The following is a 110,297-nucleotide window of genomic DNA, read 5'->3' on the forward strand; positions in this document are numbered from 1 at the left end:
TCGCACACCCGTCCCCCTCCCCGGCCGCTTCGCGCCCCCCTCCCCCCAAATGAAGGATTGGGGGAGAGGAACCGCCAATCGCGAAGGCGTATCAGGCCGCCTCGATAAAGCGGATGACGGTCTCGCCATAGTTGCGCTCGTCCAGCACGGAAAAGCCGGGGCCCGGCTCAAACGGCGCCACTGCCGCCTCTTCGACCACGCACAGCGCGCCAGGGCGGAGCCAGCCGCCGGCTTTCGCCGACTGCAGGGCGCGCTCGCCAAGACCCTTGCCATAGGGCGGATCGGCGAAGACAAGGCCGAACGGCGCCAGCGTGCCGGCCTCGCCAAGGCCGGTGGCGTCGCGGCGGAAGATCTTGGTGCGGCCGGTCAGGCCAAAGGCCTCGACATTGTCGCGGATCAGGCCACGGCCTTCCGCCGATTCCTCGATGAAGACGCCGTAGGAGGCACCGCGCGACAGCGCCTCAAGCCCCAGCGCACCGGTGCCGGCGAACAGGTCGAGCACGCGCGCACCGTCCAACTGCGCGGCAAAGCGATGCGCCAGCACGTTGAAGACCGCCTCGCGGGTGCGATCGGTCGTCGGACGGATGGCGCTCGAACGGGGCGTCGCCAGCGGACGCCCGCGAAACTCACCACCGACGATTCTCATCTCGCTTTGGGGCCTCGGGGGCCATTGCGCGGACGCTCACCGCCGCCGGCCCCGCCCGGACGTTCGCCTCTCGGCTTGCCGAACGGCTTTGCATCGGCGGGCTTGCCATAAGACGGCTTGAACGACGCCTTGCGCGCCTTGGCTTCAGCCGCCTTGGCGGCATCGGCGTCGGCCCTGCCCTTGCCGATCGGCCGCGCGCCCGGTGCCATCCAGACGTTGGCCTTGCGCTGGCCTGGCGGCTCGATCGGCCGCTGCTCGCGCTCGGACTTCTTGCCACCGCCCCGAGGCTTGTCGCCGAAACCGCCGCGTGGCTTGTCACCGAAGCCACCACGAGGCTTGTCGCCAAAATTGCCGCGCGGCTTGTCGCCGAAGCTGCGTTCGGGACGCGGTCCGCGTTCGCCAAAACCCTTCTCCGCGCTTCTGTCGGGACTTGTCGACAGTTTGCCCAGAGCCTCGTCGCGGCTGCCTTCGCGGCGTTTGCGGTTCTTGATCAGACCGCCCTCCCCGATCGGGCGGCGCTCACCGTCACGGGTGAATTTCGGCCGCTCCGGCTCCGGCTCGCGAACTTCGGTGCGCCGCACCGGCTTGTTGGAAAACGGCTTGGTGACATCGGCGTCGAAATTGGCGCCGGATTCCTCGACCAGGCGCTCGCCGAGTTGGTCACGCAGCACACGCCCCTTGATCTCCAGCACATGGCCCTCGGCGAGGTCATCGAGCTGGAACGGCCCGTAGGAGATGCGGATCAGCCGCGTCACGTCGAGGCCGAGCGAGCCGAGAATGTTCCTGACTTCGCGGTTCTTGCCCTCGCGCAGACCGATCGTCAGCCAGGCATTGGTGCCTTGCTCACGGTCGAGCGTCGCTTCGATGGCACCATAGAACACGCCGTCGACGGCAATGCCTTCACGCAGGCCCGCAAGCGCGCTTTCCTCGACCTTGCCGTGGACGCGCACCCGGTAGCGGCGCAGCCAGCCGGTGGCCGGCAGTTCGAGCACGCGCGAGAGGCCGCCATCATTGGTGAGCAGCAGCAGGCCTTCGGTGTTGATGTCGAGCCGGCCGATGGTCATCAGCCGCGGCAATTCAGCCGGCAGCACGTCGAAGACGGTCTTGCGGCCCTCGGGATCGCGGTTGGTGGTGACGACGCCGGCCGGCTTATGGAACAGGAACAGCCGGGTGCGCTCGATCGGCGGGATTTCCATGCCGTCGAGATGGATGATGTCATCAGGCATGACGTTGAAGGCCGGTGAAGTCAGGGCGCGGCCATTGACCTTGACGCGGCCGGCGGCGATCAGCTCCTCGGCATCGCGGCGCGAGGCCAGGCCGGCGCGGGCCAACCGCTTGGCGATGCGCTCGCCTGCCTCTTCCGCGCCCTCGGCGGGACGCGGGCGTGGCTTGAAGCTGCCACCTGACGCGCCTTGCGGCCGATCGTTGAAATCCCGCTTCGGCCGCTCGCCGAAATCACGCTTGGGGCGGTCGGCGAAGTCACGCTTCGGGCGATCGCCGGCGTCGCGCGGCGCGCGGTCACTGAAATCACGCTTGGGACGGTCGAAACGCTTTTCGCCGCCCGCTGCCGCCGCAGCCGGGCGATCGCCACGGGGGGCATAAGGCTTGCGCGGCCCCTCGCGCTTTTCATAGGGCTTGCGCTCGCCTTCGGCGGCCACCGGGCGATCGCCGCGCGGTGCGTAGGGCTTGCGCGGCCCCTCGCGCTTCTCATATGGTTTGCGCTCACCCTCGGCGGCCACCGGGCGGTCGCCGCGCGGTGCGTAGGGCTTGCGTGGTCCTTCGCGCTTCTCATACGGTTTGCGCTCACCCTCGGCGGCCATCGGGCGGTCGCCGCGCGGTGCGTAGGGCTTGCGCGGCCCCTCGCGCTTCTCAAACGGTTTGCGCTCACCCTCGGCGGCCATCGGGCGGTCGCCGCGCGGTGCGTAGGGCTTGCGCGGCCCCTCGCGCTTCTCAAAAGGCTTCCCTTCGGGTCGCGGGCCTTTGCTGAAAGGCTTGTCGCCGCCCTTGAAATCGCGCTTCGGCCGATCGCCATCGGCGGCCATCGGCCGATCGCCACGCGGTGCGTAAGGCTTCTTGGCGCCAAAGGACGGCTTGCCGCCCTTGCCGGCGGCGCCATCACGGCTGCGCGGTCCCGCGGCTTTCGGCCCACTCTTGGCCGGACCCTTCCTGGGTCGGAATTTCTTGTCGTTGTCGTCCATGTGGCCTTTATCCGTTTGCGCTGCTACAGCGTGGCGCATCCTTTCGGGCGCGCAACGAACGCTGTAGCACTTTTGATGTGGCGCATGATCATTTTCGAAAACCGAGTCCCGATTTTCGAGGTCCTGCGCTCAATAACAGGATCACCGTCAGGTGGCGAGGAGATAATCGGAGTGAAAATCGCGTGAAGCGGCCCGATTTCATGGCGCTGGCGCTGAAGGAGGCCGAGGCTGCCGCCTTGCGAGGCGAAGTGCCGGTCGGCGCCGTCATCGCCAATGGCGCTGGTGTTGTCGCCAGCGCCGGCAACCGCACACGCGAACTTGCCGACCCGACCGCGCATGCCGAGATGCTGGTCATCCGCGAAGCTTGTCGCAAACTGTCGGCCGAACGGCTGACCGGCCACGATCTCTATGTGACGCTGGAACCTTGCGCCATGTGCGCCGGCGCCATTTCCTTCGCCCGGCTGCGCCGGCTTTATTTCGGTGCCGCCGACGACAAGGGCGGCGCGGTGGTCAATGGCGTGCGCTTCTTCGCATCGCCAACCTGCCACCACACGCCCGACATCTATCCAGGCATGGGCGAGACCGAGGCGGCCCTGTTGCTCAAAGGATTTTTCCTGGAACGGCGCGGTTGAACCGGGCGCCCTTCGGCAAGAAACAACAAAGAGGCGGTTTTTACAGGGACGGCATCCAGTCGAACCAGCCGCTGCCCTTCTTGCCTTCCGCCTCTTTCTTGAGGCGGCGTTCCTTCTTGTATTCGTCCTCGCCAAGCTCGTTCTGCGGCGCGGTGCCGGCCGCGACACGATACTGCACTGGAGGCTCGCTCAGATATTTGCGGGTGTTCGGATCGCCCTGCTTGCTGTCGGCAAGGCGGCGCTGGATCTCGGCGGCACGGCCCTTGTCGGAATCGGCCGGTGTCCATGCCGGCGGGTGGCTCGACCCTGACTCCGCCATCGCCCTCTTCACCGAGGCCGGGTCCGTCTGCACGTCGTCGACGATCTCAGACTGATAGGCCGGGTCGTTCTGATGGGCGGTGGCGTCGGCGCGCAAGCGGGCGCGGCGCTGCTCGGGCGATTCCGGCCATTCGGCGCTCGCCGTCTCGATGCTGTCCTGCGGGGCCGGCAGCGCTTCCTTCTGGCCTGGCGCCGGCTTCACAAGCGTCGGACGCGGCTTGTAGTCGATCTGTTCCTTGCGCTTCGGCGCAAATGAAAAGGCACCTGAAATATCGCCGGCCAGCTGTTCGCCGGCGGTCTTGTCGGTGCCGTAGGTCGGAGAGCCCATGCAGCCGGACAAAGCGAGGCCCGACGCGACAAGCGGCGCCAGCAGCGCCAAGCGCGCATTATATCTCTCGGTCATGCCAAAAAGTCCCACTCTAGACAGCCTCTCGATTGCCGCCGGCCTTGTGGCCGGTCCCCATCGTCCAAGCACTTGCGACGGAAATCCGGCGACAATTTGTCTTCCGGAGTTTCGCGTGTTTACCTCAACCACTCGTTAAGGGCAACGCGCGGGCGGTTTTCGCCCGCCCGGCGTGGCATTTGTGCACCGATCCGGCCGTCAAAGCCGGCCAAGCGCCTTCAATTCATGCAGCACCGCCGCATCCCTGGCCGAAACATCCGGGAATTCCGGATCCTGGCCGACATCGGCGGTGTAGCGCCAGGAGCGTGCACATTTTAACAGGCCACGATCCTCGGCCTTCTCGACCACCACGGCGACACCCTTGACGTCGTCGATCGCGAAGGCACCAGCCGGTGCCTCGCCATGAGCGATGACCAGATCGCTGGTGATCGCCATCTCGGCCATGTCGACATCTGAAATCGCCGCTTCGAGCGCTGCGTCGTTGATTGTGACGACCGGCACCGCTTCCAGCGACGATCCGATCACCTTCTGGGCGCGCGCGATCTCCAGCGCGCCGGTGACGACGCGCCGCACTTGCCGCACCTGGCGCCACTTTTCAGCCAGCGCCTCGTTCTTCCAGTCCGTCGGGATTTGCGGGAACTGGTCGAGATGCACCGAGACGGCGTCGGGATGACGGTCAAGCCAGGCTTCCTCCATGGTGAAAGGCAGCATCGGCGCCAGCCATTTCACCAGGCAATCGAAGAGATGGCGCACCACCTGCACCGAAGCCTTGCGCTTCAGGCTCGTCGGCGCGTCGCAGTAGAGCGCGTCCTTGCGGATGTCGAAATAGAACGCCGACAGCTCGACCACCATGAAATCGAGCAGCATGCGGGTGATGCGCTTGAATTCAAAGGCGTCGTAGCCCGAACGCACGATCTCATCGAGCTCGGCCAGCCGGTGCAGCATCAGCCGCTCCAGCTCCGGCATTTTCTCCATCGGCACCTCTTCGCCATCGTCATGGGCAAGCGTACCCAGCATCCAGCGGATGGTGTTGCGCAGTTTGCGGTAGGCGTCGATGTTGGTCTGCAGCACGTTCTTGCCGAGCCGCTGGTCCTCCCAGTAGTCGGTCGTCACCACCCACAGACGCAGGATATCGGCGCCCGACTGCTTGATGACGTCCTGCGGCACCACGGTGTTGCCCAGCGACTTTGACATCTTGCGGCCATCCTCGTCCATGGTGAAACCATGGGTGACGACGGTGTCGTAAGGCGCCCTGCCCCTGGTGCCGCAGCTCTCCAGCAGCGACGAATGGAACCAGCCGCGATGCTGGTCGGAGCCTTCGAGATAGACGTCGGCCGGCCATTTCAGGTCAGGACGATCCTCCAGCGTGAAGGCGTGCGTCGAGCCCGAATCGAACCAGACGTCGAGGATGTCCATCACCTGCTTCCACTTCGAGGCATCGTGATTGCCGAGGAAACGTTCCTTGGCGCCAGCCGCGAACCAGGCGTCGGCGCCTTCCTGCTCGAAGGCGTCCATGATGCGCTGGTTGACCGCTTCGTCCTTCAGCACATTGCCGTCGGCATCGGCGAAGACGGCGATCGGCACGCCCCAGGCGCGCTGGCGCGACAGCACCCAGTCCGGGCGCTCCTCGATCATGGCGCGGATGCGGTTCTGGCCGGCGGCGGGCACGAAACGGGTGTCGTCGATGGCCTTGAGCGCCCGGCTGCGCAACGTCGAGCCATCGCCGAGGTCCTTGTCCATGTAGACGAACCATTGCGGCGTGTTGCGGAAGATGATCGGTTTTTTAGACCGCCATGAATGCGGATAGGAGTGTTTCAGCCGGCCCCGCGCAAACAGCGCGTTGCGCTTGATCAGCTCGTCGATGACGGCCTGGTTGGCATTGCCCTTCTTGCCGTTGTCGTCGATGACACGCGCCGGCCCATCCTCGCGATCCGGGCCGAAACCCGGCGCATCCTTGGTGAAGAAGCCGCCATCGTCGACGGTGAACGGGATGGCGGGATCAATGCCGCGTGCGCGCAGATCCACCGCCGCATCCATCCAGGCGTCAAAGTCCTCGCGGCCGTGACCGGGCGCGGTGTGGACGAAGCCGGTGCCGGCATCGTCGGTGACGTGGTCGCCGGCGAGCATCGGAACGGCAAAGTCGTAGCCGCCGCAAAAACCCTTGAGCGGATGCGAAAGAGTAAGGCTTCCAAGCTCTTGCGCCGAAACGCTGCGGAAACGATTCAAGGTGACCTTGGCCTTGGCCGAGGCGTCTTCGGCCAGCGCGTCGGCAAAGATCAGTTTTTCACCCGGCTGCGGGCCGAATGCGTTCTTGGCTGCCGTGACCTCATAGAGGCCATAGTTGATGCGCGGCGAATAGTTGACGGCACGGTTGCCGGGGATCGTCCACGGCGTCGTCGTCCAGATGACGACATGAGCCTGCAGCAGATCGAGCGCGCTCTCGGTCAGCTTGGTCTCGCCATCGTCGATGGGGCGGACCAGGCTGGCGACCGGAAACTTCACCCAGATCGTGTCGCTCTCATAGTCGTGGTACTCGATCTCGGCCTCGGCCAGCGCCGTTCGCTCGACCACGCTCCACATCACCGGCTTGGAGCCGCGATAGAGCTGGCCCGACATGGCGAATTTCAAAAGCTCGCCGGCGATCCGCGACTCGGCATGGAAAGCCATCGTCGTATAGGGGTTCTTGAAGTCGCCGATGACGCCGAGGCGCTGGAACTCGGCCCCCTGCACAGTGATCCAACCCGCGGCGAACTCACGGCATTCCTTGCGGAATTCGTTGACCGGCACCTCGTCCTTGTTCTTGCCCTTGGCGCGGTACTGCTCCTCGATCTTCCACTCGATCGGCAGGCCGTGGCAGTCCCAGCCGGGCACATAGTTCGAGTCGTAGCCGCGCATCTGGAACGAGCGGGTGATGACATCCTTGAGGATCTTGTTCAGCGCGTGGCCGATATGGATGTTGCCGTTGGCGTAGGGCGGCCCGTCATGCAGCACGTATTTCGTGCGGCCGGCAGCGCTCTCGCGCAGCTTGCGGTAGAGATCCATGTCCTGCCAGCGCTTGACCAGCAGCGGCTCCTTCTCCGGCAAGCCGGCACGCATCGGGAAATCCGTCTGCGGCAAATAAAGCGTCTTGGAATAGTCGATCGTTCCAGTCGTATCGGTCATTGGTCTGCCATGTGCATTGCCCGGCGGCAAAAGAGCTCGGGCGTTGAACTATACTTTTGCGCATGTCGTTTTCCCAAAACCGGGGCCACTTTTGGGCGACATGCCTGATGATCTGGAAAAAGCGCGAGAGGCCGCGCGCAGAATTCCCGGCGGTTCCGGCGACCCTCAGGCCGCCCGGAACACCGGGCCGGTAATTCGTATCGTCAGCACGCGAAGGCGCGAAAAGCTCGTCATTGGTGGGCTTTTAGCGGAGATAGACGCAGGAATAAAGCGTCTCTCGTTCGATTCACTTAGAGACCGTTTCGAAAATCGCTCTGGCGAGTCATATGGTGGTGGTTTCGAGAACCGGAGCGCAGCGGACGTTTGGGTCCGAGAGCACCGGAAGCGCAGAAAACGCCATCAGATGGCCGCCAGAGTAGAGTTTCCAAACGGTTTCTTACATCGTGAAATCGAAGCGATAGGTAGTCGACACGCCAATCATGAACTGGTTGCGGTCGCCGCGCTCCTTGACCAGGCTGGAATCGGCCGCCGGTCCCATCAGGCGCGAATATTCGCCAAACAGGCTGGCGGTCATCGGCTCGGTCACCTTCCAGGTTATGGCGCCGCCGAGGCCGGTCGACTTCAGCCCGCTACCAGGATGGTATTCGCTCAGGCCCGAGGCCACGGCTTCCTGCGCGTTGACGCCATAATAGGCGTCGAAATAGTTGCCTGAGGCGAAGGAAACACGCGGTCCTCCCGAAATCCTGACGGTTGGCGTCACATCGTAGAAGGCGTCGGCGGCAATGTCGGCGACAAAGCCGTTGTGGGCGCGAATGCCGTGGCGCAGCTCGGCGCGGGCGCGCAGCCAGTCCGTCGGATAGAATTCGAAGAAGCCGCCGACTTCGCCGCCCCAGCGCACCGGATCGAGGCCCTTCAGCTCATCGGCGTTGTCATCGTCGCGGGAAAACAGGAACTTGCCGGTCAGGCCGGCGCGGACACCGCCATCGTCGACCAGCGCCAGCGAGATGTTGTCGTTGCGCGAGACAAAGCGGGCAGCAGGTCCGGCCTTGCCCAGCGAAATGATCGGCGAGGCGCTGAGCAGGTACTTTTTGCCGCCCTCGAAATTCGGCGCCACCATGCCGGTGGCGCCTACGGTCAGATACCAGTCGCCGGACAGCCAGCTGCCCTCGCCCGCATTGGCAGCGCCCGTCCCACCCAGCACCGCAGCGGCCAACACAAGAGAGATTCTTCCGACCGAACTCATGGCCACTCCACTAACACAACGCATATGATTGCCGATGACAGCTTTGACGGCCGTTTGGTAAAATTTGATTTAAACCCGAGACATATGCTCGCGCTTTGCCGCGATCCGGCTGCCGGTCATCGACTGGACGTTGGCCGGCGCCCGGATTACCTTCCATTCGCAGTATTCCGCAGCCCTCGATGGAGACCGCGACAATGACCCTGCATGGCGACGCCTTGAAAATCGCGATCGAACAGACACGGACAAAATGGGGATGGTTTGTCGCGCTCGGTGTGCTGCTGCTCATCTTCGGCGGCATTGCCTTCGCCAATCTGTTCGTCGCCACGGTGGCTTCCGTCTACGTCGTGGGATGGCTGATGCTGATGGCGGGTATCATCGAGATCGTGCACGCGTTCGGCGTCAAGACCTGGAGCCGCTTCTTCTACTGGCTGCTCAGCGGACTGCTGTACGCCGTTGCCGGCTTCTTCGCTTTCGGCAATCCGTTGCTTGCCTCGGCGGTGCTGACGTTCCTGCTGGCGATCGCGCTGGTCGCGTCAGGGGTGCTCAGGGCCTGGGTCGGCTACAGCCATCGGCCGGAACGCGGCTGGGGCTGGATCGTCGCCGCCGGTGTCATCAGCGCCCTTGCGGGTCTGATCATCGCGATGGGCTGGCCGGTCAACAGCCTGTGGGTGCTCGGACTGTTCCTGGCGATCGATCTGATCTTCCAGGGCTGGACCTTCGTCGCTGTCGGCCTGGCACTGAAGAAGTAGCCGGGATCACGCCTGGCTCAAAAAGCCATGGCCGCGTCGAGGTCGGAGAGAGGCTTGACGCCGGCAAGCAGCGCGCGTGCCTCGGCTTCATCGCGCTTCATCTGCGCGACCAGCGCGTCGAGCCCATCGAACTTCACCTCCGGGCGCAGGAAACCGAAGAAGGAAACCTGGCAAACCTCGCCGTAGAGGTCGCCGGAGAAGTCGAAAACAAAGGTTTCCAGCAGCGGCGCGCCATTGTCGTCGACGGTCGGGCGACGGCCGAAGCTGGCGACGCTGTCGTGAAGCGTGCCGTCGGCGCGGCGGAAGCGGACGGCATAGATGCCCTCCTTGAGTGCGGCTTCAGCCGACAGCCTCATATTCGCGGTTGGAAAGCCAAGGGTGCGGCCAAGCTGCTGTCCACCGACCACCTCGCTTTCGACGGTGAAGCGGTAGCCGAGCAGACCGGCGGCTTCAGCCACCTCGCCCTCGCCCAGCAATCCGCGGATGCGGCTGGACGACACCACCTCGGCGCCCTCGTCTCGGAAGGCGTCGACGAGCGTGACGCCGAAGCCGTGACGCTGGCCCGCCGCCATCAGGTAGGCCGGACCGCCTTGACGATCCTTGCCGAAATGGAAGTCGAACCCGGTCACGGCATGGGTAATGCCAAGGTTCCTCTCCAGCACATCCGTCACGAACGCTTCCGCCGACAGCGAGGCGAAGTCGCGCGTGAACGGCTGTTCGACCAGCGCGGCAAAGCCCAGCAGCGACAGGAGCCGCGCCTTCATCGGCGGCGGCGTCAGCACGAACAACGGGATATCAGGCCTGAAGATCTTGCGCGGATGCGGTTCGAATGTCAGCACCAGGGCCGGCACTCCACGCCGTCCGGCCTCGGCAGAGGCCCGCTCGAGCACCGCCTGATGGCCGCGATGGACACCATCGAAATTGCCGATCGCCACCACGCCGCCGCGCAGGTCGGCGGGAAGCGGCGCGGTTGCCAGGATGCGCTGGAAGGCTGCCATCGTCACCTACCGAAGTCTGGGAATAACGGCCACCGGACCATAGCCATGCTTTTCCAGGAACGCCGCCAATTTTGCCGGGTCCGGGTACAGGGCATCGCCATAGTCGCGGGCATGGATGCCGCCGGAGACATAAAGAACATCGAAGCCATTGTCGGCGGCGCCCTTCACATCGGTCATCATGCCGTCGCCGATGGCCAGCACCTGGCCGCGCTCGACCGGCTGGCCAAGAATCTCGGCGACCTCCTTCATCGCGAGATTGTAGATCGGCGCGTAAGGTTTTCCAGCGATCAATGTGCGGCCGCCGAGCTGGGCGTAGTCACGCGCCAGCGCGCCGGCACACCATATGATGCGTTCGCCACGCTCGACCACGATGTCGGGATTTGCGCAGATGAAAGGCAGGTTCCGGGCGCGCAGCCGCCGCAGGAGCTCCGTGTAATCCTCGGGCTGCTCGACTTCGTCGTCGAACAGGCCGGTGCAGACGACGCCGGACGCCTCGAACTCCTCGACAAGCTCGACATCGAGACCTTCATAGAGGGTGAAGTCGCGGTCGGCGCCGATATGGAAAATCTTGCGCGGCCCTTCGGCGATCAGATCCCGCGTCACGTCGCCTGAGGTAACCACCCGGTCGTAGGCTGACGGTGGAACACCGATCGCGTTCATCTGCGCCACGACATCGGCACTTCTGCGCGGCGAATTGGTGATCAGGACGACGGGGATTTTCGCCTCTCGAGCCCTTGCCAATGCCGAGGCCGCCGCCGGGAAATGCGTTTCACCATTGTGCACCACGCCCCAGACGTCGCACAGGATTGCCGAATAGGCCTTCGACACGTCTTCGAGCGAGCTGATGATTTCAGGCGAATCCGCCATGCCGTTTCCTTCAGTCATGATCGTTGCGATCGCCGCGACCGACGGTTCGCCGCAGCCGGTTCGGATTAGCCGAACCGCCCCGGCCTGTCATCAGCTTTCGCCAGGCACGATTGGTTAGCGGTTGGTGAAGCGCTGCCCCGGCAATCGAGCGATTCTCCAAACGCGACCTTCAGCGTTTTGTGGAAAGCTGGCATCGATCGAGAATCCGCCGGCGGGGGCCGCTGCAACACATGCATGGACTTTGGCGTCAGTTCTGCCGCGACCAACGCGGCAACTATGCTCTTATGACCGTCGTCGCGATGGTTCCGCTCATGGGCGCCCTGGCGATAGCCGTCGACTTCACCGAGATGAGCCGCGAAAAACAGGCGGTTTCGAATGCGCTCGATGCCGCAAACTTCGCCACGGCGCGCCGGCTGACGGAAGGTGCTACCGACGACCAGTTGAGAGCCTATGCGCTCGATTTCTTCAATGCCAACCTCAACAAGATCAACCCCGCCAACACGACGCTCAGCGTCACCTTGCCAAGCAACACCGCCGGCGGGGGCTTGCTCAAGATGAGCGCGCGGCTTGACTACAAGCCCTATTTCTATCCGGTCTTCGGCCAACTCGTCGGCAAATCCGAAACCGACGCCAACCAGAAGATCAGCTTCAACGTCACCTCGGAAGTGCGGCTGAAGAACACTCTTGAAGTCGCCCTGGTGCTCGACAATTCCGGGTCGATGACCAAGACCGGAACGGGCTCGGGGCAAACGCGGATCGACCTTCTCAAGACCGCGGCCAAACAGCTGGTCGACACGCTGGCCCATCAGGCGGCGATGATCAAGCAGGTCGACAGGCCGGTGCAGTTCGGCCTCGTGCCGTTTGCCGCCTCGGTCAATGTCGGACCCGGCAACGGTAACGCGTCCTGGATGGACACCGAAGGACTGTCGCCGGTATCGAACGAGAATTTCGACTGGTCGACGCTGAACGCGGTCGACAAATACGCCCAGCAGACCAACGGTATCTGGTACAAGCGCGGCACCGGATGGGGTACCGGCGAAGGCCAGATGCTGACCCGGTTTTCGCTCTACCGGGACATGAAGGTCGTCACCAACCATGAGCGTGTCACCAACAGCAAGCGCGTGGTTTGCGACGAATACAACTCGAACAACACCTGCAAACGAAGCCATGACGAATACGACTACATCGATTCCTATGGTCCGTTCGCCAGTTGGCAGGGCTGCGTCGAGGCCAGACCCTATCCCTACAATGTCAACGACGCGGCGCCGTCCGGCGGGTCGGCGAACACCGGCATAGGGGTTGGCGATCCGGCGACGATGTTCGTGCCGATGTTCGCCCCCGACGAACCCGGCAATCATTGGAGGCTCACCCAAGATCCCGATGAGGCCACGCCGACGACCTACGGCGCCGTGAACAGCTGGTGGAATGACGGCGCGACAAGCAGCACCGGCCAATCCCGGTTACGCAACATGGCCAAATATTTCCAGCCGCGGCCGATCAATGCGCCGGCGCTGGCCGCCGGCAACGGGCCGAACTACAGCTGCTCCACCAACCCGATCACGCCGCTGACCGATGTCAGCGTTGCCACTGGGCTCACTGCGATCAAGGCCGCGATCGACCTGATGAAGCCCGATGGCGGCACCAATGTTCCCGAAGGCATGGCCTGGGGATGGCGCGTGGTTTCGAGCGGCGAGCCCTTCACGCAAGGACGCCCGGAAACCGAGAGGGGCAACGACAAGGTCGTGATCGTGCTGACCGACGGCGCCAACACCTACTACACGCCTTCCTCGCTCGGCTATTCCGACCCCGCCGATTCGAAGTCGACCTACGCGTCCTTCGGCTATCTCAAACCCGGCTACAACGGCACGTCGGTGGGCCGCCTGTTCATGGGCACATCGAGCACCATTGGCCAATTCGATTATTCGAACGGCAATTACACCAACGCGCTCAACGAGCAGATGGCGACGCTTTGCAACAACGCCAAGGCGGCCAACATCATGGTGATGACGGTAGCGCTCGATCTGTCGACGACTAAAATCGCCGACCAGCAGGCGATCGAGGCGCTGAAATCCTGCTCGTCGAACTCGCGCTTCCGCAAGGATCCGACGGACGCGAGCAAGCCGGCAAAACTGTTCTGGAACGCCACCGGCGCCAGCTTGTCGAACGATTTCAAGGAAATCGGCAACGAATTGTCGAACCTGCGCGTCGTCGGCTGATCCGTAGACATCGGCGGCTAGCTGGAACAACGGCTGGCGCCGCCATGCACTTGCGCGCGCCTGCCGGGACAGGCACATGTTGGCCGCCTGCCGGATCGCGCGTCCATTCGCGGCGCGCTGGGGAAGAACAGATGCCCGAAACAGCCAATCATCTCGCCTTCGCGCTGGTCTGCCTCGGCATGGTGCTGACGCCTGGCCCCAACATGATCTATTTGATCTCGCGTTCCCTGTCGCAGGGGCCGAAGGCGGGGCTCATCTCGCTTGGCGGCGTGGCACTCGGCTTTGTCTTCTATGTGCTGGCGGCGGCATTCGGCATCACCGCGCTGCTGCTCGCCGTGCCCTACGCCTATGACGCGCTGCGCTTTGCCGGCGTGCTCTATCTCCTGTGGCTGGCCTGGCAGGCGGTGAAGCCGGGCGGACGCTCGCCGTTCGAAGTGCGGGAATTGCCGATGGACAGGCCGCGCAAGCTTTTCGCCATGGGCCTGATGACCAATCTGCTCAATCCGAAGGTGGCCGTGCTCTATCTGTCGCTGTTGCCGCAGTTCATCAGCCCCGGCAAAGGCCACGTCCTGTCGCAGCTTCTGGTGCTCGGCGCGACGCAGATCTCGATCAGTCTCAGCGTCAATGCCGTCATCGCTGTGACGGCCGGCTCGATCGCCACCTTTCTCGCCGGACGGCCTTTGTGGCTGGTCATCCAGCGCTGGATGATGGGCACCGTGCTGGCGGCACTTGCGCTGAAGATGGCGACAGAGGCGCAGCGCTGAGAGTCCTGACCTACATCGGCCGCCTTGTCTGCTGCGCCCGCTCGGGCTCGACCACCCTGCGGTAGAGATGCCAGGTGGCATGGCCGAGCACCGGCATGACGACGGCGAGCCCGGCAAACAGCGGGATCGAACCGATCACCAGAAGCACGGCGACCAGCAAGCCCCACAGCGCCATCTGCAGCGGGTTGGCCATTACCGCCCGGGCCGAGGTCTCGATCGCCGAAACGGCGCCGACGTCACGGTCGAGCAGCAGCGGGAAGGCAACCACGGTGGTGGCCAGCACGATTACGGCAAAGACAAAGCCCGCGGCATTGCCGGCAAGGATCAGCGTCCAGCCCTTGCTGGTGGTCAGCACGTCGCGGATGAAGCCACCGATCGAGGCCGGCGGCTGGTCGCCGAACAGGCCAGTGTAGATCGATTGCGCGGTGTAGAGCCACAACAGGAACAGCGCCACCAGCATGATGCCGATGACGGCGATCGACGGAACCGCGGACGAGCGCCGCACATCAAACGCGTGCCGCCAGGAGGTGTTCATGCCGAGTTCGCGCCGGCGGCTGATCTCGTAAAGGCCGAGCGCCGCAAAGGGCCCGACCAGCGCGAAACCCGACATCAGGGGATAGATGAGCTGGATGGCATTGGCCCCGGACGTCCACTGCGTCAGGATCAGGCCGACGATGGGATAGATCAAGCACAGGAACACATAGTGCGAAGGTTTTGCCCAGAAATCCTCGACGCCGAGGCGTAGCGCATCCCAAAGGTCCGACGTGGTGATGCGGCGCACCGTTGGCTGCACATGCATTCCACGTGCGTCCGCCATGACATGAAAGCCGGCCATAACCTTCCTCCCGTGTGTCGGGGCGGTCACCGCCAGGATGGCCGCCAGAGCTGCCACTTCAAGAACGAGAGGCACGATAGCAGAGTTGGCGGCGATTGTCGCCGCGTCAATTGCCTGGGGAGCAACTCCTCGTAGTGTTCAACTCTCCGTATGGCCTCTCATATGGCGTACCTTGGCGGTCCTTCATTTTCACCAATCATTGTGCTGCATTTTAGCATTTACGCATTTTAGCATTTACTTAAATTGCTCGTAGGGATCTTTGGCGTATCACCTGAGCTTTACGAAGTTCGGCGAGGAACTATGTTCGCATTGAAAGGCTTCTGGTCTTCGGAGCGCGGCAACTTTGCCATAACGACCGCCATCGGGATGCTGCCGATAATGATTGGTTTGGCCGGCGCCGTTGATCTGATCGGCACGAGCCATGACGCCTCGCAACTACAGAACTCGCTGGACGCGGCGGGGCTCGCCATCGGCACGAAGTTCTCTCCCGATATGGCGGCCGGCGATGTCCAGCAGCTTGGGCTGCAATTCTTCGCCGCCAATATGAGCGTGGCCGACCAGCAGGAATATCTGGGAAGCGTCTCCGCTTTCGCGGCAACGGCAAGCGGCAGCCCAAGCGCCTACTTTATCTCGCTGTCGTCCAGCATAAGCCGCCCAAGCTTCATCAGCGCCTCGGCCCCCTGGCAGGCCTACCGCTCGGCCTCGGTCAAGATAAAACCTGGCGCGCAGGCCTGCGTGCTGGCGCTCGATCCGCATGCGTCCGCCGCCGTGAACCTGCAGGGCTCGACCAACGTCTCGATGGACAATTGCGTGATCGCGGCGAACTCGGACGCGCCCGATTCCGTGAACAGGGGCGGCTCCGCCCTGGTTTCAGCCGGCTGTGTCTCAACCGTCGGCGGCACCAGCGGGCTGTTGCCACCCAGCGCCAGTCTCGCCTGCGGAACGCCGCACGAACATCGGTACGCGTCTTTTGATCCGCTGGCCGACGTCGTTCCTCCCCCTTACACATTGTGTTTGCCGGTCCCGAACGGCAAAACCTACACGCTATCGCCCGGCACCTATTGCGACAAGACATTGTCGGGAAACATCACGCTTAATCCGGGCGTCTACATCATGCGCGGCACCACCATAAAGCCAGGGGGAAACGGCAGCCTGACTGGCCAGGGCGTGACCATATTCCTCATGGAAAGCGCTCAGATCTACATAAATGCCAATGAGAAGGTGAACCTTTCCCCGCCCACCAGCGGCCCTTATGCCGGTATCACCATCTTCCAGGATCACGGCAATACGTCTGCTCTGACATTGAATGGCGGCGCAAATTCCGTGATCAGCGGTTTTATCTACGCGCCGGACGCGCCCATTTCCTACGCCGGCAACTCTGATATGAGCGCCAAGGGCAACTGTCTCAGGCTTGTCGGCAATACGATACAGATGACCGGAAACTCGTCCGTCAAGTCGGACTGCGCGGCGGCGCTTGGAAATCGCACAATGTATGCCGATCGGATGATCACTCTGGTGAAATGAGAAACGACCCGACGTCCGGCGGCGCAAGCGGTAGCGTTGAGAAAATGGCGGTCGCGTTTAACAATGCCGGAGTGCGGCGGCCGCACTCCGGCAGATCAGTGCCTCTCACAAAGGGACATCCTGGTTGAAGATGGAGTATCGCTACGATTGCGCCGGCGCCGCGAAGCGATCGATCACCTCAGTCAGGGGGACGTGGCCAAGGCAGGCGCCAGAACCGGCGGGCTGTTCGCCATCCTCGACAGCCAGGGCATAACGCACGGCCGGATCGGCTTCGATGCGAAGGCGCAATCCGGCCAGCTTGGGATAGGCAGCGCCGTCGATCGCCTGGTGAAATTCCGCCCAGCGTGCCACGCCGATCAGCGTGGTATCGGCAAGAGTCAGCCCGTCGCCGACCAGGAAATCCGTATCGGCGATCATCGCCTCGAGCCGATCATGACGTTCCGCAACGGCCTTGCGGCCGAACTCCCGCAAGGTCGCCTTCAGCGCCGGTTCATCCGCCGCCATTTCCAATGCCACCCAGAGCGGGCTGAAGGCGGCGGTGAAGCCGGTGTTCACGAAGGCCATCAGCTGGTGCATGCGGTCGGCTTGCGGCGTGCGCGGTTCGAAGCTGATGCGACGCTGTGTGTCGCGGGCTTCGAGCCATGCGGCGATGGCCATTGTCTCGGTGAGCACCCGGCCTTCGTCGGTGATCAGCACCGGCGTTTCCTGACGGTCGTTGATGCTGGCATAGGCATCGTTTTTCATCTCGGTGAGCATGTCGACGCGGCACAGGCGATAGGGTTGCCCGACGCGTTCGAAGGCAGCGACGAGCCCCATCGAGCTTCCCGCCGGGAAGCCATAAAGCAGGATAGGTTCCATTTGTTTTCTTCCGTGATTGAGGAGATCACGCCGCGCAGCGAAACTTGACCCTAAACGCTGGTCGTCCCATGTAAATTACGCACAATTCTGTAACCAGGTTCCGCCCATGAAAGACGTCGTCTCACGCTGCCCGATCGAAGAGACCATGCGCGTGCTCAGCGGCCGCTGGCCCACACTGCTGCTCTATTATCTGAAGGACGGCACCAAGCGGTTCAGCGACCTGAGACGCGACAACCCGACGGTGTCGCATCGCATCCTGACGCTGGAACTGCGCAAGCTGGAGGAAGCCGGCATCGTGCGGCGAACGGCGCACTCCGGCTATCCGCTGCGGGTCGACTATGACCTCACGGCGCCTGGCCGCAAGCTTGTACCGCTCATCGACGCGCTGGGCTCGTGGTGGGTGCATACGGAAGACGACCGGATGCGCGGTTCCTCGGACGCAGATCTCGATACTGCCGCCTAACATCTTCGATTTTCGCCGCCCTGCCCGGCAAAAGCCATGATCGACGTTATCTCAGGGGCATGACCATAGCGAAAATCGAAACCCACCCGATGCCGAATCTGAACAGGCGCATGGTGTTGACCGGCCTCGCCGCCCTTGCCGGGCTCGCCGCCTGCAGTACCGTTTCGCTGCCGACCGGCGAAGGCGCCGGGGTCTCCTCCTCCGCCACCGGCACGCTGGCCAGTATCCGCGCCTCGGCCGGGCTCGCGCCGCTTGTCCCCGACCGGCAGCTCGAACAGGCCGCCCTGCAGCAGGCCGGCTATATGGCGCAGCGCCGCCGCATGAGCCACACCACCGGCTGGGGCAAGGATTTCGCCTCGCGCGTCAGGGACAATCGAATTTCCGGTGCCGCGGCGGAGAACATCGCCGAGGGTCGTTTCGACCTCGAGAAACTGTTCGACATCTGGGTGCATTCACCAGGCCATCGCCGCAACATGCTCGACCCGCGCTTCACCCGCTTCGGCCTTGCCTATGTGCGCGACGGCGGCGACAGCAAGCTCCGTTACTGGAGCCTGGTGCTCGGGAAATAGGATGGAAAGCTAGTCCATATGCGCTGCCGGCGCGCCGCCGGCAGGCGCCTGCTTCGGCTTGCGCAGCAGGAAAACAAACGGAATGGCAAGCAGCGTCATCACCATGAGCATTTTGAAGTCATTGACGTAAGAGATCATCATCGCCTGGAGATTGACCATGCGATCGACCTGTGAGAGCGCCATGGGATCGCCGCTCGCGGCGGCTGGAGAGACCGCCCACAGATTCGGATTGAACGGGTTGATGAAGGCCGAAAGCTCGGTGTGGTTGACCTGCGTGTTGCGCACCATCAGAACCGTCACGACCGACACGCCGATGGATGAGCCAAGATTGCGCACCAGGCTGAACAAAGCCGTGGCATCGGTGCGGAAGCGCACGTCAAGCGTGGCGAAGGCGACGGTCGACAGCGGCACGAACACCATTCCCATCCCCAGGCCCTGGATGACGCCGGAGCTGAGGATCAGCCAATTGTCCATCTGTGGCGTGAAGCTGGACATGGTGTAGAGCGACTGCGCGGTCAGCAGGAAACCGATGACGACAAGAATCCTGGCGTCGATCCTGCTCATGAGCCGCCCCACGACCAGCATCGAAATCATGGTGCCAACACCGCGCGGCCCCAACACGACACCGATGGTGACGGTCGGATAGCCGAAGATGGTCGACAGCATCGGCGGCAGCAGCGACATCGAGGCCAGGATCAGCACGCCCATGACGAAGATGAATGCCAGCCCGGTCACGAAATTGCGGTCGAGGAAGATCTTGGGATCGATGAAAGGACGTTCCGCCGTCAGCGTGTGGATGATGAACACCCAGAATCCGGTGATCGAAAGAGCAAGCTCGATCCAGATCTCGACCGAGGAAAACCAGTCGACCTCGCCGCCGCGGTCGAGCAGCAACTGCAGCGCACCGACACCGAGCGATAACATGGCGAAACCGAAGAAATCGAAGCTGCGCACCCGCCGGGCAACCGCCGGCAGATAGGCGGCCATGCCGAGGAAGGCGATGATGCCGACCGGCAAATTGATGAAGAACACCCAGCGCCAGTTGAAATTTTCGGTCAGCCAGCCGCCGAGCGTCGGACCCAGGATCGGCCCCAGCATGATGCCGGCGCCCCAGATGGCCATTGCCTGGCCGTGGCGCTCCCTGGGGTTGATGTCGAGCAGGAAGGTTTGCGACAGCGGCACGATGGCGGCGCCGAACACGCCTTGCATCAGCCGGAAGAACACTATGCTCTCCAGGCTCCAGGCGATACCGCACAGCATCGAAAACACGGTGAAACCGACAACCGCCCCCAGGAACAGTTCCTTGCGGCCGAAGCGATCGGCCAGCCAGCCGGTGACCGGCGTCATGATGGCGGCGGCGACGATGTAGGAGGTCAGCACCCAGTTGATGTTATCGGGTGAGGCGCCGAGATCGCCGGTCATGGTCGGCAGCGCGACGTTGGCGATCGTCGTGTCGAGCGCCTGCATGATCGTCGCCAGCATGAGCGCGACCGTGATCAGGCCGCGATGCGGCACTTCTTTGAAGGGTTCGGGCGTGCTCATGGCGTGAAACTTCCAGCAGGAACAAAAACGTGTACAAGAGGTTTCCGGGCGGCAACGCCTTCCGTTGAGAGACCCTCGTCGCGGTGGGACGCGATTGTCGATGTGGGGGTTACATCGACTGAAAGTCTCTGATGAGCGGATGCCTGCCGCCCGGAAACATGAGGACCGACGGATCTGCCTCGGAGATTTCAGATTTCGGCCAGGCCGCTACGCGGCACGCCCAAACGCTGATCCTCCAGCTCCTCCCATCAGACCAATCCTGCTATTCACCTCCGCCGCTGGTCCTGCGGCATTCTGTTGACGTTACTGCGCGGCCTCGCCAGCCGTGGCGTGACCGAAGATCGAAGGCAGGCCACGCGCCACGCCGGTGTCGACGGTAACGGTGGCGCTCATGCCGGTGCGCAACGCCATCTTGGCGTCCGCATCGGTCAATTCGAGACGAACCGGGATGCGCTGTGTGACCTTGACCCAGTTGCCGGTGGCATTCTGGGCTGGCAGCAGCGAGAACTCGGCTCCCGTGCCGGCGCCGATCGCCTTGACCGTCGCCTCGAAGGTGCGCCCTGGATAGGTGTCGACCACGATCTCGGCCTTCTGGCCGGGCTTCATGTGGGTGAGCTGCGTTTCCTTGAAATTGGCATCGATCCAGGTGTCGCCGGTCTCGACCAGTGAAAACAGCGGCGTGCCGGAACCGACATACTGGCCGACCTTAAACGATGAGGCCTGGCTGACGATGCCGTCCGCCGGCGCCTTGACCGTGGTCTGCGCCAGGTCGTAGGCCGCCTTGTCGCGCGCGGCGAGCGCGGCCATCACGGTCGGGTGCTTGTCGGTCTCGATGTCGGGATTGCCGCCAAGGGCTGCCTTGGCGCTGATGATGCCTTGCTCGGCAACGGCCAGCTGCTGCTTGGCCTTGTCGAGATCGTTCTTGGCCTCGTCCAGCGACGATTTGGCGTTGATGCCCTTCTGGGCAAGATCGGCGGCGCGGTCGAACTGCGACTGGGCGAAGACGACCTGGCTGGCATCGGACTTCTGCTGAGCCATCGACTGGCCATAGGCCGCGCGCAGCTGCTCGACATTGAGACGCGCGCCCGCCACCGCCGCGTCGGCCTGCGCCAGCGCGATCCGGTATGGCTCGGGGTCGATGGCAAACAGCTCGTCACCCTGCTTGACCAGCTGGTTATCGAAGATGTCGACCTTAACGATGCGGCCTGCCGTGTCGGAAGCGATCGACACCTTGGCCTGCTGCAGGTTGGCGTTCTCCGTCTCCTGGTAGCGGCCGCCGGTGACCCAAACGTAGCCGCCGCCGACAGCCAATGCCGCGGGCAACGCAACCATCAGCAGAAGGCGGCCCAGCCGGCGCTTTTTCTTCACCGGCGCCGAGGCCGGCTGCACTGGGGGAGCAACCGCCACCGGGGCCGCGGCCGGCTGCGCCGGCGCTTCCATCTCCAGCTCGGTCGTGTTCTTGTCTATCTTGGCTACCGCGTTCATGCTGCTGCGCCTTCTGTATTCTTCACTTTTTCAATGGACGGCGTCTCGTCGTCGGTCAGGTTGCGGACCATCGCCTCGAGCCCTTCGATGAGGACGCGACGGGCTTCCGGCTTCACGCCGACCAGCGATTCCTCATAGACTTCTCCGGCAATGCTCTTGATCACGGCGTAGGCATCGCTTGCCTTGGGCGTCAGGAAGATCATGCGGACGCGACGATCGGCGGCGTCGGCACGACGCTCGATCCAGCCTCCCTCCTCCATGCGGTCGACCAGGCGCGAAACGCTGATCGGCTCGATTTCGAGAAGTTCGGCCAGGCGCGCCTGCGCGACACCGTCTTCCTTGGCAACGCGGACCAGAAGCCGCCATTGCGCCGAAGAAAGCCCCAAGCCACTGGCCCTCGCCTCGAAGCGCTTGCGCATCAGGCGCTGCACGTCGTGGATCAAGAAGCCCAATCTGTCGATGCCATCGGAAACCATGAGCGGGATATATAATAAGCGTGCTCACTATTCAAGATGCCGCGTTGCATAAGAAGCCGGCAGATATGCACGACAGTCATGCGATGCAGGCATGGTTACCGATTGGTGAGCGCCTGTCGCCATGCCAGCCGGCTTCGCCGCTCCGCCACGTCATGCTGGTCGGGTCTGACATATTGATGTACAGCCGTTGGTCAGGATCGGGGGATCACGAAAATGCCGACGCTCTACGCTCTCAAGCCGGCCTTCCAGGGTCGACTGCGGCCGCTGGTCAATCGGCTGGCGGCAATCGGGGTCACCGCAAACAGCATAACCATCCTGGCGGCCGTGATGTCGATAACCGCCGGCGCGGCCGTTGCGATCTGGCACGAATGGCGCTGGCTGCTGTTGCTGATCCCCGCGGTGATGTTCGTGCGCATGGCGCTGAATGCCGTGGATGGCATGCTGGCGCGGGAACATGGGCAGGCGTCGACGCTCGGCATGTATCTGAACGAGTTGTGCGACGTCGTTTCGGACCTCGCACTGATTCTTCCTTTTGCCGTCTTTCCGGAATTTGGCGCATGGGGCGTCATCGCCTTCGCGATATCGGCCGTGCTGACCGAGTTCGCCGGTGTGCTCGGTATCGCTACCAAGATCGGGCGAAACTATGCCGGGCCGTTCGGCAAGAGCGACAGGGCGCTGGCGCTCGGTGTGGTTGCCGTGCTGTGCGCCGCCGGGCTCTGGCCGGAAACCATCGCGCTGTTTGTGTTTCCGGCCATGGCAACGCTTTCGTTGTTGACCGCCATAAACCGGATACGCGCCGGCCTTATTGGCAGCGCCAGCTGAGCATCGAGGCTCGCCATGCCGCCATTGGGCCGCCAGAGGGAAAGACCATGAAGCACGAACCGATCGCCGCCGCGGCCACGCAAAGCCTTGCGCGGCAAGCGCAGGAGCGGGTCTTCCGCAGCCATGACGGGGCGGAGATCTTCTACCGATTCTGGCCTGCGGCTTTGGCCGATGCCAAAGGCGCGGTGGTGCTGTTCCATCGCGGCCACGAGCATGGCGGCCGCATGGCCCATCTCGTCCACGAATTGCAGATGCCGGACCACGCCTTCTATGCCTGGGATGCCCGCGGCAATGGCCGTTCGTCCGGCGAGCGCGGCTATGCCCCTTCCTTCTCGGCCCTGGTGCGCGACATCGACTGCTTCATGCGCGAGATTGCCGCCAGGGATGGCTTCGCCACTGGGGATATCGCGCTGATCGCGCAATCCTTCGGCGCTGTGCTTGCCGCCGCCTGGGTGCATGACTATGCGCCCAAGCTGCGCGCCATGGTGCTGGCTTCACCGGCCTTCTCGGTGAAACTCTACGTACCCTTCGCCAAGGAGGGCATCGCGCTCTGGCAGAAGATCAAGGGCCGCTTTTTCGTCAATTCCTACGTCAAGGCGAAATTCCTGACCCATGATCCCGTGCGCATCGCCTCCTTCGAGAGCGATCCGCTGATCACGCGGCCGATCGCTTCCAACATCCTGGTCGAACTCTACCAGCATGCCGCACGCATCGTCGCTGACGCCCGCGCCATCAGCGTGCCGACCCAGCTTCTGCTTTCGGGCAGCGACTGGGTGGTGCGCCACGGCCCGCAGCACGAGTTCTTCGTCAATCTCGGCAGCCGCGCCAAGGAACGCCATGTGCTGCCGGGCTTCTTTCACGACACGCTGGGCGAACGCGACCGGGCGCAGGCCCTCGAGCTGATCCGGCCGTTCCTGGCCAGGCAGTTCGCGGCACCGGATGCGCCGGTCGACCTGAAGCAGGCGGATATTGCGGGCTACACCCGCGACGAGGCCGACAGGCTTGCCTCGCCGCTCGATCTGTTGTCGCCCAAGGGTCTCTATTGGGCATTCAGCCGTGCCTCCATCCGCATGGGCGCCTGGGTCTCGCAGGGCATGAAGACCGGCATCGCCACCGGCTTCGATTCCGGCTCGACGCTGGATTACGTCTACGAGAACGACGCGCGGGGTCTTACACCTCTTGGCCGCGTCGTCGACCGCGTCTTCCTGGAAGCCATCGGCTGGCGCGGCATCCGCCAGCGCAAGCTGCATCTCGAAGAGCTCATCGGCTCTTGCCTGGCGACGCTCAAGGCAGCTGGTCGGCCGGCGCACATTCTCGACATCGCCGCTGGCCATGGCCGCTATGTTCTCGATGCCATCGTGAAGAGCCCCGACCAGCCGGCGAGCGTGCGCCTGCAGGATTATTCCGACCTCAACGTGCAGCTTGGCCGCAAGCTGATCGCTGAGCGGCAATTGCCGGCTGATGTCTCGTTCCAGCGCGCCGATGCCTTCGATGCCGACATGCTCGCCAACGTCGATCCGGCCCCCGACCTCGCCATCGTTTCCGGCCTCTACGAGCTGTTCTCCGAGAATGCGATGATCGCCCGCTCGCTCGGTGGTTTGGCCAGCGCCATGCAGCCGGGCAGCCTGCTGCTCTACACCAACCAGCCCTGGCACCCGCAGCTCGAGATGATCGCACGCAGCCTGACCTCGCATCGCGGCGGCGAGGCCTGGGTCATGCGGCGTCGTACGCAAGGCGAGATGGACCAGCTCGTCGAAGCCGCCGGTTTCGAAAAGCTCGACCAGCGCATCGATCAGTGGGGCATCTTCACCGTCTCGGTCGCGCGGCGCCGCTGAACAGCATGGTCTCATCGCCTGCACCCACCGCGTGCGCCGAGCCTTATGGACGGGTGGTCGTCAGGGCGGCCCTGTGGCTGGCCTTGCTGGCACCGTTCTTCTATCTCAGCTACGGCTTCGCCAACTGGCTGGCGTCGCGCCGCGACGATGTCGGCAGCATCGTGTTCTCCTGGGAACACTCCATCCCGTTCGTCGCCTGGACCATCGTGCCCTACTGGTCGATCAACCTGTTCTACGGCCTGTCGCTGCTGCTCAACAACGACAGGCAAGGAGTCGACCGCCTGGCCGGGCGTTATCTCACCGCGCAAATCGTCGCCGTTGCCTGCTTCATCCTGTTCCCGCTGACCGCGACATTCGTGCGACCGGCGACGACCGGCCTGCCCGGCTTCCTGTTTGCCGTGCTCGGCGGTTTCGACAAGCCGTTCAACCAGGCGCCCTCGCTGCACATCGCCCTTCTGGTGATCATCTGGGATCATTGGCGCCACCGGCTCGGCGGGTTGCTCCTGCCGCTCTGGCACGGCTGGTGCTTCCTCATCGGCGCCTCGGTGCTGACGACCTGGCAGCATCATTTCATCGACATCCCGACCGGCGCACTGCTCGGGTTCTTTGCATTGTGGCTGTTTCCGCGCAGCGGCGCGTTGCCGTTTTCAGGCTTCCGGCTAACCAACGATGCGAAAGCGCGGCGGCTGGCGCTGTTCTATGCGCTGGGCGCCGTCCTTGCGCTGGCGGGCGCCGCGCTCGGGGCATTCGTTTGCGCTGTCGCCCTCTTCCTGCTTTGGCCGGCTTTGGCGCTGGCCATCGTCGCCCTCGCCTATGCAGGGGCAGGCGAAAAAGTGTTCCAGAAATCCGCCGATGGCAGCATCACGCTTGCAAGCCGTGTCCTGCTCTTGCCTTACCGTCTCGGCGCCAGGGCAAACATATGGGCCTGGACGCGCAATCTCGCTCCTCAGGTGGCGATTGCCGATGGCGTCTTTCTCGGGCGCTTTCCCACAGCACGCGAGGCCAACGGCTTTGGCACGGTCATCGACCTTGCCGCCGAACTTGAAAGACCGGCGGCACCCGATTGCCGCTGGATCAGCTTTCCGATGATCGACCTGTTGCCGCCGCCCGTGTCGGTACAGCAACAGGCAGCCGGCGCGCTGGAAAGCGCGCGCCGCGACGGCACCGTGCTGGTGTGCTGCGCGCTCGGCTTCCAGCGCAGCGCCGGCGTCGTCGCCGAATGGCTGGTGGTGACCGGCAGGGCCAAAACGTCGACGCTCGCCCGCGAGATGCTCGCGGCCCTCGGCCGGCCGGTTCATCTTGCAGAAGCCACGGATCCGGTAGCGTCATGACCGGCAATGCCTATCAGGACCGCACCGACCGCTTCGCCCGCATGCTGAGGCAGCAGGCCGCATGGCCGGCCGCAATCGTGGTGGCCGCGAATATCCTTGCGCCGCTGGCTGCCTCGACGCGCGGCGCTTTCGAAAACTTGCCCGCGGCCGTTGCTTTGTCGATCACCGCCGCGAGCGCGGTGGCGGTGCTGATGCTGTCGACACTGCTGGCGTTTGACGCGCTGCTGTTCCGGACCATGGCCAGCCATGATGACGAAGCTTCCGGCGGTGCCGCAGTGGACGACATGCTGGCGCGCATGCGCCTGAAAACGGCCCCGTCCGCGACACGTTCGCTTGATGACCGCATGGCCGGCACGCGTCGTCTGCTGTTCAAGCAGCGTGCCGCCCTGGCTCTGTTTGCCGCAGCACTTCTGGCGGCAGGGTTTTGGGCGCCGCGATGAACAGGCTTTCGCTCAAGACCTTCACCTTGCTGCAGACGGTAACCTCCGTCGGCCTGTCGGCGCTGGCTCGGATGGTGACAGGCGTGCGTCCGATCTGGAACGGCAGCCTGCCGTCCGACCGGCAGCGCATCTATTTCGCCAACCACACCAGCCATGGCGACTTCATCCTTTTGTCGGCCTGCCTCAGCGAAAGGGAGCGCGCGATCACCCATGCTGTTGCCGCAGGCGAATATTGGGGGAAGTCGCGGCTGCGCCGCTTCATCGCGCAGGATATGCTGTCGTCGGTGCTCATCAACCGGCAGTGGACGAGACCTGAGGAAAATCCGATCGAGATCATGCTGTCGGTTCTCGACCAGGGGCACTCGCTGATCCTGTTTCCCGAAGGCACACGCAACATGACCGAAGAGCCGCTGCTGGCATTCCGCTCCGGGCTCTACAATCTGTCGACGGCGCGGCCTGAGGTCGAGCTGATCCCGTGCTGGATCGAGAACATGTCGCGCGTGCTGCCCAAGGGCCAGTTCCTGCCGGTGCCGCTGTTGTGCCGCGTCGTCTTCGGCGCGCCGGTGGCGATCGGTCCGGGCGAAGAACGCCGCGCCTTCCTCGAACGCGCCCACGCCGCGCTTCTGGCGCTCAACCCGCGTCCCGAGCGAGACGATTGATGCGCCACGAAATCTCCATCCTGATCATCGGCCTGCTGGCGGTTTTGACCACCGCCAGCATCGTCGCCACCATACTTTCTGCGCGAGCGCCGAAGCCGCTCAGTTCGACGCTGGTCAATCTCACCCAGCGCATCAACGCCTGGTGGGTGATGGTGGCGCTGATGACGGTCGCCTTCTTCTTCGGGCGTTACGGAATGACCATTCTGTTCGCTCTGATCTCCTTCGCTGCGCTGCGCGAATTCGTGACGCTGACGCACACCCGCCGCAGCGACCATTGGGTGCTGCTTGGCATGTTCGGCATCATCATTCCGTTTCAATACTGGTTGGTGTGGACCGCCTGGTACGGTCTCTTCGTCATCTTCATTCCGGTTTACTGCTTCCTGCTGATGCCGGCCATAACGGCGCTGCATGGCGACACCGAACGCTTCCTCGAGCGGATCGCCGCGCAACAATGGGCGGTGATGATCTCGGTCTATTGCGTCAGCCATGTCCCTGCCCTGCTGACACTCGAGGTGCCGGGCTTCGAAGGCCGCACCCTGCTGCTGATCGCCTTCCTGATCATCGTCGTGCAAGGCAGCGACGTGCTGCAGTACATCTTCGGCAAGCTGTTTGGAAAACACCGTTTTTCGCCGAACGTCTCGCCGTCGAAAACCTGGGAAGGGTTGATCGGCGGACTGGTGTCGGCGAGCCTGCTCGGCGCGCTGCTATCGTTCGTGACACCCTTCTCGCCGCTGCAGGCGGCAGCCGTGGCCTTCGTCGCCTGCTCGATGGGATTCCTCGGCGGGCTGGTCGCCTCGGCCATCAAGCGCGACCAGGGCGTCAAGGATTGGGGTCATCTGATCGAAGGCCATGGCGGCATGATGGACCGCACCGACAGCCTGGTCTTCGCTGCCCCGGTGTTCTTCCACATCGTGCGCTATTTCTGGACAGTCTGAGTAAACCGTTTCCGACCGCACTCAAAGCCGGTTGCGGATCAGCATGGTGACGACGAAGAACGCGCCGACGGAGCTGGTGATGATGCCGATCGGCAGTTCCTGCGGCGGCAGCAGCGTTCGGGCCAGAAGATCGCTGGCCAGCAACAGCACGGCGCCGAAGACGGCGCAGCTGGCAACCAGGCGCAGGTGCAAGGGGCCCGCCAGCGGCCGCGACAGATGCGGGATCATCAGCCCGACGAAGCCGATGACGCCGGCGACCGAGACCAGGATCGCCGTCGAGAAGGCGGCGACGAGAAAGGTCATCCTTCGCATCCGCGCCACCGGCACGCCCAGGCTTTCGGCGGCGTTTTCGCCGGCCAGGAAGGCATCGAGCCGGCGGTGGTTCCACAGCGCGTAAGCCAGAATGGTGCCTGCTCCCAGCGCGCCCAGCCAGATATTATCCCAGCGCGCCAGGCCAAGGCCGCCCATGGTCCAGAACAGCACAGAGTGGGCGGCGCGCTGATCGCCGGCAAAGACAAGATAGTTGGTCAAGGCGGTGAACATGAAGGAGACGGCAAGGCCGGCAAGGATCAGCCGCTCCGGGCCTTGCCCCCTCACCCGCGCCACCAGCAGCAGCACGACGCCGGCAGCCAATATGCCGCCGGTGAAGGCCGCGACCGGCAATGTCCAGATGCCGAAACTGTCGCCGAAGACGGTGATAACGGAAACCGCACCCGCGGCGGCGCCCGACGACAGGCCGAACAGGAACGGGTCGGCAAGGTCGTTGCGGGTCACCGTCTGCAGCAGCGCACCGACGACGCCGAGACCGGCGCCGACGCAGATGGCCAGGATCGTTCGCGGCAGCCGCAGGTCGACGACGATCTTGCCGACCGGCCCGGCCACGTCGTGCCCGCTGAAGCCGACTGCACGGCCAAGTGCTGCAACAACGTCGGTCAGCGGGATCAGCGTCGAGCCGTAGGCGATCGACAGCAAAGCGAGAGCGGCGATCGCCGCCGCTCCCACCATCATGGCCAGTGCAAATGCCGGATGACGCAAACCTGGAAATGCGTCGTGTCTGTCAGGACGCGTGCGACGCACTTCCAGGATCTTTTGTTCATGCATGTCGTTGCCCCAAAACCGCTGCGCACTTTTGGGCGACAGGCATCAAAACGCTTCCGGATGCATGGCCTTGGCGAGCTTGTCGATGGCTTCGATGTTGGCCGGTCCCGGCGTCAGTTCGGCATAGCGCAGGGCGACGAAGCGCTCGTTCTTGACCGCGTCCGTCTCCTTCATGGCTGGATGCGCCTTCAGGAAATCGAGCAGTTTCCTGTAGCCGCCGCCGTCCTGGTAATCGAGCAGGATGAGAAATTGCGGATTGCGCGACGCCACCGTTTCCCAGTCCGTGTTGCCCCAGCTGGTGTCCATGTCGGCCATGATGTTGTCGCCGCCGGCGGCTGATATCATGGCGCTGGGGATGGCGAACTTGCCTGCGGTGAACGGCTTGTCCTCGCCGGAATCATAGAGGAACACCCGCGTTCCCTTGGCGCTGCCGACCTTGGCGGTGATGTCGGCGAGCCGCGTCTTCCAGCCGGAGACAAGCTTTTCAGCCTCTGTCTCCTTGCCGAAGATCTTGCCCAGGTTCTCGACGTCGCCATAGAGCAGGTCCATCGAGGCGGCGGGGCGGCTCTTGTCGAGATGGACGCAGCTTTCCGTCAGCACCAGCGTCTTGATGCCGTGCGGAGCAAGCGTGTCGGGCGTCACTTCACCACCCGGCTTCATGCCATAATACCAGCCGGCGAAGAAAAAATCGGGCTCGACCGCGACGAGGTTTTCGAGCGTCGGATATTTCGGCGCCAGTTCCGGGATCGAGCCCTGCTCGGCCTTGAACTCAGGACCGACCTTGTACCATCCGGTGATGCCGGTCAGGCCGACGATCGACGGCTGCAGTTTCAGCGCGAAAGCCATCTCGGCCATGTTGAGATCCTGGATGACGGCGCGCTTCGGCGGCGCATCGAAGGTCAGCGGCTTGCCGCAGCTGTCGACCGTGACCGGGAAGGCCAGGGCTGTCGAAGCCAGCAGCGAGAAGACAAGCGAAAAGGCTAGGCGTTTCACGGGTTTGCTCCTTGTGGATGGGATTGGGTCGACTACGAAATGGCTTCAATCACGACGGCGGCGCGGCACGGTTCGGCACATCGAACACCGTCAGTTCGCGGTCTTCGGTCGGATGGCGCAGACGCAGCACATCGATGCCGAAAATCTCGCGGATCAGCTTTTGGGTCAGCGCTTCGCGCGGTGCGGCGAGCGCTTGCAGACGGGCATGGTTCATCACCGCCACCCTGGTGGCGAACGGTGCCACCAGCGCCAGATCGTGCAGCACCGCGATCACCGTCATCTCGAAGCCTGCCACGAGGTCGAGCAGTTCGCCGCGGGCGCGCGGGTCGAGATGGTTGGTCGGCTCGTCGAGGAACAGGATCTTTGGCTGCTGGGCGATGGCGCGGGCCAGTTGGGCGCGCTGGCGCTCGCCGCCCGACAGCGAGCCGATGGTGCGGCCAAGCAGCGGCAGCAGGCCGGTCCGGCGCAGCGCATCGACGACAATGTCACGCTCCTCGCTCCTGCGCCGTAGCCGAGCGTGCGGGACCCGGCCCAGCTCGACATAGTCGATCACTGCCAGCCGCGGATCGGGCTGGTCGGTCTGGCCGACCACGGCGATATGCAGTGCCCGCTCGGCGGCCGAGATCCTGTCCAGCCGGCGCCCGCCAAGCTTCACCTCGCCTGAGCTCGGTCGCAGCATGCCCGACAGCATGCGCAACAGCGTCGTCTTGCCGGCGCCGTTGGGACCAATGATGGCGAGGCGATCGCCAGCGGCCACCGACAGGCTGACCGCCTGGACCAGATCCCGCCCATTCGCCATGGCGCTGAGGTCACGGGCTTCGAGAAGCGCTACGGGCATCGGCTGCTGTCCGCCGGCTTGCCGGGATGGCAAAGCGTGCACACGATGATGCGATGATCGATAGAGCCGTCCAACTTTCCGTCACTTTCCAAAACTGGCGACGGAAGGAAGCTGGCGAAGCGGCCGACAAGACCGGGATTCGCGTTTCCTCCCGGCACACCCCGTCCGGTCAACTCAGTGATGGCAGGTCTCCTGGCTCGCGGGTCGTTGCGCCATCCTGCCTTCCCAGCCTTGCCGGCCAGTGGCATTCACGGATTTTGCTCGCCGCTTACAGTTGCGGGGGCAGCCACGGCCTCGACCCCTGGGGATCTCACCGTGTTCCCTTTTCACCCCTCGCCTTTCGACTCGGGGACCATCACCGCTTCAGCGTAGATTTCCCCCAATCGCTTCGCAATGGATTTCTCGGACGGAGTGGTGGGCCGGCTAGGGGAAACATGCATTTCACGCTCTCGATATGTAATAACATTACGCATTTAGAGGATGCCGCCTGGCGCTGTCAAGCGAAGCCCGCCGAATTTGGCTCGTCGGCGGCAAGGGGGCGCTCGACCGCTGTGCCATATCGGTGTGCGACTGTGACGGGATCGGTTCGATTGCGCGGGATGCGCAATTTCGATCAAACTGGCCGCGCCAGGAACGGCAGGATGATCTGGCCGATGCGAGGAGCAAAATGAACCCGACCGAGAAAGCGCTGTGGTTCGTCGAAAGTCATCTGCCGGAGGCTGTTGCACTCGACGATGTCGCGCAAAGCAGCGGCGTGTCGCGTTTTCATGTGACGCGGGCTTTCGGCGCTGCCACAGGCCGCTCGGTGATGGGCTACATGCGCTCACGCCGGCTGACCGAGGCGGCGCGCAAGCTGGCCAGCGGGGCGCCCGACATCCTCAGCGTCGCGCTCGACGCCGGCTACAACTCGCATGAGGCGTTCACCCGGGCCTTCCGCGATCAGTTCGGCACCACGCCGGAACTGGTGCGCGCGCAAGGCACACTCGACAAGCTCGACCTCGTGGAGCCGATCCTGATGGACCAGTCCTTCCTCACCAATCTCGAACCGCCGCGTTCGAGACCAGCCGGCCGTTCCTGATCGCCGGCCTCGGCGAGCGCTACAGCTGCGAAACCAGCGCCGCCATCCCGATGCAGTGGCAGCGCTTCGGCCCCTATATCGGCAACATTCCGGCCGGCGACGTCGCCTATGGCGTCTGCGTCAACGGCGACGATGGCGGCAATTTCGACTACATCGCCGGCGTCGAAGTGTCTGATTTTTCCGACCTGCCCAAGGAATTCAGCCGGGTGCGGGTGCCGGCGCAGAAATATGCGATCTTTGCCCACCGCGAACACATCTCGACCATTCGCCGGACGGTCAACACGATCTGGAACAAATGGCTGCCGGCTTCCGGCCACGAGATATCGGATGCGCCGGAATTCGAACGCTACGGCCCTGAGTTCGACCCACGCAGCGGCAATGGCGGGCTGGAGATCTGGATACCGGTGAAGGCGTAGTCGGTCAGGCCATCGGCAGCGCCGGCCAGCGATCGACTATCCCGCCGCCGGAAAACACCGCGATCGACCCGAACTGCTGCAGCACGGCTTCGCTCTGCGTCGGGCGCAGGAAGGCGTAGTCGCCGGGCCTTGCGGTCGCGTCGGCGGGCAAGCCCATGAACTGCTGATTGGAGGACAGGCCGAGCAGCCCGTTCGCCTTCATGCCTTCGGGAAAGACCGGCTTGGCCATCCACTTGCCGCCATAGAGATAGCAGCCCTTGCGCGGAAACCGGCCGAGCGCCTGCAGCAGTCGGGTGACCGCCGGTGGACCGGGCAGCATCGGCTCGACCATTTTCAGCATCGGCGTGGCGATGAAGGCCGCCGGCTGGAAGCCGTCGAGGCCTGGCGTATCGAAATCACTGGGCAGCACAAAGGCCGAGCCCATCGAAACCTCGTTGGCCATGCCGCCATGATGAAGCAGCGCGGTCTTGCTGCCGCCGATGTTCAGGATACGGCGCTGGTCGGCGCCGAGACAGGCGACGAACGCCGCGGCCTGCGCCGACGCCTTGGCCAATGCCTTTGCCGGTCCGCCGAAAAGGCCGGGAATGAGCGGCGCATGCGCCTCGTAGGCCATGACGCCTTCGCAATGCAGCCGTTTGTGGGGTGGCAACGCGCTCAAGGCCTTCGACAAGGCTTCGGGATCAGCAAAGCCACCGCGATGCAGCCCGACATCGATCTCGAAAGCAATACGCAGTTCGATGTCGAGCTCGTCAGCGAGCGCGCCATATTCCGCCAGTCTCTCCACGCTGTCGATCAGCCAGCAGACACGTGACCAGTCAACATTACCCTTCACCAGCGCAGCCCTCGCCGCACCGATCGGCATCGGCTTGCCGTAGAGCAGATCGGCATCCGGAAACGCCTTCAGCACCGCCTCGCTGATCGGCGGGGGGAAGGTCATGAAGCGCTCACTGCCAAGCGCCTTGCCGATATACGCAAGCAGCGGCAGGCAGGCGAGCGATTTGTCGACCAGCCGCACGGCCAGGCCGGGATCGAGCCTGTCTTTCACCAGGGCAATGTTGCCGTCCAGCCGGTCGCGATCGAGCAGCAGGCAGGGTTGGAAGATGCCGGCTTCCTTCAGCGCATCCGAGAGGGTGGAAAAATAGGTGCTCATCATTCGATGCCGAACAGGCCGGCCATGTATGGCGAGACGAAGCGGTTTTGCGGATCGATGTCGCGGCGCACCGCCATGGCATCGTCCCAGCGCGGGTAGAGCTTTTTCAGCTCCGCCGCCTTCAGGCTGTGCATCTTGCCCCAATGCGGCCGGCCGCCATATCTGCGGAAGATCGGCTCTGCCGCCCGCATGAACGGCAACGGATCGTTCGCGGCATCATGGTGGATGGCGATGGAGCAGGTCAGCCTGTTGTAGAATGGCGAAAGCCAGAACTGGTCCGGCGCGACCGAGCGCACCTCCATCGGGAAATAGACCTCGGGAAAACGCTTCTCGGTCAGCTCGATGATCTCGGCCAGCGCCTTCGGCCCCTCCTCGAACGGCAAATGATATTCCATCTCGTTGAACCTGGTCTGCCGGTCGCTGGCATAGACGTTGAGCCAGTCCTGCACGTAGTCCTCGGCCGGCAATTTGGCGATGGCGCCCAGGATCAGACGGCCACGCAGCGATGGCAGCCAGGCAAGTGAGGTGCGCAGCCTGCGCAGTGTCCTCAACCCCGCCTCGTCCTCTTCCGGCGGCCGTGTGGTGGGTGCGGCGTGGCTGAAATCGCTGGCGATGAACTGCGCATAGCCGGAAAACGGAATGTAGTAGAATTCGGCCGAGCGATGCGCGGCCATCATTGCCTCGAAATCGCGCAGCATTTCGGTGATCGGCAGCACCCATTTGCGGCGGCGCAACCGGTAGGTCGCGATGTTGTTGAGCGTCACTTCGGTGAGCACGCCGAAAGCGCCGAGCGCGACACCGATGGCATGGATCATGTCCTGATCCCCTGCCCGTTTGAAGTCGCGGAGCTTGCCAAGCCCGTCGACGATCTGCACCGTCTCCAGTTGCGTGTGATAGGCGCCGAGCGTCGGTCCCGAGCCGTGCGTGGCTGTGCCCAGCGCGCCGCCGATCGCCTGGCGGTCGATATCGCCCATGTTGGGCAGGCCCTGGCCAATACCTTGCAGGATGCCCATCAGTGCGCCGAGCCGGGTTCCTGCCCGCACCCGCGCCTGATGTTTTTGCGCATCGTGCGAGACCAGCCCTTCCAGTCTCTCCAGGGACAGGATCGTGCCCTGCGATTTCACCAGCGGCGTGAAGGAATGACCGGCGCCGGCGACGCGCACCGGGCCAGGCGCGGTCCGGACGAGATCACCGAGTTCACCGGCATCGGCAGGGCTGGCGATCAGCTGCGGTTCAGCAGTGACCAAGCCCGACCAGTTACTCCAAGTGTTCGACATGGGCTCCCGCTCAGGCAACGGCGCGGCGACGCCGCGACACAAGGACGAAGAGACCGAGCAGCACCACGCTGGCCACCGCGCTGGCGGCGGCGAATTCCGGCACCGGCCGGAAATCCTTGCCATCGATGAGCAGCGACGCCGCGATGGGCCCGATCGCCAGGCCGAAAAGTTGGGCTGCCGGCACCAAGAGCACGGCGGTGCGCGTCTCGTCGGCGGGGATCGCCAGACGGATCTGGTAGGGCACGATGAACAGCAGGATAAAGCCCATGGCCAGGGCAGCGACCCAGAACGTCCTCAGGCCGGGGCTACTGGCAAGAACCAGGGAACTGACAAGCGCGACGACGCCGATCGCCGCGATGGCAAGGCGATAATCGATGCGCGCCTCGAACGTGGTCGCCGTCATCGCCCCCAGGACCTGCACCGCGAGGCTGGCCGAGACGATCAGGCCAACGGTGCGGCCATCGATGCCGTATTGCGCGCCAAGCGGCTCCAGAAAAGCCCAGACCGCGCCGAAGAACATGAAGTAGCAGAAGACCGACAACAGCGCGGTCATCGAGGGAACAGTCAGCACATTGGCCAAATTCTCGTCCTTGGGCAGGTCGGCATAGTCACCGGGTACGGTGAAGGCGACCGCCAGCGACGCGACGCAGACGACGGCAAGAACGATGAAGCCCCCCGCCGACCCGGCGGCCGGAATGACGTAAAGCGCCAGCAACAGGGCGAGTGCGCATTGCGCCAGCGTCTGCATGGTGACGAAAAAGCCGCCGATGCGTTCGGCGCGCCGCGAGCGGGCGATCAGTTCGGTGGCGATGGCGACCAGACCGCCCTCGGCGAGCCCGGCAAGGGCGCGGGCCGCGATCAGCATGTTGGCGCTCGCGGCATAGGCCGTCCACACATTGGCCAGCGCCAGCAGCAGCAGAAGGACGGCACTTTTCCAGCGCATATTGTGTGCCGAGAGCAGCATCGCCACGACAGCCGAGCCGATGGCAATGGCGATCATCTCGGCGGTGGCGACCAGCGCCAGTTCGTCGCCGCTGACATGGCCCTCAGTGTAAAGGGCGCCAAGCAGCACCGGCTGCAGGCCGAGGATGAGCAGGCCGACCGAACCGATCCACAGGGCCGAGGCGAGCTGCCAGCCGGTCGGATTGCCGACCAGCCAGTCGCCACTGCCTGCATGGCCGGTATCTGTCGAAGCCAAAGGCGCCTCCCAACGTCCTTGCCGTGCGGCAAAAAAGCTGACAACCTGTCAGTATTTCAGAAACTGATACTTGATCATATTTCTTGTCAACCGGAATTTGAAAACCGTGCGAAAGATCGGTGCATGACGGAATTGAAGAGAATGGCGACCGAGCCGAGGCGCAGGCCCAAGCAGGAACGTAGCCGCGAGCGCATCGACGCGATCCTGTCGACGACCATGCGGCTGATCGGCGAAAAGGGTATCGACGCCGTCACCATGAAGGAGGTCGGCATGCTGGCCGGCGGGCCGATCGCCACCGTCTACCACTATTTTCCCAACAAATCGGCGATCCTGGCGATGCTCTATGAGCGGTTTTCAGAGATCAGCCGGGCACGGCTGACGACGATCATCGCCGAAATCCGTGAGGCGAAAGACGTGATCGTGGCCGCTGACCGGCTGCTCGATGATTATCTCAGCCGTGTCGCCGGCGATCCGGCCATCCAGGATCTGCAGAACGCCATCCAGGCCGACAAGGCGCTCAAAAACCTCGATATCGCCGAAACCCGGCATCAAGCCAAGATGTTCTGCGACCACGTCATCGCCTTGCTCGAGCCCAAGAGGCGCGAGCAGTTCGAACGCATGGTCCTGCTGATCTTCCAGCTCGCCGGCGGCGTGGTGCGCCTGGCGCTCGCCGAGGGCGAAGCGGAAAGCCGCCAGACCATCGAGGATTACCGGTCGATCATCCACACCCAGCTGCGGCTGTTTCTCTAGAACGTCCGATGACGATCTCAGCCGCGCCTATTTCGCCCGATGGATGAGGCCTTCGAAGCCGTGTGTCAGATCGGAAGCGCCGGCCGCGAACATCTTGACGAGATTTTGCGGACGGCCGGGAGTCTTGTTTGCATCGAGGAGGACGGCTCTGCCCTCATGCATGACGAAATCGAATTTTCCATAGTCAAAGCCGAGTTCGCGCCGACGCTCACGCAACTCGTCGGGCACCGGGACGGGCTCGCGCCGGATCGTCTCCGATGCCTTGACCAGGCCATTCGGGGAGATGTAGCGGGTGCAGCGCTCGCGCTCTCCGCAAAACACCCAGAAACGAACAGCAAAACCGTCGGGTTCTCTCTCCGGAATGAACTTTTCCACGACGAGATCGTCGCAATCAAAGACGCCGTCTGGAACGTCGCCGAGAGATCCATGGATCTCATAGGGCTGCAAGATTGGCAGATGCGGAAACGGCGGCTGTTTGCCCGCGCGCTCGGATCGCCGGTTGAGGAGTGTCTCCGGAATACCCCGATTGTTGAGATTGCTTTTGACGATCACCTGACCTTGCCAGCTGTCGGTTTTGTCGATCAATGCACCGCTGATCCGCCGCTTGGATATGTCGGCGGCGCCGATGTTGAGGCAGAATGCAAAACCCCGGGCGTAGTCGACATAGTCCGCCGGCGTCACCGTGGCATCGACATGCAATACCGCCATATCGGCGCTGACCGGCTTCGACAGGCCTTGCTGAACCCGAACCGAATGGCCGCGCCTTTTCAGTTCCGCAAGAATGTCGAACAACATGTATGGGCTGCTCCTGCGCAGCAGAATGTCGCGCCTGCCCAGGAACCTGTCATGCTCATGCGTTATCACAGCGATACGCGCCACTATCTGCCTCCTGGGCTGTCTGTAGATGCCTTGAAATGTCTTGGCTTGTCCAACGACCTCTATTAAGCCCCGGTGGGTATCCAAAATCCAGGCGTCCAGGGACCAATAGAATTGCATGACAAATCATTGGGACGATTACCACCGCCATTGGAAACTTCTGGAAGCGCCACTCCGGCCAACAGCGGAAACCGTCGCTATATTCGATCGCGAACTTGATCTCGGAAATGCCGATGTCCTTCTCTTGGGGGTTACCCCGGAATTGGCAATTCTGGGCAGGTCTATGTTGGCGGTCGACCAGTCGGCGGCCATGATTTCAGGCGTATGGGCCGGTGACGACGGCTCGCGAAGGGCAATCGCCGGCAACTGGCTTAACCTGCCCGTGGATCACGCAAGCATCGATGCCGTCATCGGCGACGGATGCCTGTCGGCGGTCGATTCCCAGGCCGCGCGCGGTTCGTTGTTTGGCGAGATCGCCAGGGTGCTGAAGCCTGGCAGGCGCGCAGCGATCCGCGTCTTCGCACGACCGGAAACGGCGGATGATCTGCGCGGCATCGAAGCTCTGGTTGTGGCCGGCGGGATCGAGAATTTCCACGCGCTCAAATGGCGGATCGCGATGGCATCCACGACTGACGACCGCGATTTCACCATCAAGGTGGCAACGATCCGCGATACATTCGGCAGACTGTTCCCAGACCGCGAAGCTCTTGCCGCGCGAACAGGATGGAGCATCACCTCGATCAACACGATCGACGTCTATGCAGGCTCGGACATAAGCTACAGCTTCGCGACACTGGCCGCGCTGACCGAAGAGGCCGCCAACTGGTTCGGGGAGGTGCGCGTCGTGCCGAGCGGCAGCTATCCCCTGGCGGAACGGTGCCCGCTCCTGGTGCTCGGCTCGGCCAGACGCGGGTAAGTTCATCATCATGCCAAGAGGCGCTCCGAGTGCCTTGACTCCGGCGCGCCGCCAGCCTATTTCAGCGCCACGTTAGCACTCGCCTTTGGTGAGTGCTAACCACATGTCCGGCGCCGCCGGATGGAGGAACTGTTTCTCACCGTTCTCATCGAGGAAGAAAAAATGGCAAAGTCGAAGTTCCGCCCGCTTCATGACCGCGTGGTCGTTCGCCGGGTCGAATCCGAATCCAAGACCGCTGGCGGGATCATCATCCCCGACACGGCAAAGGAAAAGCCGCAGGAAGGCGAGATCATCGCCGTCGGCTCCGGCGCTCGTGACGAAGCTGGCAAGCTGGTCCCGCTGGACGTCAAGGCCGGCGACCGCATCCTGTTCGGCAAGTGGTCGGGCACCGAAGTCAAGCTCAATGGCGAAGACCTTCTGATCATGAAGGAATCCGACATCATGGGCATCATCGGCTGATATCAGGCCTTTCCGTCAACTGAATTCCCGGGCTCGATCAAAGCCCCTGCCAGGAGCTAAAAATGGCTGCCAAAGACGTAAAATTCTCCCGTGATGCCCGCGAGCGCATGCTGCGCGGCGTCAACATCCTCGCCGACGCGGTGAAGGTCACGCTCGGCCCCAAGGGCCGCAACGTCGTCATCGACAAGTCGTTCGGCGCCCCGCGCATCACCAAGGACGGCGTCACCGTCGCCAAGGAAATCGAGCTTGAAGACAAGTTCGAGAACATGGGCGCGCAGATGGTCCGCGAAGTTGCTTCGAAGACCAACGACATCGCCGGCGACGGCACCACGACCGCGACCGTTCTGGCGCAGTCGATCGTCCAGGAAGGCCACAAGGCCGTTGCCGCCGGCATGAACCCGATGGACCTGAAGCGCGGCATCGATCTGGCCGTGACCGAAGTCGTCGCGGCGCTCGGCAAGGCTGCCAAGAAGATCAAGACCTCCGAGGAAGTCGCCCAGGTCGGCACGATCTCGGCCAATGGCGACGAGTCGGTCGGCAAGATGATCGCGGAAGCGATGCAGAAGGTCGGCAACGAAGGCGTCATCACGGTTGAAGAAGCCAAGACCGCCGAGACTGAACTCGAAGTCGTCGAAGGCATGCAGTTCGACCGCGGCTATCTCTCGCCCTACTTCGTCACCAACGCCGACAAGATGGTTGCCGAGCTCGAGGACGTCTACATCCTCCTGCACGAGAAGAAGCTGTCCAACCTCCAGGCCATGCTGCCGGTTCTCGAAGCCGTCGTGCAGACCTCGAAGCCGCTGCTCATCATCTCGGAAGACGTCGAAGGCGAGGCTCTGGCCACGCTGGTCGTCAACAAGCTGCGTGGCGGCCTGAAGATCGCCGCCGTCAAGGCGCCGGGATTCGGTGATCGCCGCAAGGCCATGCTGGAAGACATCGCCATCCTCACCGGTGGCCAGGTCATCTCGGAAGACCTCGGGATCAAGCTCGAGAACGTCGGCCTCAACATGCTCGGCCGCGCCAAGAAGGTGTCGATCTCCAAGGAGAACACCACCATCGTCGACGGCGCCGGCAAGAAGGCCGAGATCCAGGGCCGCGTCGCCCAGATCAAGCAGCAGATCGAAGAGACCACTTCGGACTATGACAAGGAGAAGCTGCAGGAACGTCTGGCGAAGCTCGCCGGCGGCGTTGCGGTGATCCGCGTCGGCGGCGCGACGGAAGTCGAAGTCAAGGAAAAGAAGGACCGCGTCGATGACGCCCTCAACGCGACCCGCGCGGCCGTCGAAGAAGGCATCGTTGCTGGTGGTGGCGTAGCCCTGCTGCGCGCTTCGGCCAACATCAAGGCCACCGGCGTCAACGCCGACCAGGCCGCCGGCATCAACATCGTTCGTCGTGCGCTGCAGGCTCCGGCCCGCCAGATCGCGGCCAACGCCGGTGCGGAAGCATCGATCGTTGCCGGCAAGATCCTTGAGAACAAGGGCTTGACCTTCGGCTACAACGCCCAGACCGGCGAATATGGCGACATGATCGCCATGGGTATCGTCGATCCGGTCAAGGTTGTCCGTACGGCTCTCCAGGACGCGGCCTCGGTCGCCGGCCTGCTGGTCACCACCGAAGCCATGATCGCGGAGGCTCCGAAGAAGGAGTCGGCTGGCGGCGGCGGCATGCCTGGCGGCATGGGCGGCGGCATGGGCGGTATGGGCGGTATGGATTTCTAATCCAGCCCTATCAGCCTTCAGATACGGAAAGGGCGGCAGAGATGCCGCCCTTTTTGTTGCGCAGCGGTCGTTGTGGCCTCTCAGACGGCGGCATCCGCGCGTTGCTTTACCTCGCCGGCAAGCACCGCGGCTTCGATCAGCGCCGCCACCTCATCGGCCACGGCCTGTACCGGAGCGCGGTCGCGGGTGGCGCGGGCGATCACCATCAGCCCCTCCAGCGACGATTCCACCAGCAGTGCCAATGCATGCGCGCGGCGCTCGGGCACCCCTGCCCTGACGAAGGCGTCCCGCAGCAGGCTTATCCACTGTTCGAAGGCCGAGCGGCACAATTCCGTCAGTTCCGGCACGTCGGTGGGCGCGTCCAGCACGACAGGCGCGACCGGACAGCCGAGCGAAAACTGGTTGTCTTCCAGCATGCGCCCCACCGACTGGTAGATATGATGGACGGCCACCGCCGGATCCCGTTCGGTGGCCAGCGCCTCGCCCAACCTCTTCGTCACATCGGCAACGCTGCCACGCGTCACCTCGATGACCAGTTGGTCCTTGCCGCCGGGAAAATGAAAATAGAGCGAACCCCGCGGTGCGCCGCTGGCGCTCAATATGTCGTTGAGCGAGGTGCCGTGATAGCCGCGCTGCCTGAGCAGCAGCCCAGTCGTCTCGAGTATGCGGGTGCGGGTGTCGTTGGCCATGTCAACCTCTGTCAGCAGGAATCACTATAGGCCTTGCATAGAATATGACAATCGGTCTACATAATATGTAGATCAGTCTATATATTTCTTGAGAGGAACGACATGCGAAGGGAGAACGACAATGACAATTCGTGAAGCCTCGGCCAAATGGCAGGGGACGCTGAGGCAAGGTTCGGGCCGGTTGCGGCTCGGCAGCGGCGTCTTCGAAGGCGCCTATTCCTTCCCGTCGCGTTTCGAGAACGGTCCGGGCACCAATCCGGAGGAACTGATCGCCGCAGCGCATGCAGGCTGCTTCTCGATGGCGATGAGCGCCGTACTGGGCAACGCCAATCATGTCCCGACAAGCATCAGCACCGTCGCCAAGGTGCATCTTGGCGCAACCGCTGCCGGTCCGACGATCACCCGCATCGAACTCGAAACCGAGGCAGAGGTCGCGGGACTTGCCGAAGATGAATTCGAGCGCCTTGCACAATCCGCCAAGGCGGGCTGCCTCGTCTCGCGGGCCCTTGCCGGCGTGTCTCAGATCACCCTCAAGGCAAAGCTCGTCGAAGCCACCAAAGGCCAATGAAGCCAGGAGAAAGAAGATGACACAGGAGCTTGTCATGGACGCAACCGCGTATGATCTGTCCCAGCAGACGGCCGAGATCATGCGGCGCTACAACGACGTATTCCAACGCCATGATCCTTCGGCACTCGCCGAGCTGGTGGCTGAGGATTGCGTGATCGAGAACACCGTGCCAGCGCCGGACGGCGCCCGTTATGCCGGTCAAGCGGCGTGCGTCGGGCTTTGGACGGCGATAGCAACCCAGGCCGGCACGCGCTTCGATATCGAGGAAACCTTCGTTGCCGGCGACCGGGCAACGATCCGCTGGCGCTATTTCATGACCGACGGCAATTCGCTGCGCGGCGTCAACCTCATGCGCGTGGCCGGCGGGCGGATCGTCGAAGCGATGGGCTATGTGAAGGGATAGCGTGCCCGAGCAATTCCCCGAAAGCGCATAACGGCTTTTCGCCCGGAATAGCGCAACAAAGAGGAGCGGATCAGCGAGACTGAACCGCTCCCCGTGGCGCTACCGATCGGCCAGCGCCAGCTTCGCGCCGAGCATGACGAAGGCGCCGGCGAAGGTCCGGCGCATCCAGGTCAACACCATTGGCCGCGAGACGACGTGGCTGCGGATCGAGGCGGCGAAGATGCCGTAGCCGACGAAAACCACGAAGGTCAAAAGCATGAAGACGGAACTCAGTTCCAGCATCTTCGACAGCGCATTGGGCTCGGTGGTGCTGACGAATTGCGGCAGGAAGGCGAAGAAGAAGATCGACAGTTTCGGATTGAGCACGTTGACGAGGATACCGGTGGCAATCACCTTGCCGGCCGAGCGCGGCGTCACATCCTGCTCGACGCTGAGGCCACCCTTCTCCTTCAGCGTGTTCCAGGCCATGTAGAGCAGGTAGGCGACGCCGAGATATTTCAGCGTCTCGAAGGCGAGCGCACTGGTGTGCAGCAGCGCCGCCAGGCCAGTGATGGCGGCGGCCATGTGCGGGATGATGCCGAGCGTGCAGCCGAAGGCGGCGATGACGCTGGCCCGCGCACCGCGCGAGAGGCCGGCGCTCAGCGTGTAGAGAACGCCGGTGCCGGGCGAAGCCACGACAATCAGGGACGTCAACAGAAATTCGATGCTCACGATGGTTCCTCCGGCACCCGACCCGGCCAGGAACGTATCGGGCTGCGGGTCGGCGCACAAGCGGAGGCGATTGGAGATTGGCTACACCGGCAATCCGAGCGCTCGGCGTGCCATCAGACACTCCTCGTCGCCGGGCATGCAGGCGCGACAGACGTCCGGCCGGACGTCGTAGATGCCGCAAGCGCTCGACTTGCCGATCTCGCCGGACAGCGCCGAACAGCGCACGCCCTCGCAGCGCATGCCTGACAGGTCAGATGCGACATATTTTTCCGGGATACGGTCGAGCTGTGCGTCATCCTCGGTGGAAAAGCGCGGCCACTCGGCCGAATAGGAGCAGCAGGCACCGCAGCTTTGGCAATCGAAGGTGCCCTGTTGCGACGACAAAACGCTTGCGGCGGCCACCAGGGCGGACAGCCCTGGCGCGGCGGGGTTGCGATCGGCGTCTTGCGGCAAGGCGCTATTTCTTCTTAGCCGTCTTGCCCTTCGGCGAATCCGCCGGCGACTTGAACAGATCGGTCGCGGCCTCGGTGGCGTCGCCGGCCTTCGGCGCGGCAACCGGCTTGGCCGGTTTTGCCGCGGCACCCGAGGCTGCCGGCTGATCCTTGGAGGAGAATTTTATGGCCATGTCAGTCCTCGTCGGCGAAGCGCGATGATGGGGCGCGCGGATTGCGCAGGCGGCCGATCAGCGCCGAAACGGCCGTGATGTTCATTTCCTCGGGCGACCAGTTTTTCACCGCCTCGATGTGATGGGCCGCCAGCTCGCGATGCGTGCTGCCGCTGTAGGCGGCGTCCTGGTAAGTCACCCGCTCATGGGTCGTGGCGTCTTCACGGACATATTCGATCAGGTAATTCGGGCATTCGGCGCGGCCGCGCACGCCGACGCGCACCTGGGCATCACCGTGGGCACGCTTGCAGCGTTCGAGCTTTTCCAGCACACGCCGGACGAATTCGACCGGCTTGTCGAGGCCTTCGACCATGTCGGCAATGGTTGCGTCGGCGGCGATCGGTGTTGGCGGTACGCGTTTGGTGGCCATCAGCGTCTTCCGGCCCGCTTCGGCAAAGCGGCTAGGGCGGCGGCGGCGGCCATCTCGTCGGCCTCCTTCTCCAGGCGCAATTCGCGCAGACGCGCGGTCTTGGCTTCGCGTGCCTCGCTGACGGCGTCGCGCTCCGAATTGATGCGGTTGAGCGACATCGACTGGGTTTGCGTCTTGCTGAACAGGGACACGGCCTGATCGACGGTTGTCTTTGAACTGGTGGTCAAATCTTTCTCCTGTCAGGAGCCTGTGCCGATGGAGCGAGACCGGGTCTTCGGTCAGGATCACGCACAAAGCAATACGCGCGGCGAATTCAAATTGCTGGAGCGTCCCTTAGCACGTCCAGGCCGGCGCGCAGCGCACTTTCGGCGGTAAGACGCGCAAAATGAAAAAGGCCAGGCACCGCCTGACCTTCCATGAGAGCGTCGCGCAACCAGATGACATCCAAAAGGATGCACCGGGGTGCACGGGAACGCCCTGCTTATGCACATGATATGCCGTGGAAACTCAGGTCTCCGCGGCCATGCGCCCGAATTCGCCACTCACCGGTGCCAGTACATCCGTGGTCACCGGGAGAGCTGAATTCGTTTTCAGGCCGCCTTCAACTGGTCGGCGGACATCTTGCCCGACTTGTTGTCGCGGACCATCTCGTAGCCGAGCTTCTGGCCCTCGACGATGTCGCGCATGCCGGCGCGCTCTACGGCCGAGATGTGGACAAAAACGTCGGCCGAGCCATCGTCAGGCTGAATAAAACCAAAACCTTTGGTGGCGTTGAACCATTTAACTGTGCCGGTGCTCATGACGAACCCTTTCCATGGCAAATATTCGTTCGACGCCATGCGGATGCACAACGTCGTTTGTCCCGATTTTTGATGTGGGAAGTTCGTCAAAGGCGCGCTCGAAAGCGCGGATAACAAAAGTCAGTCAAACAAATATCGACGATTTGCTTATAGGCTTCTTTTGGGGCGCTGTCAAATTTGCATAAAGCCACAGCTGCGGAATTCTCCCAAACCACCTGGCCAAAACACCTGACATGACGGCAAATCGGACCCCAAACAGCGCGCTTGCGCCAACTTGAAAAAAGTTTTCCGGCATCCAGGAACCATCTGCGCAGACGCGAATTTATTCCGTGTCATCAGCAGTTCATGAGAGCAATCGAATAACAGTTGATGGCAAAGACGCCCCCCGCACGATAAAAGGTGCGAGGGGCGTTTTCTTTTGGATCCTATTCGTCCGGACCGGGTTCCGGCCACGTCTCCCTGGCCGCCTCGGCATACCAGTGGCGCATCGCCGGCGTTGCCAGCACGGCGTCGACATAGGCGCGCGTATCCGGCGCCAGCGTGCCGCCATAGGTGTCGAAACGGGTGACGACAGGCGCATACATGGCGTCGGCCGCGGTGAAATGGCCAAACAGGAACGGGCCGCCCTTGCCGTATTTTTCCCGGCACTCGCGCCACAGCGCCTCGATGCGGTCGCGCTGCGCCTCGCCCTCGGCGTCGAGCGGCTTGTGGCCCTTCGGCCGACGCAAATTCATCGGCCAGCCATAGCGAACCTCGCGAAAGCCGGAATGCATCTCGGTCGCGGCCGAACGCGCCAGCGCACGGGCGTCGATATCGGCGGGCCAGAGCTTTTTCTGCGGAAACAGGTCGGCGAGATATTCAAGGATGGCAAGGGTTTCCCAGATGATCTTGCCGTTGTGATTCAGCACCGGCACCTGACCGGTCGGCGACACTTTTGCCAGATTGGCAAAGGTTTCAGGCGTGCGCAGCCGCACGAAACCTTCCTCGAACGGGATCTCCAGATGCCTCATCGCCACCCAGGGCCGCAGCGACCATGAGGAGAAACACTTGTTGCCGATATAGAGCGCAAATTCTGCCATTTTTCTCCCGTACGCACGGTCAGCCAAAATCCTTTGGCCGGAGCGTGTTCAAACCTAACTCACCGACCTTGCCCCAGGCGGCGGCCGCGCGACCTGATCTGGCGTCCGGGCGACGCCTGGAACCTAACCGACGCCGGCTCGTTAGCTACCCGCAATGAATTCCCCCGAATTCAGAATCCAGGAGATGCGCAAAAATGGTGAACAAGGATCAGGTTGCGGGCGTGGCCAAGCAGGTCAAGGGCTCAGTCAAGGAAGCCGCGGGCAAGGCAACCGGCAACAGGCAGACCCAGGCCGAAGGCACGGCCGACAGGATCGCCGGCAAGGGGCAGAAGGCCTATGGCGACGTCAAGGACAAGGTCAAGAAGGCGCTCTGATCCGACATCGAGAGATGCGCTTTATCGAGGAAAAGGCGGTCGCGAAGGCCGCCTTTTTCAGGTGCTCCAGCCCTTGCTGAGAGCATTGGTGAACACGACCTCGCCCTGATCGCCGATCGCCTCGCCCAGCACCACGTCCATGCCGTTGCTGGTCACCCTGGCCAGCGCGAAACCGCCCATATAGGCAGCCTTCGGCTTGAACAGGTCGATCCCGTCCCTGCGATAGATCAGCGGCGTTTCGTGCTGGTGGCCATGGAAAATGCCGACGACATTGTAGCCCTTCAGCGCCGCCAGCAACGCCTGCCGGTCGGCTTCGCTCCACCAATGCGGCGCACCGGTGCCGTCATCATCGAAGTGCCTCTTGGCGGCATCCCAGCGTTCCACCGAGAAAGTGTCCCAGCCATAATGCTGGAACAGGACGACCGGGCGGCCGTCCGCCGCATAGGTCGCCAAGTCCTGCTTCAGCCATGGCAGGCTGCTCTCGGCGCCGTGGCCGGTATCGCCGGCGAAACGATGCGTCTGGATCAGATGCAGGCCGCCCCAGTCCCAGGAGTAGCAGTCGGTGTCGACATCATAGTCGGTGGCCGGCACTGGCGGCTTGAAGAACACGCCGGCGCGATGGTTGACCTCGACATAGTCGCGCAGTTCGCGCCGGTACCAGTCGACATGGTGCGGTGGCCCGTTCTGGTCGAGATCATGGTTGCCGAGCCCGATATAGACCGGCATGTGCACGCGATCCGGGCCAACGCCTTGGCTGTAGCGCTGGCTGAACTGGAGCAGTTGAGTGCCCTCGCTCGGCTGCGTGATCTGGCCGCCGCCATCGTCGGTGATGTCGCCGCCGACGACGAGGCCGAGCGGCGCGCCTATCCTGCCGGCCGAACGCAGGCCGGTGGCGACGCCATTGATCTCGGCCGGCCAGTCCTTGTCGCCAAGCGCATTCAGCACCGCTACGTTGCGCAGCAGCGCGGCGTCGGTCTTGCCTTCTTGCAGGCAGTTGGGGCTCAAGCCGCTCGCCATGCGGCAGGCATGGACATCGGCGATGAACAGGAAGGTGGCGTCGATCGACTGGACGCGTTGCCCGGTCTGGCCGAAGGCCGGCCGCGGCAAGGCGCCGGCCGCGGCAAATCCTGCAGCCTGTACCAGGAAGTTGCGTCGGGAAAGCGATCCGATCGAACGGCGATTCATCATCTGCTGATTCAGCATGGACGGCAGCCGGTCGTCCAGCGCCTCTGCGCCATCATCGACATGACGCCCCGGGTCTGGCATGTCTCGCTTGCGCAAGCGGAGGAGGAAAAGTGAAAGCCGCACCTATCTGCATGATCCTGGCCGCGATGTTGTGCGCGAGCACCGCGCATGCCGCCGGTTGCATCGATGCCAAGTCCGCCAGGAAGGGTTTCGTTCTGGCGAGACCCGGCATACAGAGCGAATTTCGGCCCGTGGCCGGCGGGATGATGTCGGTTGCCAACACCTACGAATCGCAATCGCCCCAGACCCAATATCTGTTCGCCGGCCTGATCGAGGTGTTTCGCGACAGCGACACCGGCCGCCAGGCGATGATCCCGTTTTCCGATCTGCGAAAGCTGTTCCCGCTGAAGGCCGGGGCAAAGGCCACGATAGAGTTCGTCGAGCTGTCGCCGAACAAGCCGCCGAAGGGCACCAAGACGCTGAGCCTGGTCGTCAAGGGCAAGGAGACATTCCGTCTGGGCGATTGCAAATACAATGTCCTGATGGTCAAGGAGACCTTCAAGAACGGCGCCGGCGAGACGCTGGATTCATTCACCGCCCTCTATGCTCCCGATCTGCAAGCCGCGCTCGCGCGGCGCTACGATGAAGGCACCAGTTCGGAATCCGTCAACGGCTACGAGACGATCAAGCCGCTGGCCGAGTAGCTGAACCCAGGACCCGGCGTTCCCCACCGCGTCGGACACGGCTGAAGGACGCAGCGCCGCAAAGTCAAGGGGTTCTCGGCCGTGGCAGTATCCTGTTGCGTCGCCTGGCAACCAAGCCGCCCTGCGACGGCGCGCTGCGCTCCAACCCCGCCAGGCAATCCCGCAGCACACCGGCATCCTGCGCCGTCTTGGCCATCGACATCGCCCCGGAATAGGCGGCGACCGTCAGCGCGGCGAAGCCTTCGGGGTCCGTGCCCTCGTCCTTGCCCACCTGCTGGTCGGCACGCACCTTGTCGGCAATCGCCCGCAGCCACCCGCCAAAGATATCGGCAAGGGCAAGGCGGAAATCGGGATCGGCAAGCGACAGTTCGTGCGCCAGATTGTTGAGCGGGCAGCCGCGCACGAAACCCTGCTGCTCCAGTTCCGCCGCCACGGCCTCGAACACGGCGCGCACGCCCTCGCGCGCTGACGCCGCCGCCAGCACCGGCGCGATCCATGTCTCTTCGACCGCTGCCGCCACACGCTCGTCGATCACAGCCAGCGCCAGCGCCTTCTTGGTCGGGAAATGGTGATGCAGCGCTCCGCCGCTGACATCAGCCGCCGCCATCAGATCGCCGATGCTGGAGGCGTGATAGCCGCGCGCCTGGAACGCGTCCTCGGCGACATCGAGCACTTTCTTGCGCATGCCTTCAGGGTCGTTGATGCGTTTTCCCGGGCGCGGTTTTGGCTGGACGGTCATCTCTGCTGACATTGCCGAACTGTAGCATGTTGACAAAACAGGACAACCGGTCTGTTTTACAAAACAGGATGATCACCCTGTTTGGAGAATGTCGGATGAACCTGCCCCGGAACGTCGCGACGAAACCCTCAGCGCTCGCTTCGCCTGTCGTCGAGCTTCGGCAATACACGCTGAAGCCCGGCCGGCGCGACACGCTCATCGGCATCTTCGACGGCAGGCTGATCGAGGGCCAAGAGGACGCCGGCATGACCATCATCGGCCAGTTCCGGGACCTCGATCGGCCTGACATGTTCGTCTGGATGCGCGGCTTCGACGGCATGGATGCGCGGAAAAATGCTCTCGCCGCTTTTTATGGCGGGCCGGTCTGGGCGGCGAACAGCCATGCGGCCAATGCGACGATGATCGATTCCGACGATGTGCTGCTGCTCAAGCCGGCGTGGCCGGGCGCAGGCTTCGACCTGGCGGGCGCGCAGCGGCCAAGCCTAGCCGACGAAAAGCCCATTCCAAACAAACCGCTGACCGGCATCGTTGTCATCGAGATTCATCATTTGCAGCCCGGCACAGAGGCTGATTTCGCCAATCGCTTCGAGACTGAGACGGCGTGCCTGATGACGGCCGACGCACGTCTGCTCGCCGCTTTCGTTACGGAGCATGCCGAAAACAGTTTTCCGCGCCTGCCGGTACGGGCTGATGAAAACGTCTTCATCAGCGTCATGGGTTTTGCCAGCGCCGAGGCGCATGCCCGCCGCAAAGCTGCCCTCGCCGCCTCGCCGGCATGGCAGGCCGCGCAGCTCGGCCTGACCAAACCAACGGAGACTTTGCGGCTGTCGCCGACATCGCAATCGCTGGTCGGGCGTTAGACTTCAAACGCCTCGAAGATGGCCTTCGCCACGAGGCCTGGGTCTTCCCAATGCGGGTTGTGGCCACAGCTCTCGGCGCGAACGAAGACGGCTCCGGCAAGAGCGGATTGCAACGCCTGCTGGTGCGCCGCGCCGAACAGCGGGTCGCAGGCGCCGGCGATGATCAGCGTCCGGGCCTGCACGGCCCGCGCAGCATCGGTCAGATCGGCGCGGCGGATTTCCCCGAGAATCGCGCGCCAGCGCGGCGTCGGCATCGCCGAAGCCTCTTGCGCCAAACCGGCGAGAAAGGCTGCGGGCACGTCGGGACGACAGGCATGCCACCAGGCATAGAACGGATCGGTCGGCGATATCGGGTCGCGCAGCGCCTCGACGCCTGTGACCAGCGGATGACCCGGCGCGAAATCGGGCTTCAACGTGCCGGCCAGGACCACCAGCCCGCCGATCAACTCCTTGTGCCCCGCAGCCAAAGCGACAGCCACCATGGCGCCCAGCGAATGGCCGACGACGACCGGTCGGTCGAGTTGTAAACTCTGGATCAGCCCGGCGATATCATCGGCAAGATCGGCGATGCCGCAGTTCTTGCTAGCCTGCGAGGCGCCGTGGCCGCGCAGATCCGGCATGATCAGCCGGCGGCCGGCCAGATATGGCGCCAGAAGCGAAAAACTGCGGCTGGTGTCGGTGAAGCCGTGCACCAACAGCAGTGCCGGCTCGGCGCCTGATACCTCGACATAGGCGATGTCGAGATCGCCGACAGTGACGAACTGCTTGCGGCCGGCCCAGGCGCCCTGCTCCGTCATCACATCCTGCTTCGGCAAGTCATCGAGCGCGGCCGCCCTCACAGGCCGAGCTTTTCCTTGACCGCGGCAAGGCCGGGTTGGCCATCAAAAGTGGTGACGCCGGCGAGCCAGGCGTCGAGGCGGCTCTTGTTGGCCGTGATTGCCTTCAGCGCACCGTCCTCCGGCTTCATCCCGTCATTGATCAGATAGCCCATGCCGACATTTTCGAAATCGATGTCGAAGACGAGATTCCTGAGGAATTGCGCGACGTTCGGGCACTGCTCAAGATAGCCCTTGCGCACCTGCGTCGTTACCGTCGCGGCACCGAAATTCGGGCCGAAGAACTTGTCGCCGCCGGTCAGATATTTGAAGTCGTACATCGTGTTCATCGGATGCGGCGCCCAGCCCTGAAAAACGATGAACTGCTTTTCCTTGATCTCGTAGCCGACCTCCGACAGCATGCCGGCTTCGCTGGACTCGACCACCTGCCAGCCGTCCAGGCCAAAGGCGGGATCGGCGACGGCGTCCATCATCAACTGGTTTGAACCGGGCTCGATGCCGTACATTTTCTTGCCGAACTTGTCGGCGAATTTGTGCAGGTCGGAAATGTCCTTGACGCCGGCATCCCAAGCGTAAGTCGGGACGGCGAAGGTGTATTTGGCGCCCACGAGATTGACGCGCACATTCTCGACAGAGCCGTCCTTCTTGTAGGGCTCGTAATAGGTGACCATGGCCGGATCCCAGTAGCCCAGGAACAGGTCGAGGTCCCTGTTCTTCATGCCCTCGTAGATGACGTTGATGCCGAGCACCTGGCTTTGCGGCTGATAGCCGAGCGCCTCCAACAGGACGTTGGCGACCCCGGTGGTGAAGGCAAGGTCGTTCCAGCCGGGTTCGGCCATGCGGATCGTCCTGCACTCTTGGCCCTCGGCCGCCTGAGCCGCATGAGAGGCCAACATGAGGGCGGCCAAACAGACGCCGTTTGCAAGGATGCGCAACATTTCGGTTCTCCTCATTGTCGTCAAATTGACCAATTGGTCTTTTTATTGTCCCATGGGTCAATTCTTGATCTGAGCGGACGAAAATGTCAACGTGGATTCGCGATGCATGGACCGATCCCGTGAAACTCAAGCGTCTCAGTGAGATCCGCCGCAAGGAGCTGCGGCAGGCGGCCTTCGCGGTGCTGGAGCGCGAAGGCATTGCCGGTGCGACCCTGGAAAAGGTGGCCGCCCAGGCAGGTGCCTCCAAGGGCATCGTGCTGCACTATTTCCGCAACAAGCAGGAATTGTTCGAGCACGCGATGCGCGAGGCAAACGCCGTCCTGTGTCAGGCGGTGATCGCGCGGCTTCGCCGGGCGCGTACGCCGATGGAGCGCATGGATGCCGTGATCGAGGGCAATTTCGAGGAGCATCTGTTCCAGCCGCCTCTGTGTCATGCCTGGCTTTCGCTCTGCGCCGAGGTGCCGCGCGACGAGAAGATGGCCCGTATCCAGCGGGTGATCCATGCGCGCATGCGCTCGAACCTGTTGTCGGGCCTGCACGGCCTCGCCTCGCCTCGAGATGCCGACGACATCGCGCTTGGAATCACGGCTCTGATCGACGGGCTTTGGCTGCGGCTCGGCCTGCAGCCGGGCAGCGTGTCGCGCGAACAGGCGGTCCGCCAGGTCAAGAATTATGTCGCGGGGCGGCTGGCCCTGCGGGAACTGGCAACCGTCGGCGCGTAAACCGGCTCGGCTGGCCTGCCGGCCGGCAGCGGTCGAAGTTCATACCGCGGGATAGGCTGACGGCTTGACCTTGGCCGCCAATGTACGGCGCTCTCGACGACGCATAAATCTCGGAGCATCCCATGAGACTTCACAACAAGCGCGCGCTGGTCACCGGTGGATCGGACGGTATCGGCCTGGCAATCGCAGAAGCCTTTTTGCGCGAGGGTGCGGACGTGCTGATCGTCGGCCGCGACACCACCAAGCTCGACGCCGCCCGCAAGCATCTCGGCGGCACTATCGAGACGCTGCCGGCCGATCTTGCCACCTCGGCCGGCATCGCGGCCGTCGTCGAGCATGTGAAAAAATCGGGCAGGCCTCTCGATATCCTGGTCAACAATGCCGGAGTGGCTTTCCTGGTGCCGTTCGAGACCGTCAGCGAGGCGCAGTTCCAGCAATCCTTCGCGCTGAATGTCACTGCTGTGTTCTTCCTCACGCAGGGCCTGCTGCCGCATCTGGCGGCCGGCGCATCGGTGATCAACATCTCGTCCTATTTCGCCAACAAGATGATCCCGAAGCGGCCGTCGAGCCTCTATTCCCTGTCGAAGGGCGCGTTGAACTCGCTGACCAAGTCGCTGGCCTTCGAACTCGGCCCGCGCGGCATCCGCGTCAACGCCATCGCGCCCGGCACGGTCGACACCGCCATGCGGCGCAAGACCGTCGACAATTTGCCGGCCGACGCAAAGGCGGAGCTGAAGGCCTATGTCGAGCGCAGCTATCCGCTCGGCAGAATCGGCCGCCCCGACGATCTGGCCGGCATCGCGGTCTATCTGGCCAGCGAAGAGGCCGCCTGGACCAGCGGTGGCATTTTTTCCGTGGACGGCGGCTATACGGCGGGGTGATCCGTCCGGACGCCACGCCAGGCGTCGGCATTTTCGGCGGCGCCGCTTTCCACAAATCCGAGTGCGCCTACCGCCTCCAGGATCTGATCGCGAACCCAGCGATGGGGTGGCTCGTCGTCGTGGCGCGCGTGCCAGTACATCCTGATTTCAGGAACAGCAATGGGAAGTGGCGGTTCGAAGATGACGAGCGGCATGGTCTTGGCCGCCCAAACCGCGAACTGCCTGGGAACCGCCGAGAGGTGGTTTCCGGTTGCCACGGCCAATGCGACAGCCTGAAAGTGCGGCAGGGTCAGGCTTACACGGCGCGTTCGTCCGATCTTGCGGAGCGCCTCGTCGGTGGACCCCGACATCGAGCCATCGATAGAACGAAGAATATGGGGCAGTTCGCAGAAGAGGTCGATCGGTAGAAGCTCGCCTTCCATGATCCCCGCCTGCCTGATCGCAGCGTTGTCGCTCGCGGCGATGATGGCGAATGGTGAATGGAACAGAGGCGTGCTTGAGACCCAGTCGGAGACCTCCAGCGGACGCTCGAGCGCTACGTCGATTTCATCGTCCTGGAGCAGCCGCGAGACGTCGCCGCGCGCGCTGTCGAGAAACCTTAGCGACGCGCGCGGCGCGGCACCCGCGATGCGCGCCGCTAAAGTTGGCATCAGCATCATGGAAAAGAAATCCGCACCCATGAACGTGAAGGTTCGCTCCAGTTCCACCGGATCGAACGCCTTGGCCGAGTGAAAGACGCGTTCGATTTCACGAAGCGCCACGCGTAACGGCTCGGCCATGCTCTCGGCGCGTGGCGTCGGCATCATGTCATTGCCCCGTCGCACGAACAGCTGGTCGTTGAGGAGATGCCGCAAGCGATTGAGCGCAGCGCTGACGGCAGGCTGGCTGAGGCCGATCTGCTCGCCGGCACGCGTAACGCTTCTCTCCCGCAGAAGGGCGTCGAACACCCTGATGAGATTGAGGTCGAGCGCGTTCAAATTCATCGCATCAATTCGCCCCATACGATCATTCGATTTCCGTTGTCGGCATATCCCTGGCTAGATCGTCATCGGCCCAGCAGGCACAGGCAACAGGAGGATCAGACGGCCATGACAATGACCCCCGGCACGATCACAGGCAAGGAACTCTTCTGGTTCAACAACACGCTTGTCGCGATCCACGTCTCGTCGGCGGCAGGAGAGGACGGCACCTGCGTCGTCGAGCATCGCATGCCCTATGGCGACTCCCCGCCCCTGCATGTGCATCGCAGGGAGGACGAAGTGTTTCACATCCTGGACGGGAGACTGCGCTTTCAGATCGACGGCCACGAACGCATTGCTGAAGCCGGCGAAACCGTCATTGCGCCGAAAGGCCTGCCGCACACCTACCGGGTCGAATCGCGCGAAGGCGCGCGTACGCTCACCATCACGCGCGGTTCGGATTTCGAGACGATGCTGCGTCAGGCGAGCCGTCCCGCCGAACAGCCGGAGCTGCCGCCGCAGATGCAACCAACACCGGAAATCATCGCGGCACTGGTGCAGCTCTGTGCAGAAAACGGCATCGACATAGTCGGTCCGCCGCTAGGGTGAGAGGCCGAAACCGCGCATTCTTTCCCTTCTCCCCTTGTGGGAGAAGGTGGCCGCGAAGCGGTCGGATGAGGGGTGTTCCAGCTTGGCAAGGACGGCACTCCGTCACCCACCCCTCAACCGTCTCGGCGCTGCGCGCCGATCCACCTTCTCCCACAAGGGGAGAAGGCGAGAAGCGCCGCACCTTCAACCGATTTGCATCCTTGCCGTCCGCAATCTCCGCTTGAAGCCGTTTGTGCAACGCGATACGCCGTTGCCGACTTCGACAAGGAGAGACCCGTGACCGCTGCAAAGACCAGAACCGAAACCGACACGTTCGGCCCGATCGAAGTCGCCGCCGACCGCTATTGGGGCGCGCAGGCGCAGCGTTCCCTTGGCAATTTCAAGATCGGCTGGGAAAAGCAGCCGGCATCGATCGTGCGCGCGCTGGGCATCGTCAAGCGGGCCGCGGCCGAAGCCAATATGGACCTTCAGCGGCTCGACCCGGCGATCGGCAAGACGATTGTCGAGGCGGCGCAAGAGGTTATCGACGGCAAGCTCGATGAGCATTTCCCGCTGGTGGTCTGGCAGACCGGCTCGGGCACCCAGTCCAACATGAACGCCAATGAGGTGATCTCCAACCGGGCGATCGAGATGATGGGTGGCGTCATGGGCTCCAAGAAGCCGGTCCATCCCAACGACCACGTCAATATGAGCCAGTCGTCGAACGACACCTACCCGACGGCCATGCACATCGCCTGCGCCGAGCGCATCGTGCACGACCTCTTGCCGGCGCTGAAACACCTGCACAAGGCGCTCGCCGCCAAGAGCAGAGAGTTCAATCACATCATCAAGATCGGCCGCACGCACACGCAGGACGCCACCCCCCTCACGCTTGGCCAGGAATTTTCGGGCTATGCCGCGCAGGTCGCCTCGTCGATCAAGCGCATCGAGCTGACATTGCCCGGCCTGCAGGAACTGGCGCAGGGCGGCACCGCCGTCGGCACCGGCCTCAACGCGCCGGTCGGCTTCGCCGAAAGGGTGGCGGATCGCATCGCCACCATCACCGGCATTGCCTTCGTCACCGCGCCGAACAAGTTCGAGGCGCTGGCGGCCCATGATTCCATGGTGTTTTCGCACGGCGCCATCAATGCGGCGGCCGCTGCGCTGTTCAAGATCGCCAACGACATCCGCTTCCTCGGTTCCGGCCCGCGTTCGGGCCTCGGCGAACTGTCGTTGCCGGAAAACGAACCGGGCTCGTCGATCATGCCGGGCAAGGTCAATCCGACCCAGTGCGAGGCGCTGACGCAGGTCTGCGTGCAGGTGTTCGGCAACAATGCAGCGCTCACCTTCGCCGGCAGCCAGGGCCATTTCGAACTCAACGTCTACAACCCGCTGATGGCCTACAATTTCCTTCAGTCGGTGCAACTACTCTCCGACGCCTCGGTCTCCTTCACCGACAATTGCGTCGTCGGCATCGAGGCGCGCGAAGACAACATCAAGGCGGCACTCGACCGCTCGCTGATGCTGGTGACGGCGCTGGCGCCGACCATCGGCTACGACAATGCCGCCAAGATCGCCAAGACCGCGCACAAGAAGGGCACCACGCTGCGCGAGGAAGCGCTTGCCACCGGGCTGGTCAGCGAAGCCGATTACGACCGGCTGGTGCGGCCGGAGGACATGACGCATCCGGGGTAGGCAACTCCGGGAAAAATGTCTTGCGGTTTTCCGTCCGGAATTGCGTCAGCCAAAAGCCCGGTATTTCGTGATGGGAGAATTTACTCCCGTCGCAACCTGACCCGAAGCAAATTTTGCGCGGGCCGCCCGATCACGGAAACGTAAGTACTGTGAACAATGTGTCGCCAGTCTGGTGGCTTTGGTGAACAGTCGGCTTGCTCTATCTCCCCGGTATCAACCCATCCCGGAGAGCCACCATGTCCATCAACACTTCAGTCGCCGGTTCCGGCGCATCCAATGCCTCGACCACCATTCTCCTCGGCCGCGTCCTGCTTGCCGTCATCTTCCTGCTTTCAGGCTTCGGCAAGCTGACCGCCATCACCGGCACGGCCGGCTATTTCGGCAGCCTCGGCCTGCCCTTGCCGACCGTAACGGCCATTGTCGTGGGCCTGATCGAGCTTCTCGGCGGCCTCGCCATCCTCGTCGGCTTCAAGACCCGGATTGTCGCCTGGGTGCTGGCGATCTTCACGGTCGCTACCGGCTTGGTCGCCCACACCGGTTGGGCTGACCAGATGCAGATGATCCAGTTTCTCAAGAACCTCGCCATCGCTGGCGGCTTCCTCGTGCTGGCTTCCTCGGGCGCCGGTGCCTATTCGATCGACGCCAAGCGCGGCTGAGCCAAAAACTGGCAATAGCCGAACGAAAGAGCGGCGCGGAATTTTCCGCGCCGCTTTTTCGTTGTTGGTACATGCCCGCCGATCTGTCGGCCGGAGTTTTCTGCTAGGATCGGGGCATCGGACGAGGCCGGCCGGCGGCCGATAACGGAGGTGAACATGCCCCGCAACGCGCTGCTCCTGCTCTCCCGGCTGCTGCTCGCCGCCCTGTTCGTGCCCTCCGGTTTCCAAGCTTTGAGCGATATTGCCGGCACGACAGGCTATTTCGCCAGCCTCGGCCTGCCGCTGCCGACGCTTGCCGCCTGGGGCACGGGACTGTTCGAACTGATCGCCGGGCTGCTCATCCTGGTCGGTTTCCAGACCCGGATCGCGGCGCTGCTGCTCGCTGCCTTCTGCATTGCCGCCGGCTTCATCGGCCATTACGGCCAGGGCGGCGGCGACGGGATGCTCGCCTTCCTGCACCAGCAGATGCTGATGAAGGACATTGCGATATCAGGCGGGTTTGTTGCGCTGGCGATGGCCGGTGCGGGAGCCTGGTCGGTCGACGGGCGCAGCGCGGTTTGATATCTTTGCGTAGTTGCGCTCAGGTCGACCCCCACTCCGTCTCGGCTTCGCCGAGCCACCTCTCCCCCGATCGACGGGGTAGAGGAAGGGCGCGAGCCTGTTGCCGCCAACGCTCTTCCAACGAGGCTCCCTTCCTTTCCCTCCGGAGGGGGGAAAGGTGGCGCTGCGAAGCAGCGACGGATTGGGGGAAGCCGGTCCACAAACGCGAAGCCGCCGACGAAGCACGACCGGGCAGGTCTAATACCCACTTGAGTCAGATAAGACACGGTCTATAGGCAGCCCCTATTTCACCGACCCACTGGGCCCACCCTCGACAGCCAGCACCAGCCGGCGGTTGGTGATCCTGGCCAGCTGTGCCAGGCGCCCGGCCGGCCGCTCGCCATAGAGATCGGCCAGCGATGCCGGCAAGACCAGCGCCAGCACGCCGTTGGCGCGTTGTTCCCATTTCAGCCTGGGCATGATGCCGGGCATCGACGCCGTCAGCAGGTAGACGACGCGCATCATCGCGGCGAGCACGCGGGCGCGCTCCAGATAACGCGGCGGCGCCAGCGCCTTGATCTCGGGGGCGATGGCTTCGTTGAAGATGCCGTCGTGACGATAGGCGTTGGCCATCGCCAGGAAAGCACGGCCGGGATGGTCGACGCCGAAGAAGGAGGCGTGCGCAATGATGTTGAGCGATTGCTTGCCGCGATATTCGGGATGCGCGCGCCAACCGATGTCGGCCAGCAATGCAGCCGCGTGGCGGTAGCGCGCCTCGTCCTCGGTCTCGTCGATGCCGAAGGCGGCAAAGGTTTTGGCGGTCCAGTCGACGAGCTCATGCGCATGGGCGACGGAGCGTGAGCGCAGGCGGGCGAGTTCCTCCGAGGCCGAAATCAGCGGATCGGCCTTCTGCTCCGCCTCGTCGAGCAGCGAATAGAGAAAGCCTTCGCGTACACCTAGAGCCGAAACGATGATCTTCGACGGCTGCATCGCCGCCATGATCTCCTGCAGCACGATGGCGCCATAGGGCAGCAGCGAACGGCGGTTCTTGGAAACGCCTTCGATGCCCTTGACCTTCTCGATCTCGGCCTTGGCCACCTGCTTGAGGAAATTCGCCGCGCTTTCGGCCGAGATCTCGTAATGGTGCATGACGCCAAGCGGATAGTTGGTCATCTCCATGTGCAGCCGGGCGAGATTTCGCCAGGTGCCGCCGACGGCGTAGAAGGGCCTGCCCTGCCCGCCTTTCAACAGCTTGGCCTTCGCCAGTTCGTCACGCGTGATCTTGGCCGCCTGAGCCAGCGAGTTCTTCGCCATGTCCTGCAGGCGCAGACCGCCCAGCGGCAGCGTGATGCCGTCACCGATCGCTTCGCCGCTGACGTCGACCAGCTCGAGGCTGCCGCCGCCCAGATCGCCGGCGATGCCATTGGCCGGGTGGAAGCCGGAAATGACGCCGAGCGCGGAATAATAGGCTTCCTGACGGCCGCTGATGACACGAATCTCGGTCTTCAGCACATCCTCGGCGCGGTGGATGAAATCGGGGCCGTTGACCGCCTCGCGGGCCGCGGCAGTGGCCAGCACATACATATGCTCGGCGCCGGCCTGGTCGGAAAGCGCGCGAAAGCGGCGGAACTCCTCCATCGAGCGCGTCACCGCCTCGGGGTCGAGCTTGCCGGTCGAAACGATGCCCCGGCCCAGACCAGCCAGCATCTTTTCGTTGAACAGCATGGTCGGCGAGCGCGCCAGTCCTTCATAGACGACGAGACGGATCGAGTTCGATCCGATGTCGATGATGGACAGCGGTCGGCGGTCCTGCAGCCGGCCCTGGGAATCAGACAGCATCAGCCGGACGCTGCAGCGTTCTTCTTGCGGCGCTTGAACTGCGCAATGCGCTTGGGCGCATGCGACTTCAGCGCGTCACCCCGTCCCGACAGGCTCGGATTGGTCATGAAATATTCCTGCGCGTTGAACGGTTCCTCGCCCTCCTCCAGCACGACGCGCCGGGAGGTTCCATCAGCCAATACGTCGAAACTTTGCTGATTGTCCATGATGTTGCCCAGCATGATCTGGCCAAGGATCTGTTCGTGCACAGTTGGATTGGTGATCGGCACCATGGTTTCGACGCGGCGGTCGAGATTGCGAGGCATCAGATCGGCCGAGGAGATGTAGACGATCGCCTCGTCCGACGGCAGGCCGTGACCGTTGCCGAAACAATAGATGCGGCTGTGCTCGAGAAACCGGCCGACGATCGATTTTACGCGGATGTTTTCCGACAGGCCCGGAACCTGCGGCCGCAGGCAGCAGATGCCGCGCACGACCAGGTCGACCTCGACGCCGGCCCGGCTGGCATCGTAGAGCGCATCGATGATGATCGGATCGACGAGTGCGTTCATCTTCATCCAGATGCGCGCCGGTTTCCCCTGCACCGCGTAGGCAATCTCGTCGGCAATGTGCTTCAGGATGCGGCTTCTCAGCGTGAACGGCGAGATCGCCAACCGCATTTCGTCCGTCGGCTCGGCATAGCCGGTGATGAAATTGAACAGCTGGGCGACATCGCGGGCAATCGTCGGATCGGTGGTGAAGAAGGACAGGTCGGTGTAGATGCGCGCCGTTACCGGATGGTAGTTGCCTGTGCCGAGGTGCACGTAGTTGCGCAGCTTGCCGTCCTCGCGCCGCACCACCAGCGACATTTTCGAATGGGTTTTCAGCTCGAGAAAGCCGAACACGACCTGCACGCCGGCGCGCTCCAGGTCGCGCGCCCAGCGGATGTTGGCTTCTTCGTCGAAGCGCGCCTTGAGCTCGACCAGTGCGGTGACCGACTTGCCGGCCTCGGCCGCGTCGACCAGCGCACGCACGATCGGGCTGTCATTGGAGGTGCGGTAAAGCGTCTGCTTGATCGCCACCACTTCCGGGTCGGCCATCGCCTGGCGCAGGAACTGCACCACGACGTCAAACGATTCGTAGGGGTGATGGACGACGATGTCCTTCTCGCGGATGGCCGCGAAACAATCGCCGCCATGCTCGCGGATGCGCTCGGGAAAACGCGGATTGTAGGGCGTGAATTTCAGGTCGTCGCGGGGAACGGCGACGATCTCGGAAATCTGGCTGAGCGCCAATGGACCGGTCAAGACGCTGATGCGGCTGGACGACACGCCAAGCTCGCCGGCGACGAAGTCGCGCAATTCGCCAGGCATCAGCCTGTCGAATTCGATGCGGATCACCGAACCGCGCCGCCGCCGCTTCAGCGCCGTTTCGAACAGCCGCACGAGGTCCTCGGACTCCTCCTCGACCTCGATATCGCTGTCGCGGATGATGCGGAACGTGCCGGAGCCCTTGACTTCGTAGCCGGGAAAGAGCTTGCCGATGTAGAGGCCGACCGCCTCTTCCAGCGGGATGAAGCGGACATGATGCTTGCGGTCCGGCAGACGGATGAAGCGCTTCAGCGCCACCGGCAGGCGCAGCAGCGCGCTCATCTCCTCGCCGTTCTTGCGATGGCGCAATTGCAGCGCCATCGAGAAGCCGAGATTGGGAATGAACGGGAACGGGTGCGCCGGATCGATCGACAGCGGGGTCAGTACCGGGAAAACCTGCTCCTGAAAATGGTCTTCCAGCCAGATTTTCTCGTCCTTGGTCAGCGCATCGCGGGTGATGCTCTCGATGCCTTCCTTGTTGAGCAGCACGGTAAGCGCCGAAAGGCTCTTCTGCTGATCTTCCTGCAGCCGCTCGACCTCGCGCAGCAGCTGTTCGAGCTGCTGTTCGGGGGTGCGTCCGTCGGGGCTCTTCAGCGTGATGCCCTCGCGCACCTGGCCGGCGAGGCCGGCGACGCGCACCATGAAGAACTCGTCGAGATTGGCGGCCGAGATCGACAGGAAGCGGACGCGCTCCAGCAGCGGATGATTGAGGTTCAGCGATTCCTCGAGAACGCGCCGGTTGAACTGCAGCCAGGAAAACTCGCGGTTGACAAACCGGTCCGGATTGCCGCCCTCCGGGCGAGTTACCTCGACATCCACGAATTCGTTCTGCACCGGCTTCAGTTCGTTCATGATTCCCGCTCTTCCACACCGTCAGCCAGCTAAAGCGCCGCGCGTCATTCAGGACGCGCAAAGGACGCTCTACCACTCCAAGGCGACGCATGGTCCTTGCCGAAAACCGGTGTCGGTCTTCGGGGCCATGCGTTAACCGGCTTAACTTATCCTCTGACAGGCTTTTGCGACAGTTTGATTTCATCGAACTTGCAAAGAGGCCTGATATGATCCAGATGCAGACGAGACTGCGTTAAGGAGACGACGATGGCAGGCGGTTCCATTCCCCATTTTCAGAACGATGCGGGCTATCAGGCAATCGACATCGGCGTGAAGGAATTCATGTGCACGGGCGCCAATCCGCCTTTCGACCACCCGCATGTGTTTCTGGACATGGGCGACGACAACGAAAAAGTCTGTCCCTATTGCTCGACGCTCTACCGCTATTCGCCGAAGCTGAAGGCAACCGAAACGCTGCCGGCCGGCTGCATCTACATCGATCAGGCCGCCTGAGTCTTTCGCGACCAGCCCGATGACCGACACGCGATCCCGGCAAGTTGTCATCGCCGGGGCGGGCGTTGCCGGGCTGACCGCAGCGCTGGCTTTCGCCGAACGCGGCTACCCTGTTCGGGTGTTCGAACAGGCGCAGCGCCTGGAAGCTGCCGGCGCCGGCATCCAGCTCTCTCCCAACGCGACCCGCATCCTTCGCCAGCTTGGCGTACTCGACCGGCTGCTGCCGGCGGCGGTGCGGCCGGAAGCCGTGGTGTTGAAGCAGGCCGCGACCTTGCGCGAACTGGCGCGCGTGCCGCTGGGGCAAGCCGCCGAAACGCGCTGGCAGGCACCCTATCTCGTCGCGCACAGGGCCGATCTGCAGGCCGCACTGACCGCGCGCGCTGCCGAGATACCGGATATCCATCTCACCACCGGCGCCCGCATCGGCGGCGTTGACACCGGCCCGCATGGCATCACCGCGACGGCCGAGATCGGTGGCAAAACCGTCGAGGCGGAGGGTTTCCTGCTGGTTGGGGCCGATGGCGTCTGGTCGTCGGTGCGCGCACTTGTCGATTCGGCCAAGGGGTCGCCAAGAAACCATTTCTCCGGCGAACTGGCTTGGCGCGCCACCGTCGCGGCCGAGAGCGCCGCCGGTCAGAGCTTTGCCGCCATCGGCGCCAGGGACTGCGTCACCACCTTCCTGCATCCCGGCTTCCATATGGTCGCTTATCCCGTCAGCAAGGGTGCGGCCTTCAATCTCGCGGCCTTCACCAAGGGCGACCGCATTGCCGAGGGCTGGTCCGGCAACGCCGACGCCGGGATCCTGACCCGAGCCCTGCGCGGCACCGCGGCAGAACTTGCCCGTCTGGTCGAGCAGGCCGGCCCGTGGACGGCCTGGCCAATCCATACTGTCGACCCGCAACAGCCCTGGACAACACCGAACGGCATTGCGCTGATCGGCGACGCCGCGCATGCAATGACCCCGTTCGCGGCGCAAGGTGCGGCCATGGCGATCGAGGATGCGGCGACGCTTGCCGATATCATCGCCGACTTCCCCGCCGATCCGGCACAAAGTCTTCAAACCTGGGAGAACCTGCGGCGGCCGCGCGTCGCCAGAGTCGCCCGTCGCGGCGCCATCAACCGCCTTGCCTGGCATGCCGCAGGCCCTGTGGCGATCGCGCGCAATCTGTTCCTGAAAATGCGCTCGTCGGAAAAACTCGCGGCGGATCTGGACTGGCTCTATGGGTGGCAGGCTCAGAAGATCATTCGACGCTGAGCGTACAAGCACAATCGGTTGGTGGGACAGCACCCCCCTCTGTCCTGCCGGACTGTCCGGCAGGACAGAGGGGGGTGTGAAGGAACGCGACGCCAATTCGCGGAATACCCACGCTAATTGTACAAGCTCATCGACAGGCCGAGCGATACAGGCAGCGGGTTCCACCAGCCGGTGCGCAGGCCGGCGATGCGCAAGGCCGCCGCCGTCCAGGTGTTGCAGCCGACCAGTGCGTTGAAATGGCCATTGGCTTCGTAGAAGCCGTCGAACCTCGAATAGGCTGCGTCCGGAACGAGGATCGGGCCTTCCGGTCCCCGCTGGAAACTCGCATCGATGAAATCGAGCAACGCCGTGAACCGATCCTCGGTGATGTCGAACCCCGCGATATCGGGGCGCGGTTCGACGATGTCACCGGCGACATCGACATGCATGACCGACGCGTCGAGGGTCAGTGCCTTCATCACCGGCACCGCCTTCAGCTCGGACCATGTCGGTGTCTCCAGGTAGAAGGCGCGGCCGCCCCAGCCGAAGACGATGTAGCGGACCTCCGGCCTGTCGGCCGGTATGCCCGCGTCGACCAGGAAATGGAACCGCCGGCGCACGGCGTCATCGACCGGGATGGCGATATCGGTGTGGATCGGATTGTTCAGCACCAGGATGTGGCGCGTCGCCGCGGGCATGGCCGCGGCCGCCGGCCACAGCGGCCGTGGCACGAAGGTGCCCGTCGTCACGGCGAGTGCGACGACAACCAACAGAAGACCTAGAAAACGTCCCAGTCTTTTCATGAAAGGCGGCCCTGCAAACGCGCTCCGGCGCGACACGAACGGCCGCCTGTTATCCCATACGCAAAAGAGCCCGGCAGTGTTTCAGCCGGGCTCTTCGTGGCCGTCGAGGCCTAGTGCAGGATCTGCGACAGGAACAGCTTCGTGCGCTCGTGGCGCGGGTGGTCGAAGAACTCGGCCGGCGTGTTCTGCTCGACGATCTGGCCCTGATCCATGAAGATCACACGGTTGGCGACCTTGCGGGCGAAGCCCATCTCGTGGGTGACGCACAGCATGGTCATGCCTTCCTCGGCAAGACCAACCATGGTCTCCAGCACTTCCTTGATCATCTCCGGATCGAGCGCCGAGGTCGGCTCATCGAACAGCATGATGCGCGGGTTCATGCACAGCGAGCGGGCAATCGCCACACGCTGCTGCTGGCCGCCGGAAAGCTGGCCGGGATATTTGTTGGCCTGTTCCGGAATCTTGACGCGCTTGAGGAAATGCATGGCGATTTCCTCGGCCTGCTTCTTCGGCGTCTTGCGCACCCAGATCGGCGCCAGCGTGCAGTTCTCCAGGATGGTCAGATGCGGGAACAGGTTGAAGTGCTGGAACACCATGCCGACCTCGCGGCGCACCTCGTCGATCTTCTTGAGATCGTTGGTCAATTCCTTGCCGTCGACAATGATCTTGCCCTTCTGGTGCTCCTCCAGGCGATTGATGCAGCGGATCATCGTCGATTTGCCGGAGCCGGAGGGGCCGCAGATGACGATGCGCTCGCCGCGCATCACTTTCAGGTTGATGTCCTTCAGCACATGGAACTCGCCATACCATTTGTGCATGGCGATGATGTCGATGGCGACATCGGTGGTGGAAATCTGCATCTTTGCGGCGTTGACCTTGATCTCTTCGGCGCTGACGGCATTTTCGGTGGCCATGGCAGTGGGATCCCCTTGTTCTTTTGTTTAGCGTTTGTGGCCGGTGTCGAGCCGGCGTTCGGTGTACATTGAATAGCGCGACATGCCGAAGCAGAACAGCCAGAAGACGAAGGCCGCGAAGATCAGGCCGGACCTCGCCGTCTGCGCGGTTGCCCAGTTTGCATCGGAAAAATTCTGTTTGACGATGCCGAGCAGGTCGAACATCGAGATGATGATGACCAGGCTGGTGTCCTTGAACATGCCGATGAAGGTGTTGACGATGCCCGGGATGACCAGTTTCAGCGCCTGCGGCATGACGATGAAATACATTTTCTGCCAATAGCCGAGACCGAGCGAATCGGCACCTTCATACTGGCCCTTGGGGATCGCCTGCAGGCCGCCGCGCACCACTTCGGCCATATAGGCCGCGGCAAACAGCGACACGCCGATCAGCGCGCGCAGGAACTTGTCGAACGAGACACCCTCCGGCAGGAACAGTGGCAGCATGACGCTGGCAAAGAACAGCACGGTGATCAGCGGGATGCCGCGCACCGTCTCGATGAAGACGACGCACAGCGTCTTGATGATCGGCATCTTGGAACGGCGGCCGAGCGCCAGCACGATGCCGAGCGGCAGCGACACGGCAATGCCGACGAAAGACAGGCTGAGCGTTACCAAGAGCCCGCCCCACAGCGAGGTCTCGACATGCGGCAGGCCGAACATGCCGCCGACCAGCAGGACGAAGGAGACGACCGGCAGCACGAAGAACAGCAGAACCGCATTCAGCCCTTTGCGCGGCACTTTCGGGATAAGCATCGGCACCAGCAGTGCCACGAACAGTATGGCGACCAAAATCGGCCGCCAGCGCTCCTCGATGGGATAGCGTCCGACCATGAACTGGCCGAATTTGGCGTTGACGAAAGCCCAGCAGGCGCCGGTCCAGCCATCCGGCTGGATGCCGCCTTGCGCCACCGTGGCGCATACGGTCCGGTCCGGTCCCGTCCACACGGCGTTGATGAACGCCCAATTGATGATTTGCGGCAGGATCATCGCCACCAGGGCGATGCCGACGATGGTCAAAATGGTGTCGCCGGCAGAAGCGATCAGGTTCTTGCGCACCCATGCGCCGAGGCCGGTGACGCTGGCGGGCGCCGGCTGCGCCAGCACCATTTCGGTGCGCACCCAGGACATATCATGTTCTTGCATGTCCTTACCTCACCTCTCCACCAGCGCCATCTTGGCGTTGAACCAGTTCATCACAAGCGAGGTCAGGAGGCTGATGGCGAGATAGATCACCATCATGATCACCACGCCCTCGACGGCCTGGCCGGTCTGGTTCAGCACGGTCCCGGCGGTCGCCGTCAAGTCCGGATAGCCGATGGCGATGGCCAGCGACGAGTTCTTGGTCAGGTTGAGATACTGGCTGGTCAGCGGCGGAATAACGATGCGCATGGCCTGCGGCACGACGACCAGCCGCAGGATCGATCCGGACCGCAACCCCAACGCACCGGCAGCTTCCGTCTGGCCCGCGCTGACACCCCTGATGCCGGCGCGCACGATCTCGGCGATGAAGGCGGCGGTATAGCAGGACAGCGCCAGATAAAGCGACAGGAACTCCGGCCGGACCTGAAAGCCGCCGGTCAGGTTGAAAGTCGACTGCTTCGGGTAGTCGAAGCTCAGGGGAAAGCCGCTCAGCGCATAGGCGAGCAGCGGCAGCCCGACGATCAGCGCCGCGGACGTCCAAAATACCGGAAATTGCTGGCCGGTCGCCATCTGCCGTTGCCGCGCCCTGCGCGCTACGAACCACGCCATGGCGATGCCGACGAGCAGGGCGATGAAGATCAGCCATGAGCCGTCGCCCCATACGGCGCGTGGAAAATAGAAACCGCGCTGGTTGAGGAAGGAGCCGAACGGCAAACCGATGCTGTCGCGTGGTGCCGGCAGCACGGCCAGCACGCCGGAATACCAGAAGAAGATGACCAGCAACGGCGGGATGTTGCGGAAGACCTCGACATAGACCGTGCAGATCTTCCTGATCAGCCAGTTCTGCGAGAGCCGGCCGATGCCGATGACGAAGCCGATGATCGTTGCGGTGATGATGCCGACGATGGCGACGATCAAGGTATTGATGAGGCCGACCAGAATCGCGCGGCCATAGGTCGAATCCGATGAATAGGCGATCGCGCTCTCGCTGATGTCGAAGCCGGCGCGGCCCTTGAGGAAGCCGAAGCCTGAAGCGATGCGCAGCCGCGTCAGGTTGTCGATGACGTTGTGGGCAATCCACCAGACGCCCGCCACCAGCAGCACGACGACCAGCACCTGGAAGAATATGCCCCGGATTTTCGGATCGTTGATGAAGGAACCGCGGCTGGGCTCCTCGCGAAGTACGTCCTGCGATGCCATTCGACCGTCCCCTGGAAAGAGAAACCGGGAGGCAGGTGATCTGCCTCCCGGATCACATTTCGATCAGCGGATCGGCGGCGCGTATTGCAGGCCGCCCTTGGTCCACAGCGCGTTGATGCCGCGCGCGATCTTCAGCGGGCTGCCCGAGCCGACATTGCGCTCGAACATTTCGCCATAATTGCCGACGGCCTTGACGATGTTGACCACCCAGTCATTGGAGACGCCGAGATCGGTACCGATCTTGGTATCGGCTTCCTGGCCGAGCACGCGCTTGATTTCGGGGCTGGCCGAGTTCTTCATCTCATCGACATTGGCCTTGGTGATGCCGAGCTCTTCAGCCTGCAGCAGCGCGAAATAGGTCCACTTGACGATGTGGTACCACTGGTCGTCGCCCTGGCGAACGGCCGGTCCGAGCGGCTCCTTGGAGATGATCTCGGGCAGCACGACATGGTCGGCCGGCGCTCCCAGCGTCAGGCGGATGCCATAGAGGCCCGACTGATCGGTGGTGTAGACGTCGCAGCGGCCGGCATCATAGGCGGCGTTGACCTCTTCCAGCTTTTCGAAGACGACGGGATTGTACTCCATCTTGTTGGCCTTGAAGTAGTCGGCGAGGTTCAGCTCGGTGGTGGTGCCGCTCTGCACGCAGACGGCGGCGCCCGAAAGCTGCAATGCCGAATTGACGCCCGGCAGCTTCTTGGCGTTGATCATGAAACCCTGGCCGTCATAGTAGGTGACGCCGATGAAATTCAGGCCAAGCGCTGTATCGCGGTTGATGGTCCAGGTGGTGTTGCGCGACAGGATGTCGATCTCGCCCGACTGCAGCGCGGTGAACCGCTCCTTGGCGCTGAGCGGCGTGAACTTGACCTTGGAGCCGTCACCAAAGACGGCGGCCGCGACAGCGCGGCAGAAATCCGCATCGATGCCTTGCCAGTCACCCTTGTCGTCCGGCGCCGAAAAGCCGGCCAGGCCGGTGGAGACGCCGCACTGGATGAAGCCCTTCGCCTTGACGGTGTCGAGCGTGGCCGCCGACGCGGCGGACGCCATCAATCCAAGCGTGGCGGCGCCTAGAATGCCGATAGCAATATGTTTCATGACCCACAGACCCTTTTCTCTGTTTTTCAGGAGTAAATCCTGATTTTTTTCTCCCGTGTGAACGCGGCTCCCATCCCGGCCCATCCCGGAACCCCGCATCGTAACCGACGCGCCGCCTCCCGTTCACAAATGTCATCGAAGGCGATAATTCCTGTGAGGTCAAGGGAAATGACCGAAACCCAAAGAGTTTGAAAACCGATTGCCGCAAATGCCCGATTTACAGACAAACACGCCCGCGATTTAGCCAGCAGGGCTAATAAAGGCGGCAAATCTCATGCAACGCCAACGCCGGGCCAATACGGGCCGCGGCAGCGAAATCCATCCCGGGCAATACCTCGTCGTTGTTGACCTCCCCGTGCGACGAACTACCAGGTTCCAAGATTGTCATCTGACGATTTACTGACGGCTGCATACCAATACAGACCGCCGACGAAGACTGCTCTCAAAAGGCTTGAAAGACGATCCAGGTCCCGATGGCGGCCATCAACGCGCCTAAAACGCGCGGAATCAGCTGGCCGGTCGGCACCGTCTTCTCCAGCAGAACAAGGATGGCGATGCCGGCGATCCACAGCACGTTCATGACGCCACCGACGAACAACAGAGCCATCAGCGCCCAGCAACACCCCAGGCAATAAGCGCCGTGATCCATGCCGAGCCGAAGCGCGCCGAGCGGAGCGGAACGGAATCCGCCATGGCTGGCCAGGAACGCGATCGGTGCCTGACATTGGCGCAGGCAGACGCCCTTCATCGGCGTCCATTGATAGAGACCGGCGGCGATCAGGACGAGGCCGCCGAGGATCGCGCTGACGGTCGCCATCGAGGGATCGAGCAAGGCTAGACGGGCGAGAAGCCATTGCGCACCGGTCGCCAGGAGGCTGAAGACGACCCAGACGGCGAGATAGCCGGCAAAAAACCATCCCGTCGAAGCGATGGGCCGGCCATCCGCCCGCGCCTTGCGGCCGACACCGGCATAGAGCAGCAACATCGGCGCGACCGAAGGCGTCATCATGCCAACCATCATCACTGCCCACATCGTGAAGGTGAAAGCGAAATCGCCCATCGCCCAGGCCCGGAAGCCGGGCGCCATGGCGGCGCCCATATCCATGCCGCCCATATCCATGCCGGCCATGTCGCCGCCTTCGCCATCCGGCAAAGGGGAGCCGGGCATGACCATGGTGGCGGCGAGCCACAGCACATAGGCCCAGGCGAGCACGGCGATCACGACGAGCGCGGCCGTCACGACCGCGCGATCGCGCCTCAGCACCGCCTCGAGGGCCGTATCGTCCATTGGATCAGGTCAATGCACGATGCCGCTCTGCGTGAGATGCAGATTGGCGAAATGGCTGTGCGTATCGGCCAGCTCGAACTTGATCGGGCCCGTCGCCTTGGTCCAGCCGCGCCCGACCTCGGCGAGCGCGTATTCGAAGCCGTGCGGCAAGTCGATGCGCGCCTGGTGCGCGGCGCCGGTGACCGGATTCCGGATCGGCTCGCCGCGACCGTCGGTTATACCCTCGACATGCAGCCGACTGGTTCGCGCGTCGACGTCGATCTTGAATTCGATCGGCGCGAAGATCGGATCGTGGAATTTCTCCAGCGTGGTCGAAAAGACCTGAAATATCGTTGCACCTGGCTCGGTGTCCAGACCGCCCAATATGCGAAGCAGCGCGCCACGTTGGGCTTCCGTCGCCCTCTCGTCGATGACCACCGCGGCTTCACCCCCGCCCTGGTGTATGGCGCCGGGCCAGCTGAAAATCCCGACGAACCGCAACCCGTCGAGCTTGGTGTCGCCGTGATGGCCGCTCTCGATTTCCATGCCGGCGACCGCCTGGCAGAATCCGTATGTCGGCATGGCGTTGAACTGGCACGGGCAGCCATAGGCGCAGTTGCAGTTGATGAATTCGCTCGCCTTCATAGCCCATTTGACGTCCGGCATGGCATTCCTCCCTTGCCGCGCTCACGCTTCGTGAGCGCGATCCGGATCGTGGAGGACCAGAAGTCAACCGGCAGCAACCATCCGGCAGCATCTGATCGAAGCAATCCGGCGATTAATATTAGCCAACGATCATATACCATTCACCGCCGCCCACAATAGACCGATCGGCGGGGACAAGGGCTCCGAACGCAGGTCAACAAAAGACCTGACAACAACCAGTTCGGCGGCGGCAGCTTTTTGTGCCGGTAGCTTTTGTGCCTGTCGCTTTTCTTGATAGGAATTTTTTCTTGACTCCCTGCCCTCAGCTATGGTACATATTCGTCCATGGTGCTGATTTGCGCCGATAGCCCGCCGCACAGGCGGGTTTTTCGTTTAATACTCCGTCCCCGCATCGCTGTTTTTGCCGCGACGAATTGGCATATTCGAAGTCCGCCTCCTGGCGGGCGGTGGCTGTTGCACGGTCCATAGCGCCGCACTATGGCTAGCGGCTTATCAAACAAGGCGACGCAGAATGGCGAAAGACGGCAGCGAGCACGGCGGGACGGGCATCAACACGCGGCTTGCCCATTCGGGCAACAATCCGCATGATTATTTCGGCTTCGTCAATCCGCCGGTGGTGCATGCTTCGACCGTGCTTTTCCGCGACGCGGCGTCGATGGCGGCACGCAGCCAGAAATACACTTACGGCACGCGCGGCACACCGACGACCGATGCCCTTGCCCACGCCATAGACGCGCTGGAAGGCTCGGCCGGCACGATCGTGGTGCCGTCGGGCCTAGCGGCGGTGACGGTGCCGCTGCTCGCCTTCGTGTCGGCGGGCGACCATCTGCTGATCGTCGATACCGTCTATCATCCGACCCGCAACTTCGCCGACACGATGCTGAAGCGGCTGGGTGTCGAGGTCGAGTATTACGCCCCCGATGTCGGCGCCGGCATCGCGGCGTTGATCAAGCCCAACACCAAGGTGGTGTTCACGGAATCGCCAGCCTCCAACACGTTCGAGGTGCAGGACATCCCGGCCATCGTCAAGGCGGCGCACGCCGCGGGCGCCATCGTCATGATGGACAACACCTGGGCGACGCCACTCTATTTCCGCCCGCTCGACCACGGTGTCGACATATCTATCCATGCGGCGACCAAATACCCGGCCGGCCATTCCGACGTGCTGCTTGGCACGGTGTCGGCCAATGAGAGTTGCTGGACGCACCTCTACGAAAGCTTCTGCACGCTTGGCTGTTGCGCCGGGCCCGACGACGTTTACCAGGTGCTGCGTGGCCTGCGCAGCATGGGCGTGCGCCTCGAACACCATCAGCGCAGTACGCTTGCGATCGCCTCCTGGCTCGAGGGCCAGAAGGGCGTGGCGCGCGTGCTCCACCCGGCCCTGCCCAGCCATCCGGATCACGCTCTGTGGAAGCGCGACTTTTCCGGCTCGAGCGGCATCTTTTCCATCGTTCTTGCCGGTGGCGGCCAGAAGCAGCAGCACGCCTTCCTCGACGCGCTGCGGATCTTCGGCCTCGGCTATTCCTGGGGCGGCTATGAGAGCCTTGCCGTACCGGTCTGGCTCGGCGACCGCGTTGTTGCAAAAGCCCCCTATGAGGGTCCGTTGATCCGCCTGCAGATCGGCCTCGAGGATGTCGACGACCTGAAGGCCGATATTTCGCGCGGCCTGACCGCCGCAGCAGCGGCCTAAAGCGTGTCGCGCCTGAAGATTTTCAGGCAACCCGCTTCAGGTTTTGTTTTTGTGCATGTCGTTCTCCCAAAACCGAGGTCACATTTGGGCGACATGCGCTAGCGGAATTCTATTCCCTCAAATTGCGGTTTCCCGGATCAGTTTGGCTTTCAAATTCAGCGCTGCCGCGTCATTGCGGTGCGATCAGCACATTCGACTTCCCCTGGAATACCGGCAGAGTTTTCGACCCCATGGCTTTCCGCCTTTTTGTTCCCATTCTTGCCGGCGCGACGCTGCGCGAGCGTCTCGTCGCCTGTATCGGCGCGACGATCGGCATTGCGCTCACCGGCGTGATCGCCAGCCTTGTGCTCGGCAACGGCCCGCATGTGCCGCTGCTGGTGGCGCCGATGGGGGCGTCGGCGGTGCTCCTGTTCGCCGTGCCCGCCAGTCCGCTGGCACAGCCATGGTCGATCATCGGCGGCAACACGATATCGGCACTGGTCGGCGTAATCGTGGCGCATTTCATCCACGAAACCGCGCTTGCCAGCGGCATCGCGGTGGCACTGGCCATCGCCGCCATGTCGTTCACGCGCTGCCTGCATCCGCCGGGCGGAGCGGCCGCGCTGACCGCGGTGCTGGGAGGGCCTGCCGTCATCAGCGCCGGCTTCCTGTTTCCATTCGTGCCGGTGGCGCTGAACTCGATCCTGCTGGTGGCGCTCGGCTACGGCTTCCACAGGCTGGCCCGACGCAATTATCCGCATGTGCCGGCTGCAGCGCCGGCGAACAGCCACGGCACCGGCGACCCGCCGGCGCAGCTGCGCGTGGGCTTCCGGTCCGAAGACATCGATGCCGCGCTTGGCGCACTTGACGAGACGTTCGATATCGATCGCAACGATCTCGACCGGCTGCTGCGGCAGGTCGAATTGCAGGCGATGGTGCGCGCGCACAAGACGCTTCTGTGCGCGGACATCATGTCGCGCGATGTGATCTCGGTCGATACTCACACCTCGACCGAGGCGGCGCGCCAATTGCTGCTTGACCACAACATCCGGACCCTGCCGGTCGTCAATGCGGAGGCCAGGCTGGCAGGCACCGTGGGGTTGCGCGAACTCACCCAGGCCTCCGGGACGGTCGGATCCGTCATATCACCCGCGGCAACAGCCGCCGCAGGTTTTGCCGCCATGGGTCTGCTGCCGGTGCTCACCGACGGCCGCAGCCATGCGGTCATCATCGTCGACGACGACAAACGGATTCTCGGGCTGATCACCCAGACCGATCTGTTGGCGGCCACGGCGCGCCTGCAGGTTGCCTGACAAGCCTTCACTCGCGCGGTAGGGTACCGCCGCCGGGCCCCGCGAAAAGCCTTCGGGAACCTTTTGCCGGCGACAGCGTCCAATCTCTCAATCGAGGTTCGGTCCGGAGATTGGGTTGAGGAAACTGGCCATGCCTGCTGTCTTGACGGCCGTGCCTTCCGCTGTGCCAGGCGAGATGCAGCTTGTGCGCCGCGCCTTGGCGCGCGACGGCGATGCCTTCCGCACCATCATCAAGACACACAATCAGCGGCTCTACCGGATCGCGCGCGGCGTCGTGCGCAATGACAGCGAGGCCGAGGACATCGTGCAGGAGGCCTACGTCAAGGCTTTCGCCCATCTCGATGCGTTTCGCGGCGACTCCTCGCTCGCCACATGGCTGTCGCGCATCGTCATCAACGAGGCGCTTGGCCGCCTGCGCAAAAGGCGCAGAACGGTGGCACTGCCGGAAAATCCGCAAGCCGAGATCATCCGGTTCCCTCTCAACCCCAGCGACGATCCGGAACGGACGATGGCGCAAAGGCAGATCCTCCAACTGGTCGAACAGGCCACCGACAGCCTTCCCGACGTCTACCGGACGGTGTTCGTGGCGCGGGTGATCGAGGGGCTGAGCATCGAGGAGACCGCCGATCTCCTCGGCGTGCGGCCGCAAACCGTCAAGACGAGGCTGCACCGCGCGCGCGCCCTCGTGCGCAAGGCGCTGGACGACCAGATCGGACCGGTGCTGCTCGATGCCTTCCCCTTCGCCGGCCGGCGTTGCGAACGACTGACCAGCGCCGTGATGCGGCGGCTCGGGCTGGAAAGCTGAGCCTCACCCGATTCAGTTGATTTTGGCGGGAACGTTTCCCGCTGACCAGCATCCAATGACCGTCAACCGAAAAACACAGTCCGGCGCGATTTCAGCGTCCGGACGAAGGAGATGCCATGTCTATCCGACACACTGTCGCGCTCGCCGCCCTGCTGCTGCTTGGCGCGTCCCCGTTCGTACAAGCCGCCGACAAGCCGACCGATCCGCAGATCGCCCACATCGCCTACACGGCCGGGGTCATCGACGTCGAAGCGGCCAAGCTGGCGATCGAGAAATCGAAGAACAAGGAGGTCGTCGATTTCGCCAAGGACATGGTCCGGGATCACGAGGCTGTAAATGTTCAGGCGCTCGACCTGGTGAAGAAGCTCAAGGTCACGCCGGAAGACAACGCCACCAGCCAGGCGCTGACCAAAGCTGCGGCGGAGGAGCGGGCCAAGCTCGCCAAACTCGACGGCGCTGCCTTCGACAAGGCCTATGTCGACAATGAGGTCGCCTACCACAAGCAGGTCAACGGCGCGCTCGAAACCCTTTTGATCCCGTCGGCGCAGAATGCCGAACTGAAGAGCCTGCTGGAAACCGGCCTGAAGATTTTCCAGGGCCATGAGCAGCACGCCGAGCACGTCGCCGGCATGCTCAAGTAAGGACCGGGAGCATGCCGAAACGCCATCTGTGGATTGCCTTGACGCTGGCCGCAGGTATCGCACCGGCGCAAGCTGAAACCATCCAGGTCATCATCGACAGGCTGGTGTTCTCGCCAGCCACCGTCGAGGCCAAGGTCGGCGACACGATCGAGTGGGTGAACAAGGATGTGTTCGCCCACACGGCCACCGTGAAAGGCGGCTGGGAGGTGATGATCCCGCCGAAGAAATCCGCAAGCCTGACATTGAAGGCCGCGGGACCGGTCGACTATTTCTGCCGCTTTCACCCCAACATGAAAGGCCGTTTGGTGGTGGCGCCCTGATCCAGCGCCAACGAGGCTCGCCTGGCCTCGTCGGGGCGCGCGATATGCGTCCACGAGCCGTCATAGCCCGGCTCGCGGCGTGCCATCCAGGCATTCAGCCCTTCGCGCAGATCGGCGGTCGGGGCCATGCGGGCGAACTGCTCGGCCTCGACAGCCAAGCCTTCGGCGATGCTCTGGTTGAGGCCGCGCGCCACCGCCGTGAGGATGCCGGCAATCGCCAGATCGGAGTGCCGCAGGATGCGCCTGGCCAGGCCGATCGCGGCCGGCATCAACTCGGCATGCGGCACAACCTCGTTGACGAGACCCAGTTCAAGCGCCCGCGGCGGCGCAAACCAGTCGCCGGTCAACAGCAGTTCGAGCGCCCGCTTGCGCCCGGCAAGCCTGGGCAAGCGTTGGGTTCCGCCAAAGGTCGGCGGCATTGCGAGGTTGATTTCCGGCTTGGCGAACAAAGCGCGGTCGCTGGCGATGGCCAGCGGCACCGCCTCGGTGATTTCGCAACCGCCACCAAAGGCAATGCCGTTGACGGCAGCGATGACGGGTTTGCGAAACGCTTCCAGCCTCGCCGTCAGCCGTTGCCCGCGCATGACGAAATCACGCATCGCGACATCGACGCCGACCGCCACGCTGGCCGAGAACTCATGAATGTCGCCGCCGGCCGAAAACGCCCGCTCCCCTGCTCCGGTCAGAATGATTGCGCGGACGCTGTCATCGACGTCAATGTCGTCGAGGATCGCAAGCAGACGATCGATCAGGGCATAGTTCAACGCGTTCAGCTTCTCCGGCCGGTTGAGGGTGAGGATGGCAATCCCATCCCGGGTTTCGTTAAGGACAAGATCGGTCATTGGCTTTTCCTTCTTCATCATGCTGATGACCGGAAGACTATGCCTCTTTCCCCTTGTGTATATTCACTAGTCGGTATACCTAAGCTCATGCCTGACACGCAAAGCCCCACCCGCAAACGCATTGTCGATGCCGCGACCAGGCTCTTCTATGCCGAAGGAATCGGTCGCGTCAGCGTCGATGCCGTCGCCGAGGAAGCGGGTCTCACCAAGCGCACGCTCTACTACCATTTCAAGAGCAAGGACGACCTCATCGCCGCCTATCTCGATGGCCGCGACCAACCCAATCTGAAGCGGATGGCTGGCTGGTTCGATGCTGCCGAAGGCGGCGCGGATCGCAAGGTCGAGGCGATCTTCACCAATCTGGCGCGGTCCGCTCGTCACCCGAAATGGAAAGGATGCGGCTTCCTGCGCACGGCCGCCGAACTCGCCTCGATGCCCGGACATCCGGCGGTCAAGGTCGGCGCGCGGCACAAGCTGAATTTCGAAACATGGCTGGCCGGCGCCTTGTCGGACCATGGCGTCGGCGAGCCGCCTGCCTTGGCACGCGAGATCGTGCTTTTGATCGACGGCTGCTTTTCGATCATGCTGATCCACCGCAATCCCGATTATATCGAGGCCGCCGGACGCGCCGCGGCGACGCTGGTGCGGGCGCGAATTTCAGGCAGCCAGGTCTAGAACCCGAAAGCCAGCCATGCCGTACCGGCGGCCAGGGTTATCAGCGTCAACGGCAAGCCGACCTTGAAAAAAGCGCCGAACGACAGCGTCGTGCCGGCGGCCCGTGCCTGTTCGGCGACGATCAGGTTGGCGACCGAACCCAGCAGCGTGAAATTGCCGGCCAGTGTCGAGCTCATGGCGACGACCAGCCAGGCGCGCTCGGGGTTTTCGAGGCCCGGTATGAAGGGCCGAAGGGCCAGCACGGCCGGGACATTGCTCATGATGTTGGAGAGCACCGCGGTGAAACCGGACAGGCGCCAGACGTCCCCCAGCCCGAGGTTCTTGGCCGAGGCGATCATGTCGGGCGAAAGAAGCGTCTTTTCGGCGCCGGCGACCACAACGAATAGACCGGCGAACATGAACAGCAGCGGACCGTCGATCTCGCGGTAGATGCGTTCCGGCTTGATCGCCCGGGTGAGCAAGAGGATGGCGCCGCCGATGAGTGCGGCCTTGGCGACGGGCACGCCGGCGAAGAAGGCGATTGCCAGTCCGATGCAGACCACCACCGCCTTCAGCACCTGCCCCTTGTGCATGCGGCCACGCGAGACTTCGGGCGTCAGTTGGACAGTGCGGGCGAATTCGGCCCGGAAGACGATACGGATGATGACGACGACCGCGACGAGGCCGAACAGGGCGACCGGAGCGAGCGCTGCCGAAAAGGCCGGATAGGAAATGCCCGACAGCGCGCCGATGACCATGTTTTGCGGATTGCCGGTGATGGTGGCGACGCTACCGCAATTCGACGCGGTGGCGGTGGCGATCAGATACGGGATCGGGTTGCGCTTGATGATGCGGGTGACGTGGACGACGATCGGCGCCATGACGAGGCAGATGGCGTCGTTGACCAGGAAGGCGGACAACACGCCGGTCAGCAGCGTCACCATCACCAAAAGCATGAAGGGCGCGTGCGCGTGCTCGATGGCGATGGCGCCAAGGCCGCGAAAGGCGCCCGACACTTTCAGATGCGCCACCACGATCATCATGCCGAGCAGAAGCGTGATGGTGTCGAAATTGATCGCCCGGTAGGCATCCTCCATGCTGAGCGCGCCGATGGCGATCATCGCGGCCCCGCCGAGAAGCGCGATCCCCGCCCGGTCGAGGCGCAGGCCGGGGATGCGGCCGATGGCGACACCGGCGTAAGTCAGGATCAGGATCAGCAGTGCCGCCGCGCCCATCAATGTCATCGATAAGAAGTCCTGCCCTGTGGCGCGCCGCTGCCTGTCAGCCCCAATGGGCTGATTTGCGTGCCTGCTTTAGCGCGATGTCGAGATCGATGACAGACAGCCAGGCATGTTGTTGCGTCAAGCACCGCCCAAGGGATGACGTGCCGCTAACGCAGATAAAAATCCAGCCTTTGTCGCAGTGCCTGCGGTGAAAACAGCTGCTCGACGGTCTGCCGTGCCTTGAGGCCCACTGCCGCCCGCAGCGCCGGATCGGCTTTGAGATCGGCCAGGATCCGCGCCGCCTGCTGCGTCGTTTCGAACAAGAAGCCGTTTTCGCCATGCCTGATATGATCGGAATAGCCTCCATATGAATGGCAGACCACGGGCAACCCGCAGGCCATCGCCTCGAACACGACGCGACCGAAGGTTTCCACATGCCAACCGGTGCGATAATAAAACACGTCGAGCGTCTGCAGAAACGCTTCGGCGGAAAATTGGCCGGGTGGCAACAGCTCGAGTTGCGGATGCGGCATGAGGCTGCCCTTGAGCCCTGTCCCTCCCTGAATCCGCAAGGCTGTACCTTCGGCCAGCAATGTCTCGTAAAGGGGTATGTCATCGGGATGATGTTTGCCCGGCCCATCGCGGCTCAAGCGTCCGACGGTGAACGGACGATCCGAATCCAGACGCCGTGGTGAAAAACGTTCGATATCGATCGGAGACGGATGCACGGTGCCATCGATTTGGAGCATCCGTCTCTGAAAATCGGAAATCAGCACCAGTTCGGCGTCGGGCCAGTTCAGCATGCGGGGCATGCGCCTCGTCAGCGACATGATTTTCGGGTGAAAGGTATTGAAGACATAGATCAGCCGGCGCGGCCGCGGGATCAGGTAAGGCCACATCTTGTTGCGCCAATGCGAGCCGAGAAAGACGTAGGTCCCCCCATTCGGTACATCCCACTTCGACAGTGAGACGCGGCGAATCGGGAAATTCCGCATCAACTCGGCGGACACACTGGAGGAGGTTGCCCACAGATGCACTTCGGAGTCGGCACTCAACAGCCTGTGCAGTTCCAAAGCTTCAAGGTCACTGCCGCCGAAGGGATCCTGAAAGCCGTTGAACAGATTGAGCATGATCGCTGCGCTTTGCCCTGCCTGGCCGGTTGTTTGCCGCGAGTGAAACCCGGCCGTTGCTGTACTACCCCACCAGGGCTATCGAGGGCGTTACTAATGCAGAGCATGGCTAGTGCCGCTGCGGCAAATTGCCCTGAACATAGGGGGACCCCTCATCTAATATTCCATGCTAGAAAATAGAGATCATCTATTTAGTAATTTGATCGAATTTATCGAATATTCAACTATTTATGCGTATTCAATCGGTTTTTTTCAAATATATGAAGAGCGTCACAAGCCGCGCTTCCTACTACGCGTTCCCGCCTGTCTCGCTCCTCTTCGATCGCGCGCACCGGCAGTAAGAGCCGCCCCAAGCCTGCGGAGCAGTTCATCAGTCATTACGGCGAGCAGACCGAAAACGGCTAGGTCATGCACCTGTATCCGGGAAATGGATAGGCATCGACAGAGCGGTAGAGCTAGTTGGTCTTAGATCGGAGGTTAGGCCGCCGGAAAGAGTAGATACTGCTCCACTTGCCATTGGAAATCGGCAACGCTATAGCCTCCGGATGAGAGAAACGATCTACAGCAAAAAATTCTTTGCCGATCGAGCAGAGGAAGTCGGAATTGCCAGGATAATTCTGAAACAAGTAGTAGATATTTTGGAACCAGCTTCGATTGTTGACCTGGGAACTGGCGCAGGATCGTGGCTCGCCGCCGCTAAGCAACTAGAGATCAACAATGTACGAGGTCTCGACGGGCCATGGGTTCCAAGAGAACTCCTCCTGATTGCCGAAAGTGAATTTCTTGCCGTTGATCTGGAGAAACCTCTCCCTGATCTGGGCCGATTTGACATGGCTATTTGTGCGGAGGTGTTGGAACACATATCCGAAGCGGCGTCTCTCAAAGCCGTGAAATGGCTTTGTCAAAGCGCCCCAGCCATTCTGTTTTCCGCTGCTGTGCCGCACCAAGGCGGGACCAATCATGTCAATGAAGCTTGGCATAGTACGTGGGCTCGCCGGTTCGAGATTCACGGATTCAAGACCTATGACATAGTCCGTCCCATGATATGGGCCGATAGTCGAATTCCTTTCTGGTATCGCCAGAACCTCCTCTTGATGGCGAATGACGAGGCGGGCGAAAAACTATGTCGTGATCCAGCAAACCCCGATTATCTCAACTTTGTCCATCCAGACACCTATCTCGACAGAAGCAACCGAGTGATCCACCTGGAGAGCAAAAGGCTGAACAGCAGATTGCGGGCGTTGCGGCGGAAACTATTTGGTTAGGCCAGTCATTCCGGGCACGGGGGAATGAATTCCGAATCAAGATAAAAGCAGTAGCTATAATCGCACATAGCCTTTGGGGGGGGCATCGATGAAATGCATGGTCATCAACCTTGATCGATCTCCGGATCGACTTGCCCATGTCACAGCTGAATTCGCGAAGATTGGTGTTTCGTTCGAACGGGTTCGTGCCGTTGACGCGTTGCATCGACTGGGATTGGCCGAGACTTCACCGAGTTTAACTCCTACCGAAGCGGCCTGCCTTATGAGCCACAAGGTTTGCTGGAAAATCATCGCGGATGGTGATGATGCCTTTGGTGCGATCTTCGAAGATGATATCCTGTTGTCCGATGCGGCTGGCCCGATGCTTTCCGATTGTGGATGGGTTCCGGCCGATGCCGATATCATCAAGCTGGAAACCTACTTGAGGAAGACAGTCATCGGGATGAGGCGCAATTTCGTTGACCGTGCATTTTCAGTAGCCAGACTATATAGCTTCCACATCGGAACGGCCGGCTACATCCTTTCGAAGCAAGCAGCGCGAGATCTGATCGTCCGAGATCTCGATGCGCCCGCCGATCACGTTGTCTTCGACCCGTCGCTTCCAACGTCATCAAGTAAAACCATTTACCAAATCTTGCCCGCGCTTTGCGTGCAAAGTGATATTGTGCTCGAGAAGTCCGTCGCGTTTACCAGCCTTCTTGGTGAGGAGCGGCTGGTGAAATCAGTGGCAAATTCTTCGCCAAAGAGGAAACCCACCGAAAAGCTCGCGGTCGAAACGAGGCGAATAGGTCGGCAGATTTTCAATATCTGCCGCCTCAGGCACCAGAAGACTATCTCTTTTGGCGTGATGTCGACAAAGCGAAAGCGCCGTCTGCTCGACAGCCTGCACAAATCCACGTGCCGTCCGAGCGCTGAAGGCTCTTATCCCCAACCGTGACGGGCCGACCACTCAACGTAGCGGCAGCCAGGTTGATGAAGCTGCCCTCAATGCACGGTGGCGACCCCGGGCGCAGGCGCCGGAGACGTTCCGGCCGGATCGAAGCTGACTTGATCGCGTCCGTTCGACTTGGCCGTGTAAAGCCTTTTGTCGGCAGCGGAGAAGATTTCCTCATAGGTGATCGGGCCGGTAAAGCTTGTGCCGCCGATGCTGACGGAAAGCGGACAAGGCCTGCCGCCGGGTGAGAATTCCATCTCCCTGATACGCCGGCGGATGCTTTCGGCAACCATCCAGGATTGCGAGGGATCCACGCCGGGCAGAAACACGCCGAATTCTTCGCCACCGATGCGGCCGACGATATCGCCCCCACGAAGTTGCCCCTTGATCGCCTGCGCTATCAGTTTGAGTGCCTGATCGCCGCAGTCATGGCCCAGGCGGTCATTGATCGACTTGAAGTGGTCGGCGTCGATGATCAGCAGCGCGCCCGAACGGGTTTGCTCCTGCTTTCGGGTCTGCTCGAGATAGGCTTCGACCAGCATCGAGAAGGCGCCACGGTTCAGCACCGCCGTCAGGCTGTCGGTCGCGGCGATGACGCTGAGGTCGCGCTGCGCGATGGCCAGCTGGCGAATCTTCCACATCAGGAAAAACAGAAACGAACCACCCAGCACCAAAGGCAGCATCAGGTCGGTCATCTGTGCCCGCCACAGAGCCTCGGGCGAAAGATAGGGAAAGTTGAAGGAATCGACGAAGAACGCCACGGCAATGAAGAATGCCGTACCGACTGCCGTGACAGCGATCACCCTGCCCCAGCTCGTCGGCGACAGATCGAGCTTCATCGCGTTCAACTCCGTTAGCCGTCGCTACTATGACGCACCAACCCCAACAAATTGATAAGACTTTCCCTCCAATTCGATATCGGGCGGCGGAACCAACCCGCCGGCCCTGTCGATGACTTGCGACAGACGCTACAAGACGGCCGCTGGAAAGCAGCCATCCTGTTTCAGAGCTTGAAGGCGTGGGCCAACTGCCGGCCGAGCAAGGGGCGCGCGAAGCCAGACCGCTCGTCGTCAGTTGAGCGTCGGCTCACTCAGCGCATCGACGACAAAGGATGCCGCGATCAGGTCGTCGGCATCGAGGCGCAGGGAGCCTCCGTCGCCTCCCATGGCTGAAGCCACTTTTTGAAAGGTCTTCATTTCATATTCCGTGATCCGGGCGTCCTGCATCCTGGCCTTGAGGTCGGCGATGCGCCGATCCAGAGCCGAAGATATGCCTATTTCTCGCTTCGACATGGCAACACTCCTCCCCACCCTTGTTTGCCTCCCGCCTGTCCACTTTTATATGAGGGTCCGCGAATACAGCGGGCCGAACGCGCCGTGCGCGGGAAGGTTCCGAAAAGGCAGAGTAACGAAATAATACGCTGGCCCCAGCCGACGGCCCGGCCACGCTAAATCCCCTCATCACCATGATAGAGCTGAACAGCTTGCGGTATTTACCGCTGTCGTGGCGTTCCTGGATGGAAAGAGGTGATTCCGTGACTTGCTATATAAGGCATAGCTAATCCTTGACGCCAGCCGGATGCCGCCCCAGAATCAGAAGCATGGCAATAAAGGTCGGCGACGAAGTGGCGGTCATGGCGACGGTGCTGAAGCGCGTCACGGAAGACCGCGTCAGCGTGTCGATCCCCGGTTACAATTTTCCGCATTCGGTCATTGGTCCAGCGACCAAGCTGACCGAGGGCCAGCCGATGGAATTATCCGGCGACGTTACGCAGATCGAGGGCGACAAGGTCACGGTGTCGTTCGGACAATGGTCACCGTGGGTCTGGACAAGGTGCACCTGGTGCAAAGCCACCTCCCGCCGAAGCGAAGGGATCTGAGGATGTGAACACGCGAAGCTCCACCGTCTCAGGGATCCAGCCCCTTACGTCCCAGCAGTGCAGAGCCGCACGAGCGATGCTGAAATGGTCGCAGGTGCGACTCGCCGCGAAGTGCGGCCTTAGCGAAGGAACGATCGGCAGTTTCGAGAGCGGACGAAGGATTCCGAGTTCGGCCAAGCTGGCTGCCATCCGTCGAGGGTTGGAGGCAGCGGGCGTGGTTTTCATCGATCAGAAGGTTGCAAGGACCAAGAGCGGTCCGCCTCGTCAAACTATCGGCGGAACATAATTTAGATATCGCTGTTAGATCCCAAACGGGAGGCGCGCGATGTTCAAAGGTGAAATCGGCATTGTTTCGGACTGGTCGAAATTGGTGGCGGACGATCCTCTGATCGCCGCCGATATTGCCCAGCGTCTTTCTCTACTCGCTTGCAATGACAACACTCCCGCTGCCGCCGACGGCCCGTCGCCCGGCACCGAAACATTTCGAAATCCCCACTTTGCCGGCCTCGCGACACCCGCCGAATATCCTCGCCCGATCGTGCTTCTAGCCACGATCTATGCGTCGACGGTCCTGGGGGTAACGCTGCTTCTGGCGGCGGCGGTTTGAGCGCACGAGGCCTGGTGACGCTCTCTGAAAGCCCATGTCTCTGGTATAAACCGCGACCTATGTGTCCGGAATGGACCCGAAAGGCTTTGGCGATCCCGACAGGATTCGAACCTGTGACCATCGGCTTAGAAGGCCGGTGCTCTATCCAGCTGAGCTACGGGACCGCTGGCCGGCCTTTGGACCGGCTGGATATTCTGGCGCTGGGCGCCGTTCAATGCGTCCAGGGCGTCCTGCGGTCATAGCGGAAATTCTCCGCATAGGAAATCTGGCGGCGCTTGGTCTCTTTCGGCTCTTCGACGCGGAAAGCGAGCCCTTGCTTTTCGGCGTAGGCCACCGCCTCTTCCCGCGTGTCGAAGCTAAGCCTGATCTGGCTTCTCATGTCTGCCGACGTCGTATAGCCCATCAGCGGATCGATCTTCTTGCGCGTCTCGGGATCGAATTCCAGCACCCAGTGGCCGGTCTTGGCCTTGCCGGACTGCATCGCGGTTTTGGCTGGGCTGAAAATGCGCGCGGACATGGCCACCTCGTTCTTGTGCAAGGCAGCATCGCCACCCTTCGCCCGTCATTACTGCGCAATGCGCACGGCGGCAAGGTTTTTGCTCTCGCGGGTTTTTGCACTTGCCATGCACCACCGAAATGAATAGGCAACAGACCGTTCGGAGTGTAGCGCAGCCTGGTAGCGCATCTGGTTTGGGACCAGAGGGTCGGGAGTTCGAATCTCTCCACTCCGACCATCCCCTCAAATGCCAATGCCCGGCGCAGCCATATGGTCACTTGCTCCGGTTCCGGTCGTGCATCCGGCGGCCGCGGGCCGGTTCGGCAAACAGGGGTTCAGATGCTTGGAATCGATGCCTGGGTGTCGCTTTTCGGACCGGCCTACTTTGCCTATGCCGGCATCACCGTTCCGTTCATGGTGACGTGGGCAATTGCCTGCGCCGCACTGGCGATGTGGAACAACCGTGAAAGCCGCAGACAGGCGAGGCAGGCCCCAGGCGCTGTCGTCTCCCGCTCCTGGCGTATCAGTATCGGAATGTTTGTGCTGGTCGCCGCCGGCTATATCGCCGCTCACTCTGCCGTCTACCTCGCGGTGCGTCATTTCGCCAGAATGTGGCTCTGAGACTGGCCTCTCAGGCTAAATCTCGAATTCGCCCTGCCCTTCGTCCATGGCGTTGACGGTTTCGGCTGCCAGCGCCCTGGTGATCGGGGTCTTGCGTTCGAGCGCGGTCCGGTCGAGCCGCTCAACCACGCGCATCGCTGTCGCCAGCGAGCGCTCGATACGGCGGACCAGATACTGCACGACATGCGGTTCGACCTCGATCTGACGGTCGGCGAAGAGTTTTGTGATGACGCCGGCGAGCAGGAGATCGTCGGGCTCATGAATTTCCACTGTCGCCGCCGCTTTCAGCCGTGAGGCGAGATCAGGCAGCGTGACGCCCCAGGCGGACGGGAAGCGGCGCGCCGTCAGGAGCAGCGTCGACCCGGCACCACGCACCGCATTGATCAGATGGAACAGGCCCTGTTCATCGACCGCGCCGGTATCGACATCGTCGATCAGTGCCGGCCGCGCGCCGAGATTGGCAATGCTGTCGCCGATGCGCCTGGCGTCGACCGCCACCGCATCGGCACGCGCGCGCCAGATCGAGGCCAGATGCGTCTTGCCCGAACCCGCGGGACCGGCCAGCACCACCACCGGCGATGGCCAGTCCGGCCAGCGGTCGACCAGCGCCACCGCCTGGTTGTTGGTGCCGGAGACCACGAGTTCGTCGCGCGAATAGCCGGTGCCATGGCCGAGATCGAGCGGCAACTGGCGTGGCGGGTCGGTTGGCTGGGCAGTCACTTCAGCGACGCGGTTGCGTGCGGTGGCCGCCGCCGCGATCGGCCGGAAGCTGCGGCACAGGTGCCGCGCCGCGGCCCTTGTAGAGCGGCGATTCGAGATAGCGGGCAATGGCGAACCGCACCAGCACGGCGACGGCCGCAGAAGCCGGCACCGCGATCAACAAGCCGACGAAGCCGAACAGCGCACCGAAGGCAAAAAGCGAAAACATCAGCCATACCGGGTGCAGGCCGACGCTTTTGCCGACCAGCCGCGGCTGCAGGATGTTGCCCTCGATGAACTGACCGATGAAGAACACGACCGCGACGGCGACGATCATCGTCCAGTCCGGCCAGAACTGGACGAAGGCGACGCCGACGGCCAGCACCAGCCCGGTCAGCGAGCCGACATAAGGGATGAAGGAAATCAGCCCGGCGAACAGGCCGATGAGGATGCCGAAATTCAGTCCGGTCAGCGTCAGCCCGGTGGCATAAATGGCGCCCAGCACCAGGCACAGCGTGCCTTGGCCGCGCACGAAGCCGGCTGTTGCGGTGTTGATGTCACGCGCGATGGCGCGCACGGTCTGGACGTTGTCGCGCGGCACCCAACCGTCGATGACCGCCACCATGCGGTCCCAGTCGAGCAGCATATAGAAGGCGACCACCGGCGTCACCACGAACAGGCTTACCACCGAGACCAGCGCCATGCCGGAACTCCACAGCGAGGTGAAGACGGTGGTGATCAGGCCAAAGCCCGAGGTCAGCAGCGAATTCAGCCCGTCGCGCAAGCTATTGGCGTTGACGCCGAACTTCTGTTCCAGCCATTTCGGATCGAACGAGGTGATCAGGCTTTGCAGCCGGGTCAGATATTCCGGCAATTTGCCGGCGAAATCGGCCATCTGCGTGGCCAGAACCGGAATGAGGATGACAAAGGCCAGCACCAGCACGATGAGGAACGTGATGAGGATGACCACCGTCGCCATGAAACGGGACAGGCCGAGCCGCTGCAGCCGGTCGGCAACGGGATCGAGGAAATAGGCAAGCACCATGCCGGCGACGAAGGGCAGCAGGATCGCGCTGAAAACATAGAGGAAAAGCGCCAGCAGCGCGGCGCCGGCCAGCCAGAAGAAGATCTGGCGGCGAAAGGTCGCGGACGCGGCGGTGTCGGCGGCCGCAGCCTCGATCGCTGCCGATTCTGTCTCAGATGTCCGGAGTGGAGCCTTCGCCATAGCCGCTCATGTGCCTCAGCCAAGTCACGAGATAGGCTGCGGCCGAAGCCACGGTCAAGACCCCGGACAGCAATATGAGAACTGACCTCAGCGGGTCGAGGTGAACGGCAAGGGCAAGTTCTCCCAGCACAAGCGCGGCCAGCACGATCTGGATCGCGGTGTTGGCCTTCGACACGAACAACGGTTTCATCTCGACCGGATGGGTCATGACGGCGGACAACACCACCGCGCAGACGATCAACGCGTCGCGCGACACCATGATGACGACAAGCCACAGCGGCAATTGCCCGATGAAGCTCATGACAACGAACACCGAAACCAGCAGCAGCTTGTCGGCCACCGGGTCGAGATAGGCGCCGAGGGTGGATTGCTGGTTGAAACGGCGGGCGATGAACCCGTCGACGCCGTCGGAAATACCGGCGACGAGGAACCCGGCAAAAGCCCAGTCCCAGCGCGCCTGCAGCATCGCCAGCACCACCGCCGGCACCAGGACAAGGCGCAGGATGGTGATCAGGTTGGGGATGGTCAAATGCTTGGCACCTCCTCTGGTCGGAGATAGATGATGAAGATGGTGAGTGGCAACAAGGGAGAAGCTGCCGATCTCCCGCATGGGAGAGCGGTTTTCAGCCTGGCTTTCGCCAATCACGAGCCCCTACGCGCGCCCTGTCCACGGTTTTGTAGGTCGAGATGGCCGTTATCCTTGCGGACAGAAACCGTTCATGCGAAGAGCCCGCGACAAGGAAAATTGTTGAACGGGCACCAGAAATGAGCAAGCGCGACGTGAACAAGCGCAAGAACGGGCTCACCTATGCCGAGGCCGGTGTCGATATCGACGCGGGCAATTTCATGGTCGAGAAGATCAAGCCGCTGGTGCGCGCGACGCGCCGGCCGGGCGCCGACGGCGAGATCGGCGGTTTCGGAGGCCTGTTCGACCTCAAGGCCGCGGGCTTTACCGACCCGGTGCTGGTGGCGGCCAATGACGGCGTCGGCACCAAGCTCAAGATCGCCATCGATGCCGGCAAGCACGACACGATTGGCATCGACCTCGTCGCCATGTGCGTCAACGACATCGTCGTGCAAGGTGCCGAACCGCTGTTCTTCCTCGACTATTTCGCCACCGGCAAGCTCGATCCCGACCAGGGTGCCGCGATCGTCGGCGGCATTGCCGAGGGCTGCCGCCAGGCCGGCTGCGCGCTGATCGGCGGTGAGACGGCCGAGATGCCCGGCATGTATCACGGCAATGATTACGACCTGGCCGGCTTTGCGGTGGGCGCCGCCGAACGCGGCCAATTGCTGCCCACCGACGATATTGTCGAAGGCGACGTGCTGCTGGGCCTGGCTTCCTCTGGCTTGCACTCGAACGGATATTCGCTGGTGCGCCGCATCGTCGCCGTCAGCGGTCTGTCGTGGAGCGATCCGGCGCCGTTCAACGACGAGGCCACGCTGGCCGAGGCGCTGCTCGAGCCGACCCGCATCTACGTCAAGTCGATTCTCAAGGCGATCCGCAACACGCATGGTATCAAGGCGCTCGCCCACATCACCGGCGGCGGTTTCCCGGAAAACATCCCGCGCGTGCTGCCCAAGGATTTTTCGGCCGAACTCGACCTCGAAGCGATCGACGTTCCTGCCGTGTTTTCGTGGCTGGCCAAGACCGGCGGCGTGGCGCCGGAAGAGATGATGCGCACCTTCAATTGCGGGATCGGCATGATTCTGGCAGTCGCCTCCGGCCAGGCAGCACAGGTCGCCGCCGTGCTGCAGGAGGCCGGCGAGACGGTGACGCCGATCGGCCGCATCGTGCCGCGCCGCGATGCCGGCGTCATCTATCGGGGCTCGATCGGCCTATGAACGCGCAGAGGAAACGCACAATTGTCCTGATCTCGGGACGCGGCTCCAACATGACCGCGCTGATTGCCGCGGCCAGCGACCCGGCGTTCCCGGCCGAGATCGTCGGTGTCATTTCCGACAAGGCGGATGCCGCCGGGCTCGGCATCGCCAGGGCGCGCGGCATCGCCACGCAGATCGTCTCGCGTGCCGACCATGGCAGCAAGCAGGCGCATGACGCCGCCATCGACGCGGCGCTCGCGGCCTTCAACGCCGAGATCGTGGCGCTGGCCGGCTACATGCGCATCCTCACCCCCGGCTTCGTCCAGAGATGGCAGGGCCGCATGATCAACATCCACCCTGCCCTGCTACCCGCTTTCAAGGGGCTCGACACCCATGCGCGCGCACTGGCCGCCGGCATCCGCATCCATGGCTGCACCGTGCACTTCGTCACCTCCGAGATGGATGACGGTCCGATCATCGCACAGGCGGCCGTACCGGTGATGGTCGGCGACACTGCCGATACATTGGCAGCCCGGGTGCTGAAGACCGAACACCGGCTCTATCCGCTGGCATTGGGGCTGGTTGCCGAAGGCAAGGCGCGCATGGAGTCCGGCCGCACCGTACTTGCCCACTTTGCCGACGATGCCGACAACGGCACCTCGGTGGTGATGGCCCCGGATCCGCTGCGCGAGGAAGCCGACCTCGAGCATCTGGCGCGCATCACGCCGTGAGAGGCCTAGATCGGGAATGACAACGGCACTTAGCCTGGAACCGCCAAATCAGACTCGGTGCCAGACCGAAACGGACCGACTGCGCAGAGCTTGGCTGGAAGGACTGGAAAGCGGCCCGTTCGATCCCTTCGACATTGAGGCGATCAAACAAAAGGCCCGCACTCGTCTGACCAGTCTCGCTGGTCCTGACCAACATCGATGAGACAACTACTTCTTCTTCGCCACGCCAAATCGAGTTGGGACGATCCTGATCTCCGTGATTTCGACCGGCCGCTCGCCGAACGCGGAGTGAAGGCGGCGCGCTTGATGGGGCGCGAGCTTGCGGCGCGCGGCTGGCTGCCGGACCTGGCGCTGGTGTCGCCGGCGCTGCGCAGCCGCGACACCTGGCGGCTTGTGGCGGCGGAGCTGCCCGTCCAGCCCCGGATCGCATTCGTCAAGGCGCTGTACGATGCTTCAGCGGCGGACATTCTGAGCCAGATTGGTCAAACCGACGCTTCAAGCGGCAGCTTGCTGGTAATTGGCCACAATCCGGGCCTGGAACATTTGGCCAGACAGCTTGCCGGGCCGGGGTCAGACGCCAAGGCGCTCAAGAGACTTGAGGAGAAATTCCCGACGGCAGCCCTGGCCCGGGTGGTCTTCGAAGGCGATTGGTCCGTCGTGTCCCCCGCCCGGTTGACACATTGCCTGCGGCCGAAGGACCTGGGCTAGCGTCCATGGCAGGTGCGGCAGGCCAAGCCCACCGCACGCCCGCTTGAGCCGTCAGTTTCCCCAGTTGCCCTGGCCGGATTCCGGCTGGACTGAATCGGGCCTCAGCGTGAGGTCGCGGTGCTTGACCAGCCTGTGCGTCGAAGCCGTGTAGCTGTGGTCGACATTGAGCGCGTGCGAGGTGACGGCCGGCTGATTGACATTGTCCGAACCATAGTTGTCGCTGCCGGCAAAAGCGGTGCCCGTGGCAACGAGGATGGCGGCGGCGATAAGAGCGATCCTGGTCATTTTATTTACTCCGGTATTCCTGTTCCTGTCCGTCTAGTGGCGTGCCCTTGGGAGGAATTTCGCGTCGCTCGGACAGCCTCGATCTGGGTTTTTCGTGCGCCGACTTCCAATCACGAAGACGTTCCCTCACGTGCGGAATCTGGACCTCGAACGTGGGCCAAGGTGTTGAGCTCACCCTGTTTTATCAATTGATCTCAAACGCTTATAAGGGGATATCTGACGCATGGTGCGGCGGTTCGTCGAGCCAGCGCTCGCCATCCGTTCACGATTCGTCAACATAAATTGAACCAATTGGTTCGATTTCGATCGGCGCCCGACACTGGCGCCGTCGGCCGAAATCCTGCTCATGCATAAAAAACAAGAGCGGCGGGCAAAGCCCACCGCTCTTTGTGGTCGCAGACTTCAGAAAATCAACGACCCCAGATGCCCTGGCCCGACTGAGCCGGCACGTTGGCATTGGCATCACCCTGCGTCTTCACGGACTTCGGGATCGAGCCGGTGTGCGTGGTGTCGATGTTGGACACGGACTGGTTCGCAACCGGCTGGTTGGCATTGTAAGAGCCATAATTGTCGCTGCCGGCAAAAGCAGTGCCCGTGGCGACGAGGATGGCGGCGGCGGTAAGAGCGATCTTGGTCATTTTATTTACTCCAGTATTTCTTTGTTCTGTCCGTCTAGTGGCGTGCCCTTGGGAGGAGTTTCGCGTCGCTCGGACCACCCCGAGATGGGCTTGCCCTGCCGCGGATACCAATCACGAAGATGTTCCTTGGCGGCCCGAATTCGGACCTTGAAATTTGGCACAGGGCCTCGGCGGTTTATAATTTTACTGTTCGAAATCAAACTGTTAGTGAGATTCTTCTCCCACCAAGCGAGGCCGACAACCAAGCCAGCGTTCACCATCTGCTATACAGTCCGTCAACAGAATTCGAACCGAACGGTTCGGTTTGAAGGGACCTGACCCCTCCAGCATTCTTTTTTACGGTGCGGAGCTGGACGAGATATGGGTGCGTACGTCCAACGGGACGACAAACCGGCCGCTATAGGCCGGTCATGCCCAGCACGTCGCGCATGTCATATTCGCCGGGCGGACGTCCAGCCACCCAGAGTGCGGCGGCGATGGCGCCGCGGGCGAACATGATGCGGTCGCCGGCCGCATGCGACAAGGTCACAAGCTCGCCGTCGGCACAGAAGCTCACGCTGTGTTCGCCGACGATGCTGCCGCCACGCAGTACCGCAAAGCCGATCTCGCCGGTCGGCCGCGAGCCCATGACGCCATCGCGTACACGCCTTGCGACCGTCTCCAGATCGATGCCGCGTCCGCCGGCTGCGGCATGCCCCAGCATCAACGCCGTTCCCGATGGCGCATCGACCTTGTGGCGATGATGCGCCTCGACAATCTCCACGTCCCAGTCATCGGGATCGAGTGCCCGCGCCGCCTGCTCGACCAGCCTGATCAACATGTTGAGCCCGAGCGAAAAGCTGCCGGAGCGCACGATGGCAATTGTTTTCGCGGCGTCGGCGATAGCAGCCGATTCATCAGCATCGAAGCCCGTTGAGCCGATGACCAGGGCCGGCCCGCCGCGCTCGGCGCAAATGCTGGCCAGATCAGCCGAGGCAGCCGGCGTGGTGAAGTCGGTGACCACGTCGGCCCCGGCAAGCGCCTCGTCGCGGCTCACCAGCCCTTCGCCGATACTGCCCGGCCGGTGGAAGCGGGCGGCGAGCGCCAGCCGCGCGTCGCCCTGCACGGCGGCCGCCATCTCGCGGCCCATGCGGCCCAGCGCACCCGCGATGGCGACCCTGACCGGTGGTTTCGACATGGCGCTATCCCGCGGCTATTTCCACATGCCGCGCATGCGCGCGCCGATGTCGACGCGCACCTCCGGCCGGGCCGCCCTGCCCTGTGCCGCCTGTGCGCTCGGCCACGACACCTGCTGGAACGCGGCAAGGATCGAAGCCGGGATGAAGCGGGTGCGCGAGGCATAGAGATGGCGGTCGCCGCGCGCCGCCTGGCCGTGCGGAAAGAAGCGTTGCGGCATGACCAGGTTGAGATTGTCCTTGGCCCGCGTCATCGCCACGTAGAGCAGCCGGCGCTCCTCCTCGATGTCCTCCTTGGTGCCGACGCCGAGATCGGCCGGGATACAGCCGTCGACCGTGTTGAGCACGAAGACGTTCTTCCATTCCTGGCCCTTGGCCGAATGGATGGTCGACAGGATCAGATAGTCCTCGTCGCGATGCGGCGGCCCGGCTTGGTCACTGGTGGCGTCGGGCGGATCGAGCGTCAATTCTGTCAGGAAGCGTTCGCGCGAAGCATAGCCCGAACCGATCTGCTCGAGCTGCAACAGGTCGGCCCGGCGCGTCGTCGCATCCTCGTGGATGCGTTCCAGATGTGGCTCATACCACAGCCTGATCTGTTCGAGATCGGCAGGCCATTTGGCGCCGGCCCGCAGGCCGGAATAGAGCGAGACAAAGCCCGGCCAGTCATCCGCAGCGCGTTGAGGCGGACGCCAGCCGGCCAGCCCCATCGCCTCATCCAGCGCCGTCGTCATGGTCTCGACGATCTGCGCGGCGGCCGAAGCGCCAATACCCGGCATCAATTGCAGCACGCGGAAGCCGGCGACCCGGTCGCGCGGGTTTTCGGCAAAGCGCAGCACCGCCAGCACATCCTTGACGTGAGCGGCATCGAGAAATTTCAGGCCGCCGAACTTGACGAAGGGAATGTTGCGCCGCGTCAGTTCGATCTCCAGCGGCCCGCTGTGATGCGAGGCGCGAAACAGCACCGCCTGGGATTTCAGGGCTGTGCCTGCCTCGCGCTCGGCGAGGATGGTGTCGCAGATGAAATTGGCCTGCTCGACCTCGTCGCGCACGGTCACCAGTTTTGGCCTGTCGCTGGATTTGCGCTCCGACCACAGGTTTTTGGTGAAGCGCTCCGAGGCTTCGCCGATCACCGCATTGGCGGCCGCCAGGATGGTTTCGGTCGAGCGGTAATTGCGCTCCAGCATCACGACGTCGGCGGCTTGCGCGAACTGATTGGGGAAGTCCAGGATGTTGCGCACCTCGGCGGCACGGAACGAATAGATCGACTGTGCATCGTCGCCCACCACCGTCAGCCCGGCGCCGTCGGGTTTCAGTGCCATCAGGATCGAAGCCTGCAAGCGGTTGGTGTCCTGGTATTCATCGACCAGCACATGGTCGAAACGCCCGCCCAGATGCGCCGCTATCTCGGGCTCCGCCGCCATCTGCGCCCAGTAGAGCAGCAAATCGTCGTAATCGAGCACGTTCTGTGCCTGCTTGGCCTCGACATAACCGGCGAACAGTTCTTTCAGTTGCTCCGCCCAGCCGGCGCACCAGGGAAAGGCAGAACCCAATACCTCGTTGAGCGGCGCCTGTGCGTTGACGGCGCGCGAATAGATGGCAAGGCAGGTTCCCTTGGTGGGGAAGCGCGCTTCCGTCTTCGAGAAGCCGAGTTCGTGGCGGACCAGGTTCATCAGGTCGGCGGAATCCTCGCGATCATGGATGGTGAAGGCAGGGTCGAGGCCGATCTCCAGCGCATAGTCGCGAAGCAGCCGCGCGCCGATGCCGTGAAAGGTTCCCGCCCAGGTCAGCGCATCGGTGATGACAGCTGCATCGCGGCCGAGCACTTCGCCGGCGATGCGCTCGACGCGCCTGGCCATTTCGGACGCGGCGCGGCGCGAGAAAGTCATCAGCAGGATGCGGCGCGGGTCGGCCCCCTTGACGACCAAATGGGCGACGCGGTGGGCCAGCGTGTTGGTCTTGCCCGAACCCGCGCCGGCAATGACCAGCAGCGGACCGGCTATCTGGCCGTCGCCGTGCTCGACTGCCTGACGCTGGGCATCGTTCAGCCGGGCGAGATAGGCAGGCTGGACGGTCGGGTCCCGAAAGATCGAATCAGCGGTGGCTAGGTTCATCGCCCATCAAGCATCGTTTCTGCTTTGTTCGCAATATCGATGCGGGCACACCTAACCCGTGCAGGACCGGGGCCAGTCTGAAGAGAAGGGATCGCGCCTAGCGTTGTGGGTCGACACCCATGTCGGCCGACTGCCGCCGCAAGGTCTCGCGATCGTGCTTCGACGGCGGCAACAGCAGCGGGTCGACTGTATCGGGCACGTTTTCGACCATCTTCCTGGCGATACGATAAGTGACATAGGCGAAGGCGCCGGCGACGAGCAGACGGAACATGGTGCAACACTCCTTTGGAGCAGAACCAACCGGGTAAACCGCATTTGGTTCCCTTGCCAATCGTCCACGCGCGCAGTCGGAGATGAGGGTGGGCTACGGGTTTCGCCAGCGCTTTCCCGATGCATTCTCGGGGCACCGGAGGCGGAACTTGGCGTTTGCGGGGTTCGTGTCCTGCCGCATGCCGCCGTGGCGTTCCGGACAGGCTTTGGGGGAAGAAGGCCGGCGCCGCTTGGGAGGAGGAACGAAGCGCCGGCCAAGCGGATAATGAGGTCCGCCGCACAGGTAAGGCTAGCTGAGTCTTGCCCCTGCGTCATCGGGGGATTGTCTTTGTTAAAAACGTACCGACGCGCACGGCCCTATCGGTCGCCAGCCGTCACAAGCTTGTCTTGACCATCATCCCGGCAATCTCAATAAACCCGGGAGTTGGCGATCAAAACGCGATCATCTTCCCGCCTCGCCACCCAGCCTTTGCCTGACCACGGCTACATGGAAATTCGTGCCGAACAACAGCCCGTCATCGTTGAAGTCGTAGCTGGAATTGTGCAGCGGCGCCGAACCCTCGCCATTGCCGAGGAAGACGAAGCAGCCCGGCACGTGGTCGAGGAAGCGGGCGAAATCCTCCGAAGCGGTCATCGGCTCGCGGGCGACAGCGATGTTGCCAGGCTCGAAGACGCCCCTGGCGGCGGCGAACGCGGCATCGACCAGCTCGGCATCGTTGCGCAGCGGCACGAACTCCCTGCTGTACTTGACCTCGGCCGCGACGTTGTAGGCGGCGGCGGTGCCCTGCGTAATGATGCGCATCTGCCGCTCGATCTCGGCGCTGACCTCGGGGCGGAAGCTGCGCGCATCGCCGAGGATGCGGGCAAGGCCGGGCAGAGCGTTGCGGGTGCCGTCGGTGATCAGCTCGGTCACCGAAACCACCGATATGTCGGCCGGGCTCAGCCGGCGCGAGACGATGGTCTGCAGATTGGTGACCAGCGCGCAGGCGGCGACCAGCGTCTCGTTGCCCGCATGCGGTCGCGCGGCATGGCCGCCGAGCCCTTTAAGCACGATCTCGAAGATATCCTCGGCCGACATTATGGGGCCGGCACGGGTCTCGAAATGCCCGATCGGCAGGCCGGGTATATTGTGCAGGCCGAAGATCTCGTCGAAGGGAAAGCGCTGCATCAGCCCATCGTCGAGCATGGCGAGCGCGCCCCTGCCCCATTCCTCGGCTGGCTGGAAGACGAAGCGCACGGTGCCGTCGAAACCGCCCTGCTCTGCCAGCAGCTTTGCCGCGCCGAGCAGCATGGTTGTGTGGCCGTCATGGCCGCAGGCATGCATGATGCCGGGATTGCAGGAACGGTAGGATGCGTCCGACTGCTCTGATATGCGCAGTGCATCCATGTCGGCCCTAAGCGCAATCGCCCGGTTGCCGCTGCCGCGCTTCAGCGTTCCGACGACGCCGGTGCCGCCGATGCCCTCGGTGACATCGTCGAGGCCGAACTCACGCAGTTTGGCGGCGACGAAGGCCGCGGTGCGCTTCTCCTCGAAGCCGAATTCGGGATGCGCGTGCAGATCGCGCCGCCAGAAAATCATCTCCTGCTTCAGCGTGTCGCGATCGAGTTCAGACATTCTTCTGCCCCTCCTGACCTACTTTGCCAGTTGCGCGGCCACATCAAGCAGGATGTTGGCGCCGGCAACAAGCTCGGCATCTTCGGTGTGCTCGCGCGGATTGTGGCTGATGCCGCCGGCGCTCGGCACGAAGATCATCGCTGCCGGGGCAATACGCGCCAGCATCTGCGCGTCGTGGCCGGCACCGGATGTCATGCGCCTGACGCCGAGACCACGGTTTTTCGCGGCGGCCTCGATCAGTTCAACGATGCTGAGGTCGAAGATCACCGGCTCGAAGCGGGCCAGCTGCTCGACCGAAACCGTCAGGTTCTCGGTGGCGGCAAGCTGCTCGAGATAGGCGGCAAGTGCCGCCTCCGCTGCCTGCAGGCGCTGTTCGTCGGGATCGCGCAGATCGATGGTGAAGACGGCGCGCGAGGGAATGACGTTGATGGCATTCGGCTCGAAGCGGATCGTACCCACGGTCGCCACCGTCGGCGCGTTCGAGGCTTTGGTCCGGTCGAGCAGGAAGGTGATGACCCGGGCGGCGGCGTGGCCGGCATCGCTGCGCATCGACATCGGCGTGGTGCCGGCATGGTTGGCGACGCCGTCGATGGTGACCCGTTGCCAGGAGATGCCTTGCAGATTCTCCACGGCACCGACCGGCACACCTTCGCGCTCCAGCACCGGGCCCTGCTCGATATGCAGTTCGAGATAGGCGTACGGTTTGAGGAAGCCGGGTTCCCGGTCGCCGGCGTAGCCGATGCGGGCGAGTTCTTGCCCGAGCACGCTGCCGTCAGTGCCGACAGCGGCCAGCACCGTTTCGGCATCGATGCCGCCGGCATGGACCAGCGAGCCCATCATGTCAGGGGTGTAGCGCACGCCCTCTTCGTTGGTGAAAGCGGCGACCGCGATCGGGCGCGACGGCGAAAAGCCTGATGCCTTGAGCGTCTCGATCATCTCCAGCCCGGCAAGCACGCCGTAGCAGCCGTCATAGATACCGGCATCGATGACGGTGTCGATATGCGAGCCGATGAGCAGCGGCGCCTGCGGGGTATTTTCCGGGCTTTGCCAGATGCCGAAAATATTGCCGACCCGGTCGATGGCGACATCGAGCCCTGCCTGCTGCAGCCAGCCGACGAAGAGATCGCGGCCCTGCTTGTCGGTGTCGGAGGCGGCCAGCCGGATCAGCCTGCCCTCCCCGTCGCGACCGACGGCACCGAGTTCGCGGATACGGCCAAGCAGGCGCTGTGCATCGATCGCGGTCATGCCGTTGCCTCGGCTGTCATCTTGCCTTCCAGCACATCGGCCGGGCTCATGCCAACCAGTTCGGCGTAGCGATGCGGATCGGTGGCGCCTTCGGTGTTGATCACCAGCACCCGGGATTTGTCGTCCAGTCCAAGCTCGGTCGGGTTGTCGGCCATCGCCCGGATCAGCCCGGCAAGACCAACACCGCCGCTTTCACCGGCGACGATCACCGGATCCCCGGCGTCCGGCCGGGCCAGCCGCCGCATCACCGCGATGGCGTCGGCCTCATCCACCGTCATGAAGGCATCGGCGGCGCGCGCCAGCACCCGCCAGGCTACCGGGGAGGCCTCGTAGCATTCAAGCATGGCCATCACCGTCGGCTGGCCGTGCGCGACCTTGACCGGGCGCCCGGCCTGGGCGGCTGCAAAAACACAGGCTGCACGCGCCGGCTCGACCACGGTGAAGGTCGGCCTGGCATCACCGAGCCCGATGGCGAGATGACCGGCGACCGCGGCGGCAATGCCACCGACACCGGCCTGCACGAAGACGTGGGTTGGCGTCCGAGGGAGTTGGCGCAAGGCCTCGCGCACAATCGCCGTATAGCCCTGCATCACAAGGCCGGGAATGCGCTCGTAGCCGGGCCACGAGGTGTCGGAGACTACGGTCCAGCCCTTGTCGGCCGAAACCTGAGCGGCTTGCCTGACCGAATCGTCATAGTTGCCGTCAACGCGGATCATCTCGGCGCCATAACGGGCGATCGCGGCGATGCGCTCCTCGCTGACGCCGGCGTGGACGAAGATCGCCGCCCGCGCGCCGACGAGTTGCGCGCCTTGCGCGACGGAGCGGCCATGGTTGCCGTCGGTCGCACAGGCAAATGTCATCGCCGCGGCGACGGCCCGCACGTCGGGCCGACCGAGATCGGCAACATCGACGGGCCGGCCAAGCCGGTTGCCTGCCTCCTCCAGCACCAGGCGAAAAACGGCGTAGGCGCCGCCCAGAGCCTTGAAGCTGCCAAGGCCGAGGCGAAAGCCCTCATCCTTGATGTGGACGGCGCCAAGTCCGAATTCGGCGGCGAGCGCCGGCAGCGCATGCAGCGGCGTCATCAGGTGATTGTCGCGATGGCTGAGAAAACGCTCGACCGTGTCGGCGCCGGCCACGCCAAGAGTTTCGGCATCGGTTGGATCCAGTGGCAGGCGATGCAAAGCATTACGGTTGAGCACGAACACTGGCGGCCTCCTTGGCATTCAGCGAGAATATATTGCAGGATCGGCGCAAAGAGCGCTGTAACATGGCCTCCCGAATGCAAGTTTGTTTCGTCAGGAAGATCTCATTGCCTGCAATCCCGTCCTCGCTCGACAGTTTCGACCTCGCCATCCTTGCCATCCTGCAGCGCGACAACACGACGCCGCAGCGGCTGATCGGCGAGGCCGTGAACCTGTCGGCACCGGCGGTGCAGCGCCGCATCAAGCGCATGGAACAGGCCGGCGTCATCGCCGGCAATATCGCGGTCGTCGAGCCGGCAGCGGTCGGCCAGCCCATCACCATCTTCGTCGAGGTGGAACTCGAGAGCGAACGTGCCGAACTGATCGACGCGGCCAAGCGGCAATTCTCGGCAACCCCTGAAATCCAGCAATGCTACTATGTCACCGGCGAGGCCGATTTCATCCTGGTCATCACCGTGGCCGACATGGCCGCCTATGAAACGCTGACGCGAAAACTGTTCTTCGACAGCAACAATGTCCGCAAGTTCCGAACTTTTGTTGCGATGGACCGGGTCAAGGTCGGGTTGACGGTGCCATTGCCCGGCTGAGCGTTGCAGGCATGGCAGGCTCCGGCTGCCATGCTTTTGCCATTCTCCGGAAGCGAATTTGTCGGCGGAGGCGCGCTTGGACGACACCACACCAGTTGCGATTATCGGTGCCGGGCCGGCGGGCCTGGCCATTGCCGCGTGCCTGCGGCAGACAGGGCAGGATTTCGTCCTGCTCGAAAAAGAGGAGCAAGCCGCACCCGCGTGGCGACGCCACTATGAGCGTGTCCATTTGCACACGACCAAACGCTATTCGTCGCTGCCCTTCGTGCCCTTTCCCAGGGAGTATCCGCGCTATGTGCCGCGCGATCTGTTCGCTTCATATCTCGATGCCTACGCGCAACGCTTCGATCTGCGGCCCAGATTTGGAGAAACGGTGCGGGCGATCAGCCGGCGAGGCAGAAGCTGGCTCGTGGACACGACAACCGGCCCCCTGCACGCTTCAAACGTCGTGATTGCGTCTGGCAACAACGCGGAGCCACTGATGCCCGGATTTGCCGGCGCCGATGCGTTCAAGGGCAAAAGCCTGCATAGCGCCGACTATCGCAACGCCATGCCTTTTGCCGGCCAGTCGGTGCTGATCGTCGGCATGGGCAACACCGGGGCCGAGATTGCACTCGATCTGGTGGAAGGCGGTGCGCGACCGACGATTTCAGTGCGCGGCGGCGTTCATATCGTGCCGCGCGAGCTGCTCGGCGTGCCCATCCAGATGATCGGCATGGCGGCTCGCCTGATGCCGCAACGCATCAACGATGCCTTGTTCCCTATCATTCTCGATCTGGCGCTGGGCAGGCTGGGGAAATATGGGCTCACGCGGCCGCGGCAAGGAATGCTGCAGCAGATCGCCCTGGCATCGCGCATTCCGACGATCGACATCGGCACGGTCGGCAAGATCCGCGAAGGCGCGATCAAGGTCGCACCCGATATTGCCGAGATCACCGAACAAGGCGCCCGTTTCATAGATGGCAAGCATGGCGCGTTCGATGCGATCATCTTCGCCACCGGTTTCCGGCCGGGCTATGCCAGATTGCTGGAGGCCGGCGTCCAGCCAGGCGGTAGCGGCGTTAATGCGAGGGCTTCGGACCTCGGTCTTTATCTCATTGGCTTTCACAATCCGGTTACCGGATTGCTGCGCGAAATCTCGATCGAGGCAGAGCAGATCGCCGACGACATCCGTCTTCAGCGAGACCGAAAGAAGGCGACCGAAATCCTGCCGGTATGATTTGGCGCCAGACGAGTTGAGTTCGCCGACCTCAACTTGCCGCGCGCAGCCACACCTTGTTGTCGTGGAAGGCAGCCCCTCCATAGGGTGCCGGCGCGTCGGCACCGGTCAAAACGTTGATGCCTTCGCCGCGCTCATGGGCGCTGTTTGGCCAGATGCCTTCGGCGATCACCACGCCGCGCTTGATGCCGTCGAACAGCTTTGCATGCAGGACGACTTCGCCGCGCGTGTTGCCGACTTCGACGCGATCGCCGTCGGCCAACCCAAGGGCTGCGGCATCGTCGGGATGCAGAAGCAGTTCCGGGCGGCCCTCCCTGGCCTTCGACACCGGCGTTTCCGAAAAAGTCGAGTTGAGAAAATTGCGCGCTGGCGATGTCGTCAGCCGGAACGGGTGGGTTTCGTCGGCGACCTCGATCAGGTCGACATGGTCGGGAAATTCCGGCAGCCGCGCCACCGGGCCGAACAGGCCCATGCTTTTCGGCGGCCGATTGGGCGCTGCCTGTCCCGTCCAATCGGCGCGGAAACGGAACTTTCCATCCGCGTGGCCAAATCCATTGATGAAGTGTGCTGCCTCGAAATCCGGCTGCAGGTCGATCCACTTGTCTTCCTTCAAGCTGTCGAAGCTGCCCAGCCCACGCTTGCCCAGGATGATGTCGATATGCTGCTGCTCGGTGAGGCCGAAGCCCGGGCGATCGGCTACGCCGAGGCGATCAGCCAATTGCTCGATGACGAAATGATTGGTGCGCGGCCCTTCCGGCGGCTCGATCAGCTTGGGGCCAAGCGTGATGTGCTGGTTGCCGCCACCCTTGTAGACATCGTCGTGCTCGAGGAACATCGTCGCCGGTAGAACGACATCGGCAAGCTTGGCCGTGTCGGTCATGAACTGCTCGTGCACGCAAGAGAACAGGTCGTCGCGCATAAAACCCTGTTTCACCAGCCGCTGCTCCGGCGCGACATTTACCGGGTTGGTGTTCTGGATCAGCATCGCCGTCACGGGCGGGCCGCCATAAAGCGCGTCGCTGGCTCCGGTCAGCACCGGGCCGATGCGCGAATGGTCGAGATAGCGGATCGAGGGATCGCGCATCCTGGTGCCTTCCAGCACTTCCTGGTTGAGCTTGAAGATGCCGGAATTGGAATGGAAGGCGCCGCCGCCCTCATATTGCCAGCTGCCGGTGACAGCCGCGATGCAGGACGCCGCATGCATGTTGACGGCGCCATTGCGCTGGCGCGCGAAGCCGTAGCCGAGGCGGAAATAGGTCTTTTTCGTCGTGCCGACGAGGCGGGCGAAGGCCTCGATCTCGGCGACCGTCAAGCCGGTGATCCCTGCCGCCCACTCCGGCGTGCGCGTCACGAGATGGGCTTCAAGCCCTTTCGGGTCGTCAGTATATTTTTCGAGATAGGCGCGATCGGCCATGCCTTCCCTGAACAGGACATGCATGACCGCGCAAGCCAGCGCGCCATCGGTGCCCGGCTTCAGCACCAGGCCGAGATCGGCCTGCTTCATCGTCGCGTTCTCGTAGACGTCGATGACGACGATCTTGGCGCCGCGCTCCTTGCGCGCCTTGATGGCGTGGGTCATGACGTTGACCTGCGTCACCACCGCATTGGTGCCCCAGATCACCACGCAATCGGATTTCGCCATTTCGCGCGGGTCCGGCCCGCGCAAGGCGCCGGCCCCCATCATCCAGCCGGTCCAGGCGAGATTGGTGCAGATCGAACCGAAGAAGCCGGAATATTTCTTGGCGTGGCGCAGCCGGTCGATGCCGTCGCGCTGCACCAACCCCATCGTGCCGGCATAGTAGTAGGGCCAGACCGCCTCCGAGCCGTATCTCTCCTCGGCCGCAATGAACTTCTCGGCGACGAGGTCGAGCGCCGCCTCCCAGCTTGCTTCCTTCCAGGCGCCGTCGCCCTTGGCGCCGGCGCGGATCAGCGGCTTCAGCAAACGATCGGGGTGGTGGACGCGGTCGGCATAACGCGCGACCTTGGCGCAGACGACGCCGGCCGTGTAGCTGTTGGACTTGGCGCCATGGACGCGGCCGATGCGGTTGCCGTCGAGCAGCTCGACCTCGAGCGCGCAGGTCGAGGGGCAATCATGCGGACAGGCGGAATGGCCGATACGGAGCTTGGCGTGCTGGTTCATGAATTGAGGTTAGCCGGTTCCAGACCTAGCGTGTAGGGCCAGATTTGCCCACAAGCTGCCTTTGGGAGATGTCTTTTCCACCTGATATGGCGCGGCAGTGGCCCACCCTCCCCTTGATGGGGAGGGTCAGCGCGCAGCGCCGGGGTGGGGTGAACTGCCGCGCTGCCTCCACCCCGCTCCGCTTCGCGGATCGACCCTCCCCACAAGGGGGAGGGTAAATCACTCCGCCGTGCCTTCCTCATACTCCGCCGACATGGACAGCCACTTTTCCTCGTGGCCGGCCAGCGTCTGGGCCAGTTGCGAGCGCTCCTTGGCCAGCCGTGTCGCCGTCGAGGGATCCTTTTCGTACACCGCCGGATTGGACAGTTCGTCCTCGATGCCGTCGATTCGCTTGCGAATGCGGTCCATCAGCGCTTCGGTGGCGCGGATCTCCTTGGCGAGCGGCTCGAAGGCGGCGCGGCGTGCCGCTGCATCGCGGCGGCGGTCGGCTTTTGACGCCTTGTCGGCCTCGCGCTTGCCGCGGCGGTCGCCGGAGACGCCGGTGACCAGCGTCTTGTAGTCTTCCAGATCGCCATCATACGGGTTGACCGCGCCGTCCTTGACCAGCCACAGCCGGTCGGCCGTCGCCTCGAGCAGATGGCGATCATGCGAGATCAGGATGACGGCGCCGGGAAATTCGTTCAGCGCATGGATCAGCGATTCGCGGCTGTCGATGTCGAGATGGTTTGTCGGTTCGTCGAGGATGAACAGGTTTGGACCCTCGAAGGCCGACAGCCCCATCAGCAGCCGCGCCTTCTCGCCGCCCGACAGATCCTTGGCGGCGGTGTTCATCTTCTCGGTGGTGAGGCCGAACTGGGCGACGCGGCCGCGCACCTTCGATTCCGGGGCCTCCGGCATCAGCCGGCGGACATGCTCGTAGGCGTTTTCGTCCGGTCGGAGATCGTCGAGCTGATGCTGGGCAAAGATCGCCACCTTCAATCCGGGCGCCACCGTCATGGTGCCACTCTCCTGCTTGAGCCGGCCCGACAGCAATTTGGCGAAGGTCGACTTGCCGTTGCCGTTGGCGCCGAGCAGCGCGATGCGGTCGTCGGCGTCGATGCGCAGCGTCATCTTCTTGAGGATCGGCTGACCCTCGGTGTAGCCGACATTGACGTTGTTCAGCGCCACGATCGGCGAGGCCACCGTCTTCACCGGCTCGGGGAAGGAGAACGGGCGCACCGAATCGCTCACGAGGGCCGCGATCGGCTTCATCTTTTCCAGCGCCTTGATGCGCGACTGCGCCTGTCTCGCCTTGGAGGCCTTGGCGCGGAACCGCTCGACGAAGGATTCCATGTGCTTGCGGGCGGCCTCCTGCTTGACCCGGCCCTTCTCCTGCAATTCCTTCTGCTCTGTATATTGACGCTCGAACTGATCGTAGCCGCCGCGCCAGAAGGTCAGCTTTTTCTGGTCGAGATGAACGATCGAGTTGACGGCGCGGTTGAGCAGGTCGCGATCATGCGAGATCAAGAGCACTGTGTGCGGGTATTTCGACACATAGTTTTCCAGCCACAGCGTGCCTTCGAGATCGAGATAGTTGGTCGGCTCGTCGAGCAGCAGCAGGTCGGGCTCGGCAAACAGCACCGCAGCGAGCGCCACGCGCATGCGCCAGCCGCCGGAGAAGGATGAGGCCGGACGCCTCTGCGCAGCGTCGTCGAAGCCGAGGCCAGCAAGAATGGTGGCGGCGCGGGATTCGGCTGAGTGCGCGTCGATATCGGCCAGCCGCATATGGATGTCGGCGATGCGGTGCGGATCGGTCGCCGTCTTTTCTTCTTCGAGCAGCGCCGTGCGTTCGAGATCGGCCTTGAGCACGATCTCGATCAGCGCATCCTCGGTGCCCGGCGCTTCCTGCGCCACCTGGCCGATGCGGGTGCTCTTCGGCAGGCTGATCGATCCTGTCTCGGACGGGAAATCGCCGGTGATGGCCTTGAACAGCGTCGTCTTGCCGGTGCCGTTGCGGCCGACAAGCCCGGCCTTGGTGCCGGCCGGCAACGTCAGCGAGGCATGGTCGAGAAGCAGGCGTCCGGCCATGCGGAGCGATAGGTCGTTGATGATCAGCATGGCCGCGCTTTTGCACCGGACATCAACGCTTCGCAAGGCCTTGCGGGCCAGTTGGCCGCACAAGGCCTCGAAACGACGCCCGCGAGGGCGTCGTCAAAGCAGCCGAACAGTGGCTAGCCTGCTCTCAGGCAGTCGCCTTGCGCTTCGTTGCCTTGGCGACAGCGGCCGGCGCTGCTGCCGGCTTGCGGCCAAGTCCCGTCGACTTTGCCAGCGCCGATCGCGTCGCCGAATAGTTTGGTGCAACCATCGGATAGTCCGGCGGCAAGCTCCATTTGGCCCGGTAGTCGTCCGGGCTCAGGCCGTAGTCGGTCCGCAGGTGCCGCTTGAGCGACTTGAACTTCTTTCCATCCTCAAGGCAGATGATGTAGTCGGGAAACACCGACTTCTTCGGATTGACGGCCGGAACCAGGTTTGGGACTTCCGCGACAGCCGCACCGGCGAGCTTGCGAACCGAGGCGCTGACGCTGGCAATCAGCTCGGGCAGGCCGGCAGCCGGAAGCGGATTGTTGCCTACATAGGCCGAGACAATATCGGCCGTCAGCTCGATAACGGTCTTATCATCGATATTTGACAATTCTTTCACCTTATTTGCGACAAAATCATCCACCCCAGCGAAGACTTGTGTCGATGTATCTCTTTAACCGCGTCCCCCAACGGACCGCCAAGCCTCATAAAAGAATCAAGAATCGGCAAAAATAGCATTCATGCAAAATCGACGCTGTGCAAATTAGAAAATCTAATACTTGGAACCAGCAGACTTAGCGGCAGGACTTTCGTCCAATATCTCCAGAATACGCTTCCACCGGGCGCAACGCGCGAAATCCTTTTGTTCTATCGCCTTTTCGGCCCTCATCGCGGCGTAAAGCGGTGCCTCGGCGCCGAATTCATCGATCAGCCAATTCGCTTCCTGAATAGCCAGACGCTCATTCTCGTCAAACATGGTTTTCGGCCTCCGAACGTTCCACACCGACCGCGACACAACTGCCGATGACGAGGATGGCTCCGACAATGGCCGTCACCGTCAGCCGCTCGCCGGACAAGGTCAAAAGCAGGGTCGAGGCGATCGGCGTGAGATAGGCGACCACCGCGACCCTGCCGCTGCCTTCAAGCTTCAAGGCGCGCGACCAGAAATAATAGCCCAAGCCCATCGGACCGGCGCCGAGATAAAGGCCGAGAGCCAGGTCCGCGCCGACGGGCCAGGTGAAACCGTCGCGAGCGCTCCATAGAAACGTCAAGGCGACGCCAATCAAGGACGATGGCAGCAACAGGCGATCCGGCGAGGAGGCGACCCGTCCCACCATGATCGAGTAGAAGGCCATGCACAGCGCCGAGCCGAATGCCGCGAGATAGCCGGCCAGATCGCCCTCGAACCAGGATTGGTTGCGCCCTCCCGAAATCACCAGTGCGACGCCGATGAAGCCTACCACCGCGGCGAGACCCAACAGGGCCGGATGCCGCGGATTTTCCAAGGCAATGACTGCCGCCGCGACCATCAAGGGCCAGGTGTAGGCCACCAGATTGGCCTCGATCACCGGCATCGAGGCGAAGGCGATGTATTGCAGCACCATGGTGCCGACCAGACCGATGAAGCCGACCGCGAGAGAAATGAGCGCCGCCCCGGCAGTGACCGGTGCTACTCTTTCCCGGCTCATCAATCGGATGGCGGCGAAGACGAGTGCAGCGCCTGCAAATTGCAGGAACTGGACCTGCGACACCGGGTGGCTGGCCAGCAGAGATTTGCCGACCAGCGCATTGGTGGACCACAACGCCACCGCACCGGCAGCGAAGACCAACGCGGATATCGAGCCGGATCCCTGCCGAAGCAATCGGCATGGGATTCTATTTTGCTGTTCGACCATGATCCTGTCCGAAAACCGGTTCCGACTTTTCGGGATCTTGGTTCATTACCATGATTCCCTGGCGCCGCCCGGAACCGGTGCATCGACGGCCGCGGGCACGGGATGCTCTGCCTCGAACCGACGATAGGCCGGCAACTGGTTAGTCCAGACATCTTCGGCCAGTTCGCTGACCCACTCACGGTCGTGGTCATTGTCGGCGGCGAGATAGAACATTCTGTTGTCGTCGACATAGGGTTTGGCCACCGAGCGCTGGTTGAGCACCAGCGTGACGCGCTCGCCGAACCGGATCGGAGCGGTGCGATGCAGGACGCCCAGGAATTGCCCGAGCGTCGCGTAGTTCATCTTGTGATCGATGCGCATGACACTGTTGCGCGGGATCTCGCGGCCGGCTTCGAGAATGGCGCGGCCGGTTTCGGAGTCGTCGCAGTAGATTTCGAGGTGGCCGCCGACCAGCGGATTGCTGATCGACAATGGAATGAGCTCGGTGACCGGAACGCCATCGCAATGCCACTCCACGGCGCCGTCCTTGGGATTCATGAAGGTGACCGTCGAGCCGACGATCGACAGCGGATAGGGCTCCAGCTTGGTGCCCATCATGTCGGACAGCCGCTCCAGGCGCAGCTTGTCATGCAGCAATTCCTTGATCTCGGGGATGAAACGGTCGGCCCCGGTGATGAAGGTCAGATCGAGGTGCTTGTGCACGGCATGGCTGGCCTTGAGCTTCAGGGCAGCCTCCTCGATCGCGGCAAGCAGTGCCGGGTCATAGCCGTGCAGATATTGCGCGACACCGAAACTCGACACTTTCCAGGCGGTTTCATGGCCTATAATGGCTTCGCGGCTCATCGCATAACGCAGTTCGGGAATGGTATGGGCGTTCATTGTACTTCTCCAGGATGGGGGCAACACTTGGTAAACAGTCGATTAATTCACCCACCCCTGTAAAATTAGGAATGCTGGTGCTAGTGTAAGCCAAGCTTAAGGTCGAAACCGTGCGTCTGCTCAGTCAGGTCAACCTCAATTCGCTTAGAATCGTGGAGAGTGCTGCAAGGCACGGTAATTTCACGCGTGCCGGCGAAGAACAGTTCATTACCGCCTCGGCGGTCAGCCAGCGCGTGAAAAGCCTGGAGGATCAGCTTCGTTTCAAGATTTTCCAGCGCGGCGGCAATGCGGTCTCGTTGACGCCGGAGGGTGAGACCTATGTCTCGCGCGTTCGCGAGGCGCTGGAGCGAATCGTCGCCGCCAGCATGGAAGCGACCGGGCAATCGCAGGAGCATGTGCTAAAAATATCGGTGCTGCCGACCTTTGCCGCACGCTGGCTGTTTCCGCGCCTGCCGCTGTTCCAGCAGCAATATCCCGATATCGTGATGCGGGTCTCGACCTCCTACGCGACGCATGAGTTCACGGCCTCGGAATTCGATCTCGAAATCCGTTATGGCGACGGTCACTTTCATGGGCTGCAATCCGATCTGCTGTTTCGCGAAGACCTGACACCGGTGTGCAGCCGCAAGCTGTTCCACGAAGTCCTCGGCGATAAGCGGCTGTCGAAGGTGACACCGGACGACCTCAAGCACTTCACCCTGCTGCATTCCGACACCTGCACCCAGAATTGGCAATCCTGGCTTGGTTTCGCCGGCGCCAGCTTCGTGCTTAGCGAGACCAAGAGCATCTATTTCGACTCGTGCATGATGTCCTACGAGGCAGCCAATTCCGGGATGGGATTTGCGGTGGCCAACCGTGCCTATATGGCCAGCGACATCCGCGCCGAAAGGCTGGTGGCTCCCTTCGCCGTCCACCATCCCAACACGGCTGGCTGGTATTTTGTCTCTCCGCAGAAAGGCCTTGCCGCACGCAAGGTCCAGTTGTTCAAGCAGTGGGTGATGGCGGAAGCGGCTCTGACGCAGTGCCAGCTGGACAGCGAAATCAGGGGCGAAGCTTCGACGGCTGCCTGAAATGGACGTGCAATCCGTACAGCCCGCCTTGGTCGGAAAGATTGTTGAGCTCACGCCACTTCAGCAGGCACATTCGTCGGGGCTTCTGAGCGCGGCAGCAGATGGTGCGTTGTGGAACCTGAGGGCCACCGTGGTCCCCGGGCCAGACACGATCGATGGATATATTGCCAATGCCCTGGCTGGACGACGGGCCGGCACTGTCATGCCTTATGCAATCGTCATGCGCAGCACGGGAGTGATCTGCGGAAGTACCCGGTTTTGGAAGATCGATCGCACGAATAGAAAGCTGGAGATCGGGCATAGCTGGCTCAGCAGTTCGGTTCAGCGGTCCGGGGTCAATACCGAGGCGAAGTATCTTCTCTTGGCCCATGCATTCGAGTTCATGGGATGTGTCCGTGTGCAATTCACCACAGACGAACTGAACGACGCGTCAAGGGCAGCCATCCTGCGAATTGGCGCCAAGCAGGAAGGGATCGTTCGCAACGAGCGGATCATGCCGGACGGTCGGAAGCGCAATTCCGTCCGGTTCAGCATCATCGATTCCGAGTGGCCCGAGGTAAAGACGATGCTGCAGCACAAAATGCAGCGATAGTCGGCGCAAGCTCTTCAACCTCGGACCGACTACGCAAAACGCCACCGGATCAGGCGAAAGCCCTGCCCTCCTCGGTCCGCTGGAAAAGCATCAGGTCCAACCCCAGGCTTGGCCGTCCCAGGATGGTCAGGATCGTATGCGCCTGGCCGCGATGGTGGGTCTGGTGATTGAAGACATGGTCCAGCGCCGGCGCCAGCCTTTGCGAGACGGTGCGCATGTCCGAGACGGTCATGTAGGTGAAGCGGCCCGTCAACGCCTTGTCATTGAGGCTGCCTACCCAATCGATGATCCTCCTGTCCTCGGCTTCACGCGCCGCCCGCAGGCCGGTCAGCCCCCGATGCAGGATGGCATCCAGTGTCGTCGGCGCGTCGCCCTCGCCGGTGAAGCGCTTCATCCAGATGCGGTCGGCAGTCAAAAGGTGGTTGAGCGTGCCCATCATCGAGCCGAAGAAGGCACCGACATCGCGGTTGAATTCCTCATCATCGAGCTCGGCGGCGGCCTCATAGATGCGGCCATTGGCCCATTGATTATAGGCCGCAAACATCATGAAATGCTGTCTCATGGCTTCCCCTCGGCTCGCGTCGATGCGGGGCCTACCTAACCCTTGAAGGGCCTGCCGCCAATGACCATTCTGCTCTATGACCTCGTCGGACGCGACACCACACGTCCGTTCAGCCCGCATTGCTGGAAGGTGGCGATGGCGCTTGCCCACAAGGGGCTTGACATCTCGACCGTGCCGACGCGCTTTCTCGATGTGCCCGCCGTCGAGGGCGGCGTTTCGAAAACCGTTCCGGTGATCCGAGACGGCGAGACGGTCGTCGGGGATTCCTTCGCCATCGCGCTCTATCTCGATGAAGCCTATCCGGACCGGCCGACGCTGTTTGGCGGTGAAGGCGGCAAGGCGATGGCTCGTTTCATCGAGCGCTGGTCGCAACTGACCATCCATCCCTACGTGACCACCGCCGCGATCATCGACCTCCACACCATGCAGGACGAGGAGAACGCCGCTTATTTCCGCCGGAGCCGCGAGCAACGCTTTGGCAAGACGCTGGAGGACGTCGTCACCGCGCGCGACGCCGGGCTGGCGACATTCCGCGCCGCGCTGGAGCCGCTGCGTTCAATGCTCGGCTATCAGCCAT

General features: G+C 63.0%; 115 protein-coding genes, 2 tRNA genes, 1 pseudogene and 1 riboswitch (1 of these 119 only partly in view). Of the genes and pseudogenes, 52 read left to right on the forward strand and 66 right to left on the reverse strand.

Annotation, left to right across the window (positions count from 1 at the left end; translation table 11 throughout):
• Positions 1-91: 91 nt before the first annotated feature.
• Positions 92-646 (reverse strand): 16S rRNA (guanine(966)-N(2))-methyltransferase RsmD, encoded by a 555-nt coding sequence (rsmD, locus tag EOA13_RS01240; RefSeq protein WP_127266868.1) that lies wholly within the window; start codon positions 644-646, stop codon positions 92-94.
• Complete coding sequence (locus tag EOA13_RS01245) at positions 643-2,844, reverse strand: pseudouridine synthase (RefSeq protein ID WP_127289014.1); 2,202 nt, start codon at positions 2,842-2,844, stop codon at positions 643-645. Before EOA13_RS01245 ends, rsmD begins: the two co-directional genes overlap by 4 nt.
• A 182-nt stretch (positions 2,845-3,026) precedes the next feature.
• Between EOA13_RS01245 and EOA13_RS01250 the strand changes: the two genes are divergently transcribed.
• Positions 3,027-3,476 carry a nucleoside deaminase gene (locus tag EOA13_RS01250; RefSeq protein WP_127289016.1) on the forward strand — a complete coding sequence of 150 codons (450 nt, stop codon included), beginning with the start codon at positions 3,027-3,029 and terminating at the stop codon, positions 3,474-3,476.
• Positions 3,477-3,516: 40 nt separating this feature from the next.
• Here the strand turns inward: EOA13_RS01250 and EOA13_RS01255 are convergent, their stop codons facing one another.
• The 3 genes from EOA13_RS01255 to EOA13_RS01265 all read right to left on the reverse strand — a co-directional run bounded on the left by EOA13_RS01255 (position 3,517) and on the right by EOA13_RS01265 (position 8,602).
• The gene (locus tag EOA13_RS01255; protein ID WP_023813543.1) at positions 3,517-4,197 is read right to left on the reverse strand and encodes a hypothetical protein; all 681 of its coding nucleotides are present in this window, start codon (positions 4,195-4,197) and stop codon (positions 3,517-3,519) included.
• Positions 4,198-4,395: 198 nt separating this feature from the next.
• Complete coding sequence (gene ileS / locus EOA13_RS01260) at positions 4,396-7,359, reverse strand: isoleucine--tRNA ligase (RefSeq protein WP_127289018.1); 2,964 nt, start codon at positions 7,357-7,359, stop codon at positions 4,396-4,398.
• Positions 7,360-7,795: 436 nt separating this feature from the next.
• Complete coding sequence (locus tag EOA13_RS01265) at positions 7,796-8,602, reverse strand: MipA/OmpV family protein (protein ID WP_127289020.1); 807 nt, start codon at positions 8,600-8,602, stop codon at positions 7,796-7,798.
• A 194-nt stretch (positions 8,603-8,796) separates the two neighbouring features.
• Between EOA13_RS01265 and EOA13_RS01270 the strand changes: the two genes are divergently transcribed.
• Positions 8,797-9,351, forward strand: coding sequence for an HdeD family acid-resistance protein (locus EOA13_RS01270; protein ID WP_127289022.1), 555 nt, complete (start codon positions 8,797-8,799; stop codon positions 9,349-9,351).
• 17 nt (positions 9,352-9,368) lie between these two features.
• Here the strand turns inward: EOA13_RS01270 and EOA13_RS01275 are convergent, their stop codons facing one another.
• Together EOA13_RS01275 and EOA13_RS01280 are read right to left on the reverse strand one after the other, a co-directional pair.
• Positions 9,369-10,349, reverse strand: a complete 981-nt coding sequence (locus EOA13_RS01275) for a bifunctional riboflavin kinase/FAD synthetase (RefSeq protein WP_127289024.1) — start codon at positions 10,347-10,349, stop codon at positions 9,369-9,371.
• Between the two features lie 6 nt (positions 10,350-10,355).
• Entirely contained in the window at positions 10,356-11,216 is an 861-nt protein-coding gene (locus EOA13_RS01280) for a TIGR01459 family HAD-type hydrolase (protein WP_164779934.1), read from the reverse strand.
• 230 nt (positions 11,217-11,446) lie between these two features.
• Here EOA13_RS01280 and EOA13_RS01285 point away from each other — a divergent pair, with 230 nt between their 5' ends.
• Together EOA13_RS01285 and EOA13_RS01290 are read left to right on the forward strand one after the other, a co-directional pair.
• Complete coding sequence (locus tag EOA13_RS01285; protein WP_206535254.1) at positions 11,447-13,432, forward strand: TadE/TadG family type IV pilus assembly protein; 1,986 nt, start codon at positions 11,447-11,449, stop codon at positions 13,430-13,432.
• Between the two features lie 131 nt (positions 13,433-13,563).
• Positions 13,564-14,196 (forward strand): LysE family translocator, encoded by a 633-nt coding sequence (locus EOA13_RS01290; RefSeq protein WP_127289028.1) that lies wholly within the window; start codon positions 13,564-13,566, stop codon positions 14,194-14,196.
• A gap of 10 nt (positions 14,197-14,206) precedes the next feature.
• Here the strand turns inward: EOA13_RS01290 and EOA13_RS01295 are convergent, their stop codons facing one another.
• Complete coding sequence (locus tag EOA13_RS01295; protein ID WP_127289030.1) at positions 14,207-15,031, reverse strand: DUF2189 domain-containing protein; 825 nt, start codon at positions 15,029-15,031, stop codon at positions 14,207-14,209.
• Between the two features lie 300 nt (positions 15,032-15,331).
• Here EOA13_RS01295 and EOA13_RS01300 point away from each other — a divergent pair, with 300 nt between their 5' ends.
• On the forward strand, positions 15,332-16,555 hold the full coding sequence (locus EOA13_RS01300) for a TadE/TadG family type IV pilus assembly protein (RefSeq protein ID WP_127289032.1): 1,224 nt from the start codon (positions 15,332-15,334) through the stop codon (positions 16,553-16,555).
• Between the two features lie 141 nt (positions 16,556-16,696).
• Here EOA13_RS01300 and EOA13_RS01305 read toward each other — a convergent pair whose 3' ends face one another.
• Complete coding sequence (locus tag EOA13_RS01305) at positions 16,697-17,413, reverse strand: glutathione S-transferase family protein (RefSeq protein ID WP_127289034.1); 717 nt, start codon at positions 17,411-17,413, stop codon at positions 16,697-16,699.
• Positions 17,414-17,519: 106 nt separating this feature from the next.
• Between EOA13_RS01305 and EOA13_RS01310 the strand changes: the two genes are divergently transcribed.
• Both EOA13_RS01310 and EOA13_RS01315 read left to right on the forward strand, forming a co-directional pair.
• The gene (locus EOA13_RS01310) at positions 17,520-17,876 is read left to right on the forward strand and encodes a helix-turn-helix domain-containing protein (RefSeq protein WP_127289036.1); all 357 of its coding nucleotides are present in this window, start codon (positions 17,520-17,522) and stop codon (positions 17,874-17,876) included.
• Between the two features lie 59 nt (positions 17,877-17,935).
• Positions 17,936-18,445: a CAP domain-containing protein gene (locus EOA13_RS01315; protein ID WP_127289038.1), complete on the forward strand. Its 510-nt coding sequence runs from the start codon at positions 17,936-17,938 to the stop codon at positions 18,443-18,445.
• A gap of 9 nt (positions 18,446-18,454) precedes the next feature.
• On the opposite strand, the gene EOA13_RS01320 is transcribed toward EOA13_RS01315, so the two are convergent.
• From EOA13_RS01320 to EOA13_RS01330, 3 genes are all read right to left on the reverse strand, one after another.
• Complete coding sequence (locus EOA13_RS01320; RefSeq protein ID WP_023813528.1) at positions 18,455-19,987, reverse strand: DHA2 family efflux MFS transporter permease subunit; 1,533 nt, start codon at positions 19,985-19,987, stop codon at positions 18,455-18,457.
• 303 nt (positions 19,988-20,290) lie between these two features.
• Complete coding sequence (locus EOA13_RS01325) at positions 20,291-21,472, reverse strand: HlyD family secretion protein (RefSeq protein ID WP_127289040.1); 1,182 nt, start codon at positions 21,470-21,472, stop codon at positions 20,291-20,293.
• On the reverse strand, positions 21,469-21,948 hold the full coding sequence (locus EOA13_RS01330) for a MarR family transcriptional regulator (protein ID WP_127289042.1): 480 nt from the start codon (positions 21,946-21,948) through the stop codon (positions 21,469-21,471). The genes EOA13_RS01325 and EOA13_RS01330 overlap by 4 nt, the downstream gene beginning before the upstream one ends.
• A gap of 213 nt (positions 21,949-22,161) precedes the next feature.
• Here EOA13_RS01330 and EOA13_RS01335 point away from each other — a divergent pair, with 213 nt between their 5' ends.
• From EOA13_RS01335 to EOA13_RS01360, 6 genes are read left to right on the forward strand one after another with little or no spacing between them, the layout of a single operon-like run.
• Positions 22,162-22,770 (forward strand): CDP-alcohol phosphatidyltransferase family protein, encoded by a 609-nt coding sequence (locus tag EOA13_RS01335; protein WP_127289044.1) that lies wholly within the window; start codon positions 22,162-22,164, stop codon positions 22,768-22,770.
• 47 nt (positions 22,771-22,817) lie between these two features.
• Complete coding sequence (locus tag EOA13_RS01340; RefSeq protein WP_127289046.1) at positions 22,818-24,605, forward strand: bifunctional alpha/beta hydrolase/class I SAM-dependent methyltransferase; 1,788 nt, start codon at positions 22,818-22,820, stop codon at positions 24,603-24,605.
• Positions 24,606-24,610: 5 nt separating this feature from the next.
• On the forward strand, positions 24,611-25,936 hold the full coding sequence (locus EOA13_RS01345; protein WP_127289047.1) for a phosphatase PAP2/dual specificity phosphatase family protein: 1,326 nt from the start codon (positions 24,611-24,613) through the stop codon (positions 25,934-25,936).
• A complete protein-coding gene (locus tag EOA13_RS01350; protein ID WP_127289049.1) occupies positions 25,933-26,376 on the forward strand; it encodes a hypothetical protein in 444 nt (147 codons plus the stop codon). Before EOA13_RS01345 ends, EOA13_RS01350 begins: the two co-directional genes overlap by 4 nt.
• The gene (locus EOA13_RS01355; protein ID WP_127289051.1) at positions 26,373-27,035 is read left to right on the forward strand and encodes a lysophospholipid acyltransferase family protein; all 663 of its coding nucleotides are present in this window, start codon (positions 26,373-26,375) and stop codon (positions 27,033-27,035) included. The genes EOA13_RS01350 and EOA13_RS01355 overlap by 4 nt, the downstream gene beginning before the upstream one ends.
• Complete coding sequence (locus EOA13_RS01360; protein WP_127289053.1) at positions 27,035-27,970, forward strand: phosphatidate cytidylyltransferase; 936 nt, start codon at positions 27,035-27,037, stop codon at positions 27,968-27,970. The genes EOA13_RS01355 and EOA13_RS01360 overlap by 1 nt, the downstream gene beginning before the upstream one ends.
• Positions 27,971-27,991: 21 nt before the next feature.
• Here the strand turns inward: EOA13_RS01360 and EOA13_RS01365 are convergent, their stop codons facing one another.
• The 3 genes from EOA13_RS01365 to EOA13_RS01375 form a co-directional block, all read right to left on the reverse strand.
• Complete coding sequence (locus EOA13_RS01365) at positions 27,992-28,978, reverse strand: iron ABC transporter permease (protein WP_127289411.1); 987 nt, start codon at positions 28,976-28,978, stop codon at positions 27,992-27,994.
• Between the two features lie 135 nt (positions 28,979-29,113).
• The gene (locus tag EOA13_RS01370; RefSeq protein WP_127289055.1) at positions 29,114-30,061 is read right to left on the reverse strand and encodes an ABC transporter substrate-binding protein; all 948 of its coding nucleotides are present in this window, start codon (positions 30,059-30,061) and stop codon (positions 29,114-29,116) included.
• Between the two features lie 49 nt (positions 30,062-30,110).
• Positions 30,111-30,899 (reverse strand): ABC transporter ATP-binding protein, encoded by a 789-nt coding sequence (locus EOA13_RS01375; protein WP_127289057.1) that lies wholly within the window; start codon positions 30,897-30,899, stop codon positions 30,111-30,113.
• 164 nt (positions 30,900-31,063) lie between these two features.
• Positions 31,064-31,271, reverse strand: a riboswitch (cobalamin riboswitch).
• 295 nt (positions 31,272-31,566) lie between these two features.
• Here EOA13_RS01375 and EOA13_RS01380 point away from each other — a divergent pair.
• A pseudogene (locus EOA13_RS01380) lies at positions 31,567-32,393 on the forward strand (AraC family transcriptional regulator).
• A gap of 4 nt (positions 32,394-32,397) precedes the next feature.
• On the opposite strand, the gene EOA13_RS01385 reads toward EOA13_RS01380, so the two are convergent.
• The 3 genes from EOA13_RS01385 to EOA13_RS01395 are packed head-to-tail and all read right to left on the reverse strand — an operon-like array spanning position 32,398 to position 36,018.
• Positions 32,398-33,543 (reverse strand): alanine racemase, encoded by a 1,146-nt coding sequence (locus tag EOA13_RS01385; protein WP_164779936.1) that lies wholly within the window; start codon positions 33,541-33,543, stop codon positions 32,398-32,400.
• The gene (locus EOA13_RS01390; protein ID WP_127289061.1) at positions 33,543-34,820 is read right to left on the reverse strand and encodes a D-arabinono-1,4-lactone oxidase; all 1,278 of its coding nucleotides are present in this window, start codon (positions 34,818-34,820) and stop codon (positions 33,543-33,545) included. The genes EOA13_RS01385 and EOA13_RS01390 overlap by 1 nt, the downstream gene beginning before the upstream one ends.
• Positions 34,821-34,830: 10 nt before the next feature.
• Positions 34,831-36,018 (reverse strand): MFS transporter, encoded by a 1,188-nt coding sequence (locus EOA13_RS01395; RefSeq protein WP_127289063.1) that lies wholly within the window; start codon positions 36,016-36,018, stop codon positions 34,831-34,833.
• A gap of 123 nt (positions 36,019-36,141) precedes the next feature.
• Between EOA13_RS01395 and EOA13_RS01400 the strand changes: the two genes are divergently transcribed.
• A complete protein-coding gene (locus EOA13_RS01400; protein WP_164779937.1) occupies positions 36,142-36,768 on the forward strand; it encodes a TetR/AcrR family transcriptional regulator in 627 nt (208 codons plus the stop codon).
• A 27-nt stretch (positions 36,769-36,795) separates the two neighbouring features.
• Here the strand turns inward: EOA13_RS01400 and EOA13_RS01405 are convergent, their stop codons facing one another.
• Positions 36,796-37,647 carry a hypothetical protein gene (locus EOA13_RS01405; RefSeq protein WP_127289065.1) on the reverse strand — a complete coding sequence of 284 codons (852 nt, stop codon included), beginning with the start codon at positions 37,645-37,647 and terminating at the stop codon, positions 36,796-36,798.
• 115 nt (positions 37,648-37,762) lie between these two features.
• Here EOA13_RS01405 and EOA13_RS01410 point away from each other — a divergent pair, with 115 nt between their 5' ends.
• The 3 genes from EOA13_RS01410 to groL all read left to right on the forward strand — a co-directional run bounded on the left by EOA13_RS01410 (position 37,763) and on the right by groL (position 40,737).
• A complete protein-coding gene (locus EOA13_RS01410; RefSeq protein WP_127289067.1) occupies positions 37,763-38,560 on the forward strand; it encodes a class I SAM-dependent methyltransferase in 798 nt (265 codons plus the stop codon).
• Between the two features lie 162 nt (positions 38,561-38,722).
• The gene (gene groES / locus EOA13_RS01415; protein WP_006203049.1) at positions 38,723-39,019 is read left to right on the forward strand and encodes a co-chaperone GroES; all 297 of its coding nucleotides are present in this window, start codon (positions 38,723-38,725) and stop codon (positions 39,017-39,019) included.
• 62 nt (positions 39,020-39,081) lie between these two features.
• Positions 39,082-40,737: a chaperonin GroEL gene (gene groL / locus EOA13_RS01420; RefSeq protein WP_127289069.1), complete on the forward strand. Its 1,656-nt coding sequence runs from the start codon at positions 39,082-39,084 to the stop codon at positions 40,735-40,737.
• 80 nt (positions 40,738-40,817) lie between these two features.
• Here groL and EOA13_RS01425 read toward each other — a convergent pair whose 3' ends face one another.
• A complete protein-coding gene (locus EOA13_RS01425) occupies positions 40,818-41,426 on the reverse strand; it encodes a TetR/AcrR family transcriptional regulator (RefSeq protein WP_127289071.1) in 609 nt (202 codons plus the stop codon).
• A gap of 121 nt (positions 41,427-41,547) precedes the next feature.
• Here EOA13_RS01425 and EOA13_RS01430 point away from each other — a divergent pair, with 121 nt between their 5' ends.
• Both EOA13_RS01430 and EOA13_RS01435 read left to right on the forward strand, forming a co-directional pair.
• A complete protein-coding gene (locus EOA13_RS01430; RefSeq protein WP_127289073.1) occupies positions 41,548-41,994 on the forward strand; it encodes an OsmC family protein in 447 nt (148 codons plus the stop codon).
• Positions 41,995-42,010: 16 nt separating this feature from the next.
• A complete protein-coding gene (locus tag EOA13_RS01435) occupies positions 42,011-42,397 on the forward strand; it encodes a nuclear transport factor 2 family protein (protein WP_127289075.1) in 387 nt (128 codons plus the stop codon).
• 99 nt (positions 42,398-42,496) lie between these two features.
• Here EOA13_RS01435 and EOA13_RS01440 read toward each other — a convergent pair whose 3' ends face one another.
• The 7 genes from EOA13_RS01440 to EOA13_RS01470 all read right to left on the reverse strand — a co-directional run bounded on the left by EOA13_RS01440 (position 42,497) and on the right by EOA13_RS01470 (position 46,021).
• Positions 42,497-43,108, reverse strand: coding sequence for a LysE family translocator (locus tag EOA13_RS01440; RefSeq protein ID WP_013532395.1), 612 nt, complete (start codon positions 43,106-43,108; stop codon positions 42,497-42,499).
• A gap of 81 nt (positions 43,109-43,189) precedes the next feature.
• Positions 43,190-43,510, reverse strand: a complete 321-nt coding sequence (locus EOA13_RS01445; RefSeq protein WP_206535258.1) for a YkgJ family cysteine cluster protein — start codon at positions 43,508-43,510, stop codon at positions 43,190-43,192.
• Positions 43,511-43,565: 55 nt separating this feature from the next.
• Positions 43,566-43,733, reverse strand: coding sequence for a hypothetical protein (locus EOA13_RS01450; RefSeq protein WP_013532397.1), 168 nt, complete (start codon positions 43,731-43,733; stop codon positions 43,566-43,568).
• A gap of 1 nt (position 43,734) precedes the next feature.
• Positions 43,735-44,142 carry a hypothetical protein gene (locus tag EOA13_RS01455; protein ID WP_127289079.1) on the reverse strand — a complete coding sequence of 136 codons (408 nt, stop codon included), beginning with the start codon at positions 44,140-44,142 and terminating at the stop codon, positions 43,735-43,737.
• Positions 44,142-44,369 carry a hypothetical protein gene (locus EOA13_RS01460; RefSeq protein WP_013532399.1) on the reverse strand — a complete coding sequence of 76 codons (228 nt, stop codon included), beginning with the start codon at positions 44,367-44,369 and terminating at the stop codon, positions 44,142-44,144. The genes EOA13_RS01455 and EOA13_RS01460 overlap by 1 nt, the downstream gene beginning before the upstream one ends.
• A gap of 363 nt (positions 44,370-44,732) precedes the next feature.
• A complete protein-coding gene (locus EOA13_RS01465) occupies positions 44,733-44,942 on the reverse strand; it encodes a cold-shock protein (protein ID WP_010915421.1) in 210 nt (69 codons plus the stop codon).
• Positions 44,943-45,367: 425 nt separating this feature from the next.
• Complete coding sequence (locus EOA13_RS01470; protein ID WP_164779938.1) at positions 45,368-46,021, reverse strand: glutathione S-transferase family protein; 654 nt, start codon at positions 46,019-46,021, stop codon at positions 45,368-45,370.
• Between the two features lie 194 nt (positions 46,022-46,215).
• Between EOA13_RS01470 and EOA13_RS01475 the strand changes: the two genes are divergently transcribed.
• Positions 46,216-46,395 carry a CsbD family protein gene (locus EOA13_RS01475; protein WP_127289083.1) on the forward strand — a complete coding sequence of 60 codons (180 nt, stop codon included), beginning with the start codon at positions 46,216-46,218 and terminating at the stop codon, positions 46,393-46,395.
• A gap of 57 nt (positions 46,396-46,452) precedes the next feature.
• Here EOA13_RS01475 and EOA13_RS01480 read toward each other — a convergent pair whose 3' ends face one another.
• Positions 46,453-47,583 carry a metallophosphoesterase gene (locus tag EOA13_RS01480; protein WP_164779956.1) on the reverse strand — a complete coding sequence of 377 codons (1,131 nt, stop codon included), beginning with the start codon at positions 47,581-47,583 and terminating at the stop codon, positions 46,453-46,455.
• A 107-nt stretch (positions 47,584-47,690) separates the two neighbouring features.
• On the opposite strand from EOA13_RS01480, the gene EOA13_RS01485 reads away from it, so the two are divergent.
• Positions 47,691-48,284, forward strand: coding sequence for a hypothetical protein (locus EOA13_RS01485; protein ID WP_127289087.1), 594 nt, complete (start codon positions 47,691-47,693; stop codon positions 48,282-48,284).
• 64 nt (positions 48,285-48,348) lie between these two features.
• Here EOA13_RS01485 and EOA13_RS01490 read toward each other — a convergent pair whose 3' ends face one another.
• Positions 48,349-49,023 (reverse strand): TetR/AcrR family transcriptional regulator, encoded by a 675-nt coding sequence (locus tag EOA13_RS01490; protein WP_127289089.1) that lies wholly within the window; start codon positions 49,021-49,023, stop codon positions 48,349-48,351.
• Positions 49,024-49,118: 95 nt separating this feature from the next.
• Between EOA13_RS01490 and EOA13_RS01495 the strand changes: the two genes are divergently transcribed.
• Positions 49,119-49,883, forward strand: a complete 765-nt coding sequence (locus EOA13_RS01495; RefSeq protein ID WP_127289091.1) for an NIPSNAP family protein — start codon at positions 49,119-49,121, stop codon at positions 49,881-49,883.
• Here the strand turns inward: EOA13_RS01495 and EOA13_RS01500 are convergent.
• Together EOA13_RS01500 and choX are read right to left on the reverse strand one after the other, a co-directional pair.
• Positions 49,880-50,722: an alpha/beta hydrolase gene (locus tag EOA13_RS01500; protein WP_245490281.1), complete on the reverse strand. Its 843-nt coding sequence runs from the start codon at positions 50,720-50,722 to the stop codon at positions 49,880-49,882. The two genes, EOA13_RS01495 and EOA13_RS01500, sit on opposite strands and share 4 nt — an antisense overlap.
• Positions 50,719-51,657 carry a choline ABC transporter substrate-binding protein gene (gene choX, locus EOA13_RS01505; protein WP_127289093.1) on the reverse strand — a complete coding sequence of 313 codons (939 nt, stop codon included), beginning with the start codon at positions 51,655-51,657 and terminating at the stop codon, positions 50,719-50,721. The genes EOA13_RS01500 and choX overlap by 4 nt, the downstream gene beginning before the upstream one ends.
• 83 nt (positions 51,658-51,740) lie before the next feature.
• Between choX and betI the strand changes: the two genes are divergently transcribed.
• Together betI and EOA13_RS01515 are read left to right on the forward strand one after the other, a co-directional pair.
• Positions 51,741-52,379: a transcriptional regulator BetI gene (gene betI, locus EOA13_RS01510; RefSeq protein WP_127289095.1), complete on the forward strand. Its 639-nt coding sequence runs from the start codon at positions 51,741-51,743 to the stop codon at positions 52,377-52,379.
• Positions 52,380-52,501: 122 nt separating this feature from the next.
• Positions 52,502-53,260, forward strand: a complete 759-nt coding sequence (locus EOA13_RS01515) for an SDR family oxidoreductase (protein WP_127289097.1) — start codon at positions 52,502-52,504, stop codon at positions 53,258-53,260.
• On the opposite strand, the gene EOA13_RS01520 is transcribed toward EOA13_RS01515, so the two are convergent.
• Complete coding sequence (locus tag EOA13_RS01520; RefSeq protein WP_127289099.1) at positions 53,245-54,243, reverse strand: LysR family transcriptional regulator; 999 nt, start codon at positions 54,241-54,243, stop codon at positions 53,245-53,247. The two genes, EOA13_RS01515 and EOA13_RS01520, sit on opposite strands and share 16 nt — an antisense overlap.
• Before the next feature lie 105 nt (positions 54,244-54,348).
• On the opposite strand from EOA13_RS01520, the gene EOA13_RS01525 reads away from it, so the two are divergent.
• From EOA13_RS01525 to EOA13_RS01540, 4 genes are all read left to right on the forward strand, one after another.
• Positions 54,349-54,828: a cupin domain-containing protein gene (locus EOA13_RS01525; protein WP_127289101.1), complete on the forward strand. Its 480-nt coding sequence runs from the start codon at positions 54,349-54,351 to the stop codon at positions 54,826-54,828.
• Between the two features lie 276 nt (positions 54,829-55,104).
• Complete coding sequence (fumC, locus tag EOA13_RS01530; RefSeq protein ID WP_127289103.1) at positions 55,105-56,502, forward strand: class II fumarate hydratase; 1,398 nt, start codon at positions 55,105-55,107, stop codon at positions 56,500-56,502.
• A 236-nt stretch (positions 56,503-56,738) separates the two neighbouring features.
• Positions 56,739-57,158, forward strand: coding sequence for a DoxX family protein (locus EOA13_RS01535; RefSeq protein ID WP_127289105.1), 420 nt, complete (start codon positions 56,739-56,741; stop codon positions 57,156-57,158).
• 156 nt (positions 57,159-57,314) lie between these two features.
• Positions 57,315-57,719 (forward strand): DoxX family protein, encoded by a 405-nt coding sequence (locus EOA13_RS01540; RefSeq protein WP_127289107.1) that lies wholly within the window; start codon positions 57,315-57,317, stop codon positions 57,717-57,719.
• Positions 57,720-58,001: 282 nt separating this feature from the next.
• Here EOA13_RS01540 and ppx read toward each other — a convergent pair whose 3' ends face one another.
• Entirely contained in the window at positions 58,002-59,537 is a 1,536-nt protein-coding gene (gene ppx / locus EOA13_RS01545; protein WP_127289109.1) for an exopolyphosphatase, read from the reverse strand.
• A complete protein-coding gene (locus EOA13_RS01550; RefSeq protein ID WP_127289111.1) occupies positions 59,537-61,738 on the reverse strand; it encodes an RNA degradosome polyphosphate kinase in 2,202 nt (733 codons plus the stop codon). Before EOA13_RS01550 ends, ppx begins: the two co-directional genes overlap by 1 nt.
• A 246-nt stretch (positions 61,739-61,984) precedes the next feature.
• Between EOA13_RS01550 and EOA13_RS01555 the strand changes: the two genes are divergently transcribed.
• Positions 61,985-62,230: a zinc-finger domain-containing protein gene (locus EOA13_RS01555; protein ID WP_023814125.1), complete on the forward strand. Its 246-nt coding sequence runs from the start codon at positions 61,985-61,987 to the stop codon at positions 62,228-62,230.
• 19 nt (positions 62,231-62,249) lie between these two features.
• Positions 62,250-63,485, forward strand: coding sequence for an FAD-dependent monooxygenase (locus tag EOA13_RS01560; protein ID WP_127289112.1), 1,236 nt, complete (start codon positions 62,250-62,252; stop codon positions 63,483-63,485).
• A gap of 113 nt (positions 63,486-63,598) precedes the next feature.
• Here the strand turns inward: EOA13_RS01560 and EOA13_RS01565 are convergent, their stop codons facing one another.
• The 7 genes from EOA13_RS01565 to EOA13_RS01595 all read right to left on the reverse strand — a co-directional run bounded on the left by EOA13_RS01565 (position 63,599) and on the right by EOA13_RS01595 (position 70,588).
• Positions 63,599-64,267, reverse strand: coding sequence for a TIGR02117 family protein (locus EOA13_RS01565; protein WP_127289114.1), 669 nt, complete (start codon positions 64,265-64,267; stop codon positions 63,599-63,601).
• A 110-nt stretch (positions 64,268-64,377) separates the two neighbouring features.
• Positions 64,378-65,181 (reverse strand): amino acid ABC transporter ATP-binding protein, encoded by an 804-nt coding sequence (locus EOA13_RS01570; protein ID WP_013532420.1) that lies wholly within the window; start codon positions 65,179-65,181, stop codon positions 64,378-64,380.
• Positions 65,182-65,208: 27 nt separating this feature from the next.
• Complete coding sequence (locus EOA13_RS01575) at positions 65,209-66,366, reverse strand: amino acid ABC transporter permease (RefSeq protein ID WP_127289116.1); 1,158 nt, start codon at positions 66,364-66,366, stop codon at positions 65,209-65,211.
• Positions 66,367-66,375: 9 nt separating this feature from the next.
• On the reverse strand, positions 66,376-67,563 hold the full coding sequence (locus tag EOA13_RS01580; protein WP_127289118.1) for an amino acid ABC transporter permease: 1,188 nt from the start codon (positions 67,561-67,563) through the stop codon (positions 66,376-66,378).
• 63 nt (positions 67,564-67,626) lie between these two features.
• A complete protein-coding gene (locus EOA13_RS01585) occupies positions 67,627-68,655 on the reverse strand; it encodes an amino acid ABC transporter substrate-binding protein (protein ID WP_023814120.1) in 1,029 nt (342 codons plus the stop codon).
• A 442-nt stretch (positions 68,656-69,097) separates the two neighbouring features.
• Positions 69,098-69,943, reverse strand: a complete 846-nt coding sequence (locus EOA13_RS01590; RefSeq protein WP_127289120.1) for a DUF2182 domain-containing protein — start codon at positions 69,941-69,943, stop codon at positions 69,098-69,100.
• Between the two features lie 9 nt (positions 69,944-69,952).
• Positions 69,953-70,588: a DUF1326 domain-containing protein gene (locus EOA13_RS01595; RefSeq protein WP_127289122.1), complete on the reverse strand. Its 636-nt coding sequence runs from the start codon at positions 70,586-70,588 to the stop codon at positions 69,953-69,955.
• Positions 70,589-71,099: 511 nt separating this feature from the next.
• Between EOA13_RS01595 and EOA13_RS01600 the strand changes: the two genes are divergently transcribed.
• The 5 genes from EOA13_RS01600 (at position 71,100) to EOA13_RS01620 (ending at position 75,336) form a co-directional block, all read left to right on the forward strand.
• On the forward strand, positions 71,100-72,278 hold the full coding sequence (locus tag EOA13_RS01600; RefSeq protein WP_127289124.1) for a cystathionine beta-lyase: 1,179 nt from the start codon (positions 71,100-71,102) through the stop codon (positions 72,276-72,278).
• A gap of 230 nt (positions 72,279-72,508) precedes the next feature.
• The gene (locus EOA13_RS01605; protein WP_127289126.1) at positions 72,509-73,570 is read left to right on the forward strand and encodes an HPP family protein; all 1,062 of its coding nucleotides are present in this window, start codon (positions 72,509-72,511) and stop codon (positions 73,568-73,570) included.
• A gap of 130 nt (positions 73,571-73,700) precedes the next feature.
• Complete coding sequence (locus tag EOA13_RS01610) at positions 73,701-74,375, forward strand: RNA polymerase sigma factor (protein ID WP_127289128.1); 675 nt, start codon at positions 73,701-73,703, stop codon at positions 74,373-74,375.
• A 116-nt stretch (positions 74,376-74,491) separates the two neighbouring features.
• Positions 74,492-75,016 carry a DUF4142 domain-containing protein gene (locus EOA13_RS01615; RefSeq protein WP_127289130.1) on the forward strand — a complete coding sequence of 175 codons (525 nt, stop codon included), beginning with the start codon at positions 74,492-74,494 and terminating at the stop codon, positions 75,014-75,016.
• Positions 75,017-75,027: 11 nt separating this feature from the next.
• Positions 75,028-75,336, forward strand: a complete 309-nt coding sequence (locus EOA13_RS01620; RefSeq protein WP_127289132.1) for a cupredoxin family copper-binding protein — start codon at positions 75,028-75,030, stop codon at positions 75,334-75,336.
• Here the strand turns inward: EOA13_RS01620 and EOA13_RS01625 are convergent.
• Positions 75,297-76,178 (reverse strand): crotonase/enoyl-CoA hydratase family protein, encoded by an 882-nt coding sequence (locus EOA13_RS01625; RefSeq protein ID WP_127289134.1) that lies wholly within the window; start codon positions 76,176-76,178, stop codon positions 75,297-75,299. The genes EOA13_RS01620 and EOA13_RS01625 overlap by 40 nt on opposite strands.
• Before the next feature lie 87 nt (positions 76,179-76,265).
• Between EOA13_RS01625 and EOA13_RS01630 the strand changes: the two genes are divergently transcribed.
• Positions 76,266-76,853 carry a TetR/AcrR family transcriptional regulator gene (locus EOA13_RS01630; protein ID WP_164748925.1) on the forward strand — a complete coding sequence of 196 codons (588 nt, stop codon included), beginning with the start codon at positions 76,266-76,268 and terminating at the stop codon, positions 76,851-76,853.
• Here the strand turns inward: EOA13_RS01630 and EOA13_RS01635 are convergent.
• Positions 76,850-78,076 (reverse strand): anion transporter, encoded by a 1,227-nt coding sequence (locus EOA13_RS01635; RefSeq protein ID WP_127289138.1) that lies wholly within the window; start codon positions 78,074-78,076, stop codon positions 76,850-76,852. The genes EOA13_RS01630 and EOA13_RS01635 overlap by 4 nt on opposite strands.
• 146 nt (positions 78,077-78,222) lie before the next feature.
• Positions 78,223-79,185, reverse strand: a complete 963-nt coding sequence (locus tag EOA13_RS01640) for a glycosyltransferase family 4 protein (RefSeq protein WP_127289140.1) — start codon at positions 79,183-79,185, stop codon at positions 78,223-78,225.
• A gap of 545 nt (positions 79,186-79,730) precedes the next feature.
• On the opposite strand from EOA13_RS01640, the gene EOA13_RS01645 reads away from it, so the two are divergent.
• Positions 79,731-80,450 carry a class I SAM-dependent methyltransferase gene (locus EOA13_RS01645; protein WP_127289142.1) on the forward strand — a complete coding sequence of 240 codons (720 nt, stop codon included), beginning with the start codon at positions 79,731-79,733 and terminating at the stop codon, positions 80,448-80,450.
• 97 nt (positions 80,451-80,547) lie between these two features.
• Positions 80,548-81,387 (forward strand): glycosyltransferase family 25 protein, encoded by an 840-nt coding sequence (locus EOA13_RS01650; protein ID WP_164779940.1) that lies wholly within the window; start codon positions 80,548-80,550, stop codon positions 81,385-81,387.
• 47 nt (positions 81,388-81,434) lie between these two features.
• On the opposite strand, the gene EOA13_RS01655 is transcribed toward EOA13_RS01650, so the two are convergent.
• Both EOA13_RS01655 and EOA13_RS01660 read right to left on the reverse strand, forming a co-directional pair.
• A complete protein-coding gene (locus tag EOA13_RS01655; RefSeq protein ID WP_127289146.1) occupies positions 81,435-82,223 on the reverse strand; it encodes a GGDEF domain-containing protein in 789 nt (262 codons plus the stop codon).
• 231 nt (positions 82,224-82,454) lie between these two features.
• Complete coding sequence (locus tag EOA13_RS01660) at positions 82,455-82,676, reverse strand: hypothetical protein (RefSeq protein ID WP_023814103.1); 222 nt, start codon at positions 82,674-82,676, stop codon at positions 82,455-82,457.
• Between the two features lie 308 nt (positions 82,677-82,984).
• Between EOA13_RS01660 and EOA13_RS01665 the strand changes: the two genes are divergently transcribed.
• Genes EOA13_RS01665 through EOA13_RS01675 form a run of 3 tightly spaced genes read left to right on the forward strand, consistent with a single transcriptional unit; the run spans position 82,985 to position 83,870 of the window.
• Positions 82,985-83,263, forward strand: coding sequence for a hypothetical protein (locus tag EOA13_RS01665; RefSeq protein WP_245490282.1), 279 nt, complete (start codon positions 82,985-82,987; stop codon positions 83,261-83,263).
• 4 nt (positions 83,264-83,267) lie between these two features.
• Positions 83,268-83,549: a helix-turn-helix transcriptional regulator gene (locus EOA13_RS01670; RefSeq protein WP_031213538.1), complete on the forward strand. Its 282-nt coding sequence runs from the start codon at positions 83,268-83,270 to the stop codon at positions 83,547-83,549.
• Between the two features lie 39 nt (positions 83,550-83,588).
• On the forward strand, positions 83,589-83,870 hold the full coding sequence (locus EOA13_RS01675) for a hypothetical protein (protein WP_023812589.1): 282 nt from the start codon (positions 83,589-83,591) through the stop codon (positions 83,868-83,870).
• Positions 83,871-83,957: 87 nt separating this feature from the next.
• Here EOA13_RS01675 and EOA13_RS01680 read toward each other — a convergent pair.
• Both EOA13_RS01680 and EOA13_RS01685 read right to left on the reverse strand, forming a co-directional pair.
• A tRNA-Arg gene (locus tag EOA13_RS01680) sits at positions 83,958-84,034 on the reverse strand.
• Between the two features lie 47 nt (positions 84,035-84,081).
• The gene (locus EOA13_RS01685) at positions 84,082-84,387 is read right to left on the reverse strand and encodes an ETC complex I subunit (protein ID WP_023812590.1); all 306 of its coding nucleotides are present in this window, start codon (positions 84,385-84,387) and stop codon (positions 84,082-84,084) included.
• 140 nt (positions 84,388-84,527) lie between these two features.
• Between EOA13_RS01685 and EOA13_RS01690 the strand changes: the two genes are divergently transcribed.
• Positions 84,528-84,604 (forward strand) — tRNA-Pro (locus tag EOA13_RS01690).
• 101 nt (positions 84,605-84,705) lie between these two features.
• Positions 84,706-84,987 (forward strand): hypothetical protein, encoded by a 282-nt coding sequence (locus EOA13_RS01695; RefSeq protein WP_023812591.1) that lies wholly within the window; start codon positions 84,706-84,708, stop codon positions 84,985-84,987.
• 15 nt (positions 84,988-85,002) lie between these two features.
• Here the strand turns inward: EOA13_RS01695 and hdaA are convergent, their stop codons facing one another.
• Genes hdaA through EOA13_RS01710 form a run of 3 tightly spaced genes read right to left on the reverse strand, consistent with a single transcriptional unit; the run spans position 85,003 to position 87,440 of the window.
• Positions 85,003-85,707 (reverse strand): DnaA regulatory inactivator HdaA, encoded by a 705-nt coding sequence (hdaA, locus tag EOA13_RS01700; protein WP_023812592.1) that lies wholly within the window; start codon positions 85,705-85,707, stop codon positions 85,003-85,005.
• A gap of 1 nt (position 85,708) precedes the next feature.
• Positions 85,709-86,911, reverse strand: a complete 1,203-nt coding sequence (locus tag EOA13_RS01705; RefSeq protein ID WP_127289148.1) for an AI-2E family transporter — start codon at positions 86,909-86,911, stop codon at positions 85,709-85,711.
• Positions 86,883-87,440, reverse strand: a complete 558-nt coding sequence (locus tag EOA13_RS01710) for a CDP-alcohol phosphatidyltransferase family protein (RefSeq protein WP_127289150.1) — start codon at positions 87,438-87,440, stop codon at positions 86,883-86,885. Before EOA13_RS01710 ends, EOA13_RS01705 begins: the two co-directional genes overlap by 29 nt.
• Before the next feature lie 236 nt (positions 87,441-87,676).
• On the opposite strand from EOA13_RS01710, the gene purM reads away from it, so the two are divergent.
• The 3 genes from purM (at position 87,677) to EOA13_RS01730 (ending at position 90,174) form a co-directional block, all read left to right on the forward strand.
• Entirely contained in the window at positions 87,677-88,756 is a 1,080-nt protein-coding gene (gene purM / locus EOA13_RS01715) for a phosphoribosylformylglycinamidine cyclo-ligase (protein ID WP_127289152.1), read from the forward strand.
• Positions 88,753-89,466, forward strand: coding sequence for a phosphoribosylglycinamide formyltransferase (purN, locus tag EOA13_RS01720; protein WP_127289154.1), 714 nt, complete (start codon positions 88,753-88,755; stop codon positions 89,464-89,466). The genes purM and purN overlap by 4 nt, the downstream gene beginning before the upstream one ends.
• A 198-nt stretch (positions 89,467-89,664) precedes the next feature.
• Positions 89,665-90,174: a histidine phosphatase family protein gene (locus EOA13_RS01730; protein ID WP_127289158.1), complete on the forward strand. Its 510-nt coding sequence runs from the start codon at positions 89,665-89,667 to the stop codon at positions 90,172-90,174.
• A gap of 51 nt (positions 90,175-90,225) precedes the next feature.
• On the opposite strand, the gene EOA13_RS01735 is transcribed toward EOA13_RS01730, so the two are convergent.
• The 8 genes from EOA13_RS01735 to EOA13_RS01770 all read right to left on the reverse strand — a co-directional run bounded on the left by EOA13_RS01735 (position 90,226) and on the right by EOA13_RS01770 (position 98,718).
• A complete protein-coding gene (locus EOA13_RS01735; protein WP_127289160.1) occupies positions 90,226-90,459 on the reverse strand; it encodes a DUF680 domain-containing protein in 234 nt (77 codons plus the stop codon).
• Positions 90,460-90,869: 410 nt separating this feature from the next.
• The gene (locus EOA13_RS01740) at positions 90,870-91,097 is read right to left on the reverse strand and encodes a DUF680 domain-containing protein (RefSeq protein ID WP_023812599.1); all 228 of its coding nucleotides are present in this window, start codon (positions 91,095-91,097) and stop codon (positions 90,870-90,872) included.
• Positions 91,098-91,494: 397 nt separating this feature from the next.
• Complete coding sequence (dapB, locus tag EOA13_RS01745; protein ID WP_127289162.1) at positions 91,495-92,274, reverse strand: 4-hydroxy-tetrahydrodipicolinate reductase; 780 nt, start codon at positions 92,272-92,274, stop codon at positions 91,495-91,497.
• Positions 92,275-92,289: 15 nt separating this feature from the next.
• On the reverse strand, positions 92,290-94,383 hold the full coding sequence (locus EOA13_RS01750; RefSeq protein ID WP_127289164.1) for an ATP-dependent helicase: 2,094 nt from the start codon (positions 94,381-94,383) through the stop codon (positions 92,290-92,292).
• 97 nt (positions 94,384-94,480) lie between these two features.
• On the reverse strand, positions 94,481-94,654 hold the full coding sequence (locus tag EOA13_RS01755; protein WP_081738796.1) for a hypothetical protein: 174 nt from the start codon (positions 94,652-94,654) through the stop codon (positions 94,481-94,483).
• A 441-nt stretch (positions 94,655-95,095) separates the two neighbouring features.
• On the reverse strand, positions 95,096-96,268 hold the full coding sequence (locus EOA13_RS01760; RefSeq protein ID WP_127289166.1) for a M20 aminoacylase family protein: 1,173 nt from the start codon (positions 96,266-96,268) through the stop codon (positions 95,096-95,098).
• An 18-nt stretch (positions 96,269-96,286) separates the two neighbouring features.
• Entirely contained in the window at positions 96,287-97,513 is a 1,227-nt protein-coding gene (locus tag EOA13_RS01765) for a Zn-dependent hydrolase (RefSeq protein WP_127289168.1), read from the reverse strand.
• The gene (locus EOA13_RS01770; RefSeq protein WP_127289170.1) at positions 97,510-98,718 is read right to left on the reverse strand and encodes a diaminopropionate ammonia-lyase; all 1,209 of its coding nucleotides are present in this window, start codon (positions 98,716-98,718) and stop codon (positions 97,510-97,512) included. Before EOA13_RS01770 ends, EOA13_RS01765 begins: the two co-directional genes overlap by 4 nt.
• Positions 98,719-98,792: 74 nt before the next feature.
• On the opposite strand from EOA13_RS01770, the gene EOA13_RS01775 reads away from it, so the two are divergent.
• Positions 98,793-99,302: an Lrp/AsnC family transcriptional regulator gene (locus EOA13_RS01775; RefSeq protein ID WP_164779941.1), complete on the forward strand. Its 510-nt coding sequence runs from the start codon at positions 98,793-98,795 to the stop codon at positions 99,300-99,302.
• A gap of 76 nt (positions 99,303-99,378) precedes the next feature.
• Positions 99,379-100,521, forward strand: a complete 1,143-nt coding sequence (locus EOA13_RS01780) for an NAD(P)/FAD-dependent oxidoreductase (RefSeq protein WP_127289174.1) — start codon at positions 99,379-99,381, stop codon at positions 100,519-100,521.
• Positions 100,522-100,552: 31 nt separating this feature from the next.
• Here EOA13_RS01780 and EOA13_RS01785 read toward each other — a convergent pair whose 3' ends face one another.
• The 6 genes from EOA13_RS01785 to EOA13_RS37825 all read right to left on the reverse strand — a co-directional run bounded on the left by EOA13_RS01785 (position 100,553) and on the right by EOA13_RS37825 (position 107,496).
• Complete coding sequence (locus tag EOA13_RS01785; RefSeq protein ID WP_127289176.1) at positions 100,553-102,661, reverse strand: molybdopterin oxidoreductase family protein; 2,109 nt, start codon at positions 102,659-102,661, stop codon at positions 100,553-100,555.
• Positions 102,662-102,880: 219 nt separating this feature from the next.
• Positions 102,881-104,758, reverse strand: a complete 1,878-nt coding sequence (locus tag EOA13_RS01790; RefSeq protein ID WP_127289178.1) for an ABC-F family ATP-binding cassette domain-containing protein — start codon at positions 104,756-104,758, stop codon at positions 102,881-102,883.
• Between the two features lie 124 nt (positions 104,759-104,882).
• Entirely contained in the window at positions 104,883-105,332 is a 450-nt protein-coding gene (locus EOA13_RS01795) for a MucR family transcriptional regulator (protein WP_127289180.1), read from the reverse strand.
• 162 nt (positions 105,333-105,494) lie between these two features.
• Positions 105,495-105,698, reverse strand: a complete 204-nt coding sequence (locus tag EOA13_RS01800) for a hypothetical protein (protein ID WP_127289182.1) — start codon at positions 105,696-105,698, stop codon at positions 105,495-105,497.
• Positions 105,691-106,617, reverse strand: a complete 927-nt coding sequence (locus tag EOA13_RS01805) for a DMT family transporter (RefSeq protein WP_127289184.1) — start codon at positions 106,615-106,617, stop codon at positions 105,691-105,693. Before EOA13_RS01805 ends, EOA13_RS01800 begins: the two co-directional genes overlap by 8 nt.
• Positions 106,618-106,662: 45 nt before the next feature.
• Complete coding sequence (locus EOA13_RS37825) at positions 106,663-107,496, reverse strand: hypothetical protein (protein WP_023812619.1); 834 nt, start codon at positions 107,494-107,496, stop codon at positions 106,663-106,665.
• Between the two features lie 110 nt (positions 107,497-107,606).
• Between EOA13_RS37825 and EOA13_RS01820 the strand changes: the two genes are divergently transcribed.
• Both EOA13_RS01820 and EOA13_RS01825 read left to right on the forward strand, forming a co-directional pair.
• Positions 107,607-108,566 carry a LysR substrate-binding domain-containing protein gene (locus EOA13_RS01820; RefSeq protein ID WP_127289186.1) on the forward strand — a complete coding sequence of 320 codons (960 nt, stop codon included), beginning with the start codon at positions 107,607-107,609 and terminating at the stop codon, positions 108,564-108,566.
• A gap of 1 nt (position 108,567) precedes the next feature.
• A complete protein-coding gene (locus EOA13_RS01825) occupies positions 108,568-109,158 on the forward strand; it encodes a GNAT family protein (protein WP_206535255.1) in 591 nt (196 codons plus the stop codon).
• A 49-nt stretch (positions 109,159-109,207) separates the two neighbouring features.
• Here EOA13_RS01825 and EOA13_RS01830 read toward each other — a convergent pair whose 3' ends face one another.
• Complete coding sequence (locus EOA13_RS01830) at positions 109,208-109,720, reverse strand: DinB family protein (protein WP_127289190.1); 513 nt, start codon at positions 109,718-109,720, stop codon at positions 109,208-109,210.
• A 60-nt stretch (positions 109,721-109,780) separates the two neighbouring features.
• Here EOA13_RS01830 and EOA13_RS01835 point away from each other — a divergent pair, with 60 nt between their 5' ends.
• Positions 109,781-110,297 carry the 5' portion of a glutathione S-transferase family protein gene (locus EOA13_RS01835; RefSeq protein WP_127289192.1) on the forward strand. Its footprint extends 176 nt past the window's final position, so 517 of the gene's 693 nt are visible here — the first part of the coding sequence; the start codon lies at positions 109,781-109,783; its stop codon lies beyond the right edge, outside the window.

The organism is Mesorhizobium sp. M7A.F.Ca.US.011.01.1.1 (genome assembly GCF_003998295.1).
GTDB lineage: Bacteria > Pseudomonadota > Alphaproteobacteria > Rhizobiales > Rhizobiaceae > Mesorhizobium.

Coding starts and splice junctions, on each gene's coding strand:
- rsmD (WP_127266868.1), bottom strand. CDS start 646: ATGAGAATCGTCGGTGGTGAGTTTCGCGGGCGTCCGCTGGCGACGCCC.
- EOA13_RS01245 (WP_127289014.1), bottom strand. CDS start 2,844: ATGGACGACAACGACAAGAAATTCCGACCCAGGAAGGGTCCGGCCAAG.
- EOA13_RS01255 (WP_023813543.1), bottom strand. CDS start 4,197: ATGACCGAGAGATATAATGCGCGCTTGGCGCTGCTGGCGCCGCTTGTC.
- ileS (WP_127289018.1), bottom strand. CDS start 7,359: ATGACCGATACGACTGGAACGATCGACTATTCCAAGACGCTTTATTTG.
- EOA13_RS01265 (WP_127289020.1), bottom strand. CDS start 8,602: ATGAGTTCGGTCGGAAGAATCTCTCTTGTGTTGGCCGCTGCGGTGCTG.
- EOA13_RS01270 (WP_127289022.1), top strand. CDS start 8,797: ATGACCCTGCATGGCGACGCCTTGAAAATCGCGATCGAACAGACACGG.
- EOA13_RS01275 (WP_127289024.1), bottom strand. CDS start 10,349: ATGGCAGCCTTCCAGCGCATCCTGGCAACCGCGCCGCTTCCCGCCGAC.
- EOA13_RS01280 (WP_164779934.1), bottom strand. CDS start 11,216: ATGGCGGATTCGCCTGAAATCATCAGCTCGCTCGAAGACGTGTCGAAG.
- EOA13_RS01285 (WP_206535254.1), top strand. CDS start 11,447: ATGCATGGACTTTGGCGTCAGTTCTGCCGCGACCAACGCGGCAACTAT.
- EOA13_RS01290 (WP_127289028.1), top strand. CDS start 13,564: ATGCCCGAAACAGCCAATCATCTCGCCTTCGCGCTGGTCTGCCTCGGC.
- EOA13_RS01295 (WP_127289030.1), bottom strand. CDS start 15,031: ATGGCCGGCTTTCATGTCATGGCGGACGCACGTGGAATGCATGTGCAG.
- EOA13_RS01300 (WP_127289032.1), top strand. CDS start 15,332: ATGTTCGCATTGAAAGGCTTCTGGTCTTCGGAGCGCGGCAACTTTGCC.
- EOA13_RS01305 (WP_127289034.1), bottom strand. CDS start 17,413: ATGGAACCTATCCTGCTTTATGGCTTCCCGGCGGGAAGCTCGATGGGG.
- EOA13_RS01310 (WP_127289036.1), top strand. CDS start 17,520: ATGAAAGACGTCGTCTCACGCTGCCCGATCGAAGAGACCATGCGCGTG.
- EOA13_RS01315 (WP_127289038.1), top strand. CDS start 17,936: ATGACCATAGCGAAAATCGAAACCCACCCGATGCCGAATCTGAACAGG.
- EOA13_RS01320 (WP_023813528.1), bottom strand. CDS start 19,987: ATGAGCACGCCCGAACCCTTCAAAGAAGTGCCGCATCGCGGCCTGATC.
- EOA13_RS01325 (WP_127289040.1), bottom strand. CDS start 21,472: ATGAACGCGGTAGCCAAGATAGACAAGAACACGACCGAGCTGGAGATG.
- EOA13_RS01330 (WP_127289042.1), bottom strand. CDS start 21,948: ATGGTTTCCGATGGCATCGACAGATTGGGCTTCTTGATCCACGACGTG.
- EOA13_RS01335 (WP_127289044.1), top strand. CDS start 22,162: ATGCCGACGCTCTACGCTCTCAAGCCGGCCTTCCAGGGTCGACTGCGG.
- EOA13_RS01340 (WP_127289046.1), top strand. CDS start 22,818: ATGAAGCACGAACCGATCGCCGCCGCGGCCACGCAAAGCCTTGCGCGG.
- EOA13_RS01345 (WP_127289047.1), top strand. CDS start 24,611: ATGGTCTCATCGCCTGCACCCACCGCGTGCGCCGAGCCTTATGGACGG.
- EOA13_RS01350 (WP_127289049.1), top strand. CDS start 25,933: ATGACCGGCAATGCCTATCAGGACCGCACCGACCGCTTCGCCCGCATG.
- EOA13_RS01355 (WP_127289051.1), top strand. CDS start 26,373: ATGAACAGGCTTTCGCTCAAGACCTTCACCTTGCTGCAGACGGTAACC.
- EOA13_RS01360 (WP_127289053.1), top strand. CDS start 27,035: ATGCGCCACGAAATCTCCATCCTGATCATCGGCCTGCTGGCGGTTTTG.
- EOA13_RS01365 (WP_127289411.1), bottom strand. CDS start 28,978: ATGATGGTGGGAGCGGCGGCGATCGCCGCTCTCGCTTTGCTGTCGATC.
- EOA13_RS01375 (WP_127289057.1), bottom strand. CDS start 30,899: ATGCCCGTAGCGCTTCTCGAAGCCCGTGACCTCAGCGCCATGGCGAAT.
- EOA13_RS01385 (WP_164779936.1), bottom strand. CDS start 33,543: ATGAGCACCTATTTTTCCACCCTCTCGGATGCGCTGAAGGAAGCCGGC.
- EOA13_RS01390 (WP_127289061.1), bottom strand. CDS start 34,820: ATGTCGAACACTTGGAGTAACTGGTCGGGCTTGGTCACTGCTGAACCG.
- EOA13_RS01400 (WP_164779937.1), top strand. CDS start 36,142: ATGACGGAATTGAAGAGAATGGCGACCGAGCCGAGGCGCAGGCCCAAG.
- EOA13_RS01410 (WP_127289067.1), top strand. CDS start 37,763: ATGACAAATCATTGGGACGATTACCACCGCCATTGGAAACTTCTGGAA.
- groES (WP_006203049.1), top strand. CDS start 38,723: ATGGCAAAGTCGAAGTTCCGCCCGCTTCATGACCGCGTGGTCGTTCGC.
- groL (WP_127289069.1), top strand. CDS start 39,082: ATGGCTGCCAAAGACGTAAAATTCTCCCGTGATGCCCGCGAGCGCATG.
- EOA13_RS01425 (WP_127289071.1), bottom strand. CDS start 41,426: ATGGCCAACGACACCCGCACCCGCATACTCGAGACGACTGGGCTGCTG.
- EOA13_RS01430 (WP_127289073.1), top strand. CDS start 41,548: ATGACAATTCGTGAAGCCTCGGCCAAATGGCAGGGGACGCTGAGGCAA.
- EOA13_RS01435 (WP_127289075.1), top strand. CDS start 42,011: ATGACACAGGAGCTTGTCATGGACGCAACCGCGTATGATCTGTCCCAG.
- EOA13_RS01450 (WP_013532397.1), bottom strand. CDS start 43,733: ATGGCCATAAAATTCTCCTCCAAGGATCAGCCGGCAGCCTCGGGTGCC.
- EOA13_RS01455 (WP_127289079.1), bottom strand. CDS start 44,142: ATGGCCACCAAACGCGTACCGCCAACACCGATCGCCGCCGACGCAACC.
- EOA13_RS01465 (WP_010915421.1), bottom strand. CDS start 44,942: ATGAGCACCGGCACAGTTAAATGGTTCAACGCCACCAAAGGTTTTGGT.
- EOA13_RS01470 (WP_164779938.1), bottom strand. CDS start 46,021: ATGGCAGAATTTGCGCTCTATATCGGCAACAAGTGTTTCTCCTCATGG.
- EOA13_RS01475 (WP_127289083.1), top strand. CDS start 46,216: ATGGTGAACAAGGATCAGGTTGCGGGCGTGGCCAAGCAGGTCAAGGGC.
- EOA13_RS01480 (WP_164779956.1), bottom strand. CDS start 47,583: ATGATGAATCGCCGTTCGATCGGATCGCTTTCCCGACGCAACTTCCTG.
- EOA13_RS01490 (WP_127289089.1), bottom strand. CDS start 49,023: ATGACCGTCCAGCCAAAACCGCGCCCGGGAAAACGCATCAACGACCCT.
- EOA13_RS01495 (WP_127289091.1), top strand. CDS start 49,119: ATGAACCTGCCCCGGAACGTCGCGACGAAACCCTCAGCGCTCGCTTCG.
- choX (WP_127289093.1), bottom strand. CDS start 51,657: ATGTTGCGCATCCTTGCAAACGGCGTCTGTTTGGCCGCCCTCATGTTG.
- betI (WP_127289095.1), top strand. CDS start 51,741: ATGTCAACGTGGATTCGCGATGCATGGACCGATCCCGTGAAACTCAAG.
- EOA13_RS01515 (WP_127289097.1), top strand. CDS start 52,502: ATGAGACTTCACAACAAGCGCGCGCTGGTCACCGGTGGATCGGACGGT.
- EOA13_RS01520 (WP_127289099.1), bottom strand. CDS start 54,243: ATGAATTTGAACGCGCTCGACCTCAATCTCATCAGGGTGTTCGACGCC.
- EOA13_RS01525 (WP_127289101.1), top strand. CDS start 54,349: ATGACAATGACCCCCGGCACGATCACAGGCAAGGAACTCTTCTGGTTC.
- EOA13_RS01535 (WP_127289105.1), top strand. CDS start 56,739: ATGTCCATCAACACTTCAGTCGCCGGTTCCGGCGCATCCAATGCCTCG.
- EOA13_RS01540 (WP_127289107.1), top strand. CDS start 57,315: ATGCCCCGCAACGCGCTGCTCCTGCTCTCCCGGCTGCTGCTCGCCGCC.
- ppx (WP_127289109.1), bottom strand. CDS start 59,537: ATGCTGTCTGATTCCCAGGGCCGGCTGCAGGACCGCCGACCGCTGTCC.
- EOA13_RS01550 (WP_127289111.1), bottom strand. CDS start 61,738: ATGAACGAACTGAAGCCGGTGCAGAACGAATTCGTGGATGTCGAGGTA.
- EOA13_RS01555 (WP_023814125.1), top strand. CDS start 61,985: ATGGCAGGCGGTTCCATTCCCCATTTTCAGAACGATGCGGGCTATCAG.
- EOA13_RS01560 (WP_127289112.1), top strand. CDS start 62,250: ATGACCGACACGCGATCCCGGCAAGTTGTCATCGCCGGGGCGGGCGTT.
- EOA13_RS01565 (WP_127289114.1), bottom strand. CDS start 64,267: ATGAAAAGACTGGGACGTTTTCTAGGTCTTCTGTTGGTTGTCGTCGCA.
- EOA13_RS01570 (WP_013532420.1), bottom strand. CDS start 65,181: ATGGCCACCGAAAATGCCGTCAGCGCCGAAGAGATCAAGGTCAACGCC.
- EOA13_RS01575 (WP_127289116.1), bottom strand. CDS start 66,366: ATGCAAGAACATGATATGTCCTGGGTGCGCACCGAAATGGTGCTGGCG.
- EOA13_RS01580 (WP_127289118.1), bottom strand. CDS start 67,563: ATGGCATCGCAGGACGTACTTCGCGAGGAGCCCAGCCGCGGTTCCTTC.
- EOA13_RS01585 (WP_023814120.1), bottom strand. CDS start 68,655: ATGAAACATATTGCTATCGGCATTCTAGGCGCCGCCACGCTTGGATTG.
- EOA13_RS01590 (WP_127289120.1), bottom strand. CDS start 69,943: ATGGACGATACGGCCCTCGAGGCGGTGCTGAGGCGCGATCGCGCGGTC.
- EOA13_RS01595 (WP_127289122.1), bottom strand. CDS start 70,588: ATGCCGGACGTCAAATGGGCTATGAAGGCGAGCGAATTCATCAACTGC.
- EOA13_RS01600 (WP_127289124.1), top strand. CDS start 71,100: ATGGCGAAAGACGGCAGCGAGCACGGCGGGACGGGCATCAACACGCGG.
- EOA13_RS01605 (WP_127289126.1), top strand. CDS start 72,509: ATGGCTTTCCGCCTTTTTGTTCCCATTCTTGCCGGCGCGACGCTGCGC.
- EOA13_RS01610 (WP_127289128.1), top strand. CDS start 73,701: ATGCCTGCTGTCTTGACGGCCGTGCCTTCCGCTGTGCCAGGCGAGATG.
- EOA13_RS01615 (WP_127289130.1), top strand. CDS start 74,492: ATGTCTATCCGACACACTGTCGCGCTCGCCGCCCTGCTGCTGCTTGGC.
- EOA13_RS01620 (WP_127289132.1), top strand. CDS start 75,028: ATGCCGAAACGCCATCTGTGGATTGCCTTGACGCTGGCCGCAGGTATC.
- EOA13_RS01625 (WP_127289134.1), bottom strand. CDS start 76,178: ATGACCGATCTTGTCCTTAACGAAACCCGGGATGGGATTGCCATCCTC.
- EOA13_RS01630 (WP_164748925.1), top strand. CDS start 76,266: ATGCCTGACACGCAAAGCCCCACCCGCAAACGCATTGTCGATGCCGCG.
- EOA13_RS01635 (WP_127289138.1), bottom strand. CDS start 78,076: ATGACATTGATGGGCGCGGCGGCACTGCTGATCCTGATCCTGACTTAC.
- EOA13_RS01640 (WP_127289140.1), bottom strand. CDS start 79,185: ATGCTCAATCTGTTCAACGGCTTTCAGGATCCCTTCGGCGGCAGTGAC.
- EOA13_RS01645 (WP_127289142.1), top strand. CDS start 79,731: ATGAGAGAAACGATCTACAGCAAAAAATTCTTTGCCGATCGAGCAGAG.
- EOA13_RS01650 (WP_164779940.1), top strand. CDS start 80,548: ATGGTCATCAACCTTGATCGATCTCCGGATCGACTTGCCCATGTCACA.
- EOA13_RS01655 (WP_127289146.1), bottom strand. CDS start 82,223: ATGAAGCTCGATCTGTCGCCGACGAGCTGGGGCAGGGTGATCGCTGTC.
- EOA13_RS01660 (WP_023814103.1), bottom strand. CDS start 82,676: ATGTCGAAGCGAGAAATAGGCATATCTTCGGCTCTGGATCGGCGCATC.
- EOA13_RS01665 (WP_245490282.1), top strand. CDS start 82,985: ATGGCAATAAAGGTCGGCGACGAAGTGGCGGTCATGGCGACGGTGCTG.
- EOA13_RS01675 (WP_023812589.1), top strand. CDS start 83,589: ATGTTCAAAGGTGAAATCGGCATTGTTTCGGACTGGTCGAAATTGGTG.
- EOA13_RS01685 (WP_023812590.1), bottom strand. CDS start 84,387: ATGTCCGCGCGCATTTTCAGCCCAGCCAAAACCGCGATGCAGTCCGGC.
- EOA13_RS01695 (WP_023812591.1), top strand. CDS start 84,706: ATGCTTGGAATCGATGCCTGGGTGTCGCTTTTCGGACCGGCCTACTTT.
- EOA13_RS01705 (WP_127289148.1), bottom strand. CDS start 86,911: ATGGCGAAGGCTCCACTCCGGACATCTGAGACAGAATCGGCAGCGATC.
- purM (WP_127289152.1), top strand. CDS start 87,677: ATGAGCAAGCGCGACGTGAACAAGCGCAAGAACGGGCTCACCTATGCC.
- purN (WP_127289154.1), top strand. CDS start 88,753: ATGAACGCGCAGAGGAAACGCACAATTGTCCTGATCTCGGGACGCGGC.
- EOA13_RS01730 (WP_127289158.1), top strand. CDS start 89,665: ATGAGACAACTACTTCTTCTTCGCCACGCCAAATCGAGTTGGGACGAT.
- EOA13_RS01735 (WP_127289160.1), bottom strand. CDS start 90,459: ATGACCAGGATCGCTCTTATCGCCGCCGCCATCCTCGTTGCCACGGGC.
- EOA13_RS01740 (WP_023812599.1), bottom strand. CDS start 91,097: ATGACCAAGATCGCTCTTACCGCCGCCGCCATCCTCGTCGCCACGGGC.
- dapB (WP_127289162.1), bottom strand. CDS start 92,274: ATGTCGAAACCACCGGTCAGGGTCGCCATCGCGGGTGCGCTGGGCCGC.
- EOA13_RS01750 (WP_127289164.1), bottom strand. CDS start 94,383: ATGAACCTAGCCACCGCTGATTCGATCTTTCGGGACCCGACCGTCCAG.
- EOA13_RS01755 (WP_081738796.1), bottom strand. CDS start 94,654: ATGTTCCGTCTGCTCGTCGCCGGCGCCTTCGCCTATGTCACTTATCGT.
- EOA13_RS01760 (WP_127289166.1), bottom strand. CDS start 96,268: ATGTCTGAACTCGATCGCGACACGCTGAAGCAGGAGATGATTTTCTGG.
- EOA13_RS01765 (WP_127289168.1), bottom strand. CDS start 97,513: ATGACCGCGATCGATGCACAGCGCCTGCTTGGCCGTATCCGCGAACTC.
- EOA13_RS01775 (WP_164779941.1), top strand. CDS start 98,793: ATGCAAGTTTGTTTCGTCAGGAAGATCTCATTGCCTGCAATCCCGTCC.
- EOA13_RS01785 (WP_127289176.1), bottom strand. CDS start 102,661: ATGAACCAGCACGCCAAGCTCCGTATCGGCCATTCCGCCTGTCCGCAT.
- EOA13_RS01790 (WP_127289178.1), bottom strand. CDS start 104,758: ATGCTGATCATCAACGACCTATCGCTCCGCATGGCCGGACGCCTGCTT.
- EOA13_RS01800 (WP_127289182.1), bottom strand. CDS start 105,698: ATGTTTGACGAGAATGAGCGTCTGGCTATTCAGGAAGCGAATTGGCTG.
- EOA13_RS01805 (WP_127289184.1), bottom strand. CDS start 106,617: ATGGTCGAACAGCAAAATAGAATCCCATGCCGATTGCTTCGGCAGGGA.
- EOA13_RS37825 (WP_023812619.1), bottom strand. CDS start 107,496: ATGAACGCCCATACCATTCCCGAACTGCGTTATGCGATGAGCCGCGAA.
- EOA13_RS01825 (WP_206535255.1), top strand. CDS start 108,568: ATGGACGTGCAATCCGTACAGCCCGCCTTGGTCGGAAAGATTGTTGAG.
- EOA13_RS01830 (WP_127289190.1), bottom strand. CDS start 109,720: ATGAGACAGCATTTCATGATGTTTGCGGCCTATAATCAATGGGCCAAT.